Below are 91,897 nucleotides of genomic sequence, written 5' to 3' on the forward strand. Positions count from 1 at the left end.
ATCCAGCACGCCGTGCCGGCCCTGACCCCAAGCCCCGATAGACGGCGTCTTTAAATACCAAAGCTACCAATCCATCGAATGCCGTAAACACTCTAGCCAACGCAGGATTCAGCGAACCATTCGGATTTTTTTCAAGTCTGTTCTAGGATGCATGGATGACACGGCGATTACCATAATCGCTATGACTAACGCAGACCACCCCGGACGCCCTACCGCTTCTTGTCATTGATAACGGCCAGGCGCGCACGGAGTTCGGGCGATGCCAGCGATGCGGTGTAATGGGCGCGCAAGACGTCTTGATCGGCACAGCCATACGCAGTCGACATTACATCGGCTTTTATAGTGGCCAGCACGTTGGGTTCGCAGGCCAGAATAGACTCAATATAAGTTCGCACTGCGGCGTCGAGCCCGGAGGGATCGACCAGTTCTGTTAAAAAACAGACGCGCAGCATTTCAATATCATCGATGGTTTGTGCGGTCATAAACAATTTTTTTGCCGTGCTCAGCCCCAGCACGCCCACATAGCGCCGGATGCCGCCCGGATAATAATGCAGACCGATCCTCGATGCAGGCATCAGCATTTTGCTTCCCCTTACGCCCAGCCGGAAGTCGCAGCACAGCGCCAGATCAGTACCGCCGCCATAAACACTGCCATTCAATGCGCAGATCGTTGGCAGTGGGAACTGCTCGAGACTATCAAGCATGTCTTCGAAGCGGCTATCGAGTTGATCTTGTATGGCGTCCAAGGTATAGCCGGAACTAAAGGTTTTGGTTCCAGTGCCCGTAATGACTACCAGGCGAACACCCGGATCAGCGGCGATCTGCGACAACTGTTTGCTGATGACCGTGCAGTCGTCGGGCGCGATCCGGTTATGCTGCCTGGGCCGCCGCAGCGTAATCGTCGCCACACTTTGATGAATGCTTAATCCGGGTGCCTGATCTTCCATGGTATCTCTGTATTCTGTAGAGGGTGAGTGATAAAACCTGGACTACGTACTCACACCCATTAACGTATCGGGCAGCCAGGTGGCAATGCCGGGAAACGCGGCCAGCAGCACGATAAACAATAACAGTATCGCGACAAACGGCAGCGCTCCCAGCATGATGTCGCGCAGCGATACGCTAGGAGCGACGCCGCGAATAACGAACAGGTTCAAGCCCAAGGGAGGATGAATCAGCCCGACCTCCAGGTTGATGGTCAGCACGACGGCGAACCAGATCAAATCTATCTGGCTATGTGCCAGAACGGGCAGAATGACCGGCATGCTCATCAGAATGACCGAAACGGCAGGCAGGAAAAACCCGGCAACCAGCAGGAAAATATTCAGGATCAGAATCAATTCCCAATTGCTCAGGTTCCAGCTGAACATCCACTCGGCCAGGCTTTGTGTAATGTACAAATACGACATCATGTATGCGTACACAGCCGCGGCGGCGACAATCATCAGAATCATGCATGATTCGCGTACCGCATCGCGCATGATCAGCCACACATCATTGATGCGGTATGTCTTGTAGACGATGGCCACCATGGCCAGCGCGAGAAACGCGGCAATCGCCGCCACCTCGGACGGCGTGGCAAAGCCACCGTACATGAATACGGTGACGGCAATAATAATGGCCAGGAAAGGAGAAATGCGGACTATTCCGCTTATTTTTTCATTAAACGTGAAGTGCTCGGTGATATGCACGGATGAGGCATTTTTAATAGTCCGCATACTGCTTATCCAGGCATACACGGCAAACAACACAACCAGCATCACGCCGGGAATGACACCCGCCAGGAATAGGCGGGCAATGGAGGTATGCGTGACTATCCCATAGACGATAAACGTCAAGGAAGGCGGAATCAGGATACCCAAGGTACCGCCCGCGGCAATTGACCCGGTGGCCAGGCGCGGCGATACATTCCTTTTAATCATTTCCGGAATCCCTACTTTACCGATCGCGGCAGCGGTAGCCGGACTGGAGCCGCACATGGCGGCGAAAAGCCCGCAGCCGATGATATTGGCGATAACCAGGCCGCCGGGTATCTTGAAGAGCCAGCGATGCAGGGAATCGTACAAATCCTTGCCGGCCCTGGATGCGCCAATCGCGCAACCCAACAGCACAAACAGCGGAATGGTCAACAGCGCAAAATTGGAAAGCTCACCCACGAAAGTGTTGGGGATCGATGCCAGCGCATGGCCATCGCCAAACGCATACAGGAAGCCAATTGACACCAGCACCAATCCGAACGAGATAGGAATCCCTGAAAATAAAACGACAAAGGTGGCGATCAGCAATAATCCGCCTATTTGCAGCTCGGTCATGCCTCACTCCTTTGATTGTTTTTGTCCGCATTGACTGCATGATCTTTTCTGATTTCAACCAGATATTGCAAGGCAGTCAGAAACATTCCGACAGGGATGGTGGCATATTTCGGCCATACCAGGGCCCGCCATACGCCCAGCGTGCGTTCTCCGGTGGCAAACGCGTGCACGGCCATGCCCAGACCCTCCCAACCGAGATAAACACAAATGGCGCAGCCAGCCAGCTTGGCAAGCAGCGACAGCTTGCGTTGTATTCGACCCGGCACGATGGACTCAAGCAAATCCATTTTTACGTGCCCTCCCGTGGCCAGCGTATACGGAGAACCCAGGAAAATTGCCGCGATCATCAGCTCGATAGCGGTTTCCAGTTCCCAGGAGTTCTGCAGGCCGATGCTGCGCTTGAACACCATCCAGGTAATGATGACCGTGGCGGACAATAATAAAACGGCGGACAAGGCGGCCAGGAACACACCTGCCCTGCCAACCCATCGGTCAAGATAATGCATCGTCCATGCCTCCAAGGTCCGTTGCCAAAAAGGAGATGATAGAAATTATTGGCTCAGCTTTTCTACCGTATCGAGCAATTTCTTGGCTTCCGGGCTGGTGCGGGCATACTCGGGCCAGGCGGTCTTCTTCGCCAGTGTTACCCAGCTTTTGTTTTCGGCTTCGGTCATGGCCTGTACTTTTACGTGGGCCGCTTCGAATTTCTTCACAACTTCCGCCTTGATTTTTTCCTGGTCGGCATTAAAGCTGGCCTGCGTTGCATCGGCGGCATCGTTAAATATCTTTTTTTGTGCCGGCGTGAGCTTGTTCCAAGCTTTGGTCGATATCACCAAAGGCTCGAACACGACAAACATGGTGTATTTCCCGCCTAACGTGGCGTACTTGGTCTGCTCATAAAGACGCATGCTTATAAAAGTATCGTAGGATGTCATCAAACCGTCGAGAACCCCGGTTTGCAGGGCGTTATACAGCTCGGTGGATGGCATGGAGAATACCGAGGCTCCAGCATTTTTCAGCATGGCATCAATAGTTCTGTCGGCTCCCCTGAACTTGAGTCCCTTGACCGAGTCAGGCGTGGTAATAGGCCGCACACGATTGGCGATGCCGCCCTCCATCCACCACCAGGTCAATATGTGAAACCCCTGCTTTTCGGCAACAGCCTGCAAAAGCTTTTCGTAATCGGTGTTCTTGAAACGCATTGCATCGGCTACGCTGCTCATGACTCCCGGTAAAATCGTGATGGAAAACTCAGGCGCCTTGCCAACCCCATAGACCAAGGGAAAAACAGACAGGTCAATGGAACCGTCGGCCAGCGCGTCTATTTGCTTGATCGGGTTGCTGATCAGCGAAGCTCCGGGATAAATCCGGATTTTGAACGAAGGATCGTGCTTGGCGACTTCCTGCGCGAATAACCGCGCTCCGCTGTCGCGGCTGTCGCCTTGCGGCCATTGATGCGTGAGCTTCAAGGTTTCAGCATGCAAGGTGGGAACGCTCAGCACCATGGCAGCCAATAGTAATAATTTATTCAGTTTCATCGTTGTCTCCTGCTGTGATTAAAGGGTTTTAATAAATCATTGTTCTACCCTGCCGCCTGATTTTTTCCGTGCATACCCGATTTAGCCGCTTAGTTGTGTTGATACACCACTTTTCTTGCCAGCAATCCATCGATCTCGCTTTGGGCAACACCGTAATCAGTCAGCACTTGCACCGTGTGCTGCCCAAGCAGGGGTGGAGCGGATCGCACCGATCCATTGGGCATGCTGGTCATGGAAATGGGCAAGCCCACTTGTTTGAGCGTGCCCAGCACGGGATGGTCGACCGTCTCGACCAGACCATTGGCCTTTAGCTGCGCATCGTTGAAAATATCTTCGAGTGTATTGATGGGGCCGGCGGGAATGCCCGCTTCGATCATGATGGACGTCCATTGCATGCGTGATTTCTTGCCCAGGCTGGCTTCCAGCAATTCCTTGAGCTTCATCCGGTTTTGCATGCGATCGGCATTTGTCTTGAACCGGGGATCCGCAGTCAATTCAGGTGTTTCCAGTATTTCACACAGGCGAACCCACATATCCTGCGTAGCGGGGGCCAAATTCAGGGGGCCATCGGCGGTATCGAATGTGCCGTAGGGCGCAATGACCGGATGTACATTGCCGCAAGGCTGGGGAACCTCGCCCAGGCTTAGATACCGCTGCCCTTGAACGCTTAACAAGCCAACCAGGCCGGCCAGCAATGACGTTTCCACATGCTGCCCCAGGCCACTTCGTTGACGTTCGACACAGGCCGCGAGCACACCCATGGCCACCCACATCCCCGCGGTCAGATCGCCAATGGCCGTACCGACACGCGTGGGGCCCGATTCCGGCGTGCCGGTCAGGCTCATGAAACCGGAATATCCTTGCGCGATCTGATCGAAACCCGCCCAGTCTTTGGCCGGACCCTGGCTGCCGAAACCCGAAATGGAGGCGTATATCAGATCTGGACGCCGGGCGGCCAGTTGTTCGTAGCCCAAGCCCATTTTGCCGGTCGTACCGACCTTGAAGTTTTCAACCACGATGTCGGACTTGACGGCCAGCTCCTGGATCAGGGCCAGGCCTTCGGCATGGCGGAAGTCGACCCCCATGCCTTTCTTGTTGCGATTCGCACTAAGATAATAAACACTTATATCGCCATCGAAAGGCCCCCACTGGCGAATCATATCGCCGTTCGGCACAGGCTCCACCTTGATGACCTCGGCACCCAGATCAGCCAGTATCATTGTGCAGAACGGACCTGACAAAGCACGCGTCAGATCCAGTACTTTCATACCCGCTAGCGGCAAATTCACCGGCCAGTCTCCTTTTCTTTGAATGATTTGGATTCTAGGCAATAGGTTCGGAAGAATGAAATAGTATTTAATGACCTTTCAATAAGAAAATCTTATGATAAGGTTGGATAACAGCAATAGTGGAACGGTATGCATGGATCTCGAAGGATTGACAGCAAGACGATGCTCCGCGGCGGGCAGCATCAAGCTGGCCAGAAAAGCGAACCATGGCGTTCTTTCCAGCGAACGATTTTTGAATGCGATGAGATATGAATCTGCGGCAATTAAAATATTTCGTAAAGATCGTTGAAGCGCAAAACATGACACGGGCTGCGGAATCGCTGCACATAGCGCAACCTGCGTTAAGCCAGCAAGTAACCCTGCTGGAACAAGAGCTCGGCATAAAGCTCCTGAACCGTAGTCCGCGAGGCATATTCTCCACCAGTGAAGGCGAACTGCTGTACCGGCATGCCAAAACCATACTGCGCCAAGTCGACAACACACGCACGCTTCTATCGAAGAAGGAAGGTGCGATAACGGGTAATGTATCGGTCGGCATGCCATCGAGCACAGCCAGAATATTGGCGCTGAGGCTGATGAAAATGGTCAGGGAACGGTATCCCTCGATTGTGCTGGAAATTGTCGATGTGCCCAGTGCAGACCTCACATCCCTGGTCACTCATGGGCGGGTGGATTTTTCCTTGGTACCCGATCCGCAAAAATCAAAAGACATGGCATTCATCCCCGTTTTGCGGGAAGAGCTTTACCTGATGACGCATCCTGGCGTTCAATTGCCCCGAGGCGAGGTTCCGCTGGAAAAAATCGTTTCCCTTCCTCTTATTATGCCCAGTCTGCCCAACACGGTGCGCTCAAAAGTCGAGAATGCATTTCTACAGGCCCATCTCACCTATAACCTATATGGCGAGGCGAGCACTTCGGCCATCCTGATCCCTGCCGTGAAGGCGGGCCTGGCGGCCACGGTTCTAACCTATGCGGCGGGGCATGAAGAAATACAACGCAAGGAAGTGGCCATGCATAGAATCGGAATTGGCTTAAGTAGGGAAATGTGCCTGTGCACCAGCGATACCCTGCCCGTTTCGCCGGCGACGACAACCGTGATAGAGCTGTGCCGCAAGCTGCTAAAGGAACTGGTGGATACGAAAATATGGAAAGGCATTCAGTTACTTTTTTGATAGAAACACGCAGGCTGCGGCGCACCAGTGTACGGGTATATCATATGAACATGCCGTGCCTCCCTGAGAGGAGGCAGACGCACTCATATATTGCCACGGCCCGGAGGCCGCTTCTTGCCTCGCCCGAACAGGAGTACCGACCATGACTACAACGACCGAACGCGCCATTCTTGCCGGCGGCTGCTTCTGGGGCATGCAGGATCTGCTGCGCCGCTATCCGGGGGTAATTTCCACACAGGTGGGCTATACAGGCGGCGACGTCGCCAACGCGACCTACCGCAACCACGGAACTCACGCCGAAGCGATCGAAATAATCTTTGATCCCAAGACGATCAGCTATCGCCGCCTTCTGGAGTTTTTCTTCCAGATTCATGATCCAAGCACACGCAACCGCCAGGGCAACGACACCGGAACCAGTTATCGCTCGGCCATTTTCTACTCCAGCGACGAGCAGAAGCATGTTGCAGAAGATACGATTGCCGATGTCGATGCCTCGGGGCTTTGGCCTGGCAAGGTGGTGACCGAAGTAGTGCCGGCCGGCGCCTTCTGGACAGCCGAACCGGAGCACCAGGATTACCTGGAGCGCTATCCGAACGGCTACACCTGCCATTTCGTCCGGCCTGACTGGAAACTTCCGAGGCGGGAAAAAGCCGCCTGAAGGTTCTGTTTCCCAACCCCCACCACCGAACAGAGGAGGGCCCCATGACCCGTACCATCGCTGAAAAACGCGCCGCCTTTCGCTCCCTTCATGAACGAGGCTGCTTTGTGCTGCCCAATCCCTGGGATGTCGGCAGTGCACGCTACCTGCAGGGGCTGGGCTTCAAGGCACTGGCCACGACAAGCTCGGGCTTTGCCTGGTCGCAGGGCCATTCCGATGGCGCACTCTCGCGCGAGATCGTTCTTTCCCATTTGCGGGACATGGTTGCGGCAACCGATCTGCCGGTGAATGCGGACTTTGAAAGCGGCTTCGCCTCCGATGCGCAAGGTGTGGCGCAAAGCGTGCGGCTGGCAATCGAGACCGGTGTGGCGGGGCTATCGATCGAAGACTCGACAGGCGACCCGGCCAAGCCGCTTTATGACATCGACGTCGCGGTCGCCAGGATCAAGGCGGCGCGCAGCGCCATCGACGAGGCAGGCGGGGATACCCTGTTGGTGGGGCGGGCCGAGAACTTCTTCGCGGGACGGCCGGACCTCGACGACACAATCGCCAGGCTCCAGGCCTATGCGGAGGCCGGCGCGGACTGCCTTTATGCGCCAGGCATACGCACGCGAGAGCAGATCGCCGCCCTGGTCGCCGCCGTCGCGCCCAAACCGTTCAATCTGCTTGTCGGATCGGCCAGTGAACTCACCCTGAAGGATATTGCCGAACTCGGTGTGCGGCGCGTCAGCGTTGGCGGCGCGCTTGCGCGGTCGGCCTGGGGCGGGTTTACGCGCGCCGCCCGCGCCATCGCGGAACAAGGCCGCTTCGACGGATTTGCCGACGCCGCGCCGGGCGCGGAACTCAATTCATTATTTCGCTAGCCCGGGCAGTAATGGATCGGGCACATTTTTCAGAACAGGTTTAGCTGGGCCTTGCGTTCGGGCGGCCGACGAAAGAACTCGGTGCTCAAGCGCTTTCGGCCCTGGTTCAGCCCCGCTTTCGCACACGCTTTTTTAAAGCGCTGTTCGAGCAGATCGGCAAAGACGCCTGTGCCCCTCATTCGGGTTTTAAAATCCGAGTCGTACGCCTTGCCGCCCCGCATCTGCCTGATCAGGTTCATGACATGCTTTTCCTTCAAAGGCTGATGCGCGGCCAGCCATTCGCGAAACAGTTCGGAGATTTCCAGCGGTAGCCGCAGGAGCACATACCAGGCATCTGTGGCGCCGGCATCTTTTGCGCTGAACAAGATCTTTTCCATGTCGCAATCGTTCAGCGCAGGGATGACAGGAGCGACGATCACACCCGTAGGGATCCCCGCCTTGCTTAGCACCCGGATGGCGTCCATGCGGGCCCCAGGAGTGCTGGCGCGCGGCTCCAGTGTTCTGGCCAGGTTCCGGTCGAGCGAGCTCACCGAGATGCAGACTTGAACCAGGTTCTTGCCGGCCATGCGCGCAAGCAGCTCGATGTCTTGCGTCACGGACGCCGATTTCGTCGTAATGGCCACGGGATGGCTGAATTCTTCGAGAACCGCCAGGATCGAAGCCGTTATGCGCAGCCGCCGTTCGATCGGCTGGTACGGATCGGTATTGGCCCCCAGCGCGATAAGCCTGGGTACGTAAGATGGATGCGACAACTCCTTGCGCAGCACGCTGGCCGCGTTGTCCTTGGCATACAGCTTCGTTTCAAAATCCAGGCCGGGAGAATGATTCAGGTAAGCATGCGTGGGCCGCGCATAGCAGTATACGCAACCATGCTCGCAGCCTCGGTACGGGTTGATGGACTGCTCGAAATACAGGTCTGGCGACTGGTTGCGGGAAATAACCGACCTGGCCTCTTCGAAAAAAACCGTCGTGGCCGGCTTTGGCGCGGCGTCTTGATCATCCGGCGCCCACTCGTCGTCGAATGGCTCCCGTTCAAGCGCCTCGAAACGCGAAACCTTGTTCGAAACGCTGCCTCTTCCCTTGATTGGCGTTGTTTGCATAGGAAAATCCCAATATATACTGTATATTTTTACAGTATATATCGATCGCCTTGCCCATGCACTTCCCGCTCAGGGCGCAAACTGGAACCGTTCAAACTCGTGGAGTTTTTCCTCGATCCGCTTTTTATGCCGGGATGCCTTGCCTTGGCCTACCCAGCTCCATTGCTGCAGCAGCAGCTTGCGACGCTCACGGTCGGCCTTCAGATCAACCACCGCAACGATTTCTCCGTCGACCAGCACGGGCAGGCCCATATACCCGTAGATGCGTTTCTCCTTGGGCACATAGGCCTCGAACACATGCTTGTAGCCGAAGAACAAATCCAGCCTCTTGCGCTGGATTACCAACGGATCGAACGGCGAAAGCACATGTATGCCTTCGACCGCCTCCGGGATATCGGCCAGCATTTCCGGACAAGCCCAATGCTCCAGCCTGCCCGCGCCCTCGACAGCCACAGGAACCAGAAGCCCGCGGCGCAGGCGGGTTTCAATGGCACGTCGGACAAGAGGCTTGCGTTTCGCATTCAAGTGGCAGATTGAGTCCAGGCTTGCGATCCCTTGCGATCTAAGCGCTCTGTCGAGCAAATATTCAGTGGTTTGGCTCTCCGAAGCGCTTTTGGGCAGGCTGTCCCACTGGAAGTGCCGGTCCATGAGCTCGTACGTCTTCAACATGCCGACGCGCTCGCTGACAGCCAGCTTGCCCGCGTAGAAAGCGAACTGCAGAGCCCGCTTCGAAGGCTTGCGGCTTGCCCACGCGTGGTCTTTCTCAACCAGCGTATCGTCGCTGATATCGCGTATCGACAATGCGCCCTCACTTCGAATTCGAGTAAGAACCTTGCGAAGATCACCTTGAGTCACAGATCTGTACCAGCTTTTCGGCGACTTTTGATGGAGCCTCATATCGGCCACGAAAAACTTCAGATCGCTGGTTGGGACATAAGACAGGGCATGCGTCCAGTACTCGAAAATGGTCTTGTCGACAGTCTGCGCCTGGTGCAAGTGGCGGCGCTGATAGGACGGAATTCGCGTCCACAGAATATGGTGGTGGCTGCGTTCGATCACATTGATGGTGTCGATCTGCACATAACCCAAATGCTCAATCGCCGCCAGCGTGGCTTTCGCACCGTTGCCGAATGGCGCTACAGTGTCGAGCCTTTGAGCGCGCAGCCAGAGATGGCGCGCCTGCAGTTGAGTAAGAAAAGCGGGAGTGGTGGATTGCTGCGGCATACGAACCTGGCGCTACCAAATTTGGTTAGGGGAAAATTATACGGTCAAGCCGGATTTGCCTATCATTCGACCACAATGGTCTAAAATCAGGCCAGAAATACACCGAGGTCGACATTGCTTTGGGAGAGCGGAATGCTCCTGGTCTTTCACCTTGAATTGACCGTGCCGATCCCATTCTTTCCTCCAGGAGAAGAAACTTGCCTAGCCTACTGCCCAATATCGATCCCGACGGACTTCTGGAATATTCCGTGGTCTACACCGACCGTGCAATAAATCACATGTCGCATGTTTTTCAAGACGTAATGAAAGACATCTCCAAAACATTGAAACGCGTCTACAACGCGCAGTCGGCCATTGTAGTGCCCGGCAGCGGCACCTTCGGCATGGAAGCGGTGGCGCGGCAATTTGCCACAAACAAGCGATGCCTTGTTATCCGCACCGGATGGTTCAGTTTCCGCTGGAGCCAGATTTTCGACATGGGCGGCATACCTTCGGCCACCACGGTGCTCAAAGCACGCCCGGCCGAAAACGGCAGGCAAGCGGCGTTCGCGCCCCCTCCTATCGAAGAGGTGCTGGCCGCGATCAAGGCAAACAAACCCGATGTCGTGTTCGCTCCTCATGTCGAAACCGCCTCCGGAATATTGCTGCCCGACGCCTATATGCGAAAAGTCGCCGACGCCGTGCATGCCGAAGGGGGACTCTTTGTGCTGGACTGCATCGCGTCCGGAGCCCTCTGGGTCGACATGCAGGCGATTGGGGTGGATGTGCTGATCAGCGCACCGCAAAAAGGCTGGAGCGCCTCGGCGTGCTGCGCCCTGGTAATGCTAAGCGCCCTGGCGCGGGAAAAAATCGACTCCACCGTCAGCACCAGCTTTGCCTGCGATTTGCGCAAATGGATGCAGATCATGGAAGCCTACGAGCAAGGCGGCTTTGCCTACCACGCCACCATGCCCACCGATGCCCTTACCGTCCTGCGCAACGTCATGGCCGAGACGCAAGCGTATGGCTTCGACAAGGTTCGCGCGGAACAGCAGCAGCTCGGCGACAAAGTACGCGCGCTGCTGGCCGGGAAAGGCTTCAAGAGCGTCGCGGCAAAGGGCTTTGAAGCGCCCGGCGTCGTCGTCAGCTATACCGACGACGACGGCATACACTCCGCCAAGAAATTCACACAGGCGGGTTTGCAGGCCGCCGCGGGCGTACCGCTGCAATGCGATGAACCCGCCGATTTCAAGACATTCCGTATCGGGCTGTTCGGCCTGGACAAGCTGCACAATATCGAGCGCACAACGGAACGCCTGGCAAAGGCCCTGGACGAGATCGTCTAGGCGGCTATTTTTCTCTAACCAGGGTGGTCGAGAATTTATAACGTCCCGCCGGGTAGAAGGACGTAGACACCTCGAGCAGCGTGCCACCCTGGTCGCGATACTGTCGCAAAATCGACAAGCCCGGCGAACCTGTCTCCGCGCGCAGCATCCTGGCGACAGGCGAAGGCAAACGGCAGGCTGTTATGCCTTGCTCAACCGTGACTATTCGTCGCCCGTAATGAGCTTCTATCAGCTCGGAAATCAGGCGATCCGGATTTGCTTTCACAAATTTCCTGATCTCGCCATAGCGAGCATCGACATACACATCCGTCCAGACTATCGGCATATCATCGGCGCCCGCACGCACTGAGGTGAACTTGAGCCACCGCGTGCCGGGGCCGACGCCCAACTCGCTGGCCAGTTCGATATCCGCCACGATTTCCTGAACCTTCTGCAACTGGCGCGGGGTACTTGCCGCCAGTTGGATCAAATCGTCAAGAGAGGACAAGGACTGGCTAAAACCGGTACTGGGCGACATGGACTCGACAATCGTCCCGCTGCCACGCCGACGAGAAATCAAACGCAAATCCTGCAGCTGGCGCAATGCCGCGCGCACTGTGTGGCGGCTTGCATCAAATTCTTCAACCAGTTCTTTTTCCGTGGGCATCACAGACCCAACGGGATACCGCTGCTCGGCGATGCGGCGCGCCAGAATTTCGGAGATTTTTGTGTAGCGGATTGCTGTCATGTCATAAGGCTGAAGGAAGTTGCGTCAATTCTAACGTCTTCGCCCGCCCAATCCAGCGGCGAACGGAAATCTCGTGAAGACAGCAACGGACAATCACACCGAAATAATTGATTGACAGATTATTTCGACGATCATAATATGTTCGTACAACTTTATTTGAGCGTACATTAATAATGCCTGTTTCAGTTCTCGAATCCGCCATTTTCAAAGATATGTTCGGCACCCCGGCCATGCGTTCCGTATTCGACGATCATGCCACCATACAACGATACATTGACACTGAAGTCGCTCTCGCCACCGTACAAGGACGGCTGGGCGTAATACCCCAGGCCGCGGCCACGGCAATCGCATCGCGCGCCGACGCCGCCAAGATCGACATGAAATTGCTCAAGGAAGAAACCGAAATCGTCGGCTACCCCATCCTGCCGCTGGTACACCAGCTCTCGAAAATTTGCGGCTCCGAAGGCGAATATCTGCATTGGGGCGCAACAACGCAAGACATCATGGATACCGCCACCGTGCTGCAAATCCGCGACGCACTTGCCCTGATCGACGCCGATTTGGCCGAGCTCGATGACTTGCTCGACGGCTTGGCCGGCCATTATCGCGACACGCCAATGGCCGGCCGCACACATCTGCAACATGCTTTGCCCATTACTTTTGGCTACAAGGCCGCCGTGTGGCTGTTGATGATTCGCCGCCATCGCGAACGACTGGCCCAGCTCAGGCCGCGCGTACTGGTCGGCCAATTCGGCGGCGCCGCAGGCACGCTGGCCTCTCTGGGAAATCAGGGGTTAGCTGTGCACGCAGCCCTTATGGCCGAACTCAAACTGGGTGCGACCCCCGTCACCTGGCATGTCGCACGCGACGGCCTGGCCGAAGCAGTGCAATTCCTTGGCCTGATAACCGCGACACTGGGAAAAATCGCATTGGACGTGATGCTGATGATGACCAACGAGCTTGGCGAAGCATTCGAGCCGTTTGTAAAAGGCCGTGGAGCATCCAGCACCATGCCGCAGAAACGCAATCCGATTTCATGCGAACTTATGTGGAGTGCATCCAGAACCGTGCGCCAGCATGCCGGACTGGCTCTGGATGCCATGTTGCACGACTTTGAGCGTGCGACGGGGCCCTGGCACATTGAATGGTCGACGATTCCCGAAGCCTTCGTACTCACAGCCGGTTCATTGCATCAAGCGAAATTCATGCTGGGCGGCCTGGAGGTTGATGCCGCGCGCATGCGCAGCAACCTGGATCTGTCTGGCGGCCTGATTGTCGCCGAAGCGGTAATGATGGGCCTGGCACCGCACATCGGCCGCCAGACGGCGCACGATGTGGTGTACGACGCCTGCCGCAAGGCCGCCAAGACAGGCCTTCAGCTATCCGACGTCCTCTGCGACGAACCGGCCATTTCTTCGCGGATGGACAAAAAAAGTATCGAGGATTTGTGCAACCCATTGAATTACCTGGGTTGCGCACCACAAATGGTCGACAGAATGCGCAACTTCGACCGCCCCTGAGCATTGCATTCATACACCTGCCAAAAGACGAGGAAGACAACCATGAAAAAACGAATTGCGGCTGTAGCCGCCACGATATTGCTTAATCCGATTTTTGCCGTCCACGCGGCGGAAAACTATCCAAACCACGCCATTACATGGATTGTTCCATTTTCCGCTGGAGGCCCTACCGACGCCATGGCGCGTAATATCGCCAACAAGGTATCGCAGGAACTCAAGGAAACCATATTGGTGGAGAATGTGCCTGGCGCCGGAGGCACCATAGGCGCCGCCAAAGCATCGCGGGCAGAGCCCGACGGCTATACCTTTCTGGTGGGCCACATCGGTTACATGGCTGCCGCACCGTCCCTGTACCCCAAACTGCCCTACAGCCCCACCAAAGACTTCGAAGCAGTCTTTCGCTTTCCGGATACGCCTTTAGTCTTGCTCGTCGGTGAAAAATCGCCCTATAAAACCGTCGACGAGCTGATTGCCTTCGGCAAGAAAAACCCTGAGCGGCTCAATTTCGGCAACGCCGGTGTGGGCTCCACCTCGCATCTGGTAGCCGCCATGTTCGCCAGCAAAGCCGGGATACAGATTCAACCCATTGCGTATAAGGGAGCGGGGCCGGCGCTCAATGACCTTATCGGCGGCCAGGTGGATGCCATGTTCGACCAGACAAACACGGCACTGCCCCAGACCCAAGGGAAGAAGGTACGCGCTCTGGCCTTGACGGCTGCCAATCGCATGGAGCAGTTCCCCAACGTCCCCACACTAAAGGAAAGTGCCATCCTTGGCTTCCAGGTATCCACATGGTATGGCTTGTATGCACCCAAAGGCACTCCCGACAAGGTAATACAAACGCTATACCAAGCCTATGGACGTGCGATGCAAGACAAGAGCTTTACTCAGAAGATGGCCGACCAGGGCATACTCCTGCTCCCGGACGCCGACTATGCACCCAAGGCTTTCCAGCAATTCACTATTGACGAAGGCGCGCGCTGGGCGGAAGTCATCAAGAAAGCCGGCATCAGCCTTAAATAGAAATGCCTCACCCTGACGGCCTCATATAACATGGCTACACAAAGCATAAAAGCCGACGATGTGATCAAAAGCATTGCTGACGCACTGCAGTACGTCAGCTACTATCACCCCACCGATTTCCTCCTTGCCATTAAACAGGCATATAAATCGGAAACGCACGCGCCGGCCCGAAACGCTCTGCTCCAATTGCTCATCAACAGCAAACTCTGCGCCCACGCCCATCGTCCGATCTGCCAAGATACAGGCGTGGCTCATGTATTCTTCCGGATGGGCATGGACGCGCGCATTCAAGACACCGGCCACACCGGCGGCACACGCAGCCTGCAGGCACTGGCCAATCAGGCGGTGGCCGAAGCCTATACCTGCGCGGCCAATCCCTTGCGGGCGTCCATGATCCATGGGCCATTGAGTAGCCGGATCAACACCGGCAACAATACACCGGCCATCGTTCACACAGAGCTGGTGGAAGGCAATACGCTGGAAGTGCTTGTAGCCGCCAAAGGCGGCGGCGGCGATGTCAAGGCGCGTTACGCCATGCTCAATCCCAGCGATTCGATTTCCGACTGGATAGTCAATCAATTGCCTGGAATGGGAGCCGGGTGGTGCCCGCCGGGAGTTCTTGGCGTTGGCATAGGCGGCAGTCCGGAACAGGCTATGCTCATGGCCAAGCGGTCTTTATTCGCCCCGATAAATATGCACGAACTGCGGCAACACGAACCTAAAAACGATGTGGATTCGCTGCGGCTCGAACTCTTCGAACGCATCAATGCCCTGGGTATTGGAGCCCAGGGACTGGGGGGGCTGACAACGGTACTTGATATAAAAATAGAGCAAGCGCCCTCTCATGCGGCGCTGCTTCCGGTGGCGATTGTGCCCAACTGCGCAGCCACCCGCTTCACCTCCTTTTTATTGACCGGATCAGGGCCCGCCACCTTCACTCCCCCCGACCCGGCGCTTTGGGATGACGTGCCCGATGCGCTGCCAATGCAGAACGGCAAGTCTGTGAACCTGAATACATTGACTCAGGCACAAGTAGCAAGCTGGCGCGCCGGTGATGCGCTGATGCTTTCAGGTACATTGCTGACCGCGCGCGATGCCGCGCACAAACGTCTTGCCGATCTGCTTGAGAAAAACCTTCCTCTGCCTGTCGATCTGCGCAATCGGGCCATCTACTACACAGGCCCTGTCGATCCGGTTGGCAACGAAGCGGTTGGCCCGGCCGGCCCCACTACCGCCACCCGCATGGATAAATTCATGCCCGCGCTGCTCGAGAAAACCGGGCTGCTGGCGACCATAGGAAAAGCCGAGCGCGGCGCAACAGCTATTGCGGCCATAAAGCACGCCAAATCAGCCTACTTAACGGCGGTGGGTGGTGCCGCCTATCTAATTTCAAAGGCTGTACGTTCCGCCCGCGTCGTTGCATTCGATGACCTGGGCATGGAAGCCATCTACGAATTCGAAGTTCACAACATGCCCGTGATCGTGGCGGTCGACGCGCTAGGCGGCACCGTGCATCGTACCTTGCCCATAATTCCAGAAAACTAGTCTGGAGCAACGGGCAAGCCTTGTCTCGCGCAGCTATTGCGCATATCGCTCGCGTATCTGCCCCGTGTTATTGACGCCATTGCGTTGGCCATTCTGTTCAAGTCAAACCTAATTGGCAATCGCCGCTTAGCCTTTCGATTTGCTCAACATTGTCCAGATTCGGTCCATGGCTTCGGGATAGCTGGAATGGGGGCCGCGATACAGGCCCAACTGCAATGTGACGGGTTTGAATACACCGCCTAAGGCGGTCAAGGTGACCAGAGCCCCGGATTTCAGCTCGCGTTCGACAAGGCTTTCGGGCAGCCAGGCCATGCCCAGGCCGGCCAGCAACATTTCCTTTACCCCGGCCAGAAAAACCGATTCGTGGACGATTTCAACATTGTGGTGATGCAATAATGTGTTGAAAATCCGCTCATGCATAACTCGGCCCAGGAAACTGTCCGGAGGGAACGCCAATAGATTAAGCGGCTTTCCGGCTCGCGGCGCATGTAATGCCCTTCCCTTCTTTCCGGGCACGCTCAGCGGCACCAATTTTTCTTGCCCGAATGGCAAGCGCAAAGACTCGGGTACCAGCTTGTACAGGGAATCGTCTTTTTCTTCCATGCACAACAACAGGTCGGCTTCGCCACGCATGAAAAGCGCCACGCATTCGTCGCGGTTTTCCGAACGCACATTGAAATCGATCCTTGGGCCGTGGTTCTGGATCAGCAATTCCAGCAAAGCGGGCAGCCGCGTCATGGTCAGGGAGTGCTGCGTGGCAAGTACGATCCGTGCCGAACCGTTATGCTCGGATTGCATGCGGCTGCGCAACTGGCCGAGGTCGCGCAATAGTGCGCGAAATGCCGGAACATGCCGTTCGGCTACAGCGGTCAGGCGCATGGGTTGAATGCTGCGATCGACCAGTTCCACACCCAACCATGCTTCAAGCAGCTGTATACGACGAGAAAATGCCGGCTGGGTCACATGGCGCAGCTTCGCGGCACGGGAAAAAGTGCCTGCCTCGACCAGTGTCAGGAAATCTTCGATCCAGAGTTGTTTCATCGGCCTGCCTTGCCTATGCAAAAAAGACATAATGCTCTAAAAACATAGCATTGGGCAACGTCATTATCTCCATATATGATAAGGGCCACTTTCTATCCAGGAGTTCACAATGTTGCAGCTTGCCGCCTATCCCCGCGTACGTTTGGGACACTTCCCCACACCGCTTGAATTCATGCCGAACCTGACCCGGCATCTCGATGGGCCGAATATATATATCAAGCGCGATGATTGCACGGGTCTAGCGACGGGTGGGAACAAGACGCGCAAACTCGAATTTCTGGTGGCGCAGGCGATTGCAGAGGGTGCGGACACCCTGATTACGCAAGGCGCGGTGCAGTCCAACCATGCACGTCAAACCATTGCTGCCGCGGCCCGCGTGGGCATGAAGTGCAAGATTCTGCTCGAACAGCGAGTAAGCGACGCCACCGACGATTACGAGCATTCGGGCAATGTCATGCTCGATGGCTTGATGGGTGGCGAAATCGTCGCGCGCCTGCCCTCGGGCACCGACATGCAACAGGCCATGGAGTCGCTGGCCACGGAATTGCGCAGCGCCGGCGGCAAGCCCTACGTTATTCCCGGCGGCGGATCCACGCCTATTGGCGCACTCGGTTACGTGGCTTGTGCCCAAGAACTGCTGAATCAGTCTTTTGAAACCGGTATGCGTATTGATCATGTGGTTCACGCAACAGGAAGCACCGGCACTCAGGCCGGCCTGGTCGTTGGCTTGCGCGCAAGCAATAGCGGGATTCCCGTCTATGGCGTCAGCGTACGCGCACCCAAGCAGAAGCAAGAAGAAAACGTATGGAAACTGGTGCAGTCCACCCTCGATTACATGAGGCTGCCCGCATCGTCGGTGGAGCGCGCCGACATCGTCGCCAATTCGGACTTCGTGGGCGAGGGTTACGGCATTCCAACCGACTCGATGATCGAGGCGGTGCGCCTGACCGCTGAACTCGAAGCCATATTGCTCGACCCGGTTTATTCGGGCAAAGGCATGGCTGGACTGATCGGCCTGATCCGTTCCGGCCATTTCAAGAAGGGCGAAAACGTGGTGTTCATCCACACCGGAGGTTCCGCAGGCCTGTTCGGCTATCGGGCCGTTTTTGACAAAACACCCAGGGCTTGACCGGCCGGGCCGCCAAATAATAAGGCCGGACTTCAAGCACCTGATATAGCTGATGCCTATGTGAAAACCACGGCTTTCCCTTTCAAGTCGTCCGAGCCACCGGCATGCGACAATTTCTTGTCCGCGAAGCGGGTCGCCCTGACGATGGTGATCGGGGCACTACTGAAGCTATACCATGACCAATAATCAATTCGAAGGCCATTTCCTGGGCGTGCTGGGCGGTATGGGGCCTCTGGCAGGGGCCACGTTCATGGAGCGTCTGATTGCCCTGACCGAAAGCCAATGCGACCAGCAGCATATTCCCGCGATCTTATGGAATGATCCCCGCGTGCCCGATCGCCCCGCCGGGCATGCGGGACATGGCGAGGACCCGCTGCCATGGATGGAAAATGGCGTGAAACGGTTGGTGGAAGCGGGTGCCCGCGCGCTGGTGATTCCCTGCAACACAGCGCATCTTTGGTACGAACAGCTGGCCGCATCGACCCATGTGCCGGTACTGCATATTGTGCAGGCGGTGATCGACGATTTGCGCCGCCGGGGTATCGCCAAAGGCCGCATCGGGGTATTGGGCACCGCCACTACGTTAAGGCTGGGGCTGTATCAACACGAACTGCGGGCACAAGGCTATGAGCCGGTAATACCCCCTGCCGCGCTGATAGAGGGTGGCTGCGCCGATTCGATACGCCTGGTCAAAAACAATCGTTTGGCCGAAGCGCTCCACCCCGCCCTTGCGTGCGTCGCGTATTTGCGCGAGCAGGGTGTGGACGCGGTCGTGCTGGGCTGCACGGAATTGCCTCTGGCGCTGCCGCATCCGCTGCGCGGCGGGCTGGGCGTGGCAATTACCGATTCCATCGATGCCCTGGCCCTGGCCGGCCTGGCTTGGTACCGTTCGCAGCCTTAGTGTTGTCGATGGGCCACGAAATGAGGTTCAATGGCGTCTAACAAGCGTTGGCTGGATCACCTCATTATAATTTCCCCATGGAAACGAACATCTACACGCCGCTGGCCAGCTTCATCGACCTCCTGATGGATGCCGTCTTTGGGGTCGATGTCGATGCCCGTGTCGTTTTCGCCAGCGCCGCGTGCGAGCGTATTTTTGGGTATACGCCGCAAGAAATGATCGGCAAAAACATGTTCGACATGATGCTGCCGGAAGATCGCGAGATGACCCGGAGCTCGGTGAACGACGTCATGTCGGGCCGCCCTCAACTGCATTTTGAGAACCGTTACATTCGCAAAGATGGGCAAGTCGTCCACATCATGTGGTCGGCGCGCTGGTCGGCGGCCGACCAATTGCGGATCGGGGTTGCGCGTGACATCAGCGAACGCAAACGAGCCGAGTCCATGCAGGCGGCGCTCTATTCCATTTCCGAAGCCGCGTACGCCGCCGAGGATCTGCCCACACTGTTTAAACGCATTCACCAGATCGTCGGCGCGCTGCTGCATGCGGACAATTTTTCCGTTACTCTGTACGACGAAGAAACAGGCCAACTGAGTTTTCCATATTATGTGGATGAGCGCGAGCAAACACCCAAGCCGTCCGGGCCTGCCGCGGGAACGCTCTGCGCAGAGATTATCCGTACCGGGCAGCCGCTTCTGCTGACTCCAGAAACAATGACCACTCGCCTGCAGGAGCTGCGAGTCTCCGTGGGCACGAACCCGCTCTGCTGGCTGGGTGTCCCGCTCAAATCGCACAAGGGCACAATCGGAGTGCTGGTGGTCAAGAGCTATCCAGGCGGCGTATGCTACAGCGAAAAGGATCAGGAACTGCTGCAGTTCGTCTCGACCCAGATTGCCACCGTCATCGAGCGCCAACAAATGCAGGTTCGACTGCGGCACATGGCGCAGTACGATCAACTGACCGTCCTCCCCAACCGCGGGCTTCTGTACGATCGTCTGAAAGTCGCGCTGGCAACGGCGCGACGCGAACAAGGGCGATTTTCCCTGCTTTACATTGATCTGGATAAATTCAAGCAGGTCAACGATACCCTGGGCCATGCCGTCGGCGACCTATTGCTGCAAAAGGTTGCCGAGCGCCTGAAGCACTGCGTGCGCGAATCGGATACAGTCGCCCGTGTCGGCGGCGACGAGTTTGTGGTGCTGCTCCAACATACATCATTACCTGAGCAGGCGGCGCTGGTGGCGGAAAAAATCCGCAGCGCGCTAAGCCACCCCATCAGCATAGATGGCCACGACCTGAACATCGTGCCGAGCATCGGGATCGCACTCTATCCAGACCATGGGGACGGCGAGCAACAACTCCTCAAACACGCCGACAAGGCCATGTATTCCGCAAAAAATGGCACCTACCACGACGGATTTCAGAGTTATCACAACAGATAATCCTGGATGGCGGTGCGCAAGGCATTGATCAGGAACGCCACGGCAGCCTCGTGATCGGGGCGGGCGGCGATCATGGTCAGTTCGACTTTGGGTAGACGCGGCAGGCGACTCATTGATGGACTAAGGCCCCTAACCTGCGGCGGCAGCCCAATGGAAGTGCGGATGGTAATACCCAGTCCAGCGGCGACCGCGGCCAGCAGGCCATTCAGGCTGGAGCTTGTAAACGACACATCCCAGTCTATTCCGGTCTTGCTCAGCGCTTCCATCGCGGCCGTCTTGAACAGGCATTGGTTTTCGAACGCGACTAGTTGCAAGGGCTCGGCCGCGCCGCCCGGATCGGGCGCCGGACTATTGACGCCGCCTATCCAGATCATAGGCAATTCGGCCAGCTTTTCGCGATAGGGCGCGGCCCCGCCATCGCCCCACACAACGGCCAAATCCAGTTCGCCGCGATTTACACGCTCCATCAGTTCGGCGTTGCGGCATACGCGGGTTTCGATACGCATGCCGCGGTGGGCTCGGGCGAACCGCCCCAGCACATCGGTCAATACTCGTTCCCCCAGGTCTTCCTGCAGCCCCAGGCGGACTTTGCCTCGAGCTTGCGTGCTGTGTATGGCGGTTAGCGCCGCATCGTTGGCCGCCAAAATTTGGCGTGCGTAGCTAAGCAGGGTTTCGCCTGCTTCGGTCAGTGCCAGTCTGCGGCCGACTTTCTGGAAAAGTGCGACGCCGGTCTGCTGCTCGAGCTTTTTCAACTGGGCACTGACGGCGGCCGGCGAACGCCCGATGCGATCGGATGCTTTGGCGAAGGTGCCCAGCGCCATGCCGGTTTCGAACGTGCGCAGCGCGTTGATATCCAGGTTATGTAAGGCCATATCAATTCCAAAATACTGAACTATCAATGAATAATAATTTGATTTATTAAAACAATATAGCGCTATAAGATTCCTGCATCAACACTTTTCACGGAGAAATTATCATGCCTTTTGCACGAATTTCACTGGCGCGGGGCAAATCGCGCGATTACCTGCGGGCCCTAAGCGATCAGTTGCATGCCGCGCTGGTCGAGTCGTTCGACGTGCCGCCCAACGACAGATTCCAGGTGATCCACCAGCACGACCGGGACGACATTATTTTCGACCCGCACTATATGGATATGGATCGGAGTGCGGATCTTGTCTATATCGCCCTGACAACCGGCAAGCCGCGTTCCACGGAAACGAAAAAACGCTTTTTCCAAACGCTGGCCCGCCGCCTGGAGGCAAATCCTGGCATTCGTCCCGACGACATCATGGTCATTATTTCGACCTCGCGGCGCGATGAGTGGTCATTTGGAAAAGGCCTGGCGCAAATGCTCGAAGGTGCGACAGAGGAGGACATATCATGACTGGCCTGAAATTGCCTGCATTGCTGACAGTCGTATACGATTGGGACGTACGCGCCATACCGGCCGACGCGGGTATCGCCACCGGTAAGCTTGCTACGCAAATGTTTTTGTCATCGCAGGCCGATCACGAAAATACCGTGATGAAAGCCCATTACGCAGCCGGGACGTGGACCCACTGGCATAGCCATCCCCTGGGGCAGACCTTGTATATTCTTTCGGGGGTTTGCCTGGTTCAGCGCGAAGGCGGAGGCATCTTCCGCGCCAATGCCGGCGACGTGGTATGGCTGGCGCCGGACGAGGCGCATCGCCATGGCGCGACGGACGAAGAACCCATGTCGTATCTGAGCATTCAGGGCGTAAAACATGGCACATATTCCCAGTGGCATGAACCTTCCCAGGCGCTCGGAAACGAGGCTGGCTCAGCTTGATATCACGGCTCTTCCACAGTGGCGAGGATTGCGCGCGCCCGATCTATGATCGGCCGATCGATAAGCTTGCCATCGAGACGAACCGCGCTATTGGCAGCGGCGTCTGCCACTTCGAGAACGCGACGGGCCCATGCAAGGTCCGCATCGGAGGCCCGAAAGCCCTCGTTCACGCCTGCCACCTGCTTCGGGTGAATGCAGAGCTTGCCCCCAAAACCGAGGGACCGCGCGCGCTTCACGTCTTCGCGCAGCACGGCATCGTCGTCCAGGGCGACCGTCACGCCATCCACCGGCGCAAGGCGGCCCGCCACCCGCGAGACAAGCACGAGTTGCGAACGCGCGAAGAGAAGCTCCTCGCCCTCGCCGGTAATTCCGGTGTCCAGCTGGAAATCGACGGACCCGAAAGCGAGGCGCTCGACGCCTTCCGCGCAAGCGATAGCCTCGGCTCGCCACAGGCCCAAAGCCGACTCGATGAGCGGGATGATGCGCGCGCCCGCACGCATCCGGCCACGGATTTCGGCGATGGCTGCGGCGTCCTCGGCCTTTGGAAGCATCACGCCCTTCACTCCGACAAGCGCCACCATGTCGAGATCGCTGGCAAACCACTCGCTTTCAGGGCCGTTGATGCGCAGCCATACGGGTTTCTCTGCTGTGAGCCAGGCACGCGCCGCCGCTCTTGCGGCCGCCTTGTCGGCCGGACCCACCGCGTCTTCCAGGTCCACGACCACCGCGTGCGCTCCCGCGCCATATGCCTTGTCGAATCGCTCCGGCCGATTGCCCGGCACAAACAAGTAAGACCGATCCATCATCCGTTCTCCGGTTTGCCGGGCGCGCCGCGCCCGGACTCCTTTCGATGCCCATCCCGCCAAAACAGCCATAACCCGCAGGCAACCGCCGGCATGGCGAGCACCACGAACGCCGACGCATAGCTCACGCCTCCTTCAATGAGAAACGTGAACGCCGGCGGACCAAAGAGAACGCCGGCGTAGGTGAATACCAGGGCTCCGCCCGTAGCGTCGCCGGCCTTGCCGGGGGGAGCGAAGCGTGCCACCTCCGCAAGGTAGACGCCGTTCCAGCCGATCGCAGTAGCACCGAAGGCCACGCACACCAGGGCAACCGACACGGCCGGCCACTGCGGCGTGAAACGCCCCGTCGCAACCGCAGCCGCCCCCATGCCCACGGCCATCAGGCCAAGCAGACACATGGGCCGGCCCCAGCGGTCGGCAAACACACCCCACGCAATGCGCCCGACCACGCCGCCGGCTTGCGCGGCAGCGAGCATGAGCCCCGCCGCAACCAATGAAATACCGACGTTCAGCGTGAGGTGCGTAACGAGGAAGGTGATGAGGCACAGCTGCAGCGCCGCGAAGAAAAACGAGCAGATGGCCAGGCAACGCAGCATCGGGTCACCCAGAGTGAAGCGCAGGGGCCCCGCGAGGCTGGAGATCGCCAGCGGCCGAGCCGGGTCGCGGTCGGCGTCGAGCACCTCGCGCATGGGCTGGGCGGAGATGAGGGTGGCCAGGCAAGCCCCGGCCACCGCCAGCGCGGCCACGCGCCAGCCGCCCCACAGCACCAGCGCCGGCACCAGCGCGCCGGCCAGCGCGCCACCGATCGGCACACCGGTCTGTTTCAGCGAAAAAATAAACGACATCCTCTCCGGAGGCGTACTCTTGGCGAGAATATGCGAGCTGGCCGGCGTAACCGGGCCATAACCCATGCCCAGGAACATGGCGCCCACGACGAACAGGATGGGCACCCCCGTAGCCACGCAGGCCAGCCCGACCATGCAGGCCACCAGGCAGGCCTGGCTCAGGCGTATGGCTCCAAAACGCTGTACCAGCGGGCCTGACGCGAGGCTTGCAGCCATGCTGGCGCCATACACCATGGCAATGAAGAGGCCCACATGGCTGGCCGAAACACCGGTCTCGGCCGCCACGGCCGGTGCCAGCACAGGCACCGTCACCACCGACATCGCCACGAGGACCTGCACCGCGAGCGTCACGGCCAGCGGAAACCAGGAGCTACGCATCCGCATCGGCCGGCATATGGAGGCGCATCGACATCGAATAGGAGAAACGGTCGGCCGGATGCAGGTTCACGGCCACCTCGATAATGCGGTCATTGTCATTCAAATAGCGGCGCGTTACGACAAGGCCCGCCGAGCCCGGCTTAACGCTCAGGCGCTTGGCGTCGACCGAGTTGATGATAGTGGCGCTGATCTCCTGCTGCACCTCAACGATGGTCAGACTGTACTGCCTCTCGATCATAGTGTAGACAGGCACTTTCATCGTGCCGATGAGTTTACGAATGCCCCCGTAGGCCGCGTTGATGTAGATATCGGTGAGCGCCATCGGGAGTTTCCCCTTGTTGACATGGCGAAAGCCTGTCACCTTCACCCAGCGCTGCCCGGGCGGGCACTTCAGGAGCTCGGCAAGAGCCTCATCCGCGATCATCTCCTCGGCCTGCGTGGTGACGAGCAGCGTGTCTTCGACGTAACGCGGCAGGTCCGCGATCGTTGCGGTGGTCTGGACATAGCGGCCCTCTACCCGGCTTGCTTTCACTGTAGTGCCTATCCCCCGCTGGCGAGTGACCAACCCGCGTTCCTGCAATCGCCGGATAGCCTCACGCGCCGTATGACGGCTCACCCCGAACTGCGTGCACAGCTCGAGTTCGGGGGGCAGGAGGCTCCCCACAGGGTAGCGGCCGCTGGTGATGTCCTCAATGAGGCGTTGCGCGACCAGTGCATACTGGGGTTGATGCGCGAGCGGGGGGGAGGAAGGTTGCACGTTCAGAGGGCTCCGGATCGGGACAGGTGGTCGATACGATCTTCATCGTAACCGATCCCGCGCAGAAGCTCCCTTGTGTGCTCTCCGAGCGTCGGCGCGATGCCGATCTTCTCCGCGCCACCGGAACAACGGACCGGCGAGGCGAGCGTGCGGATGGTCCCGCGTGCGGGATGGGGGGCTTCCATGATGCAACCCTGCTCGTGCACGAACGGGTTGTCCAGAGCCTCGGCCACATCGTACACAGGGGCCACCGGCACGATGCCGGACAGCCGTTCCAGCCATTGGGCAGTGCTTGCCGTGCCCAGAACCGCGTCGAGGTCGTGCGTGAGTTGTTCGCGATTGGCCAGGCGAGCCTTGTAGTTCGCATAGTCGGGATGTGTCGCCCACTCTGGTTTGCCGATCGCCTGCGCGAGCAGGGGCCAGAACTTCTCTTTGTTGCACATCACAAAAAGCCAGCCGTCCTGCGTGCGGTAAAGCTGGCTGGGAGTGAGCGAAGGGTGCGCCGAGCGCGGTTCGCGCTTGACCCGCACACCGTCGTTGAGATACCAGGCGGCCACATAGTTCAGGTTGGTGAGCGCAACGTCGAACAGGCTCACGTCGATGTCGCGCCCTTTGCCATTGGCGCGCGCGTCGATGATGCCCGCCAGCAGCCCCATCACCGCAGTGACGCCGGTCATCAAGTCGACGATGGACAGGCCGAAACGTGCGGGCGGGCCTTCGGGCTCGCCTGTGACGGAAAGGTAGCCGGCCTCGGCCTGCATGAGGTAGTCGTATCCCGGCCATGCGGCGCGCGGGCCGGTTCGCCCATAGGCCGACAGGTGCCCGCAGACGATGCCTGGATTGTGCACGCCAAGATCTGCGTAGGTAAGGCCCAGTTTGCCCGCGAGGTCGCCGCGCAGGTTGTCGAAGGTGGCGTCGGCGCTTTTCACCAGATCGATGAACACGGCACGGCTTTCGGGGTGCTTGAGATTGAGCGTCAGGCTCTTCTTGTTGCGATTGAAGGCCTCGAAGAAGTGACTGTCGCCCGGCCCGAAATAGTGCGGACCGACCAGCCGGCCTACGTCTCCACCCTCGGCCGGATTCTCGATCTTGATGATTTCCGCGCCCATGTCGGCCAGGTGCTGCGTGCCGAAGGGGCCCGCGCCGTACTGCTCGACGGCAATGATTCGAACACCGGTAAGTGGCAGGCTCATGATGGGTTCCGTTCTATCAGTTGCTTGGCGATGATGATCCGCTGCATCTCGTTGGTACCCTCGCCGATGAGCAGCAATGGCGCATCCCGGAAATAACGCTCGACGTTGTATTCTTTCGAATAGCCATAGCCGCCGTGGATGCGCATGCACTCAAGCGCGTTTTCCATCGCCGCTTCGGTGGCGAAATACTTGGCCATTCCGGCCTCCATGTCGCAACGATCCCCACGGTCGTAGGCGCTGGCCGCTGATTCCACCAGCAATCGCGAGGCTTCCACCCGGGTAGCCATTTCGCCGAGCTTGAGCTGGATGGCCTGATGCTCGCAGATGGGCTTTCCGAAGGTCTTTCTCGTCTGTGAGTAAGCGACCGCATCCTGCAGCGCCGCACGCGCCACGCCCACCCCACGAGCCGCTACGTTGATGCGTCCGAGCTCCAGGCCGCTGAGCACCTGCTGCAAGCCCTTGCCCTCGATGCCGCCGATCAGCCGGTCGGCCGGGACACGGTAGTCCTCGAACACGAGCTCGCAGGTGTCTATGCCTCGGTAGCCCATCTTCTCTAGTTTCCTCGCAACCTTGAAACCCGGCCCCTTCTCGGCAATGAGCAGGCTCATGCCCTTGTGGCGCGGCTGCGCCTGCGGGTCGGTCTTCACCAGCAGCGCAATGGTATTGCCATACATGCTGTTGGTGATCCAGGTCTTGGCGCCGTTCACAACATAGTGATCGCCGTCGCGCACGGCGACGGTGCGGATGGCCTGAAGGTCGGTCCCGGCGTCGGGTTCGGTCAGTCCCACACCGCCGCGCAGCTCGCCGGTGGCGAACTTGGGCAGGTAGTAGCGCTTTTGCTCTTCCGTCCCGCTACGCTGCACGGCCGCTGCCATGATGAGGTGCGAGTTGAGTATGCCGGAAACGCTCATCCACACCGCTGCCATGCGCTCGATAATTTTCGCGTAGGTCGAAGTGGACAGACCGAAGCCGCCGTACTCGGGGTCGATGATGCAGCCGAACAGACCCAGCTCCTTCATCCTGTCCACGATCTCCTGAGGATACTCGTCCGCCGCCTCGAGCCGGTGGGCATGCGGGCGCACCTCAGCCTCGAGGAATCTGTCGACCGAGTCGAGGATCATCTGTTCGTTTTCTTGCTGTTCCGGTGTCATGGGCGTTTTCTCTTTTGCATAATGTAGGGGATACTCAACCGCGGGCAGCGAGGCCTTCGGCGAGGTCGCGGGCATGCATGCCCCGGTCCATGCCGAGCACAAGATCGCGCACCTGCTCGGCGCGGCTTCTGGACACGGCAAGCGCCATGTTGTCCATGAATTTCTTCTCGATATCGGGGCCGGAGATCGGGCGGTCGACGGCACCGCGGTTTATCTCCTCGCGATGGCGCAGCTCGCGCCCGTCGTGGGTCATTACGATAACCTCGCCCGAGTAGTACTTCGGAAACGGAGAGTCGGGATCGACTTCGTACTCGACCCGCTGCGCGAGAGCCAGCACTTCCGGATCGGCGAGCGCCTCGCCGTCCAGGTGCGCCAGGCCGAAACTGCCGCGGGCAAGCGCCGTGGCGACGATGTAGGGAATGCTGAACTGCGCGTCATAGCTGTTCTGCGGCCGCTTCTTGGTGGCCACCGGCTCGCAAACTGTCTTCACGACTTCCCCCGGCACGAGCGCGCGCACCGAACGAATGTCGGCGACCTTAAGGCCATGCTTGTCGCGCAGGATGGCGGCCGCGTCGGCGCAGGCATGCGTGAAATGGCAGGCGGGGATAGGCTTGACCGCGACCTTGGCGGTTTCCCAGACTTCGCCCAGCCCGGCCGTGGCGAGCGAAAGGTCGATGTCCTTGGCGTACTGGCCGAGGTGGCTCGCAAAAAGACCGAAGCGGCCCTCATAGACCTGCTTGGGGCCTACAAAACCGTGGCGCGCCAGTGAGGCCGCGGTGAAGCCGGCGCCCGCGGCCCATCCGGGATGCATGCGCTTGGTCCATGCGCCATCGTTAAGGAACTCGAGGCTGCCCGAGCCCGTGCTCAGTGCGATGCCTTGCGCCATGGAGAGCTGCTGGACGTTAAGACCGAACAGACGGCCGGCGACGAGCGCGGCGGAGAACGCGCCCACCAGCCCCGTTGGATGAAAACCTATCTGGTGGAAGCCGCCCTTGGCGACCGAGCCCAGGCGCGTGCCCGCCTCCATGCCCACCACATAGGCGGCAAGAAGGTCCAGGCCGCCCAGCCCGGCATGGGCCGCCACGCCAAGCGCGGTGGGAAAACAGGCGGCGGTCGAGTGGATGACGCCTTGCGAATGCGTATCGTCGAAGTCGAGGCCATGCACGAGGATACCGTTCATGAGCATCGCGTCGCGCAACTGCAGCCGCGCTGACAGGCCAATTACCGGTGTGTCGCCCATTCCCGCGGATAGCTCGGTGGCCGCCGAAAGCGAACGGTGTGCGAACTCGTAGCGGGTGGAGGCATGCGCTATGCCCACCGCATCGAGAATAAGGTATTTGGCCCGTTCGATGACGGCGGCGGGAATCGCCTCGGGGCGCAGGCTTTCAGCGAAAGCCGCCAGTGTGGCGGCGATGGTCGCATCTTGCGCGACGGCTTCCGATACGGTATCGGCGTGGATTGACATGTCATTCATGGCGGGTCCTTTCCGGTTGCTACACAAGCACGAGTGAGATGGCGGGGATGTAGGTGATGAGCATGAGCGCCACGGGATATACGGTTAATTGTTCAGGCTGATACTGCGTGGCCTCGCTTGGGAATGAGGACAGAGCGCACGAAGGACATGAACACGACGCCATCGGCCTTCTTGCCGATGGTGCGAACGGTAACAATGCCCTGCGTCGGGCGCGACTTCGATTCGCGTTTCTCGAGCACCTCGGATTCCGCGTACACAGTGTCGCCTGGATGTACGGGAGCGGTGAGCTTGATGTCGGTCCAGCCCAGGTTCGCGATGGCCTTGCCGCTTACGTCCGCAACAGTCATGCCGAGAACGATTGCGAGCGTGAGGCCGCTGTTCACCAGCGGCTTGCCGAACTCGCTCTTGGCGGCGAAGGCGTGGTCGCAGTGCATAGGGTGGTTGTTCATGGTGAGGAGGGAAAACTGGATGTTATCCGTGTCGGTAATCGTTCTGCCGGGAAAGTGTTCGTAGACATCGCCGACGACGAAGTCTTCAAGATAGCGCCCAAGGCTGGAGCGGTGGCGGGTGGGAGCGGTCGTTTCGGCCATATCGTTCTCGTGGGGTTAATGTTATTACATCCGAATGTCCGGACATTATGTGATTCTCAAAATATCTTGTCAATACTTATATCGTTTTTTCGACGAGTTTAGGGTTTCAAATTCTGCGCCCATTCCACGCACTACGAGCACCCGCATCAGGCTGGAAAGGCTCCACACCATCACTTGACAGATTGATCGAAAAGCCAACAATGACGCCAGTTTCGGCCATGATCCGCTATTACGGTACTGACTATAAAACTACGGGAATCACGGTAAAACGCAAGTTCCGGAAAACCCTCCGAAGCAAGCTCAGACATGATCAGTCCAGCACATCGAAAGGCAAGCGCGAATAAGTATTGACAAGACATTTTGTGAAACCCATAATGTCCGGACATTCGGATGTAATAAATATCAATTCCAAGAGAACAGCATGACCGAAACCACCAAACCGCCGCGATTTGCATCCCCTGGATTACTTACCCAGATCTCCACCGATCCAGGTGCTCCTGCCACAGACCGCCCGCAATCCGCTCTCGTCTTCGACAAACCTGTTGGGCCGCACTATCCTCTGTGCATTTCCCCCAGCCTCCCTCAGTAAGGCCACATCATGATTCGACTTTTAAGCATTGCTACCACAGCCGTCCTTGCCAGTTCCCTTTTCGTGGCCGGCTACGGAAAAACCGCGAACGCCGCCGAAAGCAGCCCCATCAAAATCGGGGCCGCGGTATCGGACACCGGCAAGTTCGCCATCGAGGGCCATTCGACCAAACACGGTTATGAAATGTGGGCCGACGAGGTCAATGCGCGGGGCGGCATCGACGTAGCCGGCACCAAGCGCAAGGTTCAGATCATCTATTATGACGATCAGTCGGAACCCGAGACCGCCATCAAACTCATTCAACGCCTGATCAGCGAGGACAAGGTCGATTTCCTCTTTGGCCCGTACTCGTCCGGCCTGACTATCGCAACGTCGGCCATCGCGGCAAAGTACAAGAAGATCATGTTCGCGGGTGCGGCGGCGGCCAACAGCGTGTTCGATCACAAGAACAAGTATGTCTTCAGTCCCCTGAGCCTGACGAGCAGCTACACCACCAGCGGCCTCGACGCACTCAAGGCGAAAGGTGTGAAAACCATAGCCGTGATGCATTCGGATGACGCGCCCATGACCGACATCAAGAATGCCACGGTCAAGCAGGCCGAGGCCATGGGAATAAAGGTCGTGTCCGTCCAGACCGTGCCTGCCGATGCAACGGATATCACAGGCGCCATGCGCCAGATGCAGGCGAAGCATCCAGACGCATTCGTCGAAGCGGGGACGACCCTGATGGGCCTGCTCGCCACGCGGACCATGCGCGACATCGGCTGGGCGCCGACGTACGTTCTTATGATCCAGGCTCCCACAGAGGCCACCTTCGTCAAGCAGCTTGGCGCGGCCACCGCACAGGGCATAATGGCCCCGACTCAGTGGGTCCCAACCGAGAACCTCAAGGACAAGTACTTTGGAACAGCCAAAGACTACTTCAATGCCTACGTCAAGAAGTACGGTTCAAACCCCTCCTACCTGCCGGCCGGCGCTTCAGCGGCGGGGCTATCGCTTCAATTGGCGATTGAAAAGGCTGGCAGCATCGATACAGAAAAAGTGCGCCAGGCACTCATAGGTTTGAAGGCGAACACGTTCTACGGACCGATCTCCTACACGGCCCCGGGCGATCCAAGCGGCCTTACCGGCGCAAACATCCACCGCAAGATGCTGACAATTCAACTTGATGAAAAAGGCAACCAGATCGTCGTCGCTCCTTTGGACATCGCAGAGGCCCCCATCCAGCCGCTAAAACCGTGGAATGCCCGCTGAGGGAAATCTGGAACTATAGTTCGGCAGACCGCAGTGCGAATGGAGACAAGCTTTGCACACACTCATTCAAGTCGTTATTGACGGCATCATCCTCGGGGGCTTCTACGCCTTGATGGCCCAGGGACTGTCCATGATCTTCGGCATCATGCGCGTGATCAACCTTGCGCATGGTGAATTCCTGGTCATCGGCGCCTATCTCGCATGGATGGCTCATGAATATCTCGGCCTTGATGTGCTCGCGGTTTTGCCGATCCTGATCATCCTGGGATTCGTCATCGGCTGGGCTGTCTCACGTTTGCTCGTCATTCCTGTGCTCGAAAGGCCTGAATTGATGCCCCTGCTGATCACATTTGGACTGGCCGCCGTAATCCAGGGCGTGCTGACACTGGTGTTCACGACTACCCCCAGGATGACCACCGCCTTCTATTCGAACTCGATACTTGAGTTTTTGGGATATCGAATCTCGGTAGCCAGGCTGGTCATGCTCGTCGCCGCCATTGTCCTGCTCGGCCTGCTGTCGCTATTTCTTAATCGCACCAAGGCGGGCAAGGCGATGCGGGCGACTGCGGAAAACCGCGAGGCCGCGCGTATTGTCGGAATCGACGTCACACGCATCTATTGCGCCGCGTTTGGTGTGGGTACCGCTGCCGCCGTTGCCGCCGGAGCCCTTTTCAGTGTTACCCAGGGCTTTTATCCCTTCTCGGGACCCCTGTTCACCCTGAAGGCCTTTGTCATCGTGATTCTCGGTGGCCGCGGCCGTATCTCGGGAACCCTGGCAGCCGCCATGTTTGTCGGTCTCATCGAGTCAGCGCTGAGCGGCTATGTGCCCAATGTCGGGACTGGCCTCGGGACAGCGGCTGCCTTCATTCTTGTTGTCATCGTCCTGGCTACTCGTCCGAAAGGAATCTTCCAGTTGCGCGGGGTGAACGCATGAGCAATCCAGCCGCCAAGGCGAGATCGATTGATCTCCACGATGCCGGACCCAGTGCCAGAGGCATCGGCCGCTATCGATTGCTGGCTCTGGTGCTTGCCGGGGTGGTGGGCCTGAGCGTGGTGCCGTTCTTCGGAGTCAATGACAGTGTGCTGCTGACAATGAGCACGATCTTCATGTGGATCATCCTGTCGTCCAGCTGGAACTTCATTTCAGGTTTCACGGGCTATGTGGACTTCGGACACGGTGTTTTCTTCGGAGTCGGCGGCTACGTCACTGGAATTCTGGTGGCAAAGGCCGGGCTGCCATTTGCGCCGACCGTACCGCTGGCGGCCCTCTTCTCCGCAGTCCTGGCCTTGATCATCGGCTACCCCTTGTTGCGATTACGCGGCGTGTATTTTTCAATCGCCATGCTGGGCCTGTTCCTGGCCATTCGGGAACTGACCCTGATTGCCAAGCCCCTGACCGCAGGAGCACAGGGGCTTATCCTGCCCTCTGAAGTAGATCGAACGTTCTTCTATTACCTGTTCTTTATCGGCGCAGTCTTGGTCGTGTCGCTGGCATGGTGGCTTCGGCGCTCGCAATTCGGCCTCTCTCTATTGGCGATCAAAGATGACGAATACGGTGCGGAAGCCAGAGGTGTCAACACCACAGTACTCAAACTGACCGTCTTTTGCCTCTCGGCCGCCATTACAGGATCGGTCGGCGCATGCTGGGCCTACGAGGTGACATTCATCGATCCCGGAATCATGTTTCGCGATAGCTTCCTCATCAATGTGGCGATCATGGCTACGCTTGGCGGCTTGGGCACGGTCTGGGGCCCGGTCATAGGTTCCGTTGTATTCCTCCTTGTGCGAGACACGCTTTGGGCCAACCAGGGCAACTCATTTCTGGTGGTGTTCGGCGTCTTCCTGATCGTCCTTGTTTTGTTCATGCCCGAAGGCATTGTCGGCACCATCCAGCGAGGTGAGAGAACCGTACTGGGGCGGTTGATCAGGCGTCTACGCCACAGGGGTTCCTCGCACGTCGATCTATCTCATCCCACAGTCTCCCCTGCTCCGACCAGGATCGTCACCAATGACTAATCGAAACTTATCCGGCGAGGCGGGAGCGAAAAACAACAACGCGTCCTTGCTCTCGGCACAAGGCATCACAAAGAGTTTCGGCGGGATCCGCGCTGTGCACGGAGTGGACTTTGACGTTGCCGTCGGCGAGATCGTTGGCCTGGTCGGTCCCAATGGCTCGGGCAAGTCGACCCTTCTGGGCTGCCTTTCGCGCGACATTCCGATGGACGCGGGGAGGATCATCTTCAATGGCGCCGACGTCACAAAGCTGCGAGCCATGCAAGTCGCCCGAAACGGCATAGGCCGGACCTTTCAGAACGTCAGGATCTTTCCCGAACTCTCCGTTTGGGAAAACGCCCTGATGGGCCGGCAATGGAAAGGGGTCGGTTTGCGCGGCATGCTGTGCCCCGCCGATACCGCTACCCGCCAGCGCGCGGCCGACCTCATCGAACTCATGGGTTTTCCCCAGTTGATTCACGAGTACGCCGGCAATCTTTCAGGGGGCCAGATGCGGCTTCTGGAACTCGTGATGGCCATGATGTCCAGGCCGCGCCTGGTCATGCTGGACGAGGCCACATCGGGGGTAAATCCCACGCTGATCGAGTCCCTGAAACATTACGTCAAGGTCCTGAACCAGGAAGAGAGCGTTGCCTTCATCGTGGTCGAACACAATATCGGGTTCATCTTCTCGATCGCGGATCGAATCGTGGTGCTCAACGAGGGGCAACTCCTGGCCGACGGGTCACCGGAAGAGATTCAACATAATCAGGAGGTCATCGTTGCTTACCTCGGCGCTTGAAGCGAACCCTTCCAACAGTTCCGCAGTGCTTCCGGGCGAAGTCATGCTCGCCCTCAAGGGTGTCGTCGCCGGCTATGGAGGCTTCGACATTCTGCATGGAGTCGACCTCGAGGTCCGCCGCGGCGAAATTGTCGCCATCGTGGGGCCAAACGGCTCCGGCAAGTCGACGGTATTCAAGGCGATTTACGGCCTGATCAATGTACGCCTCGGCGAAGTATTGTTTGAACACCAGAACGTCACATCGATGGCGCCGCAGGATTTGCTGCGAGCCGGAATAGCTATGGTCCCCCAGCTTTCGACGATTTTCCCATCGATGAGCGTCTACGAGAACCTCGAACTCGGCATGTATCTCGTCCGGGATAAAGCGCTGGTGAAAAAACGGATCAACGAAATACTGGACTTGTTCCCTCGATTGGCGGAGCGGCGGACTCAATACGCAGGGACGCTTTCCGGCGGCGAGCGGCGAGCGCTGGAAATCGGCCGCTCGCTCATGCTCAACCCACGCATGATTCTCATGGACGAGCCGTCCGTCGGCTTGTCCCCGATTCTGACCAGGAATATGTTCGAACAGTTGCGCGAGCTCAGGGCGGCAGCCGGCATCACCTTCCTGCTGATCGAGCAGAATGCCCGTTCGGCACTGGAACTGGCAGACAGAGGCTACGTAATCCAGCGGGGGCTGGTCAGCCATACCGGTACTGGGCCGGCGCTTCTGGGCGATGATGAGGTGCGCCGTTCTTTCCTGGGTGGGTAATCTCCAGGGTAAACGGCCAGGCAAGCGTGGATACGGCATGGACGATCCGCAAATACTTTCCAACTGGAGAAACCGATGGACACCGAGAATCAACAAAGCGGCCGTGCCGACCTGCTGGATGCCTCACAGCAATGGGTAGCCAGTTTTGGCGCCGCGCCGCTGGTGCCGGCGGACGCCGCCGACCTCGTGGCAGGTGCATTGAAAGTCACAAAGGCCGTATCGCAAGCCGCACATCAGCTTACGTGGCAAACACAGGACGACTTCATTTGTGCGATGCGTCGCGCGGAGCAAGCCGATGAGTGCTGACATCAAAACATCGCTGCCCAGTGCGGTATCGCTCTGCGAGGCGACCGAGCAACTCCAGCGCGATGGTTCGGCGCACGCGCTTGCAAGCGCCTGTTTGACAAGCGTCGAAGCGTCCATGACTGGCTTCAACGGCTTCGTTCGCACGAGACGCGAACAGACTTTGGAGCAGGCAGCCCAACTCGATCAAAAGAAACATGGCGGCGCCCAGTGCGGCGCCCTTCATGGCGTGCCGCTGGCCCACAAGGACATGTTCTTCCATGAAGGCGAGCTGGCCGAATGCGGCAGCCGGATCCTCGGCGGATTCCGCCCCGACCATACCGCCACAGTGATCCAGCGTCTGGCGAACGCCGGAGCCGTGGACCTCGGCGCCTTGCACATGGCGGAGTTCGCCATGAGCCCAACGGGGTTCAACGCGCATCTGGGTCATGGGCAGAATCCGTGGTCCCGGGACCACGTGACTGGCGGTTCTTCCAGCGGCAGCGGTGCCGCGGTGGCCGCGCGCCTTGTGTTTGGCGCGTTGGGCTCGGATACCGGCGGTTCGGTGCGAATTCCAGCGGCGGCCTGCGGCGTCACGGGTATCAAGCCCACTCAGCACGCCGTATCGACGTACGGCGTCATGCCCTTGTCGCCAAGCCTGGACTGCGTTGGCTTTCTTGCACAGACCGCGCAAGACTGCGCCCGCCTGCTCAGTGCGGTGTCCGGCCCGGATGCCAACGACCCGGCTTGCCTGGCCACTCGGCAGCGCGATTATGAAGCCGGACTCGATCGGCCCCTGACTCGGGCCGACGTAATCATGGTGCCGCAGTTTCCCGCCGATGCACCGCTGACCGATGAGATGCGGGCTTTGGTGGAACAGGCGGCAAACGATCTTGCCAGCGCCGGGGCAACCCTGCGGCGCGTGGCCTTGCCGGATCTTTCCGAAGCCGGCGCGCTGGCAACGCTGGTGCTCGGCGTCGAAGCGGCATCGATCCACGGCGAATGGCTGGCCAGTCGTTCCGACGCTTATGGCACCCAGGTGCGACGCCGCATCCAGCGCGGCTTGTTGTACCCGGCGACACGATATGTCGATGCCTTACGCCTGCGCAGACAGTATCAGGCACGCTTCCTGGCCAACTACCTGGGTGACGGGCACGCCCTGCTATTGCCGACGCTGCCCTGTGCTGTGCCCACTATCAAGGAAACCACGACCGGCAGCGAAAGCGACATCGAGGCGCGCTTCGGCAATTTTTCCTATTGGACGCGCGGCATCAACTACCTTGGACTGCCGGCACTGGCATTGCCCGCCGGCTTCACCACGAACGGGCTGCCGAACGGCATTCAGCTTGTGGGCAGGCCGTTCGCCGAGGGATCTCTGCTGCGCCTGGGGCATCAGTTTCAACAGAGGACTCACTGGCATCGCCAGCATCCTCACATATAAACTGATTTATCCGATTGCAGAATTGACCACTCAATGGCGCAGAGGAATATTCAGACGGATTTGGCCAAAGCCTTCGCCACCTCATGTTGCGACTGGTCCCATCCTGAAGCCGGAATGAACTGATCGGCTTGCGCCTGGACTTGAGCCATTCGGTCGGACAGCGCCTCTGCGGGACTGTCCGTGTCGCCAATATGAATCCCGCGTGTCATCGTGACGTGGGCACATTCAAAACTTCCACCGCCGGCCAAAAGAATCATTCGCGTGGGCGCATCATCGCCCACCAACGCGATCAAGCCCGGGCTGACTCGTTCCGGGGTCAGTACCGCCGCCGCTTCCGGCGACAGCAAGCCTGCAGTCATCGCAGTCACAGCACTCGGCGCCAGGCAATTCACACGCACATTGTGCCTGGCCCCTTCCAGCGACAAAGTCTGCATCAGGCCGACCAAGGCCATCTTGGCGGCGCCGTAGTTCGACTGCCCAAAGTTTCCATACAGGCCCGATGATGAGCTTGTCATCACGATGCGCCCATAGTTTTGCGACTGCATCCGGGGCCAGACCGCCTTGGTGGCATTCACCGATCCCATGACATGCACGTCCAACACCAGGCGAAACTCATCGAGCGTCATTTTGGAGAACGTCCGGTCGCGGAGTATGCCCGCATTGTTCACCAGAATGTCGATACGCCCGAATTTCGAGATAGCCTGGGCGGCCATGGCCTCCATCTCGTCATACCGCGTCACGTTGCCAACATACGCGATGGCTTCACCGCCCGCCTCGCATACCTCGTCGGCCACGGCCTGCGCCGAGCCGCCCAAGTCATTGACAAGCACTCGCGCACCATGGCGTGCGAGCTCCAATGCGTGAGTACGCCCGAGTCCGCCGCCGGCGCCGGTCACGATAGCCACCCTGCCCTTCAATCGCTTTGACATAATTTCCCTTCCTGTTCCCTGAACCGACCAGACCCGCTCGAAGGCGGCTGAGCGGAAACGACGTGAACGTCCTTTTCCATCACGGTGTTCTCCAGCTTCATCCCACCCGCCGCAACGGGGGATAATTGAAAGTGCCTTCAAGGTGCTCGCGTTGTGGCTGGTAAAGCCGCAAGGTCAGGTAGAACCCTTCTCCGGCTGGCGAAGGAAGCCAATTTTTTCCCGGCCCCGGATCGTCAGCCTGGATCGAGATGCCCAGGCTGCCATCCGCATCGTGCTGCAAACCGTGCGTCCTGTCGCCGATAGAGTGCCGGCCGATAGGATTGGCCACGAGCAGGCAATCGCTGCGGCGATAAAGGGTAATCGACCAAAATGCCCCCACCTGCGGCCCGGCGCCAGGCGGAAAGCGCAGCACATAGCGCCGCGCGCCGGTGAGTGCATCGCCTTCCGCATCCACCTCAGCCATGATGTACATCGCCTCGTCGATGCCCAGTGTTCCGATCCAGTTGCGCGCCACGCGCGCCCGCGTCACGATATCGTCTCCGAAACTGGTTCGCACGGCGACGGCGGTCGTCCAGCCTCCACCCAACTTCGAAGGCTGCGCGACCTCACGCAGTTCTGTGTAAACATTGGTCAAAGCGTTTTGGAGTTCCTCCAATGCCGGCGGCCATTCCGGCAGCGGAACGGGCGACGGATTGCGGGCCAGCATCGATTCCAGCACACGCAGGTATTCATGAGCATCCGGCACACCGGTGCCGTGGTCTTCAAGCAAGCTGTCGATGCGCGACAACGCCGAGGCGGCATCGAGCCGGCGAATTGCAAAGCGATCCTGCAGAGCATGGACTTTGGCAAGGTCCGCGGGGTTTGCGTCCACCAGGATGCGGCCAATGATCCACACATCGTCGCTCGGAGCGCTTATGCGGTGCATCCCGGCCGGTACATCCCCAGTCCAGCCCGGCCCATGGACAAACAGACGTTGCGCATCGCCCCCGGTGGTCCGCCGTCCGGCATAGGCCCATGGATTTGTCCAGGCATCAAGAAAGCCAAGCACCCAGTATCGCTGACCCATCTCCGGCACATCGATGACCAGCGGACCCGCCGAAAGATCAAGCCAGGCGTTCGTGAAGAGCGTGTCATTGTTCGGCGTGACGACTTCCCTGTCGTGCGGGCTTCGCAATCGCCGAGTATGCGTGAACTGGTTCACCCAGCGCATTCTTGATGCGGGGCTGTCGCCGGCAAAGCCCTGAATGGCATGCTTGCGGGGAGTGTTCGAGGCACGCATGCGCGCCATCTCGAAAAGCGGCAAGGTGGCAATCACCGTTAGCCGGGTGGCTGAAGACACGGGCGGCAAGGCACAAGTCTGCAGAACCGCATCCAGGGCGAGCGCACCCTGGCCCTCGGGCAGCACAACAAATGGGTTGAGTTCCACCGAGTCCAGCGCACTGCCGGCCGAGAGCGCAAAATGTGAGACCTGCACGATGGCATCGGCCAGAGCTGCCACATCCGCGGGCGGTGCTCCGCGAAAGCCGGAAAATAGCGGGGCCGTCTTCAGCTCCCCGATCATTTCGCGCGCCTGCCGATGGTCCACCGGCGCGAGACGGAAAGCCACATCGCCCAGCAACTCGACATTCACGCCACCCGTGCCGAGCATCACTACAGGGCCCAAGACCGGGTCCCGGCGCACGCCGAGAATGCACTCTATGCCGCCTCGAATCATAGGCGCAACCAGCACACCCTCCACATGCGCGGCGGGCTGCGCCGCGCCTACCGCAGCCATGATTCGATCATGGGCGGCACCGGCCTCGCCCACATCGCGGATATTCAGGGCAACGCCGCCAACATCGCTCTTGTGCATGATATTGGCAGAGAGCACCTTCATCGCTACCGGAAAGCCGATCGCGCACGCATGGGTAATCGCATCGTCCCGGGACTGTGCGTGACGGATGGGTACGGTGGGTATTCCAAAATCACGCAGCAGTTCCATCGCATCGGCCTCGTTATACGGGCCGGGACGCAGGGCAACAGCCGCTCGGGCCGGACTCGGCACCGACGCTGGCCGTTGAAATTGCATGTGGAAGAAACCCATGGCAGCCAGGACACGGATCGCCCGGGCCGGGTCAGGAAAGCACAGGCATCCCAATGCCTCGAGCGCTCGCTGCTGTGTGGCGTCGGCCAGCGTGCTGAACATCACCAATCGCCCCGGAAAATCGCGCCGCAAGTCCTCCGCCAACTTTTGCTGAATGTGCTGCATGGCGCGTGTGCTGCCAAACGCGGCAAGGAAAATGAGCAGACTGCCATGGCCGGCATCGCCCAGCATCACGCGGGCAGCCGCTTCGAGCAGGCCGGGTTCGGCCGTTACCTGGCCTGTTACGTCAACGGGGTTGTTGGTGGCGGCAAGCGGCACGCGGGCTCGGATGAGATCTTGCGCGGCGGGTGGCAGCGTGGCGACGTCGAGCCCCGCCTCGGCCGCATCGTCCGCCATCATGGCCCCGACCCCGCCAGAGACGGTCAGCAGGCCGACCCGCGTATTGGTCGGTAAGCCGGAAACGGCCAGGCAATGGGCTATATCGAAAAACTCTTCTATCGTGCGCGCCCGCCAGGCCCCATGCTGACGAAAGAGCGCCTCGTAGGCTGCGTCGTCGCCCGCCAATGCCGCGGTATGCGAAGCGGCTGTCATGGCGCCGAGCGCGGTCCGGCCCACCTTCACAACCACCACGGGTTTACCCACGGCACGCGCCAAGTCCAGGGCCTGCCTCAGCTTATCGCCGTCCCGACATCCCTCCAGGTAGGCCATGATGACCTGCGTAGCCGGATCGCGCGCCATCCACGCGATGCAATCGGCCACCCCAATGTCCGACTCGTTGCCGGTAGTCACCCACATGGAGAGGCCGACATCGCGTTGGCGTGCCATGGCGTATGCATAAGCTCCGAACGCCCCGCTCTGGCTGACAATGCCGACTTTGCCGGGCTTGGCCAGCCCCGTCGATACCACTGGAGAGAACGTTGCATAAACCGACCGGGCGACGTTCATGAAGCCCAGGCAGTTCGGCCCCAGCACCCGGATGCCGGCTGCGCGCGCACGGTCCGCAAACTCGCGTTGCGCGGCCTCGCCCTTCTTTCCCATTTCCGCGAATCCGGCAGAGAACATGACAATGTTCCCCACACCTGCCCCGATCGCATCATCCAGCGCGGCCTCGGCGCTGGAGGCAGGGATCGCGAAAATTGCCAGATCGATCGGCCGGCCCACCGCTCGCAACGAAGCGAAGGCGCGCCGGCCCTCGATTTCATCGGCCCGGGAATTGATCGGATATATCTCGCCGAGGTAGCCCTGTTCAACCAGGTATCGCACAGGCACGGCGCCGATCTTGCTGGCAATGGACGAAGCGCCGACGACGGCGATGGAACAGGGTGACAAAAAAGAGTCGAGATCTGGCAAGGTCATGAGCTGCTTGGCGAGGGTTCGAGAAATGCCCCAGCGGGATGCTGCCGGCATCTGCAACACGCGGACACCCGAGGCTTGGCTGCCTAAGATAACCGGCCGCATTTTATAAGACAAGACGAGAATTTCGATGATTCTATAAGCTCATCTTATTTATTGAAAATGCCGCTTCCTATTCGAACTGCACACGGCCCGGCTAGCGGGAACGGAGCAGGCAGCCGCTATCCCAGCTTGTCGCGGCTTCGAGCGTGAAATCCAGAAAGCTCTCCACCGCGGGAGAGAGGGACGATCGGCTCCGGGCGAAGATTGCAATGCGCCAGGTGACTGTCGGTTGGCACAAGGGCCGGAAGGCCAGGCCGAAACCCTCCACGAGCGACCGTGCCATCGAGGGGCAGATCACGCAGCCCGGCCTCACTCGCAGCAGGGAAAGGGCTGTGTTGACACGATGCACCGGCACTATCTCCTTGGGATGGTGACGATACGGCACATGGCTCAGGACATTGATAGCAAGGTTGGGCATGTAGTTGATCAGAGGCCGCTCGCGCAGAGCCTTCCAGCTCACCGATTCGCCGGCAGCGAGTGGGTCGTCCTGGCGCAGTGCAATCCAGAGCGGATCGATCCGGAACGTGTGGGCCTCCAGGGCATCGTCCACCAGCACGCCCGCCGGGCCGAAGCCGATGTCCGCGCTGCCGCTGTGCAGACTCGAAAGTACTTGTTCAATAGGCACATCGTCGAACCGGACATCGACGCCAGGATGGCGCTCCCCGTAACCGGCGATCAGTTCAGGCAGTAGTGTGCAGGACAGTGTTTCCGGCGCGGCCACACGTACCAGCCCACGGCGCAACTCCTTGAGGTTGGTCACACTTTCCAGTGCTTCATCAAGATTGGCGAGCACGCGGCGCACCATAGGCTCGAAGGCCGCGCCGACCACAGACGCATTTACGCTGCGCGTGTTGCGATCCAGCAAGCGTACGCCCAAGCGGCTTTCCAGTTCCTTGACGAGGCCACTAAGCGCTGCCTGCGACAAATGCATAGTGTCCGCCGCTTCCGAAAAGCTTCCGCCTTCGAGCACAGCCACGAATGCGCGCAATTGCCTCAGTGTTACTTCAAGTGCCATGGAGTGTCCTTTGCATGTCTGCGGCCGGAGATCGATTTATAACTTTAACCTTTAAGTGATAAAGAAATTCAAGCTTGTCCGAATAGAGTGCCGAATCTATTATCGCATTTCGAAGTGTGCGTCGGCCCTTCTCGTCTGGATGCCGCGCCGGACTTCTTATTCGAACGATCAGGAGACAACACATGAATATGAATCGACGGACGCTGTTGCGCGCGGCCGCTGCAGGCCTCTGCAGCGGTGTTGTGCCACGTACCTTTGCGCAAGGCGACTGGCCATCCAGCCCCGTGAAGATTGTTTCTCCATACGGAGCGGGAGGGCCCAACGACATCTCCGCGCGGCTTTTCGCGGATTATCTGGGGCACCGGCTAGGGCAGCCGTTCATTGTCGAGAACAAGACTGGCGCCGGTACCCGTGTAGGCAACAACTTTGTGGCGCACGCGCCCGCCGACGGCTACACCCTCCTCTACGCCGCGGCACCCTATTCAACGCTGGAAGCGCTGTACGGCAAGCTGAGCTATGACCCCAGGAAGGACCTTCAGCCTGTGGCCATGGCAATTACAGTTCCGCTTTTCCTCGTCGTCAATGCAAAAACGCCGGTAAAGACGGCGCAGGAGTTGATCGCCTACGGCAAGTCGCAGCCCAATGGCCTGACCTTCGGCTCGCCAGGCTACGGCTCGCTGCCCCATTTGGCTGCAGAACTATTGTTACGGGATGCGGATGTGAAAGGCCTGGTGGTCCAGTACCGCGGCGATGTCGCGGCGTACACGGATCTTTTGGCCGGCGGCCGTCTCGACGCCACGCTCACCGCAATCACGGCGGCGCTGCCGCATATTCAAAGCGGGAAACTTCGAGCCCTTGGCGTCGCATCAGTCTCACGCAGCGAAATCTACCCGCAAGCCCTGACATTGCGCGAGCAAGGCCTTCCCAACGTGGTCGCATCCGGCTGGTACGGATTCATGGCGCCCGCCGCTGTGCCCAACACCATCGTCGACCGCCTGGACTCGGAGATCAACCGCGCATTGCAGGATCCGAAAATAACGCAGAGGCTGCTGGCGCAAGGAATGGAAGCACATCGAGGTAACGCTGCCGAATTCCGCAAGTTCATCTATGCCGAAATGGACAAGTGGGGCGACGTGATTCGAAAGGCCGGCATCAAGGGCCAGTGATTTACGAGAACCGCCATGCAAAGCATTCGCCGTCGCGCAATGCCGTACCCGCCGACGTTCCGGCGAAATGCGGGGTAAATAACATGGCACCCGTGTCGGCGGCACGATTCAGCACCCAGCGGCGCGATCGCTCGGCACCGCTCCGGTCGGCACAGAACATTGAACTCCAATGTGGACGGTACGCCTGAATCGGATGATGCCATACGTCGCCGGTAAAGAGCGCGCGCTCACCCGCCGACTCGAATTCTATGGACATGTGCCCGACACTGTGTCCTGGCGTGGGGTGGAAATGGATGCCGGGTAAATATTCACCACCTTGGGGGCCTATTTCATCTGTCAACCCCGCCTCGATCACTGGCAGTACGCTGTCTTCGAACACCATGCGGCGAGATTCTCCGGCCGGCGTATCGAAGAATTCACGCTCGACGGTGGCCAGCACGTAGCGCGCATTCGGGAATGTGGGAACCCATAGGCCATCCCGCAAGGAGGTGTTCCAGCCCACGTGATCGACGTGCAGGTGGGTGAGCAGGACAATATCCACGTCTTCGGGTTTTACGCCGGCTTGCGCAAGACGCTCGATGTAGGGTGTGTTCAACTGGTGAAAGATCGGGCTGAACAGGCGCTCCTTGTGGTTCCCGCAAGCCGTATCGACCAGAATGGTTTGGCCGCCGCTGCGTACAACCCAAGTGTGTATGCTTAGAATGAAGCCCTGCTGGGTAGCGTCCAGGTGAGCGCCCGCGAGCCATGAACCATGCTCGTCGATCACGGCGGGGTCGAAATCCGGGAAGAGCACGGCGGCTTTCAATGAAAACTGTTTTTCAATGACTTTCGTGATGGTCGCGTTACCAACGCGATAGATTGCAGGTGTGTCGTTCATGGTTCAGGCCAGTATGGTATCTGAGGCGATCAGTGCGAGGCAGTCGCCGGCCTGGACTCCAGCCAGCGAACGCATGCACACGGCGAGGCCGGCTTCGGCAAATCTAAGTGCCACTGGCGCGGCCCATGGTGTATGAGGATTGAAGACTTGACCTGCCAGTTGCCCCTTGGCGACGCAATCACCGAGCCTGACCATGGGCTCGAACACGCCGGCCACCGGCGAAAACACATAATGTTTCTGCCCGTTCACGCGCAGATAACGCGTATCGAAGCGTGGAACAGGAACGGCTTCATCGGGCATGACAGCCAAGGCATCCAGCAGGCGGACCAAGCCTTCCTCGACGATAGAGAGGCAGTCAGGATTGCACGTTCCATACCCGCCGAATTCGCCGCACAGGAAGAGCTTTCCTTGGCGTTCGACGGCCGCGCCATAGGTGCGGTCCTCGCCCAGCAGGTCCATCACCATCGCGTGCGGTGCCGCGAATGACTTGACGAGGCGAAGATAGTCGGCTCGCCGCTCATCGCCTTCAGGCGGGTAAAGCAACAGCATGGGCATATGATTGAACGACTGCCCTCCCGCGTGGATATCGAAGACCACATCCGCGCGGGGAAACAGCTCTGTATCTACGTAGTGGGCAATCATTTCAGTGATTGTGCCGTCCCGCTTGCCGGGGAAGACACGGTTCATGTTCGCGCGATCTATTGGCGACGTCCGTTTTCCCGCAAGGAATGCGGGAAAATTCAGGCCAGGCACCACGATGATGCGCCCGTTGATGGTGGATTCCGGCAGGCGCTGCAATAGCTTCATCAGCGCGATGGGGCCTTCGTACTCGTCTCCGTGATTGCCCCCCGTCAACAGAATCGTTGGGCCATCACCCTGTTTCAGCACGCCGACCGGAATGGGTATATGGCCATAGCCGGAACGGTCAACCGAATGCGGCACGCGCAGTGTGCCGGTTTGAAAGCCATCACGGTCGTAGTTGATGTCCGTGGCGATACGGGATTTTTGTGTGTCCATGCGGCAAAGTGTCCTGATTCCTTGAATGCGCGCAGTGGCGCGCATGTCATCTTCGTCCTGCCAAAATTATGAGGGGTGGGGGCGATTCGATCCAATGCCGATTACTGTACGGGATGATGCTTGCGAAGCATCGCCCCCACGGTGGCCGATGAACACGCCACCGGCAGATTTACCCCGCGGCAGCCTCGTCAAGCAGGGACTTCAGCATGGCGATGAAATGCGCCAGTGCAGGATCCGGATTCCCCTCCCGATAGGCGAATGCCAGCGGGATCGACAGCGGCAGGTCGGCAAACTCCAGGAACCGCACGCGTGCGAGTGGCCGGCTTCGGTTGCCGTCATTCACAATTGCCGCGCCTATGCCGGCCGAGACGAGAGACAGGATGGCTGCCTCGGTGCTGACTTCCTGCACGACGTCGAGTGTAAGCCCGGCCAGGTTGCAGGCTTCAAGCAGATAGTCATAATACGCGGGATAGGTGTGGCGGGGAAAGGCTACGATAGGTTTGCCGTTGAGTTGGTTCACGCAGACCGCGTGGTCGTGAGGCCAGCCCCACTGCCTGGGCACAGCCAGAAGAACGCCTCTGCGGCCAAGGGGAATGCTGAGAATTCCGGCGGGCAGCGGATCCAGCATATAGACGAACGCGCCGTCAATATGGCCCGCAACGAGCGACTCCATTTGCTCAGGCGAGTTCATCGGCAGCAACTCAAGATGTATACCAGGGGACTCGCTTTGGTAGCGCGCAAACGCATCGGGCACCAGGCCATCCCAGCTGCTGTTCTCGATGAATCCGATGCGCAGACTGCCTTCCAACCCCGCTGCCACTCGTCGCGCGGAACGTGTCGCAGCGCCAAGCAGCGAGAACACTGTGTGGGTTTCTCGCAGGAACAATTCGCCCGCCGGCGTGAGCACCACACCCACGCTCGTGCGTTGGAACAGTGTGACGCCAATCTCGGTTTCCAGATCCCGGATCTGTCGAGTGATTGCCGGCTGTGTTACGTGAATCCGCTCGGAAGCAACGCGAAAACTCCGGCTTTCGGCCACAGCGATGAAATAGCGAAGATGGCGAAGTTCCATAGGCCTTGATGGGCGTGAGGTGGCGTGGACAGTATCGTGCAGACGGGAATACTGTAACACCCGCCGCCGCGATACCCTTCGCCCGGCCGGTTGCGGCCTACCGCAGATTAGCCGCGGCGGGCCTGGCGGTTGACAGCACATGGCCTTGCGTGCCCTCGACAAGCAGGAAACTGCCCGCTATGCCGAGTACCGCGCCAAAAGTAAGATAAAAGGCCGGCGTCAGCAGCGAACCCGTCGTATGGATCAGCAATGTTACGAAAAACTGCGCAAACCCGCCAAACACCATCACGGCAATGTTGTAGCTGATTGCCATGCCCGTAGAGCGGACTCTGGCCGAGAATTGCTCGGCAATGGCGCAGGCGTAGGGGCCGAGGAACATCCCGAGTACGCCGCACAATGCAATTTGTGCAACCATCAGTCTGAACACACTTGGCGAGGCCAGCAGCCACTCGAAAAGCGGTATCAGCAATACCAAATAGCAGACAAGAGGTGCCTGCATCAGCAGGCGCCGGCCAATCCGGTCCGACAGCGCGCCGAAGATGGGAATAATCGCCGTCATCACCACAATTGCGAGACACTGGGATCCGAAGGCATCGTCGAGTGCGATGCCCAGGTGGCCGCTGGCGAACGTCGGCATATAAATGACCAGCACATAGAACGCGATCGTTCCCGATGCGGTAAGCAGCATGCTCGCGAGCATGGCGCGGCCGTGCTGCTGCAAGGCCTGTGCAAACGATAGCCTGAGCTCATCGCCGGCCGTGGCGACGCCAGTCGTGGTGGGCTCTTGTAGATGCCTGCGTATCCAAAAACCCACAGGGGCGATCAGCAGGCCTACAGCAAACGGTATTCGCCATCCCCAGGCGTACAGTTGCTCATGGGACAGCAAGTGCGTGATGGCCGTACTGATCAGCGCGCCGGCAAGCAGCGAAAGCCCTTGCCCGACCATCTGCCACGAACCATACAGACCGCGCCGGCCAGGTGGGGCGATTTCCATCAACAGTGCCGTAGAGCTGGCGAATTCACCGCCCGTTGCAAGGCCCTGCAACATGCGTGCAATCACAATCACCAGCGAACTCGCAACACCGATCACCGCATAAGACGGCGCGAATGCAAGAAGCGCTGTGGCCATGGCCATCAGTGCGATGATGAACTGCAGCGCCGCTTTCCGGCCTTTTCGATCGGCATAGATGCCGATGAAGATACCGCCTATGGGCCGCATCACAAAACCCACGCCGAAACTTGCGGTCGTAAGAAGCAGCCCTGCATAAGCGTTCTCTACGGGAAAGAACACGGACGAAATAATGCCCGTCATAAAGCCGAATACGATGAAGTCATACCATTCCAGCGCATTGCCAATGACTGCGGCGGCAACCTGCTGGAAGTGCGGCGACGTGTCTCTTGTTTTCATGATTATCGTCCTGTGTGGAAGCCATCGGGTGTTTCCGGTGACTGTTGTGCCATGCAGCTTTAATTGAAGTGCTGGTGCAAACGACCGCCGTTTAAGCCAATGTCTTGAAGTCGGATTATGTGTTTGGCAATTGTCCGCCGACACAATGCGGATGGCCAATACCGATTCCTGTGGCTCGTGATGTTTTACAGGCATCGCGAAGAGAAATCCATCCGCATTGGCACTGCTTTATTTGGAAATGATTATTTCCATGACTTCATTGACAACTTCACGTCAACCACGCCGCGGCCCGGGCCGGCACGCAATCCATGCCGGGCTTAGGTTCGAATCGACCAGAGTCGGCGGCTTGAGGTTGGCTTACAAGCCACCTGCGACGCACAAGACGGTACCCGTTATATACGACGCCTCGTTTGATATCAGCCAAACGACAGCCTGGGCGACCTCATGCGATTCGCCAGGCCGCCTGAGAGGAACGCGATCAGCCACGCGTTGAGCCCTGTCCGGCTCGCCCGCGCGGGCGTGAATAGTGGTATCGATAGTTCCCGGTGAAACGGCATTAACGTAGATTCCGTGGCATGCCAACTCTTTTGCAAGGCCTATGCTCAAAGTCTCTATTGCCCCTTTTGTGGCAGCATAGGCCACGTATTCGTCGGGGGACCCCGACCGCGCGGCAACAGATGAAATATTGATGATAGTTGACCTGAAATCACGCCCTGCCCAGCGTTGGGCGGCCTCCCGGCAAAGGCGGATGGGAGCGGAGAGATTCACGGCAATCACGCTTTGCAGCGCAGAATCGGTCAGTTTCGACAGCTTTCCGAGCGGGCCGGTAATACCGGCATTGTTGACCAGGCCCGTAACGACACCCAGCGTTTCCGCCGCCTCGAAAATTTTCGAGGCGGCTTGGTCCGAGGATACATCAATACGCAGGGCGCGGCATTTTGAGCCCAGGCCTGCGAGCTCTATTTCCAGATTTCGCGCGTCCTGATCGGAATTCGAATGAGTGAACAAGATGGCATACCCTTCTTCCGCCAACTGCTTGACGATCTCCTTTCCAATACCTCGAGTGCCACCGGTAACAATGACCACCGACCTTTCTACGGGATAATTCAAATACTTCATTTTGCTTCCTCGTTCGAGCTGCCAACTTCATGCCACAAGAGTTTCGGCTTGTAGGTATTAATCGTCACATCAAACTCTTGCAAAGAACTGATGACTCGAACGTTCCTCTTTGATCTATATACAGTGCGTGGCGGCAAACGGCTCGATAATCTCGCCATTGAGTTCCGCAAGGCGCGCCAGCAGCCATGACTGCGGCTGCCCGAAACTAATCCGCCTGACGGCGGCCGGCGAGGATTTCAGCTGCGGCTGATGGCTGACAGGGTCGCGCGCATACCAAGTGTGCTGATTGGCCGACTGTGCGCCCTGGCCATAATGGAAGGGAACGAACACTTCTCCGGGACGAACCGTATCCACCACCATTGCCACCCCTTCCCAGCGACCGTTAGGCGACGTGATCTCGACCATATCCCCGAGCCCGATCCGCAGGCGGGCCGCATCGGTCGGATGAATTTCGACATAGGGGTGCGGTGCCCGTTGATTGAGCACCGAGGAGCGTGCGGTCTTCGTTCGGGTGTGGAAGTGATACACGACACGGCCGGTATTCAATATAAACGGATATTCCTCCGAGGTCGGGTTCGGATGCCGCCGCCAGTGTACGGGCCTGAGAAATGCCTTGCCCTTGGGGTCGATTCGTTCGTAGCCGGCACGGCTCGTCACATTGCCGGTCAGGAAATCAACGCCGTAGCTTTCGCACTCGTCGATGCCGGTCCAGAATTTCAGATCTCCATAAAGCCGTTCGGAACCGCGGGGATGCTGCTCGTTGCACGGCCAACGCACCGCTCCCATTTCCAGGATCAATTCGTAGGTCATGCCAGAGTAATCGCATGGCCTGCCCTTGGACACCTTGCGCCATTCCTCGAAGGCATCCCGCGGCCCCGCAAAGGAGATCAAGGGAGCACCATCGCGATCTTTGAAGCCCAGGCTGTTTGCCACTTCCGCGAAAATTTCAAAATCGCTGCGGGCCTGTCCGGGCGGCTCGACCGCTTTCAAAAGAAGATTGACGCTGCGATCCGCGTTCGTGATGCAACCGGCTTTTTCGCCCCACATCGCCGCCGGAAAATAAATATCCGCCAGATCGACGGTTTCAGCGTCGATGAATGGGTCCTGCACTACCAGGAACAGCTTTCTGAGGATGCGTTCCGTCCGGTTCTGATCGGGCAGGCTGACCAGCGGGTTAGTACCGACTACCCACATGAACTCGATTTCGCCGCGTTCGGCCATCTCCATCATCGACAGGATATCCTTGGGCATTTCGGGACGGAATGTGTCGGAGTCGAGATTCCAGTGCTCGCACAAATCCATCATCTGGGCGCGGCTATGAGGGTTTCGATAGGCCGGATAAGAGCCGCCCGCCCCTGTCTCGCGATTGCACATTGCCGAAGGCTGTCCCGCCATCAATAGCGGGCCAGCGCCAGGCCTGCCAATGGCGCCGGTAAGCAAATGCACCGTATTCACCATGGACGACGAGGCGGTTGCCTCGACGCTCTGGTAAAAGCCCTGCAACACGGTCGAGACCATGCGCGGCGTGGTTCCGATCCATTCGGCTGCCGTCTGCAAGTCCTCTGTGCCGATGCCGCAGATGTCGGCCACGCGCTCCGGTGGATATTCGCGAACCACTGTTTCAAGTTCGGCGAAGCCGACTGTGTGCTGCGCGACGAATTCGCGATCCACCCAGCCGCGCTCGATCAGTAGATGAACAATCCCATTCATCAAGGCCACGTTGGTCCCGACACGCAATTGCAGATGCAGGTCCGCTCCCTGACGCACGCTCGGGGTTTTGCGAGGATCGGCCACGATGATCCGGCCACCGTTTTTCCGCTTCGCGGCCAGCATGCGCTCCCACAATACGGTCTGCGCCTCGGCCACATTATGGCCATATAGGCACAGCAAGTCCGCCTGGTCTATATCGACGTAGGAAGCAACCGGGCCGTCCGTTCCGAAATTCGCCATGAGCCCTGTCGCGGAAGTTGCCGTGCACAGGCGCGTATTGCCGTCGATGTTGGACGAACGCAGGCCGCCGCGCCAAAGCTTGCCCAGAGTGTAGAGCTCCTCGAGAGTGAGCTGCCCCGAGTTGTAGCAACCCAGGTTCTGATGCCCCTGCTTCCACGCATCCGTGAAGCGTTCGATGAAAAAATCCATGGCTTCAGGCCAGCTTGCCGGCTGTAGCGGCTCACCCTTTTTGCGGCGAATCATCGGTGTCGTGCCGCGGCGCTTTGAATTATTGGCGACCCAACTATGCAAACCCTTGGGCCCCAGGTGGCCGAAATTCACAGGATGATGGGCAGATCCACGAACCCCCGCAATGCGGCCATCCTTGACGGCAATGTCAAGACCACATCCATTGGAGCACAAGACACAGGCCGAATGCACCCACTCATCGGGCTCTCCAGCAATGCCAAGATTGGAATCGATTCTAGACTGCATACAGTACCCCTCAATGAAATCTTGAGCATGCATGTAAGAGCGCCGGCAAACTGACCGCAACGCGCAGGCTTTGTCGAAGTCGGAGGACTCGGCCCAACCTTTACATTTCGGCGCTCATCGCGACGCCATTACCGATACCGAAGCCTCGCTCGTCAACATCAGGAACGTCAAGGTTTCGCGCAAATAAAGGCGCACGATTTTGTCAGTATGGCTCTGGTATCCAATCGACAGGTCCTGACCGAGATGCAATTCAAAATCCCCGCCGCGCGTGGACACTACGCTACCCCCGTTGATCGCCGGCGCCCAGATGATCTCGCCGTTGAGAATGCGTTTGATGTGCCCGATGACCGGGTAGCCCTCGTCGCTTCCCCCGCCGAGCGCCGTATAGGCATCGGCGCCGAGCAGGACGGAATAAGGGCCGTCCACACCGGCCAGCCGCAGCTGTTCGAGTGCCTTGCCGATCGCGACAGGGTAGTCGCCGACAGCGCTCGGCAGCGCCAGCGGCGTATTTGACGAACCTTCGCGAATCCCGACAATGCCGGCCGCCTTGTAGCCATCGAGAATCGCCCGGTCCTCCGCATAGGCGAGTTCCTTGGCCGCATCCTTGGCCGGTTGCCAGTCGGAATCATTGGCGCCGCGCTCGACGTCGTCGATCGCATCGCGCTGCAGCTCGAACGGTATGGTCAGCTCGACAAGCGTTTTCACTTCGCGCAATCGCGCGTCGACGCCCTTTTGCGGCGCAGCGATCGTACGTTTGTGCCCTGTCCCTACGGCTGCCAGCTCGAGACCGCCAGGCCCCTTGACGTCGACCACACGCCGGCCGGCAACGGAGCGCCTGAAGGTGCGCGCCACTTCTTCTTCGATTTGCGACCAGGCCGCGCTGGAAATGGGAGCAAGCTCGCGGTGCAGATTATTCATATTGAGAAGTTCCTTTGAGAGAGCCAATATTCAGTGAGCCGTCATGGGGTGGTTCGACGGGTGACGGCGCATCGGGCTGAGTCGCGCCGGCGACCTGCGAGTCACGCTCCGCGAGCGCTTCGAGCAGATCGGCAGACGGGACAAAGAAAAGGCCGCCCGTGACTGCGCGGCTGAAATCGAGCAGCCGGTCGTAATTGCCGGGAGGCCGTCCGACAAACATATTTTCGAGCATCTGCTCGATCGGTGCGGGAGAACGGGCATAACCGATGAAATAGGTCCCGAACTCGCCCGCACCGGGGCGGCCAAAAGGCATATTGTCGCGCAGGATTTTCACTTCCTGCCCGTTCTCGACGAGCGTCGTCAACGAGCTGTGCGACGACGACGGCTTGACCGCCTCGTCGAGCTCGATGTCGGACAGCTTGGTACGGCCTATGATGCGTTCCTGGGTTTCGACGGGCAAAGCATTCCAGCCCGCCATGTCGTGCAGATACTTCTGCACGAGCACGTAGCTGCCGCCTGCGAACCCCGGATCTTCGTCGTCGATCACGGTGAACTCCACAGCCTCGCGGCCGGCCGGATTCTCGGTGCCATCGACGAACCCCACCATGCTGCGCAAATCGAAGTAACGAAAACCGTGCACTTCGTCGACCACGGAGACCGCGTCGCCGAGCCGTCCCAACAACAGCGTGGCGAGCTCGAAACAGAGGTCCATCTGATCCGCGCGAATGTGCAGCAGCAAATCGCCCGGCGTTGCCATGGCGCGACGTTCACCCGCGCCGAACTCGCGAAACGGATGCAAGGACGCGGGACGCGGTTCGGCGAAAAGCCTGTTCCAGGCATCGGAGCCGAAGCCGCAAACGCAGGACAAGTTGCCCGAGGGGACGCGCTTGCCAACGGAGCGGACAAGGGCGGCGATGTCCGTGCACAAAGCGCGGACTTTGTCGGCGCTGTAGTCGCCGGCCGCGAGCACAGCGACAATGAAAATCGCGCTGCGCGTGACCGGGCTGACGATGGATTGGGGTTCAGGAGTCTTTTCAGGCATGGGCCACACAATAGTGAGATCTATTGAAGCAGGGTTATCCGGTATTAGTTTATCTGGTATTGGCATGAGAATACACCGACCTTCATGGTTTGTGGCAGCGGCCCGCCGCCGGCCTGAAGTGATCAAAGAGAGCCTCTCCGGCCGAAGATCATGGTTATTTCGAAAAACTTTGTGGGATAAACAGCCTATATACGCGAGCCTCTTGTTCGGATACATTTACTTGTTCCCTTGTTGACTTCCAATCACTGCCAGAGGACCGCAAATGAGAAACACTTTTATTCTGTCAACCTCCCTCGCCTTCGTCCTTGCTGGCTGCGCCTCGGTCCCATCCGGGTCCGCACCGGCGCACACGGAAGTTTGCAAGGCAAGCAATGAGCAAGAAATCTCGGCCTTGTTCGACCGATGGAATCGCTCGCTGCAAACCGGCGACCCGCACAAGGTTGCGGCCAATTATGCCGAGCGCTCCATCCTTCTCCCCACCGTGTCGAACAAGCCCCGACTAACCGAGGCTGAGAAAGAGGATTACTTCCACCACTTTCTGGAAAACAAGCCTATAGGCAAGATCGACTCAAGAATGATACAGATTGGTTGCAACACCGCGGTTGACGCCGGGCTCTATACATTCACTTTTGGCACTACCGGCGCTCAAGTCAAAGCTCGCTACACATACACCTACAAATGGGACGGGAAGCAGTGGTTGATCACAAGTCATCACTCTTCCGCAATGCCAGAGAAGAACTGAGGCCTGGCGAACAGCCATCCGCAGACTTAGGATCGCTCTACACATAGGCGCCCCATTGAAATACCGCCACAATTGTTACTCCCTCCGTTCGATTTCCGGTGTCAAACTGACTCTCAGGCAGCAATGAGATAAACAGCGAATGGAATCGCGCTTCAGCCACGAGGCGCGGGAATTCACCAATTAGGAGGTTTCAAGCCATGACTACACCAACTGAGGGCGGACGGAAAAACGGACAATCTGCCATGCATACGCCACCAGTCGTGTCGCCGCAGGAGTGGGAGGCGGCCCGCGAGCAATTGCTGGTAAAGGAAAAGGCCCATACCCGCGCCCGTGACGCCCTGGCCGCCGAGCGCAGGCGAATGCCATGGATGGCCGTGGAGCAAGCGTATACATTCGAGGGGCCTGCGGGCAAGGTCAGCCTGCTCGATCTGTTCGACGGACGGCGCCAACTGATCGTCTACCGCGCCTTCTTCGAGCCGGGCGTGTTCGGCTGGCCGGACCACGCCTGCCGGGGCTGCTCCATGGTGGCCGATCAAGTCGCCCATGTCGCCCACCTGAACGCCCGCGACACTACCCTCGTATTCGTCTCGCGGGCGCCTCAGGCGGACATCGCGCGACTGAAGGCGCGGATGGGCTGGGAAATGCCGTGGTTCACCATCATCGACAACTTCGACGCCGACTTCGGTGTGGGTGAATGGCACGGCACGAACGTCTTTTACTGCGACAGCGGCCGCGTGTTCCGCACCTACTTCCTCAACAACCGCGGCGACGAGCAAATGGGGGGCACCTGGAACTACCTCGACATCACACCCTTGGGGCGGCAGGAGCCCTGGGAAGACTCACCCGAGGGCTATCCCCAGACCCCGACCTACAAGTGGTGGAACTGGCACGACAGCTACGTCGCAGATGCCGCGCCCGACAAGAAGTGGGTCGAGGTGTCGGATGCTGGAGAGGCGGCGTTCCGGAACCGGCAAGCGAGCACGTAGGCGTGAATTAATTAGCCCGAACGCCATCGCAAGGGGGGTAAATATGTGCCCCCTCAAGCCAATCTTCGCGCCCGCTCTCCTATTGATCTCAGCAATTCTAGCGCTCTATTCGCAGCTTTGGCCCCTCCGTCCATGTCTCCACGGACGAACAGGGGACGAAGCTCCTCAATTTCCTCAAGTTGCGCGATCAACTCGGGCTCGGCAAGCCTGTACTTGCGAAGTACGCTAACCATGCACATGGAGGCATGCACCATGTCTTCCGACATCTCGCTTACGCCGATTTTATGCAAGACAAAGTTGACCCAGTGGGTACCTGCAAGCATGGCTGCCTCAATCCGAATTTCCCAATCCGAGTCAGTCAGCTTGGCAAGTGATTGTTCAATTCGCTCTGCTTTATCGCGGTGATTTTCCGGGGTCATGGATGTACCTCTTAACGGACCAATGCTTCGTAGACGGATATTGCTTGCGATAGCGCGAGATTGCAGTCATCGACAATCGCTTGGCTTGGAGCGCGATCTCCGCGCAAACAGGGATCACGGTATTCTTCCAGCGCATGCAATGCTGCCTCCAGGCGCTGGATCGGCTCCGGCATATCGCCAGGAATGGCCGGCCAGCCGACATGGCTCACATCGCCAGGGCCGCGAAGCTCCCTGCGGTAGCTGCCGTCACGCTGAGGTACTACGTGCACACCGGGGATCGTGGAAAAAGCGCGATCCTCACTGGTAAGCCCTGTTGCATGCAGCGAGGCATTCCAGATATTGGTTCCCGCTGTAAGGCACGTCCAATACCAGAGTTCAAAATCTCGAAGCGGATCGAGTCGATCGCGGAGTTGCAAAAGGCGGCTTATCTTGTCGGCGTGAGAGGAAATCTTCATGATCTTTCTAGTTGTTAGGTTCCGGATGATTGAGCACGGCTTGGCTCACACGCCAGTCCACGATAGTGGCATTGCCGGTTCTAATCCAGCTTGATATGTCCGTCTACGACAATCTTCCGCCAAACAGCCAGGTCGTTCTTTATCGTTTGCGTGAATTCTTGACGGCTCTCTGCGCTTGCGGGTGGGATATTCGCCTTGCAAAGTACTTCCTGGAACTCTGGCTGGACCAGTTCATGATTGACGGCCTCATGCAGACGATCCAGCAACTCCACCGGCGTATTTTTGGGTGCAAAAACACCTTGCCAACCTGCGGCGGTAAATGGATAGCCTTGCTCGGAAAGTACCTTCACATCAGGCAACTGCGGGCTACGAACAGTACCTGTCATTGCAATGCCGCGTAGTTTCCCTTGAGAAATAAAACCCAATGGAGACAAGGCGTCAACCCAGCCGATAGGAATCACGCCGGAAACAATATCGGTCAACAACGAGGGCGTTGTTTTGTATGGAACATGATTGATGGTCAGACCGGCACGTTGCTTTATCCATTCCATCGTCAGGTGTCCATTCGAACCGACCCCCCAACTTCCATAAGATGGATATTTTTGAGGATCCTTTCGCAGCAGATCAACCAATTCAGAAAGGTTCTTCGCCGGCACTGAAGAGTTCACTACAAGCAAAATACCACCTACTGCGGCGAGCGCCACGGGCTCCAGGTCTCGCAAAGTTTTAATCCGAAGGTCTGGATTCAGCGCCTCGGCCATCACCATCGATGATGCCGTGCTATGCAAAATCGTATAGCCATCAGGCGCTGCGCTTTTGACCGTAGATGAACCAATCAATCCATTCGCACCAGGGCGATTTTCTATGATAAATGGCTGGCCCAGTGTTTTTTGAAGTCTGGCATAGAGCTGGCGCGCCAGAGTGTCCAATATCCCGCCAGCTCCGCCAGGCACGATAACTTTAACGGGTCGCGACGGCCAGTCCTTGCTACCCTGGGCACTAACCAAACCGCTCATCAGCGATGCCGCCGCTCCGAGCACGATCTTTCTACGGGTCGGTGATGTGATCATTTGCTCACCCTTTGACCAATTTCGGCCGGCTTGCGCAGGAATCCCTGGTTGCCACCATTACGGTTGGGCGCGAAGCCATTGGCCTGAAGCGTCTCTTCCGCCGTATCGTAGAAGACCCCAATCTGCATGATCTCTCGTGCCTGTTGCGCTGTGGCTATGGGACGGCCAAATTCGCCGGAGATACGCACCAATTGCTTGATCTGTTCGACGGAACTCATCTTGCCCGTGCGGGTCTGGTTCCAGAGCACATCCTCGATGCCGCATCGCACATGCAGGCCCAAGGCAATGCCTATCATATTCACGGGCAGCACATTCAGCACCGAGCTCTCCACCGTTACCACCGCGCCGTCGGGCGCGGCGCGCAGGAAGTTGGCCAGGTTGTAGATGTTGGCTTGATCCATGCCGCCGCTGATAGCCACCCAGTTCATCACCAGCGGTCCCTTGTAGACGCCGCGGCGAATCATCCGTTCGATCGTCTCAAAGCTGTTGATGTTGTAGCACTGGAACTCGCTCTGGATCCCGGCGGCTGTCAGGCGTCGAATGTGTTCCTCGACCCAGCTGGGATTCGAGGGCACGATCATGTCCTTGTACGTTGCATACAGGTGCGGGAACCCCCGCGAAACTCCCTTGAAGTCATCCTCACCGGCATGTTCTGTCACATTCATCTGCGTCGTGTTGACGGTCACTGTCACTTGGTCGGGCTTCGGGTCGAGTTCGGCCAACATATGCCGCGTATCATCGCTTAGCCACTTGGCGGCCTGGCCATCGGATTCGGGCGCGAAACTGATGGAGCCGCCCACCTGGATGACCATTTCCGGAACGCGGGCGCGCACCCCGGCGATCAGCTCATTGAACATGGACAGGCGCTTGCTGCCCTTGCCATCAAGTTCGCGCACATGCAGATGCAGCACGGTGGCACCGGCTTCGTAGCAATCGACCGCCTTCTGGATCTGCTCTTCCATCGTGATAGGAATATCTTCCGGGAAGTCCGAGGGAATCCAGCCCGGAGCATAGGGAGCGGCGGTGATGATCAGAGGCTGCTGGTTCTCGGGATACAGATGGCCGTCAAGGAAGTTCATGATGAGTCTCCACGTTGAAATGTAAGTATTTAGAATGTCGAACTGCTTGGCATCATTATCTGATTCCATCGACGCTCCCACTTATCTTTGGGGGACACGGTCTTGCTAATTCGCGACAACGGGGTATGGCTGGCCATGACACAGCGCAAAATCGCAAAATATTGAATAAGTTTTTGACGACGGCCAATGCATTGAATTAGTGCCAGCCAAAAGAAAACGGCCGATCAAAAAATAATCGGCGGCTCCGGGCAGATTATTTGCGGCTCTTGTCGATAAGCCGCTGGGCACGACTTTCTTTGGCGCTGCAGCCAAACTGTGCCTGGTACCAGCGAGAGAAGCTGCTGGGCGCGGTAAAACCCAGGATTTCTGCAATATCGGTCAGCGACCGTTCGCTTTCAAGCACATAGCGCGCAGCCAGCTCTTTGCGAATATCGTTCACCAGGGACGAAAAACTGTGCTCGCGTTCCGCCAGGCGGCGCTGCACCGTGCGGGGCACCACACCCAAATGCTCGCTGACCTTTTCGATACTGCAGCGCCCGCTTGGCAGCAGCAGCAAGATGGTGCGCCGCACATCATCCAGAACCCGGGTTTCGGGCGACTGGTCTGCATCGTCGATCAGCTTTTGGGCATAGCGCACCATGGCCGGATCCGCCGATGGATTGCGCACATCCAGATCGGCTTTCGCGCAGACGATGCAATTGAAATCGCAACCAAACTCGATTGGACAGCCAAAAAGCTGAGTATGTACGCTCAGATCGTGCGGTGCGCAATGCTCAAAGCACACGCGCCGGGGCCGCCAGTCATTGCCCACCAGTTGGCGTATCAAGCGCACCATCACCCCCAGAGCCAGCTCTACACGTTGGCGTATGGGCTGATGCACACCTCCCGCCATGACCGCCTCCCGGATCAGCACTATGCCGTCGCCTTCTTCTATAGTCAGCGAGAGCGCGCCGTTGAGCACGACCACGTAACGCATCAGCATGTAAAGCGAGTCGCGCAAGGTAACCTGGTCGCGCATCAGCAAACCCACGGCGCCAAGGTTGGACAGCAGGCGGGACTTGGCCATGCACAGACCAAAGCTTTCGTTGCCCGACGCACTGGCCGAAACCTGCAGCAAACGGCCCACGGATTCCACAGGGATCATCAAATCGGGTTCATCGAGCGCGCTGGGACTCAAGCCCACGTCCAGGAGCATACGCACCGGATTCAGCCCAGACGCAATGGCCACTTCGCGGTAGTTGGTAAGGCAAGCTGCACGGACAAGAGGCGCCATCGGTCTATCAGAGTGAAAGTGGCATGAAATGCAAAACGCATGTCGTCCAAGGATAAGCGCAACCAGCGCAGCGCGCCCACACTTGGAGCATCGACCATTCTACACTGGGAACCATGGGCATGATACAAGCCCCCCAAGCGGAAAGAAAATGCCTAACCAAGCCACTATCCTGATCGTTCCGGGCCTGCGTGACCATGTGCCCGCTCACTGGCAAACCCTGCTGGCGGCCAAGCTCCCCAAAGTGCGCAGCGTGGCTCCGCTGGAGCACGATAAGCTCAGCTGTGCGGCCCGTGTCGATGCCATTGAGCGCACCTTGGCCGACATTGAAGGTCCGGTCATCATTGTGGCGCACAGCGCCGGCACGATGATGGTGGCTCATTGGGCACAGCGCGCCACGCGACCTATTCAAGGGGCTCTGCTGGCCACGCCGTCCGACATGGAAACGCCCATGCCCGCCGGCTACCCAACCGTGGATCAACTCGACAGCAACGGGTGGTTGCCGATTCCGCGCAACAGGCTGCCCTTCCCCAGCATCCTGGCGGCCAGCAGCAACGACCCTTTATCTCGCCTGGAGCGTGCCCGTGCGCTGGCGGAGACTTGGGGCAGCCGTTTTGTGGAATTGGGCGCGGTGGGCCATCTGAACCCCGCATCGGGCTTTGGCGAATGGCCGAGGGCCGAAGAACTGATACGCGAACTCAGCCTGCATGCTGTGTGAGCATGCTCAAATTTAGACAGCATATCCAGGAGACAAAAATGCAGAAACAATACAAAAGAAAATGGCTCGCATGCATGACCGCAATGGCGCTGGGCGCCATGACTTTGAGCCCCATGGCACTGGCGGCCGATACGGTTTGGCCAAGCAAGCCCATCCGCTTGCTGGTTGCCGGCCCGGCGGGAGGTACCGCGGACGCGCTGGCGCGCTTGCTGGCCGAAGGCCTGCAGAAGAGCCTCGGCAAACCTATTATCGTGGAGTCCAAGCCTGGCGCATCGGGCGGCATTGCCATCAGGGATCTGATGTCCAATGGCAAAGACGGCTATACCTTTTTGGTCATCCAGGACGGCGCGGTCAGCGAAGTACCTTTGGCCTACAAAGTCAATTACAAGCCTTTCACCGATATCAAGCCCTTGGCCCAGTTAAGCCGCACAGGGCTGGTATTGGTCGCCAACAAAGATCTGAAACTGAATAACTTGCAGGATGTGGTGAAGTATGGCCAGTCGCAAAAAGACGGTGTCAATTTTGCGTCTTATGCCACGGGAATGAAAGGACACACCTCCGGCATGCTGCTCGGCCAGCTCACCCATATGAATATGCGCTATGTGGGGTACAAAGGCTCGCCGCAGGCCCTGGTGGATTTGATGGGCGGACAGTTCCCATTAATGTTTGACGGCATAACCACGTCCTTGTCGCTGATTAAAAGCGGGAAAATCAAGGCCATTGCGGTCAATTACCCGACACGGATCCACGAACTGCCCGATGTACCCACCTTCACGGAACTGGGCTATCCGCAGCTATCCAAGGCAGGCTGGTTCGGCGTGTGGGCACAACCCGATACGCCTGCCGAAATTCAGAAAAAACTACGCGACGTAACACTTGCGTTTTTTCAGCAGCCCAACGCCCTGAGCCGCATCAACGCACTCGGCATGGAACCGGGGAAACCCTATACAAGCGAAGAGCTCATGGCTGATTTGCGAGAGGCCTATCAGAAACAGGCGGCTTTGCTGAAGTCAATAAACTATCAACCCCAATAGGTTCGCCGCGAAGAGCGTTCGCGGCGGCGCCATAGTTCACAGCGCCCGGCTATCGATTTTTAATCAGGTCGGATACCAATTCCCGTACCCTCGCGCCGACTAGTCTGGCTGCTTTCGAAAGCGGCCTGTGTCTTGTGAAACTAAGCGCAACTGTGCGGCGAATCACAGGCCTGTCGATTTGAGCGGCTGCCAACTTGCCCGCCTCGAGTTCATCTTTGATGGCCAACAGCGGAAGCAGTGTAAATGCATGCCCGCTCATGGCGACGTCCTTCATGGCGGTCAATGTGTCGACCTCCATTACAACATCGGGCCATATATTGTGTTGGCGGCCCAGCATATCCAGCGTAGCCCGCAAGCCATTGGGCGTTGAGGGTAAAACCAGAGGCAGGTTTGCCAGAGTTCGAAACGGCAGTGTTGCCTTGGCCCCCAGCGCATGCATGGCATCAGGCCGGCCTATCAAAAAAGTGTCGACCGCGCCCAATGAATCTTCGTGACGCCCATCGCTGGCGCCATATCGATTGACTACGATCATATCCAACCTACCCGAGCCAAGCTGTTCATCCAGATCGCCGCTAAACCCTTCGGTAACGTGCAAGCGCACTTCCGGCGCCAATGCCCGGATATTGGTGAACAGCACGGGCAGCAACTCCCGGCTCATCGAAGGCAGCACGCCAAAATGGACGGTTCCCGTCAGCACCCTTGCAGCGTCTTTCACCGTGCTTTCAAGCCGGCCTACCTGGTCGAGCACGAGCTCGATCTCTGGTCGAACCCGCTTGCCAAACTCCGACAAAGTCATGCCCCTGCCGGTTCTTTCGAATAGGCGGTCGCCCCACTCGGTCTCCAACTGCGAAATTTGCCGGCTGACCAGCGATTGGGCGGTATCCGTGGCAGTTGCCGCTCGTGAAAGCGAACCAAGCGCCGCCACAAGCGAGAACATTTCGAGCTGCTTTAAATTCATTAGCTATCACAAATATAGAAACCTGTTATATGCAATATAACTCTTGTGCATAGCCAGCGCCATATCTAGACTTGAATTTCGCTCTTCTGCCGGAAGAGATCAAAACAACATCTCAGGAGACAAAATGAATACTTGCCGTTTCAAGAAGCTTGCCCCGGTTTTTCTACTGGCAGCGGCGGCCGGCCTCGGTGTTACAGCGCCCGCTCGAGCGGCCTACCCCGATAAGCCAATAAAACTGATTGTCCCCTTCACCGCCGGCGGGCCGACCGACGCATTGGCCCGTATTGTGGGTGCGAAACTGACGCAATCCCTTGGGCAAACCGTCATTGTTGAAAATCGCGGCGGTGCCGGCGGCCTGATTGGTACCGAGGCGGCCGCCTCGGCGGCACCCGACGGATACACGCTGTTTTTCGCCACCACTGGCACCATGACGATCAACCCCAGCCTTTATTCGAGCATGAGGATCAAGCCGCTTAGCGCATTCGATGCTGTCGGCATGGTTGCAGGTACGGTGAATGTTCTCGTGGTGCCGCCCTCACTCCACGTCAAAACGACGCAAGAACTTATCGCCTTGGCGAAGAAAAAACCCGGAGCGCTGACCTTTGGCTCGGCCGGGGTAGGAAGTTCAAACCACCTGTCGGGAGAATTGTTTAAAAAAATGGCCGGCATCGATATTGTGCACGTTCCCTATAAAGGTTCGGCACCGGCGCTGACAGATCTTCTGGGCGGGCGAATTTCAATGATGTTCGACACTATTTCCAACGAAGTGCCGAATATCGAAACGAATAAAGTGATCGCGCTGGGAGTGACGGGCACGTCCGAATCACCAACCCTCCCCCACATTCCGACTATTGCGGAAGCGGGTTTGCCGGGCTTTCACGTAAGCATTTGGTTCGGTCTGGTCGCTCCACATGGGATAGCTCCCGAGACCGTACACACGCTGAATCAGGCTATTAACAAAATGCTCGCCAACCCCGATATGCAATCGCAGCTGGCATCGCTTGGCGCAACGCCCTTGCCAGGATCGCCCGGGGACTTCACTGCCCAGATGAAAAAAGATGAGGCCAAGTGGAGCAAAATCATAAAAGACTCCGGTGTAAAGGTAGATTGATAAATTGAAACAAGAGAACATGGTGAATCAATCGAAGGCCATACAGGTGTTGTGCCCCGCCTCGGTCGCGGTAATCGGTGCCTCGGACAATCCCAACAAAGTGGGGGGACGTCCCATTCATTACATGCGCAAGTTCGGTTATGGCGGCCGCATTCTACCCATCAATCCACAAAGGCAGTCTGTGCAGGGCATAGACTGCTATGCAAGCCTGGACGACACAGACATCGTGCCAGAAACGGCCATCATTGCCGTGGCCGGCGAGGATGCGGTTAAAGCCGTCCATGATTGTGCCCGCCGCGGCGTATCGACAGCAATACTGATGGCTTCCGGATTTGCGGAAACCGGAGCGGCAGGCTTGCTTGTTCAGCGGGAACTGGTTGCATTCGCTCTGGCACATGGCATGCGTTTGGTGGGCCCCAACGCCCAGGGCCTGGCTAATTTCGCAACGGGTGCCGTACTCAATTTCAGCACGATGTTCATGGAAGTACCGCCCAAGGATGGGCCAATAGCGGTCGTCAGTCAAAGCGGTGCCGCGAGCGTGATGCCTTATGCATTACTGCGAGAGAAAGGACTGGGTGTGCGCTATTTGGCCGCCACGGGCAATGATGCCGACCTTGGCGTATCGGAACTCGTTCGCTTGATTGCGGCCGATGCGGACATACGTCTGATTCTTGTCTATGTCGAATCTCTGACCCGCCCAGAGTTCCTGGCTGAAGCCGCGGACCTTGCCCGGCAACATGGCGCACACATAGTGCTGCTCAAAGGCGGGAGCAGTCTTAAAGGAGCGGTTGCCGCGGCATCACATACAGGTGCAATAGTGGGACAGGACGCCGCATTGGACGCCTTTCTGGAACAGAATGGTATTTGGCGGGCTCATGACATTCATGAACTGGTCAACGCGGCGCCACTATATCTAAGCGGCTTTTCCCCGAAATCGGGTCGTACAGTCGTGATGAGCCACAGCGGCGCAGTGGGCGTGCTTTGTGCCGATGCGGCCGAACGGATAGGGCTGCCTTTAGCCGAGCTTGAGTCCACAACATGCAACAGCCTTCGAAGCCTTTTGCCGAATTTCGCTACCGTGGCCAACCCTCTGGATCTCACGGCGGCCTTGCTGGGCGACAAGGAAATGTTCCCAAGAGTGCTCGATGTCCTGGGCGACAGCCGCGAGGCGGACATGTTCCTTTTTGGAATTCCTGTTGCAGGACCGGGCTACGATGTTCCGGCATTGGCCAGTGCAACCGCGGCCTTCGCTTCCCATAATAGAAAACCGGTAGCGGTTACGGCGCCCCAGGAATCCGTACGCAGGCAGTTCCAGCATTGTGGAATTCCGACATTCACGGGCGAAACCGACGCAGTGCGCGCTTTGAATCAGTATTTTCAGCAATGCCACTTTCATCGCAGAGAAACGCAAGAGCCGCCCTCTCGAATAGCCACCACCCTGGCCCACGGATTACTTGACGAAGCGGACAGCCTGGCCGCATTGGCCTCGTTTGGGTTGCCTGTGGTCGATCACATGGTCTGCGGGGACGCCGATTCAGCGGTTCATGCCGCTTCACAGCTTAACGACAGTGTCGTTATAAAGGGATGCTCGGCGGATGTCCCGCACAAAACCGAACACGGCCTCGTTCACATTAATGTACTGGGAGCCGAAGAGGTTCGAACCGCCGCCAACGATTGCTTGGCGAAGCTGCGGAAGCTTGGCGCGGCAAAACCACGCGTACTGGTGGCCCGAATGCTCAAAGGCAAGCATGAATTCATGCTCGGCGCGACAGTTGATCCGATATTCGGGCCGGTTATAACAATTGGCGAAGGAGGGACTCTGGTCGAACTCCGACACGACGTGGTTTCGCTGCTGCCGCCTTTCCACGAAGAGGAAGTGCTGCGTGCCATTAAGCGGTTGCGGGTCGCACCGATATTGTCGGGCTTTCGTGGCGAGCCGGCACTCGACGCCCAAGCATTGGCAAAAGCCGCGGTGGCGCTGGGCCATTTCGCCCTGCAACACCGGGCCACGCTGCATGCGGTAGACATCAACCCCATTATGGTGATGCCATCTGGCCAAGGCGCCATAGCGGTGGATGCCGTAGTCGAATTCAAGGATAAGGCATGAGCGACACAGTGCTGTTGAAAATCATGGGCCAAGTCGGCGTTGTATCACTGAATCGGCCACAGGCCCTGAACGCAGTCAACCATGAAATGCGTAACGCACTTATACAAACGCTGGGTATCCTAAATGCCGATTCAGCAGTCCGTTCCGTTGTAATCACGGGTGCGGGTGATCGTGCTTTTTGCGCCGGCCAGGATCTTGACGAAGCAGTCAAGGCAAGCTGGCGCAAAATTGTGCCCTGGCTCGAGGCGCAACGCAACATGTACCAGGCCGTTCGTAACCTGGACAAACCCTGCATCGCGGCGCTCAATGGCGTTGCCGCGGGGGCCGGATTCCAGATTGCCCTGTGCGCGGATCTTCGCATCGCGACGCCGGACGCCCGGATTGGCCAGCCGGAAGTCAAAGCCGGCTTGGCCAGCATTGTTGGCTCATACCTGATGAGCCTGCATGTGGGAATGGGGCATAACGCACAGCTGTCGCTGCAAGGTGATCTGATCAACGGCCAGCGTGCTTATCAGATGGGACTGGTCAATTATCTGGCAGATGATACTTTGGCAGAGGCTATTAAGGTCGCAGAGTCGCTTGCCCTGCATCCAGCCACCGCCATACGCCTTTCCAAACAACGGTTGCGCGCCTTGACACAGGCTGGGTTCGATGAAGCCTGTGTTGCCGGCATTCGTGCTCAACTGGAATGTTATGCAAACGGCGAACCCCAGGCGGCAATGAATGCATTTCTGCACGCCCGAAAGTCCAAAGGAAACAAACAATGAGTTATAAGCAGCATTTTATCAATGGCGCCTGGGTGGATGCGCAGGGAGTCGGGCAAACGATTATTTACGACTCAAGCACTGAAGCATCGATAGGCACAGTCTGTCACGCGATCGATGCCGAGGTCAACGGTGCCGTCGCGGCGGCACGGGCCGCGTTTGCGCCATGGGCCAACTTGCCGATCGAAACGCGGGCCCGTTATGTTCGGGCCATTGCCGAAGGCTTGGAGAGCCATGCCGATGCACTGGTCGCAGGCATCGTCGCCGAAGTAGGGATGCCCGAAAAATTAACGCGCCGCATTCAGGTGCAAGCGCCTATCGCGGCATGGCGCGCAACAGCCGACGCCGCGATAGACGCCCTGGCCGAAACGAAAACCGCGCACTCTTATATCATGCGTGTTCCGGTCGGCGTTGTAGGCGCGATTACGCCCTGGAATTATCCCTTGCATCAAATTACGGGGAAATTGGCGGCTGCCTTGGTGGCAGGATGCACAATAGTACTAAAGCCTTCTGATCTGGCACCCACGTCGGCGCAGATCCTAGGAAAAGCGATCGAGACGGCGAAGCTGCCCGAGGGTGTGGTGAACATTATCTTTGGCGACGGGGCGACAGGAGAGGCCTTGGTTGCCCACCCTGGTGTCAATATGGTGTCGTTTACCGGATCGACCGCGGTGGGGCGTCGTATCGCCAGTTCCGCTGGCCAGGCCCTAAAGCGTGTTTCATTGGAATTAGGTGGAAAATCAGCCAGCATCGCATTAGCAGAGGCTGACCCCGCCTTGGTAGTGCGGCACGCACTGTCCTCCTGCTTCCTGAACTCCGGCCAGACATGCAGCGCCATCACGCGATTGATTGTGCCCGAGGATCAGTACCTGGAATATCGCACGCGGCTCCAGGAAGGAGCGCAAAAGATAACGCTTGGCGATCCACGCGACAGCGCAACGCGCATGGGGCCTTTGGTGTCGAGCGATCAAAGGCAGCGTGTATTGTCGTTTCTTTTGGAGGCCGAAGAAGCCGGATTCGACTTGATCGCCGGCGGGACGCACGCGCCCACGCCCGGACAAGGCTACTTCATCGCGCCTACAGTGTTCGGCCGGGTACCCGCACAAGCGCGCATCGCATCTGAAGAAATTTTTGGCCCCGTGCTAGCCGTTCTTACCTATGTCACTGAAGACGAGGCTATCAATATCGCGAACCAGACACCCTATGGTTTGGCCGGTGCGGTTTGGGGCAGTGAAGATAAGGCAATGGCCGCGGCTCGCCAACTAAGGGCCGGGCAAATTGATGTAAATGGCGCGCCCTTCAATCCCTTGGCTCCGTTTGGCGGATTTGGAGCATCGGGTATCGGACGCGAAGGCGGCATTTACGGCATCCTGGAGTTCACCGAACTGCGGGCGATTCAGGCTTCCTCTACCACCACAGCGCAATAAGGCCACGTTATGTATACACAAATCGAACTGACTTTCGCCGGGACCGATCAGCACGTGGCGATTGTTACGCTGTCTCGGCCGGAAAAGATGAATGCCCTGACCAAAGTCATGGAAGCTGAGTTGCGCGCAGTATTCGAACGGCTCGACAAAGATGCCGCTGTCCGCGCCATTGTATTGACAGGTAAAGGGCGCGCATTTTGCGCCGGCATGGACATTGACGAACTCGAAGTGCTGCCGCCGGACGATATTCAGGCCGCGGAATGGATGCGCCCGTACAACATGAATCGCCGGCCCGACTATCAGAGTCGCTATGCCTATTTCCCGGCAATAGCAAAACCCGTGATATGCGCCATAAACGGGGCGGCCGCGGGCTTGGGATTGATATTCGCCTTATACAGCGATATGCGCTTTGCCAGCGACAAGGCTGTGTTCTCGACTGCATTTGCCAAGCGCGGCCTGATCGCCGAACACGGCATCGCATGGATACTGCCACGCGTAGTGGGGCCGGGAAACGCCGCCGACTTATTGTTTTCGGCACGCAAGGTTGGTATTGAAGAAGCCTTGCAGATGCGCTTGGTGGACCGGGTAATACCTGCCGAACACCTCATGGACGAAGTCATTTCCTATGCCAATGACATTGCAATGAACGTGTCTCCGCGTTCTGTACGAGTGATGAAGCAACAGTTGTCTACCGCACCGTTTCAATCGTTGTCGGAAGCGATTGCCTTGGCGAACCACGAGATGTTCGATAGTCTCCAAAGCGCTGATTTTAAAGAAGGTGTCAGCCACTTCATTGAACGTCGGCCGGCCAATTTTGGCGGCCGATAGTTGGCAGACCTATCGGTAATCGCATTGCCATTCTCCGATCCCATCAGGAATTCGAGGGGCGTCGGTGCCTTCGGCTTTGGGAGAGCATGGTGTGGAGCCTCATTGGAAGAGGCCGTCACGAAGCAGCCTGTATGCGCGGTTCGGCCTTTCTCATCGACGTGATGATTGCAGCAAGGATCCGAACCGCTGCCTCCATCTGCTCATTGCTGAATCCACCTAAGCCAAGCACCAGGCCTGAGCGGCCATTGCCTGTCGAATACATTGGAGACACGGCACGCACAGCCACCCCGGCCTCCACTGCGCGTGACGCCAGCAGGACGTCATCGATACCGCGCGCGAGCCAGAGCACCAGGTGCATACCCTGATCGCTAGGCTGCAGCCATCCAAGATCCTTGGGAATCCATCGACCGAGCATCCCTAACAACTGGCTTCGCCGGTCGGCGTACACACCGCGAATGCGTCGGATATGCCGATCTAGATAGCCTTCGGTGATGAAAGCGGCAAGGACATGTTGGTCAGCGCTTGGCGTATGCCTGTCCATCAACACACGCGCACCGCAGAAGGCGGGCACCAAAGCGTCCGGAACGATGGCATAGCCAAGGCGCAGCGACGGAAACAGGATCTTGCTGAAGGTGCCGAGGTAGACGACGCGATCCGGTGCAAGCCCTTGCAGTGAAGGAAACGGATGGCCGGCATAGCGCAGCTCGCTGTCGTAGTCGTCCTCCACAATCCAGGCGCCGCTCTCGCTCGCCCAAGCCAGCAGCGCATTCCTGCGCCCCATGCTCATCGGCATTCCCAGGGGGTATTGATGCGAAGGGGTGACGAATGCAGCACACGCCTGCTTTGCCATTGCCACGCCCGCCTCGACGTTAATCCCGGCATCGTCGACGGGAACGCGCACCACGCGATCCTGTCGCCCTATGCTTTCGAGAATCGCCGTTATGCCACGATAGGCAGGGTCTTCCACCCAGGCGACGTCGGTAGCGCCCAGTAGCACTTGGCAGGCGACATACAACCCTTGCTGGGTCCCCGTCGTGATGATGACTTGCTCAGCACCGCAGTGCACTGAACGCGACCTCCGTACATACCCAGCCACAGCTTCCCGGAGGGCCTTGACACCTTGAGGATCATCATAGCCCGAGGGCGCGCCCGGCCCTCGGGCGCGGATGCGGTTGCCCAGTCGTCGCCACGTTTCATCGGGCGCCGCCGGGCCTGTGGGAACCGAAACAGCAAAGGGTACCGGCGGGAGCGGCTTGAATTGCTCCGCGACTTTGGCGAAGGCGACGGCAGGCGCGGGAAGCGCAGTGGGTGTCGCGTTTGCCATCGGCTTTTGCGAACCGCCGGCGGCGGACCGAGATGGGGTCAATGAAGAAGCGACCCGGGTGCCTGCCCTTGGTTGTGCGTCGAAAAATCCCTCGGCGATCAGTTGTTCGTACGCCTCCAGGACAGTGCCGCGCGCGATATCGAGCGCCTGGGCTAGCCGGCGGGTCGAAGGCAGAAGATCGCCAGGCTTCAAGTTGCCCGAATGTATTGCCTCGCGCAAAGCGTGCGTCAATTGGCGGCCAAGATGCCCGCTTTTACGGTCCAGGCCGCCAATGGGCGGCAAATCCACAGCTTGGGGATGTCGCGGCATACGATTCTGGTCTACTTAAATTTATCGATTGTGGATCTATATAGTAATCCAGAAAAATAGCGATAATCCACGCCAGACAACTGCTTGCAAAAGCACAAGCATTTCAATCAATGTGAAGTCCGGGAGAACTGATATGTATGTACCCACCCATTTCGATGAGCCTCGTGCGGAAGTGCTGCATGACCTCATCAGGCAACATCCTTTTGGAACACTGATCACGCACGGCGCAAGTGGACTGGCTGCCAACCATATTCCCTTTGAACTCAACCCTCAGCAGGGTGACAGGGGTGTGTTGAATGCTCATGTGGCACGCGCCAACTCCGTGTGGGAGGACGTATCCGATGGCGATGAGGTACTGGTGGTCTTTCGGGCCGCCGATGCCTATGTTTCGCCCAATTGGTATCCATCCAAGCATGAATTCCACAAGCAGGTACCCACCTGGAATTACATCGTGGCCCACGCCCACGGACGCATCACCATCCGCGACGACGAGCAGTTCGTGCGCGGCCTGGTTGCCCGCCTGACCCGAACCCATGAGGCGTCACAGCCGGCGCCATGGAAAATGACGGACAGCTCCAAGGAGTACATTGACACGATGCTCAAGGCCATCGTGGGTCTGGAAATCCAAATCACCCGCCTTGTTGGCAAGTCGAAACTAAGCCAAAACAAGGAGGTTCGCGACATACGCGGCGCCGGCGAGGCGCTCAAGGCCCAAGGTGATCTTATAATTGGCAATGCCATGCTGATTTGTGCCGACGCCAAGTCGCCATGAATTTCCTACCTATTTATAACTGAACCTCACAGCTCAGCCGACACTGACCCGAAAGACACCCACACCATGTCATTCCTTGCCCGGGGTGGCGCAGTCCATGATCGTGACGGTGTGGAAATTGGACCTTAGCTATCTCCCCGCCGCCATGGCCGTCGACATAGCGCCTTCACGGAATTTTCTTCACGCTCGTCGCGCCCAGGCCAATCACGCGCCCGTTCGCGGCGTAATCGCATTGCTGATGTTCGCGGCCTATGCGGTATTCGGCAGGCATGGAGTCACTCTGCTGGGCGCTTGTGTGAGCGGCCTGGCGCTGGCGTTCTGGGTAGCGACTTTGCGTTATATGCCGCAATCGGGCGCCCGCAGTCGCGATATCCAGCAGAGCCAGTCCTGGCGGAGCCGTTAGCGGTCGCTGCCGCGACCCCTCGGGAAACGGGTGGAAGGTGATCGAAATGCACCAATGAGGCGGATCGGGATGCATGTCGACGCTCATTCGAATTGACATCACGCCCCTTGTGAAATCGGTGGGTTATCCAGCCTTTGATTGCAAATATTCCATAATTCGACTATATTCGAATTATGGAAACGAATAACGCTATCGAGGCGCTTGCCGCCCTCGCCCATTCAGTTCGCCTGTCGGTCTTTCGCACTCTGGTGCAAGCAGGGCCAGAGGGCTTGCCCGCGGGCCGTATCGCCGAGTTGATGGGCATACCCGCCTCATCATTGTCATTTCATCTGAAGGAACTGCACCGGGCGGGATTGCTCGCCAGTCGTCAGGACGGGCGGTCCATCATTTACTCGACGCGCTACCAGACGATGAATGAGCTGCTTGGCTACCTTACGGAGAACTGCTGCGGCGGCAACCCGTGCTCTCCAATAAGCAACTGTGGCACCACCTTGAAGTCCTTATCATGAAACGCGCTCATGTCCATGTCGCTGTAGCCGATCTGCCGGCAAGCACCTGCATCAGGCTCTTTGGCGACGCCGCCAAAAACAATATCGTCGTGCGGTGAGCCCGGTTCATCTTGCTGCCAGAAACTGATGAACCAACACCTCCCTGACCTCAAACCAGTATTCGATCATGCCTGACAAAACCTTCAATGTGTTGGTGCTTTGCACCGGTAACTCGGCCCGCAGCGTTATGGCCGAAGCGCTTTTTAATGCCCTTGGCAAAGGGCGTTTTCGCGCCTATAGCGCGGGCAGCCACCCCACGGGCAAGGTCAATCTCTTTGCTGTCGAGCGATGCGAGGCGATTGGCTACGACGTCTCGAACCTGCGCAGCAAAAGCTGGGGGGAGTTTGCGGCGCCCGATGCGCCCAAAATGGATTTTGTCATTACGGTTTGCGATCAGGCAGCAGGAGAAACATGCCCCATCTGGCCAGGGGCGCCCATGACGGCGCATTGGGGATTTGAGGATCCTGCCGCGTTTGAAGGCAGTGACGAAGAAAAACGCAAGTTTTTCAACAAGGTATTTCGACAGATCATGGCTCGCGTCAGTCAGTTTGTGAACCTGCCGCTGCATGTTCTTGATCGTAACGCCATCCAGAAGGAGATGCGGGCAATCGGCCAACAGCCCGTGGAACCCCAGGAATGAATTCAATAGCACAAGTCCCCACCGTATCGCAGGGCGGCGGCATTAGTTTCTTTGAGCGCTACCTTACTGTTTGGGTGGTCCTGTGTATCGTTGCCGGTATTTTGTCAGGCCAGTCGATGCCAGGCGTGTTTCAAGGCATCGCCGCGCTAGAGGTGGCGCAAGTCAATTTGCCGGTATGTCTGCTGATCTGGGTCATGATCATCCCTATGCTGATCAAGATTGATTTCGGCGCAATGGGTCAGGTGGCAAGCCACTGGCGCGGCATGGGAGTAACACTATTTGTAAACTGGCTGGTGAAGCCCTTTTCGATGGCGCTGCTGGCCTGGATTTTCGTGCGTCATTTGTTTGCCGGCTGGCTACCTGCCGATCAGCTCGACAGTTACGTGGCGGGGCTGATTCTGCTGGCTGCCGCGCCCTGCACCGCAATGGTGTTTGTCTGGTCACAGCTGTGCAAGGGCGATCCGTATTTCACACTATCGCAAGTAGCGTTGAACGATGCCATCATGATCGTGGCGTTTGCGCCTGTCGTTGCACTGTTGCTCGGGCTATCCTCGATTTCGGTGCCATGGAATACGCTCATCGCCTCCGTAGCGCTTTACATCATTGTTCCGGTCTTAATCGCTCAGGCCATACGCAAGGTGTTGCTTGCCAGAGGCGAGGCGACGTATCGGCACATGGTCGGCGCCTTGGGCCCGTACTCCATTGTCGCGCTTCTGGCCACGCTTGTTCTGCTGTTCAGCTTCCAGGGTAACGCCATCGTTGAAAAGCCGCTGATCATACTATTGCTGGCGGTCCCGATCCTGATTCAGGTCGTGCTGAATTCGAGCCTGGCTTATTACCTGAACCGCCGATTTGGCGTGGCCCATTGTGTTGCGGGCCCATCCGCCCTGATCGGCGCCAGCAATTTCTTCGAGCTGGCTGTGGCCACGGCTATTAGTCTGTTCGGTTTTCAATCCGGTGCCGCGCTCGCTACCGTGGTCGGCGTGCTCATTGAAGTGCCGATCATGCTAGCCCTGGTTGGCGTCTTCAATCGCTCACGCCATTGGTATGAAGCAAAGAGCGCGCTAGCGGAACGCCGGTCGGGCTGACCGGCCGTTGTTCGAGTGGCGTTCTGAGCAATCAATCCGGGCCGCAACGCGCAGTCAGTGCGGCGGCGGCGCTGCGCGCGGCGGCGGCCATGGTTCGCGCCATCTCTGCGCTGCAGCCCGTGTACGCGGCCGGGTCCAGGGCCGCGCGAAGGGCCGCCTCGTCGACCGCGCCGCGAACCGACGCGTCTTCCAGCAACAGGTCGGCCAAAAGGACGCCGCGCCGCGCCGTCTCGGCGATCGCATGCTTGACCCGCTCATAGGCCTGCGTCCGCCCGAGCGCGGGAGCGAGGATCATCATTGCGTTTTCCGCAGCCATGGCCTGGCCCGAAAACGCCACGTTCCGGCGCATATTATCCGGTTCCAACTCCAGGCAGGTCAGCAGCTCGTCCATGGCGCAGACCAGCTCGTAGGCCAGGGGGCACGCCTGGTCGATGAGCGTGTACAGCATCTGGTTGTTGGCTGCGTCTCCTTCATGCGTGGGTTGCATCGCTTCCAGCGCCAGCGGCGTCAAGGCGCGCAAGCGGGCCGCCAGCGCGATCACACCGACCACCACCTTCGGATTGACCTTGTTGGGCATCGTGCTGGAGCCGATAACCTCATCGCCCTGATTTTCGTAGACTTCGCCGATTTCGTCGGCCATCAGGATGTACAGGTCCCTGGCGATCTTGGAGCAGGTTGCGCTGAACAGCGCGAGCAGCAGGATGTACTCCGCGATGTAGTCGGTGCCTGCCCGCGAGGGCACCGCGAGCGGTGTCAGGCCCAGACGTGCCGACAGGCGGCGGTTCAGTTCCGCACCCTGGTCGCCGGACGCGTGCATGGCGCCCAGGGCGCCGCCCCACAGCGAGGCGAAGACACGCGATTCGGCGCCCTCGAAGCGTTGCCGGTGGCGCAGGAACTCTTCGATCCATGCGGCCGCCTTGAAGCCGAAGGTAATTGGCAAGCCATGGCGGAAGTTGGTGCGCCCGGCCGTGAGCATGTCGGTGCCGAGCTCCGCCAGGTCCGCCAGTTTGAACAGCACGTCGCCCAACTTCGTCATGAAGGCCTCGTGCGCCCGGCGCATCAGCAAGGTGCGCGCGGTCAGCATCACGTTCTGCGTGGTTGCGCCCCAATGCACGTAGCCGCCCGCATCGCCTTCACAGGCCCGCGCCAGCGCTCGCACGAGCGACACGATGGGGGCCCGGGTGCGGCCTATGTCGGCCGCCAGCGCGGTCGCGTCGATGTGCTCGAAGTTCGCCTTGCGTCCGATCTCTTGCGCCGCGCTCGGCGGAATCATGCCGAGGCCGGCCTGGGTTTCGGCAAGCACGGCCTCGATCTCGAGCCAGGACTGCCAGTGGCTGCGCTGGGCGAACAGGTTTTGGATGTCGGCGGTCGACGGTCGCACGACGGCAGAAGTACATGTCATGGGGGTGTCACAGGTCAGAGAACCTGCTCCAGAAAATGGCGCAAACGCGGATGGCTCGGGTGGTCGAAGAATTTGTCCGGCGGCCCCTGCTCGAGGATGTGCCCGCCGTCCATGAACACTACCTGGCCGGCGACCTCGCGCGCGAAGCGCATCTCGTGCGTCACCACGATCATGGTCATGCCGGCCCGGGCAAGGTCGCGCATGACAGCGAGCACCCCCTTGACGAGCTCGGGGTCGAGCGCGGAGGTGGCTTCGTCGAACAGCATCACCTCGGGCTCCATCGCGAGCGAACGCGCAATGGCCACGCGTTGCTGCTGTCCGCCGGAAAGGTCCTCGGGGCGGCGCGCCTCGAATCCGTTCAGACCAACCGCCAGCAGCTTGGCGCGCGCGATCTCCTCTGCCTGATCTCTTTTCATGGCGCGCACCTTGCGCAGGGCGAGGCTGACGTTGTCGAGCACACTGAGGTGCGAGAACAGATGAAAATGCTGGAACACCATACCGATTCGCGTGCGTACCTTGTCGATATCGACGCCGGGCGCGGTGATGTCGAGGTCGTCCAGCAAGATGCGGCCGGCTTGCGGGCGCTCCATCAGGTTGGCGCAGCGCAACAGCGTGGACTTGCCCGAACCGGACGGGCCGACGATGCAGGTCGTCATGCCACCGGGTGCTTCAAGATCGATGTCGTGCAGCACGGCGACGTGCCCGTACGACTTGCTCACGTGTTCTAGGCGGACACGGGTGCCGCGTGGATGCATGTTCATTCGGATCCAATCGGTCGGATTGTGCGGCCGCCGCGAAGCCGGCGGTCCCAGGCGTTGATTGCGTAGGTTGTAGGAATCGTCAGGGCGAGATAAATCAGGCCCGCGGCCGTCAACGGCGACAGGTTGGCGTTATTGATCGCGCCGTCCTGCGCCAGTGCGAACATCTCGCGCTGCGATGCCGTCAGGCCCAGCAGAAACACAAGCGACGTGGCCTTGATGACCAGAATGAACTGGCCGGTGAGTGGCGGCAACACGCGCCGCGCGCCTTGCGGGATAATGATGTAGCACATGGTCTGGAGCTTGGTCATGCCAGTGCTGCGCGCCGCTTCGACCTGCCCACGCTCGACACCCTGGAAGCCGGCACGGAAGATCTCGGCGAAATAGGCGCTCTCGATGAGTCCGATCGCCAGCGCCGCATAGCCGTATGTGTTGCCTCCGAAGATACTCAGGCCGGCAAGCGGCAGGCCCTGCCCGATCAGGTAGACGGTGAGAATATGCGGCAGCCCCCGCAGAACGTCGACATACGCGCGGCACGGCAGGCGTACCCAACGCTGCTCCGACAACAGGCCGACCGCCACCAATAGCGCCAGCGTGATCCCGATAGCACTGGCGAACACCGACAGAAACAGTGTGTTCGGCAGACCGACCGCGAGCAGCTGCGGCATCGCATTGAAGATCAGGGTCGGATCGAAAAAAGTTGAAAAGATCTGGTGCAGTCCGTGAAGCATGGTGTACTCGGCGGCTTTATTATTTAACTGCAGGCCGGGGCATGCCAGGATAGTCGGTGAACATACGTTCGGGAATACGCACCCCCGACGGATTCCACTTCGCGAACAGCTTGCCATAGGTACCGTCGGTCATCACCGACGCAAGGGCCTTGTTAAACGCGGCCAGCAGCTCGGGGCGATCCTTGGCTATCGGTATTCCATTGGCGTCGCTCTCGACGGTTTCCGTTGCCGTCAGTTCAGGGTGCTGCGTGATGACACGTTCCGCCGTGGCATTGCCGGTGAACAGGCCATCCACCTGCCCGGCCCTTAAGGCGTTCGTGCTTGACGCGATGTTGGGAAATTCCTTGATCGACACCTTCGGCGCAATCTTTTGCAGCAAGGGGATCAAGGCGCTGCCGGTGGTGATCGCGACCGTCTTGCCGGCGGCGTCTTTCAGCGTGGCCAGCGGCGCGCTCTTGCGGCTCACCAACTGCGCCTGGCCGTAGCCGACCGCGGTGGAGAAGTTCACGACCGCCTGGCGCTTCGCGGTCACCAGCACGCCGAAGGCTGCGGTGTCGTATTGATGGTTTCTGACCGCCGGCACCATGGCGGCGAAAGTCGTCGAGATGTAAGTCACCTTCAGGCCCATGCGGCCGGCAACCGCATTCATCAACTCCACCATGAATCCGGTGGGCTTGCCGTCCTGAAGGAAAGAGACGGGCTTGTCGTCCGTACGATAGGCCACCTTCAGCAGGCCCGGCGTAATGAGTTCGAGGGGGCCCGCCACTGCCGCAGGCGCCTGTATGCAGGCCGCCAGCGCAAGAGCCCAAGCCGCGAAGATGCGCATCCATGTCATAGTCGTCTCCTTGTGATTTGTTGTTTGGCAAAGCTGGACGGCATCAGCGCCCTGCTTCAATCGAAACAGTGTAATGGGGTGAGATCGTCGAATAATATGAATTGATCGACGTATAGTTTTAAAATTCGGAACAGTCGGATAAAATCCCATATCTAACAATTACTTATCAAAAAAGGCCAACAGTAGTGAACATCCGAGCGCTACGCATTTTTCGTCTGGTGGTCAGCGAAGGCTCGCTCGCGGCGGCCGCCGAGGCCATGAATCTCAGCCCTCCCGCCGCCAGCCGCCTGATCTCCTTATTGGAAGCCGAAATCCGGCTACAGTTGTTTCATCGCTCGCGCAGGCGCCTGCAGCTGACGGCGCAGGGCCAGGCGTTCTACCGCGAGGCCGAGCATATCCTGGCCGGGTTCGACGAAATTCCGCGCATCGCGGCCGCCATCCGCACCGAGGCCAAGGGCCGGCTGCGGCTGGTGACGGCGCCGCGCATCGGCCGCGGCATCGTCGCGCCCGCCCTAGCGCTCTTTTCCCGCGAACATCCAGGCATCCGCGCCTCGGTCGACGAACAGTCGCGTTTCGGCATTGAGGCGCAGATGGGCACGCGCCTGTACGATCTTGGCATCATCTCCCTGCCGGTGAGCCACCCTTTCGTCGAAATCGAGAACCATCCGCTATTCCAGGTGCGAATGGAGGCCTTGCTGCCGGAGACGCATCCGCTCGCCGACAAGCCGTCGCTGACGGCCGCGGATCTGGCGGCCGAGCCCCTGCTGGGTTTGTGGCCCGGGCAACCCTGGCGCCAGCAAGTGGACGACTTCCTGCGCTCCGGCGGGGCCAGGCCCGAATACGCGATCGAGACACGGTCGTCATTGATGGCCTGCCAACTGGTGCGCGAGGGTGCCGGGGTGGCCATCCTCGATCGTTTGTGCGCCCAGGCCATCGATCTGCGCGGCCTGGTGATCCGCCCGCTGGTGCCCGCACGCTGGATCCTGTTCGGCTACATCCACCAGTTGCGCCAGCCGCCCAGCGACAATGCGAGCGCCTTCCTGGACTGCGTACGCCGCAGCGTCGAGGCCTTCAGGGCGCGCTCAGTCGAGAATGCGGACGCTGTTGTACCGCTGTGGACGGGCGGTGCCGGGGCGAATGGCGTGATCTGACATGACGAAACCAGGCTGGTGTCGAATTTCATTTCGAATTGAAATCACGCCTCCTGTGAAATCAATGGGCTAGCTAAAAAATGCGTATTTCAATTAGGTGCCGACGTGTCATTCAATTTGGAATTTTGTTCTTGTGCCGTGAACGTAGCAATAGAGTTACCCAGCTCTCCCATACTGATCCCATCGAATATCTAGGATGACCGAAATCCGCAAGGAGCGGACGCTATCCAGGAAAAAGCATTGGAGCACTACTTATCGGTCACATCCACCAGAATGCTAAAACGCTTGAACCGGCAAAGATGACGTCAAGCATTAACTGTGCAGCGCTTTCTGAAATCATCCACAAATCCGGTGTGAATTGTGCCGGAACAGAATTCCTCTGATTTCAAGATTCGTTCGAGAAAACTGAGATTCGATTTGATCCCTTGTATTTCGATACATTGAGTTGCCTCAATCAGTGTTGCGATGGTTTCTTCCCGGGTCTCGCCGCGGCCAATTATCTTTGCGAGAAGCGGGTCGTAATACGGCGATACAACACTGCCTTCTTGATATCCTGTTTCAATCTCTACATTATTCATTTTAGGTATCGAGAATTTTTGAAGCGTACCTACCGAGGGGAAAAATTTGACAGGGTCTTCAGCATATAAGCGAAGCTCAATGGCGTGTCCTTTCGGCGTCACCGGCTCGGGGATGACATCCTTTAATTTGGCGCCAGAAGACAGACGAATCTGGGCTTCAATGAGATTGACACCCGTTATGGCTTCCGTCACTGCATGCTCGACTTGGAGTCGCGCATTAACCTCCAGGAACTGGAAACGCCCGCTCTGATCTCTAAGCATCTCAACAGTGCCAATGACGTCATAGCCGATTTCATTGAAGATATCGGCTATCCCCTTCGCAATATTGCTGATTTCGTCCCTTGACACGTTTGGGGCGAAGGCCTCTTCTATTATTTTTTGATGACGACGCTGTATGGAGCAGTCACGCTCAAAGAGATGCATTGCATTGCCGTATCGATCAGCAAGGACTTGAAATTCAATATGGCGCGGACATGGAAAAAGGGACTCCAAATATATATCCGAGTTGCCGAAGCTGCGTTGCGAAACAGACTGCGCCTGTACAAGCCCTTTCAATAATTGCGCTTCCTCATGAACGGCGACCATACCAATACCGCCCCCGCCGTGAGCTGGCTTTATCAGTACGGGATAGCCAATTGAACGTGCAGCATCCAATGCATCCTGCCCGGGCGTAGAGAATACAGGGGAACTCCGGGACATTGGCATGCCACGGGACCGCATATATTCACGCGCTTTCGTCTTGTCCCCCATCAGTTCGATCCACTTGGGGCTTGGTCCGATAAAGGCAAAGCCAGCCTCAACCACTTTGCGTGCGAATGAATCGTCTTCCGACAAAAAACCATAACCAGGATGGATGGCATCTACACGCGCAGTACGAGCCACATTCAGAAGCGCCTCCTGATTCAAATAACTATCCCGTGGAGCAGGCCCGCCGAGATGATATGCCTCGTCGGCCATCGATATGTAGGGAAGATCTTTGTCAGCATCCGAGTAAACCGCGACAGAGCTTATGCCCATGCCGCGCAATACCCTTATGAGTTTCGAAGCAATTGCGCCTCGATTCGCTACCAAAACTTTGGAATACAAGTTGACCTCTCCTGGTTATTTGTTCGGCTCAACACGTGCCATCAGTTGGCCTTCGGTTATTGTTTGGCCTTCATTTACCAGTATTTCAACAATTAAGCCATCCTCTTCGGCCAATACGGGTATTTCCATTTTCATGGACTCGACGATGAAAATTTCATCACCCTTGGCAACACGTTGATTAACCTTGCACAACACCTTCCACATTGAGCCGGTGATTTCCGAATTGATTTCCTGAACCATGTTTATTCCTTAAGAAATGCTTTGTTGTATTAGCCATGCCGTCCTGTACTTGCCAAGATGCAGTGCTAAACCATGAGTTCCAACAGCAAATTGCCAGAGCTTACTGCCTGCCCAACTTTCACATGCACGTGCTCTACGTGGCCGTTTACCGGGGCTACATAGGTATATTCCATCTTCATGGCTTCCACCGTCAGTAGCGCATCACCTTGCCTGACCGTGTCTGCAACCTTGACAATCACATTAACGACGCGGCCATTCGATACAGCTCGAACCCGGCTGTCAGAGGCCTCATTATTCGAACTGGTTGCAGGCGCGTACGTTTTATCTATAAAACAAAAGGATTGGCCGGCCAGATGAACATAAATGCGGTCATGTACGCTGAAAATGAAAGCCGTGCTCTCTAAGCGATCATAGGTAAACCTGACCCGCCCTTCTTGTAGCTGTTTGATCGCCAAGTGGAAGGATTTATCGTCCACCGTGACAACGATTCCTTGCGAACCATCATGGCCAATGTGCACAGTGTGGACGTGTTCAGCCTCATCAGATAAGTAGAGATTGGCGCCACCACGATTAATGCAGGTGAGTGGATCCGAACCAGCACTCGCTGCAAGCGCTATCGCCAATCCTGCGATATCCTTATCCAGCGCTTCAATCGGCTCGCTCTCCGTTTGCATGAAATCGGTACCCACCCCTCCGCGAATGAAACGCGGATCATTCAAACAACGAATCAATGCCTGCTGATTGGTTTTGATACCGAAGACAATGGTTTCACGCAGGGCGGCAACAAGCTTGCGCCGGGCATCCTCGCGTGACGCTCCGAATGCAATGAGTTTGGCCATCATCGAGTCATAATACGGAGAAACGTCCATGCCGCTTTTTAGCGAGTGCTCGACCCTGACCGACGGTGAAGGCGACCAGATATCGATGCGACCGCTTTGAGGCATATAGCCCTGCGCTTCGTCTTCCGCACACAAGCGTGCTTCGATTGCATGGCCCTGGAGTTCTATGTCAGCCTGTTGAAAGCTCAGTTCTTCGTCCATCGCGACGCGCAATTGCCACTCTACCAAATCGAGTTCGGTAATGGCTTCGGTTACGGGATGCTCTACCTGCAGCCGCGTATTCATTTCCATGAAGTAATACTTGCCCGAATCGTCCACTAAAAATTCGAATGTTCCTGCACCTAGATAGCCAGCCTGGACGGCTGCAGCAACCGACGCCGCGCCCATGCGCTCGCGCAGATCCGGATCGAGCCCGGGTGCGGGCGCCTCCTCGATCACCTTCTGATAGCGGCGCTGCACCGAGCAATCACGCTCGCCGAGATGAACTCCATTTCCATACTTATCGATTAGCACCTGGATTTCGATATGCCGGGGGTTCGTCACCACACGTTCCAGGATGACAATATCGCTACCGAACGCATTGCGTGCTTCGGACTGCGCGGAAGCCAGTGCGGCATCGAACGCAGCAGCTGAATGCACAATGCGCATGCCGCGGCCTCCACCGCCCGCCGTGGCTTTGATCATGACGGGGTAGCCCAGTTCCTGCGCTTTGCGCTTCAGCGTTGAAGGATTTTGATCCTCCCCGTCGTACCCAGGTATGCAAGGTAGGCCGGCTTTTTTCATCAACAGCTTAGCCTCTGCCTTGTCACCCATGGCACGTATCGCCTGTTCGGATGGTCCGACGAAGATCAGCCCAGCTTCACGACATGCGTGAGCAAACTCTGCGTTCTCGGACAAGAATCCATAACCTGGATGCACCGCATTTGCGCCGCTCAGATAAGCCGCTTCGATAATGGCATTGATATTCAAGTACGATTCTGCGGGCAGGGCCGCACCCACGCATACGGCCTGATCGGCGAATTCAACATATGGCGATCCGGAATCGGCTTCGGAATAAATTGCGACAGTCGGAATGCCCATTGAGCGGGCAGTGCGCAATATGCGCATGGCAATCTCGCCGCGGTTTGCCACCAAAAGCTTGCTGATAGTTGTCATCAACAGAGTCCTGTAGATAGATAAGAAGTGCGGAACGGGATGTCAGGCATGCAATGACCTCGCCACCTTGGTGGACTATGGGCGGCTGACACCGAATTGCATGGGATTTACCTGACGCATGTCGGCATCTCGGCAAATTTCGAGAGTCTGTGCCAATACATTTCGTGTGTCTCGCGGATCGATGACTCCGTCATCCAGGACATGGGCGCTTGTTGTGAAAACATCCATTTGTCGCATAAAATTCGCCACCACCTTATCGTGGAGTTCTTTCAGCTTGGCCTCATCCGCCTCTCCGTATCTGCGCAACATAGCCGCGCGATTCACGGTAGTCATCGTTTCTGCCGCCTGTTCGGGGCCCATCACGGCTGTTTTCGCGTTCGGCCAGGAAAAACAAAAGCGGGGATGAAATCCGCGCCCGCACATGGCATAGTTTCCCGCTCCGAACGAGGCTCCGCAAAACACGGTAATTTGCGGCACATTGGCATTGGCGATAGCCTGGATCATCTTGGAGCCATGCTTGATGCTGCCACGTTCCTCAAAGCTTTTCCCCACCATGAAACCGGTAGTGTTATTCAAGTAAATCAATGGCATATCGGCCTGACAACAGGCTTGAATAAAGTGAGTGACCTTGGCCGCGCCCGCCGGATCGATAGGCCCATTGTTAGTAATGATGCCCACTGAGTAACCTTTAATGAACGCATGGCCGCATACAGTCGCTGGGCCGTACAAGGCACTGAACTCGCGGAATAATGATCCGTCTACTATCCTTGCAATGACTTCACGCATATCCACGGGCTGGCGGTAGTCTTCCGGCATAATGCCAAGCAACTCGCCGCCGTCGTAGCGTGGAGGTTCGAATTCGACGGCATGCGGCACCTGGCGCCTCTTGTTCCAATGCAACGATTCAAGAACCTCCCGGGCCAAGCGGATGGCATCACGATCATCCTGAGCCAGATAATCCGCCAGCCCTGAGATGGTGGCATGCATAAGTCCACCGCCCAACTCCTCTTCCGTCGCAATTTCTCCTGTGGCGGCTTCGAGTAATGATGGCCCAGCCAGGAACGCCCGAGAGCGATTTTCCACCATGATTATGTAGTCCGAGAGGCCCGTCTGATAGGCGCCTCCCGCGGTAGACGCTCCATGTGTAATCGTTACTATCGGCAGGCCCGCTGCCGATAAACGTGCCAGATTGCGAAATTTCTGGCCTCCATGAACGAAGCTCTGAACTTCATAATTCAAAAGATTGGCGCCGGCGCTTTCCACCAACTGTACGAAGGGCAGCTTGTTTTCAAGTGCAATCTCCTGGATGCGCAATTGCTTCTCCAGGCCTTTGGGCTGAAAAGCGCCCGCATCTATTCCAGAATCGGAGACACAGACCATGCAGCGCACGCCGGAAACGGCTCCAATGCCCGCGATCAGGCCGCCCCCGGCCACTGCCTTTCCATCTGATCGTTTTCGCCCCATGCCGTATCCTGCGAGCGTGGATAATTCAAGGAAAGGAGCATTGCGATCGAGTAGAAGCCCCAGGCGTTCATGAGGCAACAGTTGGCCCCGCTCCCGAAAGCGTGGCCCGGCAGCGTTGGAGACTTCCCGCGTTGATGCTTCGACGCCTCGTACACGTTGCAGCAATGTGAGCATTGCTTCCCGATTCCGGCAAAAGGACTCGCTGGAGGTGACGATGTTTGACTCAATTAAAGCCATGGTATGGTTCCTGTATTGCGCGACAAAGAAACGCAAAGATTTCGCATGACGACCTTACGTGCAAAGTGCTAAATTTGGTGGGCGGCGAACAGGTTGGATTGTTAATGCCGTTCCTTGACGCGACGGATACCAATCACCCCATCTTTTTCAAGCTGCACGAGCTCTTCAGCGTCTATATCCAACATCGTAGAAAGCACAGCTTCGGTATCCTGGCCCAAGGCTGGTCCGGCGTGATGTATGGCGCCTGGAGTATCGGACAACTTTGGAGTAACGCCGGTCAATGTTATGTGTTCCAGCTGTGGATGCCCAATAGTCACCAGCATGTCGCGCTCGCGATAATGTGGATCTTGGTAGATATCCGCTATCGTATAGACCAGAGATACCGGCACTCCCAAATTGTCCAGAAACGTTTGCACATCCCGGCTGCCGTGCTGAACCACCCATGCGCCAACCACTTCGTCGATCGCATCAATATTCTCTGCGCGAGCCTTGACCGTCGCAAAACGCGGATCATCGATTAAATGCGGCATCTGCATTGCCTGACAGAGACGACGAAATACCTTGTCGTTATTTGCGGAAATCAGTACATAAGTATCGTCTTGTGCGATATAAAGATTATTGGGTGCAGTACTTTGAAGACGTGAGCCTGTACGGCCCGGGACAACTTTCAGCTTGTCATACGCCGGAACGATTGACTCCATCATGCTGAATGACGCTTCGTACAGCGCAGCGTCCACCACCTGGCCCTTCCCCGTCTTGTGACGCTCCAGCAAAGCGAGCACTGCGCCATATGCTGCAAATACAGCAGTCTGGTAATCCGTCGAGGCCAGGCCGACCCGCGCGGGGGGACGATCGGGGTCGCCGGTCATATGCCGTACGCCTGCCGTAGCTTCGCATATGGCTCCATACCCGGCCTTTTCCCGATAAGGCCCGCTCTGTCCGTATCCGCTGATACGCACCAGGACAAGGCCGGGATTGGCCCGTGAGAGAACCTCGTACCCGAGGCCAAGCCGTTCTATGGTTCCTGGCCTGAAGTTCTCGACCACAATGTCGCATTGTTCGGCCAGGCTCAACACAAGCTCGACGCCTCGCTGCGTCTTCAAGTCTATGCTGACTGCCTTCTTGTTCCGTAGTATGGATGCTGCGTAGAGCGAGACATTGTTTACGTGGTAGCCAAGCTGACGGACGCTATCCCCTTCGAGCGGTTCGACCTTGATGACTTCCGCACCGAAATCGGCCATCAGTCTGGTGCAAACGGGACCAGCAATCGTGCTGCACAACTCCAGCACACGGTATCCGAGCAACGGGCCTGATGGTGCGGACGCCTGAATCATACCTACTCCCTTCATGAATGTTTACTGGACGGAAATTTTTTCGTCTTCGACAACCTTGCGCCACTTGGCCAATTCGCGGTCTACGAACTCGGCAAACGCCTTGGGAGAACTGCCAACAGGCTCTTCTCCCTGGCTTGTAAGTGAATTGACAACATCCGGCATACGAAGGATCTTTGCGACTTCCGCTTGAATCTGGTCCACGATCGGTTTGGGCACCCCCTTGGGGGCAATCAAGCCGAACCACGATTCAGCGCTATAGCCGGGAAGCCCAGATTCACTCATCGTAGGCAAATTCGGCAAGCTGGGCTCACGATGATTGTTTGTGACTGCGATTCCGCGAACCATTCCTGACTTAATGTGCGGCTTAGCGGTGGGAACGTCCACAACCGCAACTTGCACCACGTTGCCCATGATTGCAGTCATCAATGGGCCGGCGCCATGGAACGGCACATGGACCATATCAACATGGGCCATGGACTTGATCAGCTCTACGGCAAGACGCAACGACGAACTAGGCCCACTGGATCCGTAGTTCAACTTGCCCGGATACTTCTTGGCGTAATCAAGGAGCTCTTGCAGCGTAGTCACGGGGACGGAGGGGTGCACAATGAGCACCAGGTTTGAAGACGCCACTTGTGTAATGGGAACGAAATCCTTTTGGGCATCGTATGGCAAATTTTTAAACAACCATGGGTTCACGGCAAGCGTGTTCGTGGTCATCAGCAAGGTGTAGCCATCGGGTGCCGCCTTGGCCACGACACCCGTGCCGATCACCTGTCCGGCGCCAGGCTTATTCTCAATCACAACCGACTGCCCCCATGCCTGAGTCAGTTTCTGGCCAATCATCCTGGCCAGGTTGTCGGTCGGCCCACCCGGTGCGACGGCCACCAGTAACCGAATAGGCCTATTTGGGTACGTAGACTGCCCATACGCCAATCGTGTTGTGATGCAGCCCATGGCCGCCGTGGCGGCCAACGTGGCTGTGCGAACCAAAACATCGCGCCTACTCGACGAAAAGAGCGGCATAATTTGCTTTTTCATTGTCTCTCCATGTGATAGTTCTTGTTTCATTGACGTGAAACAATTATTGGTGCCACCTAAACTCTCGTGCCCACTCGCCCCTTTGGGCCAAGCTGGGTTTTCAAACGACCCTGCATGGCTCTTATGAACCGGCACAGGTAGGGTCTGGTTTCCCTTGGATCAATAAGATCCTCGATGGAGAATTCTTCCGCCATACGAAAAGGCGAGCTCAATCGGCGAACTTCTTCTTCGATCTCTCTCTGACGCAATTCCGGATCATCTGCTGATTCGATTTCACGGCGATAAGCCGCCATGACGCCGCCTTCCGTGGGAAGCGATCCGATTTGTGCAGAGGGCCATGCTATTTTGAAGTCCAGGCCCATATTGTCCCGTGTAGCAAATCCTCCAAAACCAAAGCAGCGCCGCACGACAACACTCATCATTGGAACGGTTGCTTGCATTCGTGCTTGCAGACAGCGCATTCCTTCGCGCAATGCGCCAGCCTGTTCCGCCTGGGGGCCAATGCAAAATCCAGGCACATCAACAAGAAAGATGATGGGAATGTGAAAGGTGTCGCACAAATCGATCATGCGTGTTTGCTTGCGCGCAGCTGGCCCATCTATTGCCCCGCCGAGGGACATCGGTGTATTGGCGATGATTCCGACAACAAAACCATCCAATCTCGCGAGTCCTGTAATCACAGATTTGCCAAATGTCGGCTGAAGTTCGAAGAATGACTCCTTGTCAACGACCATATGAATGATTTTCTTCATGTCGTAAGGACGGCGCCGGTTCTCTGGAACAATGCCCAGCAACGCCTCTTCAGCACGCCCAGGAGAGTCGCAACCGACTTTCCGTTCCGGCAACTCCCAAACATTCTGGGGCATGTAGCTCAAGAAACGGCGTATTGCATCCAGGCATTCTTCCTCGGTATCTACCGCATTGTCGATAGTGCCCGCTTTATCTACTGCGACACTTGCGCCACCCAGGTCTTCCTTGGTGATATCGATGCCAAGCGCACGCTTTACGACAGGAGGGCCGGACGCAAAAACTTGGCTCTTCCCCCGGATCATGACGGAGAAATGAGAGAGTACGGCGCGTCCTGCCGGGCCGCCTGCGGAAGATCCCATCACCGCGCTAATTACTGGTACATGCCCCAGCAGTTCGACGAAATGGCGCGACGAATTCGACCCGGGGTATAAGGCATAGCCACGTTTACTGACCGACGACACACTACCGCCGGCTCCATGGTAAAGATTGATCAATGGAATCTTGTACTCATAGGCAAGATCGCCTGAGAACCCATTGTGTCCGCCTTTAGGCCGATACCCCCCGCTTGACCCTCCGCGCACACTAAAATCGTCACCTCCCACAGAAACCTGACGCCCATCGATTTCGGCCAAGCCCATGACAAATGTCGAAGGCGTGACACTCACTACCTGACCATTTTCGTAGACCGCCGAACCGGACAGTTGTCCGATTTCCTGGAACGACCCCTTGTCTACAAGCAAATCGATGCGCTCGCGAACGGTTTTCCATCCTTTGGACCGATATCTTGCGAGCGATTCATCTCCGCCATGCTCGCGTGCCCACAAGCGACGTTGGGCTATTTCTTTAGCTTCATTCTGCCAATCCATGCTATTTCCCGATACTGTAAGCTTGAGGAGGAGCCCCTCGGGGGGTACCCACTACGTATTAAAAAACGCCCGCTCTGCCGCCAGTGGATTAACTCCGCTACGTGCAACCTTGCTGAGCAGCTGACGCTGCAAGATATCCTCTGCCATGGCCGAAACGTGCATCAGTCCATCAAGATCTACTCCGGTCCTTACTCCCATCGATTCCAGCAGATTTACCCAGTCTTCAGTGCAAACGTTGCCGGTCACCCCTCCTCCATACCGCACTTTGGAAGGATGGCCGCCGACGCCACCCAAGGCGCAATCGAAGTAACGCACGCCCGCTTCCAGAGCCGCGACACAGTTGGCAATGCCCGTTCCTCGTGAATCGTGAAAATGTGCAATGAATATGATTTCCGGAAACGCCGCCTGAGCCTGCGTAAAGAGTCCACGGGCAGTCTGGGGCGTTGCCATTCCCGTGGTGTCGCCAAGTGCTATATGACGTATGCCTAGCCGAGCCAGCGATTCAATATCTTCCAGCACACTCTCGCGCGACACGCGGCCTTCGAAGGGGCATCCGAAGGCGACAGAGATGGTTCCTATGATGCGAAATGCATTGCCGGCAAGCGATGCCATTTCGCGAATGTTTTTGAACTGATCTTCGCGTGTCCGACGCAAATTCGTCAATGAATGTGAGTTGGAGGCTGAAACCAGGAAGCTGATCTCGTTTGCACCGAAACCTGCCTGGCGATCTGCGTCGGCACGCTCGACAGCTCGCGCATTCGCGCATGTAGCCTTGTAGTAGGTGCCTGGCGCCTTATACAACTTCTTTAACAGGTCGGAAGCGTCCGCAAATTGAGGAATGACAGCCGGATTCGAATAGGAAGTTGCCTCGACACGAGGAAACCCCGCCTTCGCACATGCTTCGATCACAGCCACCTTTTTTTCCGTCGGGATGTATTGCGTTTCATGCTGCAAACCATCACGAGCAAAACACTCACACAAGCAAACCTCGACATCGACCGAAGATTTTTCATCAACCTTAATATGATCATATGTGTCGTATATCATTTTCTGTATTCCATTTTTTATTTTTCTTTATATTGGTAGATTATCTGATAAAAAAACGGTTGATCTCGCTGTTCACACCTTTTACATTAAATTTATTATCTAGTAATTTAATTGATAATGCAACATACTTTCGGTATGATGCGTTATTGCTTGGAAATTAAAGGTTTCATATGGCACCGAAGCAAAACTTAAACAAACCTCCGGCTCCAGCCCAAACCTTGGGCGATTTGACCTCATTCAGGTTGCGCCGGCTTACAAACATGTACAGCAAGGCATCGGCGAGCGAATATGGGCGCAGGTTTGGACTTAGTTTGAATGAGTGGCGGATCATCTCGCTGTTATGGGCCGCAGGGACTCTTTCTTTATCGCGGTTATCACATCAGGCGCAATTCGACCGCGGGCTGACCAGCAGGACCGTTAACGCCTTGATTGATAACGGATACGTCGCACGCCATCGCAATCCGGACGATGGCAGGGGGCTAGTGCTAGAACTAACCCCTAAAGGAAACGATGTGGTGGCAACAGTACAGCCCGTCGCTTCCGAACGTAATCGTCAATTGCTTTCCTGCCTGACTCAAAAAGAGGCGGAAATATTTGACGCAGTTCTCGACAAGCTTACCCATCAGGCACGAGCCATGCTGGACATCGAGCGAGAAAAAGCATTGCAAGAAAACCATCATAAGGAGGCCTCAATTGATTGATAGCACTTCAGAAGATTGTCTTCTGACATATACCGAGGCCGGTGTGCGCACTTTGCTAATGAACAGACCGGCAAGGCGAAACGCCCTCAATACCGAACTTACACAACGAATGCTTGACGCCCTACTATTGGCCGATAGCGACCCGGAAATCGATGTGGTGGTTCTTGGGGGTGTCGGCCCGTCCTTCTGCGCCGGCGCTGATATTTCCGAATTTTCTACGCTCGTTCCCGAAAATGCTAAGCTGGTGGACGAGCGAGCCGATCTTACGATGCGGCTGCACAAGTGCTTCCCGAGTATGTCTAAGCCCGTCATCGCCGCTGTAGAAGGCGCTGCGCGCGGGGGAGGCGCCGGTTTAGCCCTTGCGTGCGACATGCTGGTCATGGCAGAGGATGCCTCGCTGGCCTATCCTGAAGTCACACGAGGAATCGTACCGGCTATCGTTATGACAAATCTGACTCGGCAGTTGGGGCCGAAGCTGGCTTTCAACATGGTCATTACCGGAGAGATCCTCGCGGCACAGCGCGCATCGGACATGGGAATAACCATGCGGCTTTCAACAGCGGGGCAGGCTCTGACCGACGCGACACAGCTTGCAATCCAGATTGCAGGATACAAGTCACAGGCAGTGCAAGCCACTAAAAAATTGTTCTACACAGTTTGGGAGATACCCTTCGATGAAGGACTGGAGTCCGGCCGCTGCGCAAATGTCGCCATGCGTACTTACTGACGCCATATCATGACTACGATCAGCACCACTCTCGCCAACGGCGTCGGGACCATTTTTCTGGATCGACCAAAAAAGCGCAACGCGCTCAATCGCCCCATGTGTGTTGATCTGCGCCGGGCGGTTCGCGATATGGACGCGAGCAGCGACGTGCGGCTCATCCTGCTCCGAGCCAAGGGACCCGTATTTTGCGCTGGCGCCGATATAGACGAACGAGCGACCCTCGACGATGATGGAGTCAGAGCCCGACGACTCCTCGCTTTTGCGGCCTACTCCACCATCGAGAGCGTTGGCAAGCCATGCGTCGCCGTTGTCGAGGGCCCTGCAATCGGCTCAGGAGCTGAAATTGCCACAGCATGTGATTTCATCGTTGCGACCGAGCATGCACGCTTCAAATTTCCGGAAGCGGCAATGGGGACGATCGGTGCGACGCAACGGCTACCCGCTATCGTCGGCCGTTGGCATGCAAAAGAGTTGCTCTTCACTGGCCGTGAAATCGATGCGCACGAAGGACGCCTGATTGGGCTGGTAAGTCGTCTCATCAGTGCCGATATGCTTTCGTCCGAACTTACCGTGCTATGCAATGCAATTATGTCCGCCCCACCATCGGCACTTGCAGCGGCCAAGCGCTGCGTCGATGCAGCGGCGGATCAAGACAGGCGAGCCGCGCTGGCGTCTGAGCTGTTATCAATCGAAAGCATGCTCATCGATGAAAACTGGGAAGATCGGATGCGGCCTTAACGTTTCCTGGATGACCCTTTCCTCTTCAATGGCTTTTAAAAAAAGGGAAAGGTTAGACCTTTGGCCTAGGGCCAAATTGAGATCTCGAAGTTCATTCAAATTGAAATCATGCCACCTCTTGTGAAATCAATGAGTTAGATAAAACATGCATTTCAATTGGGTATCGACGCATCATTCAATTTGGTTTTGCTCTTGTGCCACGAACGTAGTAATAACAGTTATCCAGCCCTGCCACACTGATCGTGCAACTAGACCGTAGTAATGCGCCAACATTATCTAGGACGGCTGAAATCGGCCAGAACCGGTCGACCGTGTGTCCCGCTTTTGGGTTATCCCATAGTTGTTAGCCACTCGTCGTGCCTGTTGATTTCGACCGCTTGAAGCAGGTCATAGTGGCTAGCACACACATGCCCTTGTCTACAGCACCCATGTTTCTTTCTATATGTAGACTGCGCCATTCTGGCGCCTATTAGGACAGTTTTTCTGCGCCTACCAAAAGGGTCATCAGTTCGGCCATTTCCCTTGGCGCCTGCGACATAAGTATCCCTAACTGTAATTTGAAAAGCTCTAGCCTTCGAACCCAGAAGCGGTTGCGTTCACCCGTCGCTTCGTTGTACTGCGTTCGGATGCGTTCCAAGCTTTCACTGGCCTGCTGAATCGTAAGCGTCATTCGAAGGCCGTCTTGACGGCCGAATTATTCAGGCCCACTTGGCGCCA

General features: G+C 57.9%; 87 protein-coding genes. 39 read left to right on the forward strand and 48 right to left on the reverse strand.

The annotated features are described in order from the left end of the window. Positions 1-209: 209 nt before the first annotated feature. The 5 genes from ACYVIS_RS09780 to ACYVIS_RS09800 form a co-directional block, all read right to left on the reverse strand. Entirely contained in the window at positions 210-947 is a 738-nt protein-coding gene (locus ACYVIS_RS09780; protein WP_460873876.1) for an enoyl-CoA hydratase/isomerase family protein, read from the reverse strand. 42 nt (positions 948-989) lie between these two features. Beyond that, a complete protein-coding gene (locus tag ACYVIS_RS09785; protein ID WP_232742646.1) occupies positions 990-2,312 on the reverse strand; it encodes a TRAP transporter large permease in 1,323 nt (440 codons plus the stop codon). Beyond that, entirely contained in the window at positions 2,309-2,818 is a 510-nt protein-coding gene (locus tag ACYVIS_RS09790; protein WP_232742645.1) for a TRAP transporter small permease subunit, read from the reverse strand. The genes ACYVIS_RS09785 and ACYVIS_RS09790 overlap by 4 nt, the downstream gene beginning before the upstream one ends. A gap of 45 nt (positions 2,819-2,863) precedes the next feature. Further along, a complete protein-coding gene (dctP, locus tag ACYVIS_RS09795) occupies positions 2,864-3,850 on the reverse strand; it encodes a TRAP transporter substrate-binding protein DctP (RefSeq protein ID WP_232742644.1) in 987 nt (328 codons plus the stop codon). Positions 3,851-3,939: 89 nt separating this feature from the next. Then, positions 3,940-5,118, reverse strand: coding sequence for a CaiB/BaiF CoA transferase family protein (locus tag ACYVIS_RS09800; protein ID WP_460873903.1), 1,179 nt, complete (start codon positions 5,116-5,118; stop codon positions 3,940-3,942). A 154-nt stretch (positions 5,119-5,272) separates the two neighbouring features. On the opposite strand from ACYVIS_RS09800, the gene ACYVIS_RS09805 reads away from it, so the two are divergent. The 4 genes from ACYVIS_RS09805 (at position 5,273) to ACYVIS_RS09820 (ending at position 7,832) form a co-directional block, all read left to right on the forward strand. Then, entirely contained in the window at positions 5,273-5,428 is a 156-nt protein-coding gene (locus ACYVIS_RS09805; RefSeq protein WP_460873877.1) for a hypothetical protein, read from the forward strand. A gap of 10 nt (positions 5,429-5,438) precedes the next feature. Then, positions 5,439-6,311 carry a LysR substrate-binding domain-containing protein gene (locus ACYVIS_RS09810; RefSeq protein ID WP_232742642.1) on the forward strand — a complete coding sequence of 291 codons (873 nt, stop codon included), beginning with the start codon at positions 5,439-5,441 and terminating at the stop codon, positions 6,309-6,311. 142 nt (positions 6,312-6,453) lie between these two features. Then, positions 6,454-6,969: a peptide-methionine (S)-S-oxide reductase MsrA gene (gene msrA, locus ACYVIS_RS09815; protein ID WP_232742641.1), complete on the forward strand. Its 516-nt coding sequence runs from the start codon at positions 6,454-6,456 to the stop codon at positions 6,967-6,969. Between the two features lie 44 nt (positions 6,970-7,013). After that, on the forward strand, positions 7,014-7,832 hold the full coding sequence (locus ACYVIS_RS09820; RefSeq protein ID WP_460873878.1) for an isocitrate lyase/PEP mutase family protein: 819 nt from the start codon (positions 7,014-7,016) through the stop codon (positions 7,830-7,832). 29 nt (positions 7,833-7,861) lie between these two features. Here ACYVIS_RS09820 and ACYVIS_RS09825 read toward each other — a convergent pair whose 3' ends face one another. Together ACYVIS_RS09825 and ACYVIS_RS09830 are read right to left on the reverse strand one after the other, a co-directional pair. After that, complete coding sequence (locus tag ACYVIS_RS09825) at positions 7,862-8,932, reverse strand: PA0069 family radical SAM protein (RefSeq protein ID WP_460873879.1); 1,071 nt, start codon at positions 8,930-8,932, stop codon at positions 7,862-7,864. 69 nt (positions 8,933-9,001) lie between these two features. Next, positions 9,002-10,156 carry a winged helix-turn-helix domain-containing protein gene (locus ACYVIS_RS09830; protein WP_460873880.1) on the reverse strand — a complete coding sequence of 385 codons (1,155 nt, stop codon included), beginning with the start codon at positions 10,154-10,156 and terminating at the stop codon, positions 9,002-9,004. Positions 10,157-10,353: 197 nt separating this feature from the next. Between ACYVIS_RS09830 and ACYVIS_RS09835 the strand changes: the two genes are divergently transcribed. After that, positions 10,354-11,481, forward strand: a complete 1,128-nt coding sequence (locus ACYVIS_RS09835; RefSeq protein WP_460873881.1) for an aminotransferase class V-fold PLP-dependent enzyme — start codon at positions 10,354-10,356, stop codon at positions 11,479-11,481. A 4-nt stretch (positions 11,482-11,485) separates the two neighbouring features. On the opposite strand, the gene ACYVIS_RS09840 is transcribed toward ACYVIS_RS09835, so the two are convergent. Then, positions 11,486-12,208: a GntR family transcriptional regulator gene (locus ACYVIS_RS09840; protein ID WP_232742636.1), complete on the reverse strand. Its 723-nt coding sequence runs from the start codon at positions 12,206-12,208 to the stop codon at positions 11,486-11,488. A 173-nt stretch (positions 12,209-12,381) separates the two neighbouring features. Between ACYVIS_RS09840 and ACYVIS_RS09845 the strand changes: the two genes are divergently transcribed. Genes ACYVIS_RS09845 through ACYVIS_RS09855 form a run of 3 tightly spaced genes read left to right on the forward strand, consistent with a single transcriptional unit; the run spans position 12,382 to position 16,296 of the window. Beyond that, positions 12,382-13,728, forward strand: coding sequence for a class-II fumarase/aspartase family protein (locus tag ACYVIS_RS09845; protein ID WP_460873882.1), 1,347 nt, complete (start codon positions 12,382-12,384; stop codon positions 13,726-13,728). Between the two features lie 42 nt (positions 13,729-13,770). After that, positions 13,771-14,751 (forward strand): Bug family tripartite tricarboxylate transporter substrate binding protein, encoded by a 981-nt coding sequence (locus ACYVIS_RS09850; RefSeq protein WP_460873883.1) that lies wholly within the window; start codon positions 13,771-13,773, stop codon positions 14,749-14,751. 30 nt (positions 14,752-14,781) lie between these two features. Continuing rightward, positions 14,782-16,296: a fumarate hydratase gene (locus ACYVIS_RS09855; RefSeq protein WP_460873884.1), complete on the forward strand. Its 1,515-nt coding sequence runs from the start codon at positions 14,782-14,784 to the stop codon at positions 16,294-16,296. Positions 16,297-16,422: 126 nt separating this feature from the next. Here the strand turns inward: ACYVIS_RS09855 and ACYVIS_RS09860 are convergent, their stop codons facing one another. Next, positions 16,423-17,337 (reverse strand): LysR family transcriptional regulator, encoded by a 915-nt coding sequence (locus tag ACYVIS_RS09860; protein WP_460873885.1) that lies wholly within the window; start codon positions 17,335-17,337, stop codon positions 16,423-16,425. 112 nt (positions 17,338-17,449) lie between these two features. Between ACYVIS_RS09860 and cuyA the strand changes: the two genes are divergently transcribed. The 3 genes from cuyA to ACYVIS_RS09875 all read left to right on the forward strand — a co-directional run bounded on the left by cuyA (position 17,450) and on the right by ACYVIS_RS09875 (position 20,809). Beyond that, positions 17,450-18,466 (forward strand): D-cysteate sulfo-lyase, encoded by a 1,017-nt coding sequence (cuyA, locus tag ACYVIS_RS09865; RefSeq protein WP_460873904.1) that lies wholly within the window; start codon positions 17,450-17,452, stop codon positions 18,464-18,466. A gap of 175 nt (positions 18,467-18,641) precedes the next feature. Beyond that, complete coding sequence (gene cuyB / locus ACYVIS_RS09870) at positions 18,642-19,367, forward strand: cysteate racemase (RefSeq protein ID WP_460873886.1); 726 nt, start codon at positions 18,642-18,644, stop codon at positions 19,365-19,367. 77 nt (positions 19,368-19,444) lie between these two features. After that, the gene (locus ACYVIS_RS09875; RefSeq protein ID WP_460873887.1) at positions 19,445-20,809 is read left to right on the forward strand and encodes a sensor domain-containing protein; all 1,365 of its coding nucleotides are present in this window, start codon (positions 19,445-19,447) and stop codon (positions 20,807-20,809) included. On the opposite strand, the gene ACYVIS_RS09880 is transcribed toward ACYVIS_RS09875, so the two are convergent. Continuing rightward, entirely contained in the window at positions 20,797-21,681 is an 885-nt protein-coding gene (locus ACYVIS_RS09880) for a LysR substrate-binding domain-containing protein (protein WP_460873888.1), read from the reverse strand. The genes ACYVIS_RS09875 and ACYVIS_RS09880 overlap by 13 nt on opposite strands. A gap of 104 nt (positions 21,682-21,785) precedes the next feature. Between ACYVIS_RS09880 and ACYVIS_RS09885 the strand changes: the two genes are divergently transcribed. Together ACYVIS_RS09885 and ACYVIS_RS09890 are read left to right on the forward strand one after the other, a co-directional pair. Beyond that, positions 21,786-22,193, forward strand: coding sequence for a tautomerase family protein (locus tag ACYVIS_RS09885; RefSeq protein WP_460873889.1), 408 nt, complete (start codon positions 21,786-21,788; stop codon positions 22,191-22,193). Beyond that, the gene (locus ACYVIS_RS09890; protein WP_232742626.1) at positions 22,190-22,621 is read left to right on the forward strand and encodes a cupin domain-containing protein; all 432 of its coding nucleotides are present in this window, start codon (positions 22,190-22,192) and stop codon (positions 22,619-22,621) included. Before ACYVIS_RS09885 ends, ACYVIS_RS09890 begins: the two co-directional genes overlap by 4 nt. Positions 22,622-22,623: 2 nt before the next feature. Here ACYVIS_RS09890 and ACYVIS_RS09895 read toward each other — a convergent pair whose 3' ends face one another. From ACYVIS_RS09895 to ACYVIS_RS09925, 7 genes are all read right to left on the reverse strand, one after another. Then, the gene (locus ACYVIS_RS09895) at positions 22,624-23,427 is read right to left on the reverse strand and encodes an HpcH/HpaI aldolase/citrate lyase family protein (protein ID WP_232742625.1); all 804 of its coding nucleotides are present in this window, start codon (positions 23,425-23,427) and stop codon (positions 22,624-22,626) included. Further along, on the reverse strand, positions 23,424-24,653 hold the full coding sequence (locus tag ACYVIS_RS09900) for an MFS transporter (RefSeq protein ID WP_460873890.1): 1,230 nt from the start codon (positions 24,651-24,653) through the stop codon (positions 23,424-23,426). Before ACYVIS_RS09900 ends, ACYVIS_RS09895 begins: the two co-directional genes overlap by 4 nt. Further along, entirely contained in the window at positions 24,640-25,404 is a 765-nt protein-coding gene (locus tag ACYVIS_RS09905) for a GntR family transcriptional regulator (RefSeq protein WP_232742624.1), read from the reverse strand. The genes ACYVIS_RS09900 and ACYVIS_RS09905 overlap by 14 nt, the downstream gene beginning before the upstream one ends. 2 nt (positions 25,405-25,406) lie before the next feature. Next, complete coding sequence (locus ACYVIS_RS09910; protein WP_232742623.1) at positions 25,407-26,597, reverse strand: CaiB/BaiF CoA transferase family protein; 1,191 nt, start codon at positions 26,595-26,597, stop codon at positions 25,407-25,409. After that, entirely contained in the window at positions 26,594-27,748 is a 1,155-nt protein-coding gene (locus ACYVIS_RS09915; protein ID WP_232742622.1) for an acyl-CoA dehydrogenase family protein, read from the reverse strand. The genes ACYVIS_RS09910 and ACYVIS_RS09915 overlap by 4 nt, the downstream gene beginning before the upstream one ends. Before the next feature lie 34 nt (positions 27,749-27,782). Further along, positions 27,783-29,222 (reverse strand): MmgE/PrpD family protein, encoded by a 1,440-nt coding sequence (locus ACYVIS_RS09920; protein ID WP_232742621.1) that lies wholly within the window; start codon positions 29,220-29,222, stop codon positions 27,783-27,785. Between the two features lie 92 nt (positions 29,223-29,314). Beyond that, positions 29,315-29,812, reverse strand: a complete 498-nt coding sequence (locus ACYVIS_RS09925) for a MaoC family dehydratase (protein WP_232742620.1) — start codon at positions 29,810-29,812, stop codon at positions 29,315-29,317. 652 nt (positions 29,813-30,464) lie between these two features. Between ACYVIS_RS09925 and ACYVIS_RS09930 the strand changes: the two genes are divergently transcribed. The 7 genes from ACYVIS_RS09930 to ACYVIS_RS09960 all read left to right on the forward strand — a co-directional run bounded on the left by ACYVIS_RS09930 (position 30,465) and on the right by ACYVIS_RS09960 (position 36,923). Beyond that, on the forward strand, positions 30,465-31,655 hold the full coding sequence (locus ACYVIS_RS09930) for an amino acid ABC transporter substrate-binding protein (RefSeq protein ID WP_232742619.1): 1,191 nt from the start codon (positions 30,465-30,467) through the stop codon (positions 31,653-31,655). A 52-nt stretch (positions 31,656-31,707) separates the two neighbouring features. Next, on the forward strand, positions 31,708-32,589 hold the full coding sequence (locus tag ACYVIS_RS09935) for a branched-chain amino acid ABC transporter permease (protein WP_232742618.1): 882 nt from the start codon (positions 31,708-31,710) through the stop codon (positions 32,587-32,589). Further along, complete coding sequence (locus ACYVIS_RS09940; protein ID WP_232742617.1) at positions 32,586-33,671, forward strand: branched-chain amino acid ABC transporter permease; 1,086 nt, start codon at positions 32,586-32,588, stop codon at positions 33,669-33,671. The genes ACYVIS_RS09935 and ACYVIS_RS09940 overlap by 4 nt, the downstream gene beginning before the upstream one ends. Beyond that, positions 33,664-34,449: an ABC transporter ATP-binding protein gene (locus ACYVIS_RS09945; RefSeq protein WP_232742616.1), complete on the forward strand. Its 786-nt coding sequence runs from the start codon at positions 33,664-33,666 to the stop codon at positions 34,447-34,449. The genes ACYVIS_RS09940 and ACYVIS_RS09945 overlap by 8 nt, the downstream gene beginning before the upstream one ends. Further along, positions 34,430-35,200 (forward strand): ABC transporter ATP-binding protein, encoded by a 771-nt coding sequence (locus ACYVIS_RS09950; RefSeq protein ID WP_232742615.1) that lies wholly within the window; start codon positions 34,430-34,432, stop codon positions 35,198-35,200. The genes ACYVIS_RS09945 and ACYVIS_RS09950 overlap by 20 nt, the downstream gene beginning before the upstream one ends. A gap of 75 nt (positions 35,201-35,275) precedes the next feature. After that, complete coding sequence (locus ACYVIS_RS09955) at positions 35,276-35,506, forward strand: hypothetical protein (RefSeq protein ID WP_232742614.1); 231 nt, start codon at positions 35,276-35,278, stop codon at positions 35,504-35,506. After that, complete coding sequence (locus tag ACYVIS_RS09960; protein ID WP_232742613.1) at positions 35,496-36,923, forward strand: amidase; 1,428 nt, start codon at positions 35,496-35,498, stop codon at positions 36,921-36,923. The genes ACYVIS_RS09955 and ACYVIS_RS09960 overlap by 11 nt, the downstream gene beginning before the upstream one ends. A 50-nt stretch (positions 36,924-36,973) precedes the next feature. Here ACYVIS_RS09960 and ACYVIS_RS09965 read toward each other — a convergent pair whose 3' ends face one another. The 3 genes from ACYVIS_RS09965 to ACYVIS_RS09975 form a co-directional block, all read right to left on the reverse strand. Beyond that, positions 36,974-37,852 (reverse strand): SDR family NAD(P)-dependent oxidoreductase, encoded by an 879-nt coding sequence (locus ACYVIS_RS09965; protein ID WP_232742612.1) that lies wholly within the window; start codon positions 37,850-37,852, stop codon positions 36,974-36,976. A gap of 97 nt (positions 37,853-37,949) precedes the next feature. Next, positions 37,950-41,291: an acetate--CoA ligase family protein gene (locus tag ACYVIS_RS09970; RefSeq protein WP_232742611.1), complete on the reverse strand. Its 3,342-nt coding sequence runs from the start codon at positions 41,289-41,291 to the stop codon at positions 37,950-37,952. 193 nt (positions 41,292-41,484) lie between these two features. Then, positions 41,485-42,405: a LysR family transcriptional regulator gene (locus ACYVIS_RS09975; RefSeq protein ID WP_232742610.1), complete on the reverse strand. Its 921-nt coding sequence runs from the start codon at positions 42,403-42,405 to the stop codon at positions 41,485-41,487. Between the two features lie 182 nt (positions 42,406-42,587). Between ACYVIS_RS09975 and ACYVIS_RS09980 the strand changes: the two genes are divergently transcribed. Continuing rightward, on the forward strand, positions 42,588-43,571 hold the full coding sequence (locus tag ACYVIS_RS09980) for a Bug family tripartite tricarboxylate transporter substrate binding protein (RefSeq protein ID WP_232742609.1): 984 nt from the start codon (positions 42,588-42,590) through the stop codon (positions 43,569-43,571). 1 nt (position 43,572) lies between these two features. Here ACYVIS_RS09980 and ACYVIS_RS09985 read toward each other — a convergent pair whose 3' ends face one another. The 8 genes from ACYVIS_RS09985 to ACYVIS_RS10020 all read right to left on the reverse strand — a co-directional run bounded on the left by ACYVIS_RS09985 (position 43,573) and on the right by ACYVIS_RS10020 (position 53,448). Next, positions 43,573-44,448: an MBL fold metallo-hydrolase gene (locus tag ACYVIS_RS09985; protein ID WP_232742608.1), complete on the reverse strand. Its 876-nt coding sequence runs from the start codon at positions 44,446-44,448 to the stop codon at positions 43,573-43,575. 3 nt (positions 44,449-44,451) lie between these two features. After that, positions 44,452-45,465, reverse strand: coding sequence for a succinylglutamate desuccinylase/aspartoacylase family protein (locus tag ACYVIS_RS09990; RefSeq protein ID WP_232742607.1), 1,014 nt, complete (start codon positions 45,463-45,465; stop codon positions 44,452-44,454). A gap of 169 nt (positions 45,466-45,634) precedes the next feature. Beyond that, positions 45,635-46,537, reverse strand: coding sequence for a LysR family transcriptional regulator (locus ACYVIS_RS09995; protein WP_232742606.1), 903 nt, complete (start codon positions 46,535-46,537; stop codon positions 45,635-45,637). Positions 46,538-46,634: 97 nt separating this feature from the next. Next, positions 46,635-47,945: an MFS transporter gene (locus tag ACYVIS_RS10000; RefSeq protein WP_232742605.1), complete on the reverse strand. Its 1,311-nt coding sequence runs from the start codon at positions 47,943-47,945 to the stop codon at positions 46,635-46,637. A gap of 357 nt (positions 47,946-48,302) precedes the next feature. Then, on the reverse strand, positions 48,303-49,064 hold the full coding sequence (locus ACYVIS_RS10005; RefSeq protein ID WP_232742604.1) for an SDR family NAD(P)-dependent oxidoreductase: 762 nt from the start codon (positions 49,062-49,064) through the stop codon (positions 48,303-48,305). Between the two features lie 114 nt (positions 49,065-49,178). Then, a complete protein-coding gene (locus ACYVIS_RS10010; protein ID WP_232742603.1) occupies positions 49,179-51,488 on the reverse strand; it encodes a molybdopterin oxidoreductase family protein in 2,310 nt (769 codons plus the stop codon). Positions 51,489-51,602: 114 nt separating this feature from the next. Next, positions 51,603-52,406 (reverse strand): family 1 encapsulin nanocompartment shell protein, encoded by an 804-nt coding sequence (locus ACYVIS_RS10015; protein ID WP_232742602.1) that lies wholly within the window; start codon positions 52,404-52,406, stop codon positions 51,603-51,605. Further along, positions 52,399-53,448, reverse strand: coding sequence for a Dyp-type peroxidase (locus ACYVIS_RS10020; protein ID WP_232742601.1), 1,050 nt, complete (start codon positions 53,446-53,448; stop codon positions 52,399-52,401). Before ACYVIS_RS10020 ends, ACYVIS_RS10015 begins: the two co-directional genes overlap by 8 nt. 262 nt (positions 53,449-53,710) lie before the next feature. Here ACYVIS_RS10020 and ACYVIS_RS10025 point away from each other — a divergent pair, with 262 nt between their 5' ends. Together ACYVIS_RS10025 and ACYVIS_RS10030 are read left to right on the forward strand one after the other, a co-directional pair. Then, a complete protein-coding gene (locus ACYVIS_RS10025) occupies positions 53,711-54,190 on the forward strand; it encodes an SgcJ/EcaC family oxidoreductase (protein ID WP_232742600.1) in 480 nt (159 codons plus the stop codon). A 197-nt stretch (positions 54,191-54,387) separates the two neighbouring features. Then, positions 54,388-55,176, forward strand: coding sequence for a DUF899 domain-containing protein (locus tag ACYVIS_RS10030; RefSeq protein ID WP_460873891.1), 789 nt, complete (start codon positions 54,388-54,390; stop codon positions 55,174-55,176). A 53-nt stretch (positions 55,177-55,229) separates the two neighbouring features. Here the strand turns inward: ACYVIS_RS10030 and ACYVIS_RS10035 are convergent, their stop codons facing one another. From ACYVIS_RS10035 to ACYVIS_RS10055, 5 genes are all read right to left on the reverse strand, one after another. Further along, positions 55,230-55,595, reverse strand: a complete 366-nt coding sequence (locus ACYVIS_RS10035) for a hypothetical protein (RefSeq protein ID WP_460873892.1) — start codon at positions 55,593-55,595, stop codon at positions 55,230-55,232. 11 nt (positions 55,596-55,606) lie between these two features. Then, positions 55,607-56,050 (reverse strand): hypothetical protein, encoded by a 444-nt coding sequence (locus tag ACYVIS_RS10040; protein WP_460873893.1) that lies wholly within the window; start codon positions 56,048-56,050, stop codon positions 55,607-55,609. Positions 56,051-56,130: 80 nt separating this feature from the next. Next, complete coding sequence (locus tag ACYVIS_RS10045) at positions 56,131-57,120, reverse strand: Bug family tripartite tricarboxylate transporter substrate binding protein (RefSeq protein ID WP_460873894.1); 990 nt, start codon at positions 57,118-57,120, stop codon at positions 56,131-56,133. After that, positions 57,117-58,199 (reverse strand): beta-keto acid cleavage family enzyme, encoded by a 1,083-nt coding sequence (locus ACYVIS_RS10050; RefSeq protein ID WP_460873895.1) that lies wholly within the window; start codon positions 58,197-58,199, stop codon positions 57,117-57,119. Before ACYVIS_RS10050 ends, ACYVIS_RS10045 begins: the two co-directional genes overlap by 4 nt. A 253-nt stretch (positions 58,200-58,452) precedes the next feature. Beyond that, a complete protein-coding gene (locus ACYVIS_RS10055; RefSeq protein ID WP_232742594.1) occupies positions 58,453-59,472 on the reverse strand; it encodes an AraC family transcriptional regulator in 1,020 nt (339 codons plus the stop codon). 148 nt (positions 59,473-59,620) lie between these two features. Between ACYVIS_RS10055 and ACYVIS_RS10060 the strand changes: the two genes are divergently transcribed. Then, on the forward strand, positions 59,621-60,187 hold the full coding sequence (locus ACYVIS_RS10060) for an RBBP9/YdeN family alpha/beta hydrolase (protein WP_460873896.1): 567 nt from the start codon (positions 59,621-59,623) through the stop codon (positions 60,185-60,187). Positions 60,188-60,225: 38 nt separating this feature from the next. Continuing rightward, positions 60,226-61,221: a Bug family tripartite tricarboxylate transporter substrate binding protein gene (locus ACYVIS_RS10065; RefSeq protein ID WP_232742592.1), complete on the forward strand. Its 996-nt coding sequence runs from the start codon at positions 60,226-60,228 to the stop codon at positions 61,219-61,221. 49 nt (positions 61,222-61,270) lie between these two features. Here the strand turns inward: ACYVIS_RS10065 and ACYVIS_RS10070 are convergent, their stop codons facing one another. After that, complete coding sequence (locus ACYVIS_RS10070; RefSeq protein WP_232742591.1) at positions 61,271-62,179, reverse strand: LysR family transcriptional regulator; 909 nt, start codon at positions 62,177-62,179, stop codon at positions 61,271-61,273. Positions 62,180-62,222: 43 nt separating this feature from the next. Between ACYVIS_RS10070 and ACYVIS_RS10075 the strand changes: the two genes are divergently transcribed. The 5 genes from ACYVIS_RS10075 to ACYVIS_RS10095 are packed head-to-tail and all read left to right on the forward strand — an operon-like array spanning position 62,223 to position 68,416. Continuing rightward, on the forward strand, positions 62,223-63,290 hold the full coding sequence (locus ACYVIS_RS10075; protein WP_232742590.1) for a Bug family tripartite tricarboxylate transporter substrate binding protein: 1,068 nt from the start codon (positions 62,223-62,225) through the stop codon (positions 63,288-63,290). 19 nt (positions 63,291-63,309) lie between these two features. Then, the gene (locus ACYVIS_RS10080; protein ID WP_232742589.1) at positions 63,310-65,397 is read left to right on the forward strand and encodes an acetate--CoA ligase family protein; all 2,088 of its coding nucleotides are present in this window, start codon (positions 63,310-63,312) and stop codon (positions 65,395-65,397) included. Next, positions 65,394-66,164 carry an enoyl-CoA hydratase/isomerase family protein gene (locus ACYVIS_RS10085; RefSeq protein WP_232742588.1) on the forward strand — a complete coding sequence of 257 codons (771 nt, stop codon included), beginning with the start codon at positions 65,394-65,396 and terminating at the stop codon, positions 66,162-66,164. Before ACYVIS_RS10080 ends, ACYVIS_RS10085 begins: the two co-directional genes overlap by 4 nt. Continuing rightward, on the forward strand, positions 66,161-67,588 hold the full coding sequence (locus tag ACYVIS_RS10090; RefSeq protein ID WP_232742587.1) for an aldehyde dehydrogenase family protein: 1,428 nt from the start codon (positions 66,161-66,163) through the stop codon (positions 67,586-67,588). The genes ACYVIS_RS10085 and ACYVIS_RS10090 overlap by 4 nt, the downstream gene beginning before the upstream one ends. Before the next feature lie 9 nt (positions 67,589-67,597). After that, positions 67,598-68,416 (forward strand): enoyl-CoA hydratase, encoded by an 819-nt coding sequence (locus ACYVIS_RS10095; RefSeq protein ID WP_460873897.1) that lies wholly within the window; start codon positions 67,598-67,600, stop codon positions 68,414-68,416. 115 nt (positions 68,417-68,531) lie between these two features. On the opposite strand, the gene pdxR is transcribed toward ACYVIS_RS10095, so the two are convergent. Next, on the reverse strand, positions 68,532-70,049 hold the full coding sequence (gene pdxR, locus ACYVIS_RS10100) for a MocR-like pyridoxine biosynthesis transcription factor PdxR (RefSeq protein WP_232742585.1): 1,518 nt from the start codon (positions 70,047-70,049) through the stop codon (positions 68,532-68,534). 133 nt (positions 70,050-70,182) lie between these two features. Between pdxR and ACYVIS_RS10105 the strand changes: the two genes are divergently transcribed. The 5 genes from ACYVIS_RS10105 (at position 70,183) to arsB (ending at position 73,500) form a co-directional block, all read left to right on the forward strand. Continuing rightward, on the forward strand, positions 70,183-70,821 hold the full coding sequence (locus ACYVIS_RS10105) for an FMN-binding negative transcriptional regulator (RefSeq protein WP_232742584.1): 639 nt from the start codon (positions 70,183-70,185) through the stop codon (positions 70,819-70,821). A gap of 97 nt (positions 70,822-70,918) precedes the next feature. After that, positions 70,919-71,224: a hypothetical protein gene (locus ACYVIS_RS10110; protein ID WP_232742583.1), complete on the forward strand. Its 306-nt coding sequence runs from the start codon at positions 70,919-70,921 to the stop codon at positions 71,222-71,224. A gap of 173 nt (positions 71,225-71,397) precedes the next feature. Then, positions 71,398-71,733 carry an ArsR/SmtB family transcription factor gene (locus tag ACYVIS_RS10115; RefSeq protein WP_460873898.1) on the forward strand — a complete coding sequence of 112 codons (336 nt, stop codon included), beginning with the start codon at positions 71,398-71,400 and terminating at the stop codon, positions 71,731-71,733. Between the two features lie 166 nt (positions 71,734-71,899). Then, the gene (locus ACYVIS_RS10120; RefSeq protein WP_232742581.1) at positions 71,900-72,412 is read left to right on the forward strand and encodes an arsenate reductase ArsC; all 513 of its coding nucleotides are present in this window, start codon (positions 71,900-71,902) and stop codon (positions 72,410-72,412) included. Beyond that, entirely contained in the window at positions 72,409-73,500 is a 1,092-nt protein-coding gene (gene arsB, locus ACYVIS_RS10125) for an ACR3 family arsenite efflux transporter (protein ID WP_232742580.1), read from the forward strand. The genes ACYVIS_RS10120 and arsB overlap by 4 nt, the downstream gene beginning before the upstream one ends. Positions 73,501-73,531: 31 nt before the next feature. On the opposite strand, the gene ACYVIS_RS10130 is transcribed toward arsB, so the two are convergent. Genes ACYVIS_RS10130 through ACYVIS_RS10145 form a run of 4 tightly spaced genes read right to left on the reverse strand, consistent with a single transcriptional unit; the run spans position 73,532 to position 77,226 of the window. After that, on the reverse strand, positions 73,532-74,902 hold the full coding sequence (locus ACYVIS_RS10130; protein ID WP_232742579.1) for a lyase family protein: 1,371 nt from the start codon (positions 74,900-74,902) through the stop codon (positions 73,532-73,534). Positions 74,903-74,916: 14 nt separating this feature from the next. Continuing rightward, complete coding sequence (locus tag ACYVIS_RS10135) at positions 74,917-75,663, reverse strand: amino acid ABC transporter ATP-binding protein (RefSeq protein ID WP_232742578.1); 747 nt, start codon at positions 75,661-75,663, stop codon at positions 74,917-74,919. Next, complete coding sequence (locus ACYVIS_RS10140) at positions 75,660-76,391, reverse strand: amino acid ABC transporter permease (RefSeq protein WP_232742577.1); 732 nt, start codon at positions 76,389-76,391, stop codon at positions 75,660-75,662. The genes ACYVIS_RS10135 and ACYVIS_RS10140 overlap by 4 nt, the downstream gene beginning before the upstream one ends. A gap of 19 nt (positions 76,392-76,410) precedes the next feature. Then, positions 76,411-77,226, reverse strand: coding sequence for a substrate-binding periplasmic protein (locus tag ACYVIS_RS10145; RefSeq protein WP_232742576.1), 816 nt, complete (start codon positions 77,224-77,226; stop codon positions 76,411-76,413). Between the two features lie 185 nt (positions 77,227-77,411). Here ACYVIS_RS10145 and ACYVIS_RS10150 point away from each other — a divergent pair, with 185 nt between their 5' ends. Further along, a complete protein-coding gene (locus tag ACYVIS_RS10150) occupies positions 77,412-78,377 on the forward strand; it encodes a LysR family transcriptional regulator (protein ID WP_232742575.1) in 966 nt (321 codons plus the stop codon). Between the two features lie 305 nt (positions 78,378-78,682). Here ACYVIS_RS10150 and ACYVIS_RS10155 read toward each other — a convergent pair whose 3' ends face one another. The 8 genes from ACYVIS_RS10155 to ACYVIS_RS10190 all read right to left on the reverse strand — a co-directional run bounded on the left by ACYVIS_RS10155 (position 78,683) and on the right by ACYVIS_RS10190 (position 89,014). Continuing rightward, positions 78,683-80,041, reverse strand: a complete 1,359-nt coding sequence (locus ACYVIS_RS10155) for an acetyl-CoA carboxylase biotin carboxylase subunit (RefSeq protein ID WP_232742574.1) — start codon at positions 80,039-80,041, stop codon at positions 78,683-78,685. Between the two features lie 15 nt (positions 80,042-80,056). Continuing rightward, entirely contained in the window at positions 80,057-80,281 is a 225-nt protein-coding gene (locus ACYVIS_RS10160; RefSeq protein ID WP_232742573.1) for a biotin/lipoyl-binding carrier protein, read from the reverse strand. Positions 80,282-80,346: 65 nt separating this feature from the next. After that, on the reverse strand, positions 80,347-82,275 hold the full coding sequence (locus ACYVIS_RS10165; protein ID WP_460873899.1) for an acetyl/propionyl/methylcrotonyl-CoA carboxylase subunit alpha: 1,929 nt from the start codon (positions 82,273-82,275) through the stop codon (positions 80,347-80,349). A 75-nt stretch (positions 82,276-82,350) separates the two neighbouring features. Beyond that, a complete protein-coding gene (locus ACYVIS_RS10170) occupies positions 82,351-83,976 on the reverse strand; it encodes an acyl-CoA carboxylase subunit beta (RefSeq protein WP_232744775.1) in 1,626 nt (541 codons plus the stop codon). A 101-nt stretch (positions 83,977-84,077) separates the two neighbouring features. After that, on the reverse strand, positions 84,078-85,310 hold the full coding sequence (locus tag ACYVIS_RS10175; RefSeq protein ID WP_460873900.1) for a CaiB/BaiF CoA transferase family protein: 1,233 nt from the start codon (positions 85,308-85,310) through the stop codon (positions 84,078-84,080). 21 nt (positions 85,311-85,331) lie between these two features. Continuing rightward, entirely contained in the window at positions 85,332-86,351 is a 1,020-nt protein-coding gene (locus ACYVIS_RS10180) for a tripartite tricarboxylate transporter substrate binding protein (protein WP_232742570.1), read from the reverse strand. A 56-nt stretch (positions 86,352-86,407) separates the two neighbouring features. Next, positions 86,408-87,967: an acyl-CoA carboxylase subunit beta gene (locus tag ACYVIS_RS10185; protein WP_232742569.1), complete on the reverse strand. Its 1,560-nt coding sequence runs from the start codon at positions 87,965-87,967 to the stop codon at positions 86,408-86,410. Positions 87,968-88,018: 51 nt separating this feature from the next. After that, a complete protein-coding gene (locus tag ACYVIS_RS10190; protein WP_232742568.1) occupies positions 88,019-89,014 on the reverse strand; it encodes a hydroxymethylglutaryl-CoA lyase in 996 nt (331 codons plus the stop codon). Positions 89,015-89,184: 170 nt separating this feature from the next. On the opposite strand from ACYVIS_RS10190, the gene ACYVIS_RS10195 reads away from it, so the two are divergent. From ACYVIS_RS10195 to ACYVIS_RS10205, 3 genes are read left to right on the forward strand one after another with little or no spacing between them, the layout of a single operon-like run. Continuing rightward, positions 89,185-89,715: a MarR family winged helix-turn-helix transcriptional regulator gene (locus tag ACYVIS_RS10195; RefSeq protein WP_460873901.1), complete on the forward strand. Its 531-nt coding sequence runs from the start codon at positions 89,185-89,187 to the stop codon at positions 89,713-89,715. Beyond that, positions 89,708-90,442 (forward strand): enoyl-CoA hydratase/isomerase family protein, encoded by a 735-nt coding sequence (locus tag ACYVIS_RS10200; protein ID WP_232742566.1) that lies wholly within the window; start codon positions 89,708-89,710, stop codon positions 90,440-90,442. Before ACYVIS_RS10195 ends, ACYVIS_RS10200 begins: the two co-directional genes overlap by 8 nt. A 9-nt stretch (positions 90,443-90,451) precedes the next feature. After that, positions 90,452-91,180 (forward strand): enoyl-CoA hydratase/isomerase family protein, encoded by a 729-nt coding sequence (locus tag ACYVIS_RS10205; protein WP_232742565.1) that lies wholly within the window; start codon positions 90,452-90,454, stop codon positions 91,178-91,180. A gap of 469 nt (positions 91,181-91,649) precedes the next feature. On the opposite strand, the gene ACYVIS_RS10210 is transcribed toward ACYVIS_RS10205, so the two are convergent. Next, positions 91,650-91,850 (reverse strand): hypothetical protein, encoded by a 201-nt coding sequence (locus tag ACYVIS_RS10210; RefSeq protein ID WP_460873902.1) that lies wholly within the window; start codon positions 91,848-91,850, stop codon positions 91,650-91,652. Positions 91,851-91,897 lie beyond the last annotated feature (47 nt).

It is taken from the genome of Paralcaligenes ginsengisoli, assembly GCF_054781135.1.

Coding starts and splice junctions, on each gene's coding strand:
- ACYVIS_RS09780 (WP_460873876.1), bottom strand. CDS start 947: ATGGAAGATCAGGCACCCGGATTAAGCATTCATCAAAGTGTGGCGACG.
- ACYVIS_RS09785 (WP_232742646.1), bottom strand. CDS start 2,312: ATGACCGAGCTGCAAATAGGCGGATTATTGCTGATCGCCACCTTTGTC.
- ACYVIS_RS09790 (WP_232742645.1), bottom strand. CDS start 2,818: ATGCATTATCTTGACCGATGGGTTGGCAGGGCAGGTGTGTTCCTGGCC.
- dctP (WP_232742644.1), bottom strand. CDS start 3,850: ATGAAACTGAATAAATTATTACTATTGGCTGCCATGGTGCTGAGCGTT.
- ACYVIS_RS09800 (WP_460873903.1), bottom strand. CDS start 5,118: ATGAAAGTACTGGATCTGACGCGTGCTTTGTCAGGTCCGTTCTGCACA.
- ACYVIS_RS09805 (WP_460873877.1), top strand. CDS start 5,273: ATGGATCTCGAAGGATTGACAGCAAGACGATGCTCCGCGGCGGGCAGC.
- ACYVIS_RS09810 (WP_232742642.1), top strand. CDS start 5,439: ATGACACGGGCTGCGGAATCGCTGCACATAGCGCAACCTGCGTTAAGC.
- msrA (WP_232742641.1), top strand. CDS start 6,454: ATGACTACAACGACCGAACGCGCCATTCTTGCCGGCGGCTGCTTCTGG.
- ACYVIS_RS09820 (WP_460873878.1), top strand. CDS start 7,014: ATGACCCGTACCATCGCTGAAAAACGCGCCGCCTTTCGCTCCCTTCAT.
- ACYVIS_RS09825 (WP_460873879.1), bottom strand. CDS start 8,932: ATGCAAACAACGCCAATCAAGGGAAGAGGCAGCGTTTCGAACAAGGTT.
- ACYVIS_RS09830 (WP_460873880.1), bottom strand. CDS start 10,156: ATGCCGCAGCAATCCACCACTCCCGCTTTTCTTACTCAACTGCAGGCG.
- ACYVIS_RS09840 (WP_232742636.1), bottom strand. CDS start 12,208: ATGACAGCAATCCGCTACACAAAAATCTCCGAAATTCTGGCGCGCCGC.
- ACYVIS_RS09845 (WP_460873882.1), top strand. CDS start 12,382: ATGCCTGTTTCAGTTCTCGAATCCGCCATTTTCAAAGATATGTTCGGC.
- ACYVIS_RS09850 (WP_460873883.1), top strand. CDS start 13,771: ATGAAAAAACGAATTGCGGCTGTAGCCGCCACGATATTGCTTAATCCG.
- ACYVIS_RS09855 (WP_460873884.1), top strand. CDS start 14,782: ATGGCTACACAAAGCATAAAAGCCGACGATGTGATCAAAAGCATTGCT.
- ACYVIS_RS09860 (WP_460873885.1), bottom strand. CDS start 17,337: ATGAAACAACTCTGGATCGAAGATTTCCTGACACTGGTCGAGGCAGGC.
- cuyB (WP_460873886.1), top strand. CDS start 18,642: ATGACCAATAATCAATTCGAAGGCCATTTCCTGGGCGTGCTGGGCGGT.
- ACYVIS_RS09875 (WP_460873887.1), top strand. CDS start 19,445: ATGGAAACGAACATCTACACGCCGCTGGCCAGCTTCATCGACCTCCTG.
- ACYVIS_RS09880 (WP_460873888.1), bottom strand. CDS start 21,681: ATGGCCTTACATAACCTGGATATCAACGCGCTGCGCACGTTCGAAACC.
- ACYVIS_RS09885 (WP_460873889.1), top strand. CDS start 21,786: ATGCCTTTTGCACGAATTTCACTGGCGCGGGGCAAATCGCGCGATTAC.
- ACYVIS_RS09890 (WP_232742626.1), top strand. CDS start 22,190: ATGACTGGCCTGAAATTGCCTGCATTGCTGACAGTCGTATACGATTGG.
- ACYVIS_RS09895 (WP_232742625.1), bottom strand. CDS start 23,427: ATGATGGATCGGTCTTACTTGTTTGTGCCGGGCAATCGGCCGGAGCGA.
- ACYVIS_RS09900 (WP_460873890.1), bottom strand. CDS start 24,653: ATGCGGATGCGTAGCTCCTGGTTTCCGCTGGCCGTGACGCTCGCGGTG.
- ACYVIS_RS09910 (WP_232742623.1), bottom strand. CDS start 26,597: ATGAGCCTGCCACTTACCGGTGTTCGAATCATTGCCGTCGAGCAGTAC.
- ACYVIS_RS09915 (WP_232742622.1), bottom strand. CDS start 27,748: ATGACACCGGAACAGCAAGAAAACGAACAGATGATCCTCGACTCGGTC.
- ACYVIS_RS09920 (WP_232742621.1), bottom strand. CDS start 29,222: ATGAATGACATGTCAATCCACGCCGATACCGTATCGGAAGCCGTCGCG.
- ACYVIS_RS09925 (WP_232742620.1), bottom strand. CDS start 29,812: ATGGCCGAAACGACCGCTCCCACCCGCCACCGCTCCAGCCTTGGGCGC.
- ACYVIS_RS09940 (WP_232742617.1), top strand. CDS start 32,586: ATGAGCAATCCAGCCGCCAAGGCGAGATCGATTGATCTCCACGATGCC.
- ACYVIS_RS09945 (WP_232742616.1), top strand. CDS start 33,664: ATGACTAATCGAAACTTATCCGGCGAGGCGGGAGCGAAAAACAACAAC.
- ACYVIS_RS09955 (WP_232742614.1), top strand. CDS start 35,276: ATGGACACCGAGAATCAACAAAGCGGCCGTGCCGACCTGCTGGATGCC.
- ACYVIS_RS09960 (WP_232742613.1), top strand. CDS start 35,496: ATGAGTGCTGACATCAAAACATCGCTGCCCAGTGCGGTATCGCTCTGC.
- ACYVIS_RS09965 (WP_232742612.1), bottom strand. CDS start 37,852: ATGTCAAAGCGATTGAAGGGCAGGGTGGCTATCGTGACCGGCGCCGGC.
- ACYVIS_RS09970 (WP_232742611.1), bottom strand. CDS start 41,291: ATGACCTTGCCAGATCTCGACTCTTTTTTGTCACCCTGTTCCATCGCC.
- ACYVIS_RS09975 (WP_232742610.1), bottom strand. CDS start 42,405: ATGGCACTTGAAGTAACACTGAGGCAATTGCGCGCATTCGTGGCTGTG.
- ACYVIS_RS09980 (WP_232742609.1), top strand. CDS start 42,588: ATGAATATGAATCGACGGACGCTGTTGCGCGCGGCCGCTGCAGGCCTC.
- ACYVIS_RS09985 (WP_232742608.1), bottom strand. CDS start 44,448: ATGAACGACACACCTGCAATCTATCGCGTTGGTAACGCGACCATCACG.
- ACYVIS_RS09990 (WP_232742607.1), bottom strand. CDS start 45,465: ATGGACACACAAAAATCCCGTATCGCCACGGACATCAACTACGACCGT.
- ACYVIS_RS09995 (WP_232742606.1), bottom strand. CDS start 46,537: ATGGAACTTCGCCATCTTCGCTATTTCATCGCTGTGGCCGAAAGCCGG.
- ACYVIS_RS10000 (WP_232742605.1), bottom strand. CDS start 47,945: ATGAAAACAAGAGACACGTCGCCGCACTTCCAGCAGGTTGCCGCCGCA.
- ACYVIS_RS10005 (WP_232742604.1), bottom strand. CDS start 49,064: ATGAAGTATTTGAATTATCCCGTAGAAAGGTCGGTGGTCATTGTTACC.
- ACYVIS_RS10010 (WP_232742603.1), bottom strand. CDS start 51,488: ATGCAGTCTAGAATCGATTCCAATCTTGGCATTGCTGGAGAGCCCGAT.
- ACYVIS_RS10015 (WP_232742602.1), bottom strand. CDS start 52,406: ATGAATAATCTGCACCGCGAGCTTGCTCCCATTTCCAGCGCGGCCTGG.
- ACYVIS_RS10020 (WP_232742601.1), bottom strand. CDS start 53,448: ATGCCTGAAAAGACTCCTGAACCCCAATCCATCGTCAGCCCGGTCACG.
- ACYVIS_RS10025 (WP_232742600.1), top strand. CDS start 53,711: ATGAGAAACACTTTTATTCTGTCAACCTCCCTCGCCTTCGTCCTTGCT.
- ACYVIS_RS10030 (WP_460873891.1), top strand. CDS start 54,388: ATGACTACACCAACTGAGGGCGGACGGAAAAACGGACAATCTGCCATG.
- ACYVIS_RS10035 (WP_460873892.1), bottom strand. CDS start 55,595: ATGACCCCGGAAAATCACCGCGATAAAGCAGAGCGAATTGAACAATCA.
- ACYVIS_RS10040 (WP_460873893.1), bottom strand. CDS start 56,050: ATGAAGATTTCCTCTCACGCCGACAAGATAAGCCGCCTTTTGCAACTC.
- ACYVIS_RS10045 (WP_460873894.1), bottom strand. CDS start 57,120: ATGATCACATCACCGACCCGTAGAAAGATCGTGCTCGGAGCGGCGGCA.
- ACYVIS_RS10050 (WP_460873895.1), bottom strand. CDS start 58,199: ATGAACTTCCTTGACGGCCATCTGTATCCCGAGAACCAGCAGCCTCTG.
- ACYVIS_RS10055 (WP_232742594.1), bottom strand. CDS start 59,472: ATGGCGCCTCTTGTCCGTGCAGCTTGCCTTACCAACTACCGCGAAGTG.
- ACYVIS_RS10060 (WP_460873896.1), top strand. CDS start 59,621: ATGCCTAACCAAGCCACTATCCTGATCGTTCCGGGCCTGCGTGACCAT.
- ACYVIS_RS10065 (WP_232742592.1), top strand. CDS start 60,226: ATGCAGAAACAATACAAAAGAAAATGGCTCGCATGCATGACCGCAATG.
- ACYVIS_RS10070 (WP_232742591.1), bottom strand. CDS start 62,179: ATGAATTTAAAGCAGCTCGAAATGTTCTCGCTTGTGGCGGCGCTTGGT.
- ACYVIS_RS10080 (WP_232742589.1), top strand. CDS start 63,310: ATGGTGAATCAATCGAAGGCCATACAGGTGTTGTGCCCCGCCTCGGTC.
- ACYVIS_RS10085 (WP_232742588.1), top strand. CDS start 65,394: ATGAGCGACACAGTGCTGTTGAAAATCATGGGCCAAGTCGGCGTTGTA.
- ACYVIS_RS10090 (WP_232742587.1), top strand. CDS start 66,161: ATGAGTTATAAGCAGCATTTTATCAATGGCGCCTGGGTGGATGCGCAG.
- ACYVIS_RS10095 (WP_460873897.1), top strand. CDS start 67,598: ATGTATACACAAATCGAACTGACTTTCGCCGGGACCGATCAGCACGTG.
- pdxR (WP_232742585.1), bottom strand. CDS start 70,049: ATGCCGCGACATCCCCAAGCTGTGGATTTGCCGCCCATTGGCGGCCTG.
- ACYVIS_RS10105 (WP_232742584.1), top strand. CDS start 70,183: ATGTATGTACCCACCCATTTCGATGAGCCTCGTGCGGAAGTGCTGCAT.
- ACYVIS_RS10110 (WP_232742583.1), top strand. CDS start 70,919: ATGATCGTGACGGTGTGGAAATTGGACCTTAGCTATCTCCCCGCCGCC.
- ACYVIS_RS10115 (WP_460873898.1), top strand. CDS start 71,398: ATGGAAACGAATAACGCTATCGAGGCGCTTGCCGCCCTCGCCCATTCA.
- ACYVIS_RS10120 (WP_232742581.1), top strand. CDS start 71,900: ATGCCTGACAAAACCTTCAATGTGTTGGTGCTTTGCACCGGTAACTCG.
- arsB (WP_232742580.1), top strand. CDS start 72,409: ATGAATTCAATAGCACAAGTCCCCACCGTATCGCAGGGCGGCGGCATT.
- ACYVIS_RS10130 (WP_232742579.1), bottom strand. CDS start 74,902: ATGACATGTACTTCTGCCGTCGTGCGACCGTCGACCGCCGACATCCAA.
- ACYVIS_RS10135 (WP_232742578.1), bottom strand. CDS start 75,663: ATGAACATGCATCCACGCGGCACCCGTGTCCGCCTAGAACACGTGAGC.
- ACYVIS_RS10140 (WP_232742577.1), bottom strand. CDS start 76,391: ATGCTTCACGGACTGCACCAGATCTTTTCAACTTTTTTCGATCCGACC.
- ACYVIS_RS10145 (WP_232742576.1), bottom strand. CDS start 77,226: ATGACATGGATGCGCATCTTCGCGGCTTGGGCTCTTGCGCTGGCGGCC.
- ACYVIS_RS10160 (WP_232742573.1), bottom strand. CDS start 80,281: ATGGTTCAGGAAATCAATTCGGAAATCACCGGCTCAATGTGGAAGGTG.
- ACYVIS_RS10165 (WP_460873899.1), bottom strand. CDS start 82,275: ATGACAACTATCAGCAAGCTTTTGGTGGCAAACCGCGGCGAGATTGCC.
- ACYVIS_RS10170 (WP_232744775.1), bottom strand. CDS start 83,976: ATGGCTTTAATTGAGTCAAACATCGTCACCTCCAGCGAGTCCTTTTGC.
- ACYVIS_RS10175 (WP_460873900.1), bottom strand. CDS start 85,310: ATGATTCAGGCGTCCGCACCATCAGGCCCGTTGCTCGGATACCGTGTG.
- ACYVIS_RS10180 (WP_232742570.1), bottom strand. CDS start 86,351: ATGAAAAAGCAAATTATGCCGCTCTTTTCGTCGAGTAGGCGCGATGTT.
- ACYVIS_RS10185 (WP_232742569.1), bottom strand. CDS start 87,967: ATGGATTGGCAGAATGAAGCTAAAGAAATAGCCCAACGTCGCTTGTGG.
- ACYVIS_RS10190 (WP_232742568.1), bottom strand. CDS start 89,014: ATGATATACGACACATATGATCATATTAAGGTTGATGAAAAATCTTCG.
- ACYVIS_RS10195 (WP_460873901.1), top strand. CDS start 89,185: ATGGCACCGAAGCAAAACTTAAACAAACCTCCGGCTCCAGCCCAAACC.
- ACYVIS_RS10205 (WP_232742565.1), top strand. CDS start 90,452: ATGACTACGATCAGCACCACTCTCGCCAACGGCGTCGGGACCATTTTT.
- ACYVIS_RS10210 (WP_460873902.1), bottom strand. CDS start 91,850: ATGACGCTTACGATTCAGCAGGCCAGTGAAAGCTTGGAACGCATCCGA.